Origin of the sequence: Limnothrix sp. FACHB-1083 (assembly GCF_014696485.1) — a bacterium.
Classification (GTDB): domain Bacteria; phylum Cyanobacteriota; class Cyanobacteriia; order CACIAM-69d; family CACIAM-69d; genus CACIAM-69d.
In genome coordinates this window covers 112,905-219,124 of sequence record NZ_JACJQD010000010.1, presented here as the reverse complement: position 1 = coordinate 219,124, position 106,220 = coordinate 112,905, and the positions used below count along the sequence as shown (strand labels likewise).

Genomic DNA, 106,220 nt, shown 5'->3' with positions numbered 1-106,220 from the left:
AGAGATTGGAGAACTGTATCGAAAGCGCTGGCAGATTGAGTTGCTATGGAAGTTCTTAAAGATGCATTTAAAATTAGATCAGCTCATTACGAAAAATCAAAATGGCGTAGCAATACAGATCTACATGGTCTTAATTGCTTATGCCATCTTGCAGTTAATAGAATTGCCGCAATTCTATAGTCAGACGCTACTAGATAAATTGCGATATTTGCAAGTTGTACTCGGTCGCTATGGCTCAATCAGTCATTGGAGCTATGATTTACTGCCAGAAACTCTTGTTGCCTAGAATATGAAGTTTTGTGTTTAGATTCAACACTTCTGCCGCTACAGTGGATTGCCTTATCTGCAACAGTTGGAAAACTGTCCGATATTCGAGATTTTTGCTTCGGCACTCAAGAAGCAGAATTCCTTGAATTTCCTGCATATAGGACAATCGAATCGCATATTCGTCATATTAACAACGAAGCAGAATTCATAAAGTGTATTAAGCAACTGACACAAGGCTACCCAGCTACTAAATTATTGGTTTTTTGTAATGCGCGACGGGAATGTGAACGTCTAGCTAATATTCTTCAACAAGGAAAGAGCCTAGGCATAGAAGTTATTACTCACTATTCTTCACTATCGGCTGAAGTTCGATTGGAAAATGAACAAAGGTTTTCAAAATCTAAATCCCATACAATCTGTTTTTCTACTAGTACATTGGAATTAGGGATCGATATTGGTGACATCAATGCTGTTATTCTCTGGGGCCTACCCAACGGAGTAGAATCTTTCCTGCAGCGAATTGGGCGTAGCAACCGTCGAGAAAACCAAACAAATGTTATTTGTTTAGTCACTGGCAAGACTTCAAACTATATTGAGGAAACCCTGAACTTTCTTGCATTAATTGATACTGCCCAAAAGGGTCAGTTACCACAACGCTCTCCATACGAATTATATGGAGCAGTTAGTCAGCAATGTCTTAGCATAATTGCTTCTAATCAAGGATGTTTTACTCGAATTTCCGATTTGCACAGCCTACTTAAGAATCAAAGGTATCTCGATAGACCGAAGCTGGAAGCGATTCTCGATAAGCTCTCTGAGAGTAAATATCTGCAAAAGCATGGCTTCAAAAATCGATATGGTGCAGATGAAAATCTTTACAAGTTAAAGGATTCTCGACTAATCTATGGGAACTTCAGTGTTGGCTCTCGACAGATTGAAGTGCATCATGGCTCAAGGTCTTTAGGAGAGGTTCCAGTTGATAACATCCTAAGAATTAGACCAGGTATTTTTGTTCGTTTTGCAGGACAGCTTTGGAAAGTCATTAAGGTTTCTATTCAAGCGATTTCAGTTGAGCCTAGTCAATCAACAAGCAATGCAATCGATTTTTCATATTCAGGAAGAGGATTAGGAAGCGATTCTTTTTTGTGCAATCAACTATGGTCGTTGATTCACGAGGAAGGCATTCAGGTTAACTTATTATCTCCTTCTTTAAGGCAGAAAGTTCACAAATGGCTAAATAAGACTAGGCAAACTTTTCACTTCAACACAATTCCTTACACACAATCATCTGAAGGAATTCGATACTACACATTTGGTGGTTACTTAGTTAATAAGGCAATCGGAATCTTCACTCAAAAATCGGATTTTAAAGCCAGTCCAATTTCGCTATTAACCAACTCTCGGATTAACTGGAATTCAATTCCAGTCAACCCTCAAGACTATGAAGCCGTATTTAATCTATTATTTGAATCCTCAGAGCAATCTATTTATCAACACCTTCTACCCGAAGAGTTCCAGATTCATGAATTTATGCAAGCCTGGTTGAAGGATGCTACTGTTTATGACATCCTTAGCAGGTTATCTAAATCTACAGCAATTCAAGTTTCTAGCTTTTGGAGTATGTGACCATAATCCCTGAGCAAGTAGGGCAAGCGTTTCCTACCACTATCTAGCCACGTGGTATCCAGACTCAAAACAGTAATTGCCGCTTGCCACAATGCGATCAGACTGCTTTAGCGATGCGTTATTGGGTGTAAGTGGGTATGAATCGCCCTACTGGCTACTACTGATTTCTACAATCATTTCGCCTTCTTTCAATTTTTCTAAAGCCCTTGGCAAAGTAATTGAGAGAATTCGATGTAGATTTCGGTTTGTCACATTGCCACAAGTTAACCAAATAATTTGAGGAGGTATCCCCAATCGACAGACAAGATCAACAAAATCACTGTCTTTTGTCATGATGATCGCATTGGCAAGCCGTGCCGCCTCGAAAATTTCCAAGTCTTTCGCATCGCGTAATCCAAGATCTCGCAAGGCCGAAGCTTCCACTGCAAAATTGCTCAACAGCCAGCTTGCCAAGGTTGGGGGCAATTGAGCATCAACCCAGATCCTCATGCAGTCAACCGAGAAAAATCAGTACGCCGTGCCGCAAACAATAGGCAAGCTTGAATATCGGCCATTTCTAAATCTGGAAAATCTTCTAAAATCTCAGAGAGATTAACATTTTCCGCCAACATTTCTAAGATATCGCTCACCCGAATTCTCATGCCTCGGATGCAAGGACGGCCACCACATTGACCAGGGGTTTGGGTAATGCGAGACAGTAAATTATTCATTGAGTTCATGGGATAGATAGTATATGAGCAATATCTGTCTATACAATATCTATATATAATCTATATATAGTAGAAAAATTTACGCCGCTGCGATCGCCCTATTACAAACGAAAATCATCCATTCTCAAAAGCTGCTGGTAAATCGCGGCATTTGCATTCATTACGACGTAGAAGACCTTGAGCAAGATGTTCAAGATCTGCGCGATCGGGGCTGGCGATAATTTTTGCCCGTGATCCTGTTGTTTTTCAAAATCTCGCCCTTGGTCTATTCGACCTGCCATGAGTGAGATCCACAAAAATTCAGCTTTCGCGATCGCCCTTGGCCATGTCCATCGCCCGATCGGGTCGCGATAATAGGACAATAGCCGTTCGACTTGCCCCGCCCGATCGTGCGTCTTCATCCCGACACCGTAGAAACCGTCAAACAACGAGCCGACATCGTAGATGTGGTCTCGGAACGGGTCGTGCTGAAAAAAAACGGCAAAGACTTCAAAGGCCTCTGTCCCTTCCACGACGACAAATCCCCCAGCTTCACCGTCAGCGCCACCAAAGGATTCTATTACTGCTTCTCCTGTGGGGCTGGGGGCAACGCCATCAAGTTTTTGATGGAGCTGGACAAGCGATCGTTTGGTGACGTGGTGTTGGATTTGGCGCGGCGCTACCAAGTGCCCGTGCAAACCCTGGAACCGGAACAACGCCAGGAAATTCAGCGGCAAATCACCGAGCGCGAACAGCTCTATGAAGTGCTGGCCGTGGCGGCCGGGTTCTATGCCCATGCCCTGACCCAACCTGTGGGGGCGCGGGCCATGGATTACTTGCTGGAAGAACGGCAACTGCGCCAGGACACGATTCAGGCGTTTAATTTGGGCTATTCGCCGGCCGGCTGGGATGCCCTCTATCGGTACTTGGTGGATCAAAAACGCTATGCCGTTTCGCTGGTGGAAAAGGCGGGGTTGATTGTGCCCCGGAAGGCGGGCGGTGGCTATTACGATCGATTCCGCGATCGGCTGATGGTGCCCATTCGCGATCCCCAGGGCCGGACGATCGGCTTTGGGGGGCGGACGCTGAACGGCGATGAGCCAAAGTATCTGAACTCGCCGGAAACGGAGCTATTTGACAAGGGCAAGACGCTTTTTGGGCTAGACCAGGCCAAAACGGCGATCGCCAAAACCGACGCGGCGATCGTCGTGGAAGGCTATTTCGATGTGATTGCGCTCCATGCGGCGGGCATTGAAAACGCTGTGGCAGCTTTGGGCACGGCCCTGAGCTTGGCCCAGGTGAAGCTGCTGACGCGGTTCACGGAATCGAAGCAAATTATACTGAACTTCGATGCGGACTCGGCGGGCCAAAAGGCGACGGAGCGGGCGATCGGGGAGGTGGAAGGGCTGGCTTACCGGGGCGAAATTCAACTGCGGGTGTTGAATTTGCCGGGGGGCAAGGATGCCGATGAGTTCCTGAAAACCTACAGCCCGGATCATTACCGCACCCTGATTGCCGATGCGCCCCTCTGGCTCGATTGGCAGCTCGATCGGGCGATCGGTTCCCGGGATTTGCGCTTAGCCGACCAATTCCAGGCGGCCGTGGGCGATGCGGTGAAGCTCCTGAGCCAACTGCCCAATCCCGCCACCCGCAGCCACTACATCCGCCGCTGTGCCGACCTGCTGGGCCAAAAGGACAGCTACTTCACGCTGCAATTGGAGCAGGACTTGCGATCGCAGGTGCAGGGCCAGCGCTGGCACGGGCGATCGGCCAAATGGCAACGATCGGGCGATAGCAGCCTGCGGGAGTCGGCGGAGGGACAGCTCTTGCGGATTTATTTGCACCGTCCCGATCGTCGCCAGCAAATCTTGGCCATTTTGGAGGAGCGGGAGTTGGAGTTTGGCCTGTCACACCATCGTTTTTTGTGGCGGCAGATTTTGCAGCTCCAGGATCAATGGGGTCAGGAGGCGACTGAATTGGCGATCGAGTTGCGATCGAATCCAGACCTTTCCCATGAGGATTTGGCCATGGTCGATCGGCTTTTGAGCTTAGATGAACGTACCCTTTTGGATCTCGATCGCCCCGGTCTGACCATCCGCGCCGCGATCGCCACCCTCGAAAGCCTGCAATGCGCCAAGCGTTGCCGCCACCTGCTGGATGCTTGGCTCTCCCATTACCTGCAAGCGGAAGTGGCTGCCGAAGCGTTGCGGCGGGTCTTTGCCGGTGAACCCCCGATCGGCTCCGGAAACGATAAGGTGATTAGTCTGCGGAGTGGCGGCGGCGGCGGCGGCGGTGGTGGTGTGGCCGGCAATTTGGCCCTGGCTCCCGACCCGATCGACCTGGAGCGCCTTGAAGAAAATCTCAATCGCGCCTACGAACAGCAACAAACTTTCCACGATCTTTATTATCAAGAACGCCGCTACTTACAACAACTGCAGCAGGAACGATTCACCACCTTTGAAGATTTGGCGCAAAATCCTAGTGATGGGTCAATTTCGCCACTTAATCAATTGTTTTGAGTGGAAATCAAGCAATTTTAGAAAATCCCGAGTGAAAGCTATATCCTAAAAAAATGTCTGAATCGCCAAAACCAATGCACGGCTAGCCCAAGCGATCAACAAAGACAAGTGCATAAAAACAAGGGAGTTCAGACCCTTGATCCTATAACGATTGGCGCTTTGGTAATCTTCTCAAGCTGCTGCTTAAAGATCCTGACCGATTGGGTTTCCTGAAACCAGCCCCTCTGGCATGAACATTGATTGAATATTCAATGAATTCAGGAAACATTTCAGGGGGTTAAGTTGTGTTCCTGGCTCTGCTAAATTGTGATGTCAGTACATCATCTCTTCCCGAGTTTTACCATCTTGCGACGTTAGAGTAACCTGGGGAGACACCTCCGCGATCGATAGTCAGTAGGTCAGTGAACCTAGCAGGCCAATCAGCAGGTCAATCAAACGCCCAATGATGCGCATCTTCAAGGCTTGGTTTCAGTGGCTTCAGCGCCGCTTGCTCTTTAAGCGTCAATCGGGCGCGATCGCCCAGGCTAAGGCAGTTTTGGGCTATGATTCAACCTCCATGGCTCCAGAAACCTAGGCCGCGCGATCGACCGCTCTGTTGGGTTCTCCTTTGTCAGAAAACTCCACCTTTGCCAGCTATCCTGACCTAATCCACACCACTCCTAAGCAACCAACTTTGAAGCTGAATTCATCTGATCACGCTGATCACAATCTCAATCCCGATCGCGTTCCATCCTCGGAGTTGGACATGGATTTGCCAGCCAGTGACGTAGCCCATGATGGTCATGGGCTGTTTCCCCTTCCCACTGATGAAGAGGAACGATTACAAGACCTGCTCGACTATCAAATTTTGGACACGGTTCCCGAGCGTCAATACGATGATTTGACCAAGATTGCAGCCCAAATTTGCGGCACTCCCATTTCGCTCATTAGCTTGCTGGATGGCGAGCGGCAATGGTTTAAGTCTCGTCATGGAATTGATGCCACACAAACTCCACGCAGCCAGGCTTTTTGTGCCCATGCGATTTGCCAGCCCGATGAAGTTTTGATTGTGGAAGATGCCCTGGAGGATGGACGTTTTGCCAATAATCCCCTAGTGCTGAACGAGCCAAAAATTCGATTCTATGCCGGTACGCCTTTGGTTACGACCAATGGCCATGCGATCGGGACATTGTGCGTGATTGACAAAACGCCCCGACAGCTAACAGCCCAGCAAATAGAAGCCCTAGACGCGCTGGGTCGTCAGGTCATTGCCCAATTGGAGCTGCGGCGAAAAGCAATTCAACTGGAAGCGGAGGTGAAGCGTCGCCAGGAAATTGCCCAAGTCGCTACCGAAAAAAGCAAAAAGCTAGCCCAAGCCCTTGAGAATTTACAAAAGGCGCAAATCACCTTAGTTCATGCAGAAAAAATGTCAGCCTTAGGGCGTTTAGTGGCGGGCGTGGCCCATGAAATTAATAATCCCATTAACTTTATTCACGGCAATCTTCATCACTGCCAAACCTATCTAGAGGAACTATTAAACTTAGTGAGCCTCTATAAAAAACATTATCCCAATCCCCACGAGGACATCACCACAGTCCTTGCGGAGTTGGATTTGGAATATATTACTGAAGATTTTGCGCCCCTTTTTAGCTCTATGTTCGTGGGAGCTAATCGCATTAAAACTGTCGTGAATCTCTTGCGCATGTTTTCGCGCTTGGATGAGTCAACGATTAAGTTTACTGATTTGCATGAAAACCTTGACGCGACTATTAGTCTGATGGGGGTTCACTTAGCCGGAAATGGCAAACGTCCATCCATTCAAGTGGTGCGCGATTATGGGGATTTGCCCTTGGTTGATTGTGCGATCGGGCAGTTAAACCAATGCTTTATGCAAGTACTTTTAAACGCGATCGAAGCGTTGGATCAGGGTGTGGGCGACAGCTACCCACCGGATACCCTGCCAACCATCACCGTGCGCACTGAAACCGTTGAGCCAGACCGCGTGCGAATTGCGATTTCAGACAATGGCTTGGGGATGAGTGACGAATTACGCCGCCAAGCTTTCGACCCGTTTTACACCACAAAATCAGTGGGTAAAGGAATCGGTATGGGGCTAGCCATTAGTCATCAAATTATTGTGAACTTGCACGGGGGAATGTTGTCCTGCTTGTCGGAGCCAGGCAAGGGAACAGCCTTTATTATGGAAATTTATCGATCGTTTCCGGCTCGTGAATCAGAGTCCTAAAACTTCGAGCTAGCTACTTTTTTGCCAATCATTTGATCATTTTAGACAAATTTTTCTAGAAATATTTTGGGGTTCGAGTGCTTGAGCATTAACTCCTAGATCCGGGGCGCAAAATTGCTCAAGGAATCGATCGTCATGGCCGGTGAAACCGATCGCTCGGTGGCAGCAGGACTGGAAAAATATTGCTCGATCGGGATTTTCACCACAAATTGGGTTTGTCCCTGCTCATTCACCTGATACCAAAGTTCCCCGTGATGTCGTTTCACAATGATTTGGTAGGCATTCGCCAGGCCCATTCCAGTCCCCTGCCCGATCGGCTTGGTGGTGAAAAAGGGGTCAAAAATCTTATCTGCTAACGCTGGGTCAATCCCTGAACCATTGTCAGTAATTTGAATTTGCGCAAACCGTTGCAAGGTCAAACCGTTGGCATGTTGCTGACAAATCAGGCGTGTTTCCACCTTCACCATGGGCACAAACATTTCTTGCAATCGACAGCGTTCCTCAATAGCATCCAGCGCATTGCTAAACAAATTAAACAGCGCTTGATTCAGCAAACCGGGATAGCATTCCACCGTGGGAATATCGCGATCGTAGGCGCAATGGGACTGAATCACTTGACCGCAAGTGGACTCTAGAAATCGCTCAGTTAAAATGCTGAGTGTGCTATTAATTCCGTCATGAATGTCAACGGATTTGAGTTCCGATTCATCCAATCGCGAAAAATTGCGCAACAACAACACAATTTCACGAATTCGATCGGCTCCGTTTTTCATAGATGTCAGAAGATTAGGAAAATCAGTTTTTAGAAATTCAAATTCCACTTCCGAGAGCCACTGAGCGATCGGATCCACTGGATTAGGATAATGCTGTTGATAGAGGTCAAGTCCTTGAAATACTTGATGACTATATTCTTGAGCGTGGGTTAAGTTGCCATAAATAAAGCTCAAGGGATTATTAATTTCATGGGCAATGCCGCCAACCATTTTGCCCAAAGAAGCCAACTTTTCGGACTGCACCAACTGAGCTTGGGTTGCTTGCAGTTGATTTAATGTTGTGGCTAATGATGCGGCCTGCTGTCGTGCTTCTTGTTCAGAAGCTTGTAGGGCCAAAGCAGTTTGTTGTTTTTCTTGTAATTCTTCCTGCAATCGGTTCATCAACTTACTTTGACGCAGGGCAATTCCCAATTGCAAACTCAACTGTTGCAATGCTTCCACTTCCAAATTGTCCCAAGATCGTGCCCCCTGACAGGATTGGGCAATCAATAATCCCCAAAGATAAAAATGAGCCGGAGTAATTGCTTGATCACCAAGGTTTTCCTGCCAATCTAAATCACTAGATTCTGATTTCCATAAAATTGGGATCACTAAGTTGCTGCGCACTCGCAAACTACGCAAAAATTCTCGATGACATTCTTGCAAGGGGCTGGTTTCAATGTCTTCAATTATGCAAATGCGTCCTGCTTGATATAGAGGAGCATGTTTTTCTTGAAAACAAGGATCTGTGAAGGATTGTCCCAACAGGCTCAAACTAGGATCCGAAACAGATTCCGCCGAAATTGCACCGCTGAAGTCCTCATTGAGCTGAAAAATCAGCACCCGATCGACCTGCAAAAATTCTCGAACATCTTGCACTAGGGTTTGAAACAGGGGTTCAAAATCCGCCGTTGTCCAAACACGCTGCAAGGTTTTAGAAAAAATTTGTTCACAGGCCAACCGCCGCGCCAAAGACTGTTCAATCGATTGGCGTTCCTGAATCTCTCGCATCAGTTGAGTATTTTTGGTTTGTAACTCAACGGTGCGATCGGCAATTCGGGCCTCCAAATTCTGATTGATTTGGGCTAATTCTTGGGCAATAAGCTCCCGACTGCTAACCTCCTGCTGCAATTGTTGATTAATTCGCTCCAGTTCGTCCGGACTGCGCAGCGACAAAAACTGAGGCAATAAATTCACCAGGGAAACGGCCGTGTAGCAAGAAATTAAAGCTGTTAAAGCTTTTTCAATTCCCGCTAGCCAATAGGCCCCATACCACAGAGTCCAAACTTCCAGCAAATGACCTAAGCCACATAGGATAATAAATGCCCCGAACATCAGAAAAATACTGATAGGCAAAAATTTCCGACGCTGATAGGCAAAGTACATCAGCATGGCGGGAATCGAGAAATAGGCGATCGCAATTAGTGAATCACTAACCACATGCAGCCCCACTAAGGGCGTTTGCCACAAATAACAATGACCATGGGGCATATAAGATTGGCTGCCCAAAACGATCGCTTCAAAAATTTCCTTGATTTTTTGCAAATCCATTGAAGGTACTCGCTGTAGCGGGAGATGGTCACTATGAGCAGGAGATGAAGTTTCTGGTTTCGAGAATTAGCAACACTTAAGCTGCTTGATCCATTTAAGCATCCTAACAAAAAATGAAGTTTAAATAATTATTAGCTCATTGCTTGTTAGCCCCCCATCTTAGCTCAGTCCTCAGAAAATGAGAGGAATAACGGGAGCAAGGTCAATATTACCAAAAACCTATGTTGTATCAAAATATGCAAAGCGTCAAAATTATGGGCAGCCAAAACCTAGGTTGGCCTTTGCCATGGTGATTTGTTATGGTGAATCCTGCAAAGCGTCTTCATTATTTTAAGAGGATGTCTGGGAAGTCAAAATTGATACATTGTGGGTCTTCCCAAGCAGCAAAGATCAGGAGTCTAAGTTTCTTGATCCCATGCCTGTTACTGCTTAGTTAGCGTTCCAATTCACTGCTCAGACATCCTCTAAAAACACAATTTTGCGCATCGTCGTTCGTTAAAATCAAGTGATTAAAACAAATGAGAACTGTTCAAAAACAAATTCAATCATTTGCAAGATTGAATATTTGTGATCAGAATTAATTCTAGACAAGTTCAGCTTGCTTGACATCTAAACATCGCAACTTAAGGTCACAACTTAAGCTCAAAGGAGCTGAAATGGACAAACTCTATAGTATTTTCGACGTAAGTATCCATTGAGATCATCTATTTTCACAGGCGATCGCCCTGTCTCAAGGCAGCGATCGCAGCAGAATTCCCCGAAGTTAGTTGTAAGGTTTGGGGGCTGAATGGCCGAAATTCCAAGAGTCTATAAACGATATCGCGGCGTTATGTTAAGTCCTCAAGGTTGGCAACGCTTGCAGTCCGCAGAGCAAATTTCTGCAACCCAACAAAACCAGGGAAAGCCCTACACCTTAGAACAGCTCAGTTGCTTCACTCAATTGAGTCCTAATACCTTAACGAAGGTGCGCCGTCGCGAAAAATTAGTGGATTTTCAATCACTCCTTCTCTATTTTCAGGCTTTTGGTTTAGATCTCAGCGAGGGAGACTATTTAACTTCTATGCAAGTTCGCAATCTTGAACGCACCAAAAAATCAACTGATTGGGCAATGCAAGTGGCTCCACCCCGGGGGCAGTTACCGATCGACTCTCCGTTTTATATTCATCGACCCCCCCTCGAAAGTCTTTGTATTGAAGAGGTGGTTCAGCCGGGATCACTGGTGCGAATCAAGGCTCCTCGGCAATATGGCAAAACATCCCTAATAGCACGTACCCTGAGCGAAGTTCAGCAGCGAGGATTTCGGACAGCAGTTGTGAATTTACAGGGAGCCGATCGGCAAGTTTTAGGAGACTTAGACTGGTTTTTAAAGTGGTTTTGCGCCAGTGCAGCCAAAAGCTTGGGGCTAGCCGATCGCCTGGCGGATCAGTGGGATCCGATGTTTGGGGTGAGTTATGCTTGCTCAGAATATTTTGAAAACTATCTATTGGCGGAATCGGATGCGCCATTACTCCTAGTTTTAGACGAGCTAGATCGGCTTTTTGGGTATCCCGAATTAGCGACGGACTTTTTCGGCTTATTGCGATCTTGGTATGAGCAGGGGCGCTATGGTTTGGAAAATCGAACTATTTGGCATAAATTACACATTGCAATTATCCACTCCACGGAAGTTTGGTTGCCCTTAAGTCTCAATCAATCGCCGTTTAATGTGGGGCTGTTGTTGGAGCTGCCCGCATTCACCTGTGAACAGGTGGTGACCCTTGCCCAACAATATCAACTAACAGCGGCCAAAGAATACGGCCATGCCATTTTCACGTTTTTAGGGGGGAATCCCTTCCTATCTCAAATTGGCTTATTTTATTTGGCGCATCAAAAACTTTCCCTGGCGGATTTGCCGCAACAGGCAACGAATCCCGATAGCGTTTTTAGTAGTTACTTACGCCGCTTGCTGAAGCTCCTTGAACAACAGGAACTCCTAGAAACTATGCAGCAGGTGGTGCGATCGCCCAAGGGGTTAGAACTGCCCCACACGCAGGCCTTTCGACTCCAGGGATTAGGGTTGGTTACTTTTGATCAGCGCTTGGCGTTTCCCAGTTGTGAACTGTTTCGACAGTTTTTCCTAACTCTTTCATGACATGATCAACCCTGCCTCTCCTTCGGATTTTGTCTATCAGGTGGGGGGCAGTGTACCGCCCCGATCGCAAGCCTACGTGAAGCGCCAAGCGGACGACTACCTCTTGCAAGCGCTGCTGGCGGGCGAGTTTTGCTATGTGTTCAATGCGCGGCAGATGGGCAAGTCGAGCCTGCGGTTGCGCACCATGATGCAACTGCAACAACAGGGCATTAGCTGCGCGGCGATCGACCTGACGGCGATCGGGTCGCAAAAAATTGAAATTGAGCAGTGGTACGCGGCGATCGCAGCCATGCTGAGTAAACCCCTGCCGTTGCCCTTTGATTTGCGGTCTTGGTGGAAGGAATATGCCTATTTACCTCCGGCGGCTCGTTTGGGGGAATTTATTGACGCAATTTTGCGATCGGGCATTACAAACCGCCTAGTTATTTTAATTGATGAAATTGATACGATTCTGAATTTAAAATTTCCCACGGATGATTTTTTTGCCCTAATTCGCACCTGCTACAACCGTCGTGCGGAGTTGGATCTTTATCAAGGATTAACCTTTGCCCTGTTTGGAGTCACCACCCCCGGCGAGCTAATTTCTGATAAAAGTCGAACACCCTTCAACATTGGCCAAGCAATTCAATTAACAGGGTTTCAGCACTCAGAAGTTAGCAGTTTGGCGGCGGGGTTGGTGAATGTGGTTCCGCAGCCAGAGCGGGTGCTTTGGGAAATTTTGCGTTGGACCAATGGGCAACCATTTCTGGTGCAAAAAATTTGTGCGTTGGTGTTGCGATCGCGCCAATTATCAGCGGCCATGCCCGCCGCAGCGGTTGACCAAACTACCGCTCGCGCGGCCGATCGCACGGATGATCGCGTGGCTGACCCATCCGCCGATGCTAATCCGCCTGCCCAGTTTTCGCCCAGGGCCTTTGTCGATCGGCTGATTCAAAGCCAAATCCTGAACCATTGGGAAGCCTCCGATGAACCGGAGCACTTGAAAACCATCCGCGATCGACTGCTGTATGACGAGCGATCGGCCGGGCGACGGCTGATGCTCTATCGCCAAATTTGCCGCGCCGAACTGAGCGCCGATCCACCGCCCCACCCACCGGGCCAAGCCACCGTGCCCCTGGTGCAGTCGGATGGGTCCGCGGCCCAAACGGAATTGCTGTTGGCGGGAATTGTGGAAAAACGGGATGGCTACCTGCGGGTTAAATGTCGCATTTACCGGGAAGTCTTTAACCTGGCCTGGGTCGATCGACAGTTAGACGACCTGCGCCCCTATGCCGCTTGGCTGAATGCTTGGGTGGAATCGAACTACCGCGATGCGTCCTATCTGTTGCGGGGCAATCCGTTGCGGGAAGCCTTGGATTGGATGCAAAAGCGCAGTCTCGATGATTTGGACTATCGCTACTTGGCCGCCAGCCAGGAACTGGAGCAACTGGAAATTCAGCGACAACTGGAACTCGATCGCCTGCGGGAGGCCGAAGCCCGTTTGGAAATTGAGCAACGCAGCGTCCAGCGCCAACGCCAACTGCTCGTGGCCCTGAGCATTACCCTCGCCGCTTCCTTGGTTTCCGGTGGCATTACCCTGTACGCCTACCAGCAGGCCGCCATCAGCGACGTGCGATCGACCATTGCCGCCTCCCGAGGGAGTTTTGCCTCCGATCAACGACTGGATGCCCTGTTGCAAGCTTTGCAAGCACGCGATCGCTTCCAACAATTGCGCCTTGTGCCGGCCCAAACTCGCCAAGAACTGAAGCAACGCACCCAAAGCGTTTTGGAGCAGGCAGTTTATGGCGAAAACGAGAAAAATCAGCGCTTTGCTCACCCCGGCGGCGCATTGGCCGCGGAATTTAGCCCCGATGGTCAATCGATCGTGACCACTGGCACTGATCGCACCGCCAAGGTGTGGCGCTCAAACGGCTCGTTGGTTCATACCTTGGAGCACAGTTCCTTGGTTTACGATGCCACCTTCAGCCCCGACAATCAAAAGCTGCTGACCGCCTCCCTTGACGGCAATTTGCACATTTGGGATCGCAACTCCGGCCGGTTGCTCAAGAAATTCACTGCCCATCAAGGGGGAATCTGGTCCGTGGACTGGAGCCAAGATGGGCAATGGATCGTCTCCGGCAGCAGCGACCTGACCGCCAAAATTTGGTCAGCCACCACAGGCAACCTGAAAACCACCTTGCGGGGCCACAAATCCACCGTTTGGTCCGTGGCCTTTCACCCCAACAGCCAACGGGTAATCTCCACCGGCATTGATGGGCAAATGATCCTTTGGTCGATCGCGGGGCAACGCCAACGCCAATTCAACGCCGGAGCCAGCGCCGTTTGGGATGCCATTTTCAGCCCCGATGGCAACTTGATCCTCTCGGCCCACGCAGACAATCAATTACGGCTGTGGCGGGCCGATGGCACACCGGTACGCACCATTTTGCGCCATGAGGCAGCGGTGATTAATGTGGCATTCAGCGCCGATGGCCAACGGTTTGCCTCCGCTTCGGCCGATCGCACCGTGCGCCTGTGGGAAACGGCCACCGGTCGCCTGCTGCGGATCTATCCGGGCCATGCGGCCACCATCCGCGGTCTTTCCTTCAACAGAGACGGCAAAACCCTGGCCTCCGTCAGCGAAGATGGCTTTTTGCGGTTTTGGGCCACCGAAAACGCCTTTTTTGAGCAATTGCAAGACCACCCCACCACCGTTTGGCGGGTGAATTATGCCGCCAAGTCTTCTCCCTTGTGGCCACAAATGACCACCATCACCGCCAGCGATGTGCGTTTTTGGCAACGGAACGGGCAGCCGGTGCGGGAATTCACCAACCTCAGTGAGGGAGAGCTATACAGCCTGGCCCTGCACCCCACTCAACCGCAGTTTGTGGCGGGGGATGCCAACGGCAAGCTGACTTGGGTGGATGTGACCACCGATCGCCGCCAATCCATGACCGGCAGCCAGTCGCCGATCCATGGCGTGGCCTTCAGTCCCGATGGGCGCTATTTGGCAGCGGTGGGCGACGATTTGCACTTCAACCTTTGGCGGCATGAGAACAATGGGCGCTATGTGCAGTTGCAACGGTTCCCGGCCCACAAAGCCCGCATTTGGGATGTGGCTTTCAGTCCCGATGGTTCCTATGTGGCCACCTCCAGCACCGATAGCACCGTGAAGCTTTGGACTTGGGCCGATCGCGCTCGCAGCCGACTTCAGGAACAACCGGCCCAAGTGCTGAAGGGCACGGGCAGCGGCATTTGGGGCTTGGCGATTCGGGCCGACAGTGAACAAATCGCCGCCGCCAGCCGCAACCAAGAGGTGCGGATTTGGAACCGACGGGGCGAGCTGCTGCGCCGAATTCCCACCCAAGGTGATAGTGGTCTGACGCGGGTTGCTTGGAGTCCCGATGGGCAGTTGCTGGCGATCGCGAAAAACAACAGCGCGATCGAACTGCGATCGCCCGAAGGCAAGCTGATCACCACCCTCAGCGGCCATAGCTCGATCGTCAGCAGCGTGTCTTTTAGTCCCGATGGGCAACAGCTCGCTTCCGGCAGCGAAGATCGAACGGCAACCCTTTGGAATTTGTCCCAAGTGCGATCGCTCAATTTTGTGGAATATGGCTGTCGATGGGTTGCCGATCGCTTGCAACATGGGGCACAGGATTTTGATTTACCCCTATGTCGGCCTTATTTGGATTTCAAAAGTAAAAGGTAAAAAGTAAAATTTGAAAGGCAAAAATAAAAGCAAAAGGTGATCAGACTCTCTCTAAGTAAATGCCTTAAAAGCAAATATCGGAAAAGTCAAAACTACTGAATTTTGGGTCTCATTGATCGACAAAGACAAGGGGCTGAGATCGACAAAGACAAGGGGCTTAAGCCCCTTGCCCCGATGATTGGATGATTACCGGTGAGTTGCTTTTCAGACCGCCTCTAGCGGAAAAGTTGGCGAATTTGTTCACGGGTTTGACCACTGCGCACCCGGCGATCATAAAGCATTTGAATTAAATCCCGATCGAGCGGTGAAAAATCCTGTGTTTCCGTCCAACCTTGATAAAACGTACTGTCGCGATAGGTTTCCGCATCGTTCATCAAACCCAAAGATTGGGTCAGTTCTTCGCGAATCAGGTGCGATCGCTCCCGTTGAGTCACCCCCGTGGTGCTAATTAAAATTTGGGCCCGCTGAATTTCATTGCCCGTCCACCAAACCCGAAAAAATCCCAAGTTTCGGGGCACATAGTGGGGGTCATATTTCGGAAAATCCGCTTCCGGCACAAAGTAAATGACGACATTGGGATTTTGGGTGGTGAAGCGAATCCGAATTGCGCCACCCAATAATTGATTGAGATCACCCACAATTCGATCGAGCGTTTCCCGATCGGCCGTCGTCGGTCCACCTCGCACCGCCAACCGCAAATCGCTCGCCCACTTGCGAATGTAGTTTGTATCAGGATTATTGGAAAATTCGTTTCCAAACGCCACTTCCATGAAATAGTCCAAAGCGGCCCGAGAATAGCGCCGATCGCTCGATCGGCGCGTGCTCATCAGCCACTGAGTAAGCGGTTGATGGGGTTGATTCTTGAGATATTGTCGATCGTTGGGCTGATGATTGGGTTGATCATTAATTTGATCGCCCAATCGGCCAATAAATCGGCCAACAAACTGATCAGCAAACTGGTCATTAAGCGGATTACCAATGAGCTGATTACTCGCCAAGACCGATCGCCCCGAAACCGGATCAACGGTTGTGCGGCCCCAAGAACCCACCCCCCACAACAACATCGCCAACCCGATCGCCCCCCATAGGGTATTTCGGGGGATTGATCGACCCGTTGATCGACGCTTGGGTTGAATCTTGGATCGACTCTTGGATCCACTCTTGGATTGACTCTTTCGAGAACGGGGACGATCGCTCATAGCTGTTGGCTAACTTCTTGTGCCCATTATTGAGACCTAGATTGAAACCCAGGCCGAGACCCAAACGCATGGCGGCGGCAGCATCCGACCAACCGGCAATCCCCTAAACCGCCCCCAAAACTGCCCCCTAAACTGCACTGAGACCAAAATAGGTCGGCTCATTGCCGGGTTTCCACTTGATGTTGCAACCCAAGCTGGGAATTTGGGGTTCCGGAACCGGTTCCCCCGCCCAAACGGCCGCCAACGCAGCCCGCAAATCTGCCCCATCATTGGGTTCTGGGTTGCCGGGGCGGCTGCGATCGAGCTGGCCACGATAGACCAAAGCGCGATCGCGATTAAACACAAAGAAATCTGGGGTGCAGGCGGCCGAGTAGGCCTGGGCCACCGCCTGAGTTTCGTCATAGCACAGGGGGAAGTTGAATCCGCAGTCCCGGGCCCAGTCCGCCAGCTGATCGGGCGCATCATCGGGATAGGCCACCGCATCGTTAGCGCTGATGGCAATGATCCCGGCGCGATCGCCCCAATCTCGACCCAACCGGGCCAACTCCGCCTGAATATGCTTGACATAGGGACAATGGCGGCAAAGAAACATCACCAACAGCAACGGGCGATCGGCCACCGTTGCTAGGGAAATGGTCTCGCCCGTGGTCACCTCCGGCAGGGCAAAATCTGGAGCCAGAGTACCCAATTCCAACATCATTGAAGCGGTTAGCACCATAACGGCTTAGTCTCCTGAAATAGGCAATTGATTAACCAGCTTGGGTTAACCAGCTTGAGTTAACCAGCTTGAGTTAACCGGCTTGGGTTAACCGGCTTGGGTCAACCCGCGAACGAAGAGGGGACGAAGCCTAGAATAATAGGCGCTTCATCCAGTCCCGAGAAATTGCCCGATCGCCAACCATCATTTCCACTCCCCTACCTCAGGATCGCCTCATGTCCTTTCGCGTGCTCTCGCAAGTTTGGCCCTGGTTGAGAGTTTGGTTGGGATTCACGATCGCCCTCGGCCCAGTCTGGATCGGCGGCCCAGCGCTGGCCGACGTGGTTCCGGCTGATGACGGATTGGGAACCCTCGTGGATCGCCCCAATGATCAACAGTTCAACATCACGGGTGGCAGTCGATCGAGCAGTGGAACCAACCTCTTCCATGGGTTTGAGCAATTTGACCTGGAACCGGGCGACAGAGCCACCTTCATCATCGATCCCAGCATTCAGAACATCTTTGGCCGCATTACCAGTGGCGATCCCTCGGTGATTGATGGTCTGGTGCAAATGAGCGGCGGTTCCGCCAATCTTTATCTTTTAAACCCGGCGGGCATCGTCTTTGGCAGCACGGCCCAAGTGAACGTACCCGGCAGCTTTTATGCCACCAGCGCCAACGCTGTGCAATTTGGTCTCCAGTGGTTCAACGTCTTTGAGGGCAATGACTTGCGGGGATTGAACGGCACGCCTACGGCCTTTGCCTTTTCGCCGTTCCTGGCGGGGTCGATCGTTCACGATGGAACCATTCAAGCGAATCAACAGGTGGCTCTCCTGGGGGGAACCGTGCTTTCTACGGGATCGATCGCCTCAGGGGCCAACGCCGTCACGGTGGCCGCCGTGGAGGGCGATCGGGTGGTGCGCATCCAGGCGATCGGCAACATTCTCAGCTTCGACATTGGCATTCCCGGCCTCAGCAGCCCCAACAACAGCCCCATTCGGCCCGCTGATACGGGATTCTTTGCACCCCTCACCCTGCCAGAGCTGCTGAGCGGCCCCGCTGAAAACGTTGCCACCAGCATTGCCGTGGGGGACGATGGAACCGTGCAACTCACCCGTACTGGCGAAACGGTGACTCTGGAGCCGGGCGCGGCCTTGGTGACGGGGTCGGTTAATGGCCAAGAGGGGGGCGCGGGTTTGCAAGTGTTGCGCGATCAATCGCCGTTCCCTTTGCTGCCAAGCGTTCCCAATCGTCCCGGATCTCTCGATGAACTGGGCGATCGGCTACCCCCTAACAACGCCCAAGATATTGCCAGCGACTTTGAAGCCGGAAAGTTTGACCCGCCCGGCCTGCAAGGGGAGTTTGGCGATCGGGACTTTGGCCCCATTGGCCCGGGGGGAGAGGGGAATCTAGCCTTTGATCCGGGGGAATTCGGCCCCGATTTCCCTCTGGGACCCGATGGAGAATTTGGCCCAGAACCTGGAGAGTTGGGGCCCGATGGCAAATTTGACCCCAGCAAACTGGGCCCCGAAAGTCTCGCCATGCTGGCTGACATTGAGGCCAGTGATTTAGCCCTGGATGCCAGCCTAGGCGACACCTTCGTTCAGGGAAATTTTGACCTGGGCTTGGATCAACTGGAAAACACCTGGACGCAGCAAATTGAGACCTATTTGGGTAGTTCAATTTCCAATAACCCCGTCAGCAGTGCCTCTTTACGGGAACTGTTGAGCGACATTCGACAACAGACCAACAGCCAAACTGCCTTGATCTACGTGATGTTGCAGGAACAACAAACGGATCTGGTGGTGATTACCAGCAGCGGGGAACCGATCTACCGACGATCGGGCGTGGGCCGGGCCGAAGTGTTGGCCGCCGCCGATCGCCTGCGCCAAGCGATCACCAATCCTGTGTTGCGCCGGGGCAACGCCTACCGCACGGCAGCAGAACAGCTCGATCGCTGGCTGATCGCCCCAATCGCCCCAGAACTGGCCGCCCAAAAGATCGATACCCTGCTGATCTCCCCCGATGTGGGCCTGCGATCGCTCCCCTGGGCCGCCCTGCATGATGGTCAACAATTTTTGGTGCAGCGGTTTGCCTTGGGCATGACCCCCAGCGTTAACCTAACCGATGCCCGCTACGTCAGCCTTCGAAATGCGCCCATTTTGGCCATGGGAGCTTCCGAATTTCCAGCGGGGTTAAATCCCCTGCCTGCCGTCCCCATGGAACTGCAAACCATTGCCCAAGAACGGGCCCAAACCACCACCTTCTTGAACGAAGCCTTCACGATCGCCAACCTGCAAACCCAGCGCCAACGGCAGCCGGCCCCCATTTTGCACCTGGCCACCCACGGCGAATTCAAACCCGGCCAACCGGTGAATTCCTACATTCAGTTCTGGAATCAGGAGCGCCTGACGCTTGATCGACTGCGGGAACTGAGTTTGAACAATCCCCCCGTGGAGTTGCTGGTGCTGAGTGCCTGTCGCACGGCCGTGGGTGATGCGAATGCGGAGTTGGGGTTTGCAGGGCTAGCCGTACAGGCGGGGGTAAAATCTGCCCTCGCCAGTCTTTGGTATGTGAGCGATGAAGGAACCCTGGCCCTCATGAGCGAGTTTTATCGGCAACTCTCGATCGCCCCCACGAAGTCCCAAGCCCTGCGTCAGGCCCAAATGGCCATGATTGAAGGACGAGTCCGCGTTGAAGGGAGCGGCCTCACATCCAGCGCCCGGGGGCCAATTCCGTTGCCGTCGCTGCCAGATAATTCCGGATCCCTGGCTCATCCCTACTACTGGGCTGCCTTCGTGGCGATCGGCAGTCCTTGGTAAGCCAGATTGGCAAAACAAACTGAATGGAACGAGAAACTTAGGGCTGAAACTTAGGGCTGCAAGGCAGACCACAAGGCAAGTTAACGGAGCAGCAAGCTGACGGGCTTAACGGTCTTCTGGGCAAAAACTCATCATCGCACTAGTCTATGGATCCAGGTTGCTGGGGATTGAAATTGAAGGGGATTGAAATTGCAAATGAACTCCTAACCCATGGCCCAGGCAAACAACCGAAGCTGTTTGCCTAGAGCCGAAATTCCGCCCATTGATGGCAGGAAGGATGTTAACGTCATCCCTGAATTCAGAGTCAAATTGAGTAGCCAGGTCGCTCGATTCTTCACCTCCCGATCGCCCGTTGGAATCATCCCCATCACCGAGGGCTGCCGGGCGATCGCACGAGGAGTTTTCCGAGAATCGCAGGGGCCCTAAGCCTGGCTACTGACCATCGAGAAAGGGCGATCGCTCGGGGCCGCCTCCTCTGCTTCATCGAAAATGGTCAAATCCGTGGGTTTGCAGCGGGCTACCTTCACCGCAATGCCCTGTGCTCCTTCGATTTCCAAATCTTCCACATAACCGGCCACCGATGCTTTGGCTGTGGACTCCAAGCTAAAGGGACCAAAGTAGTAGGTACACCGAGGAACCTGGGTCGTGATTTCGACCCAATAGGCCAGGCCCAGGGCATTCATTAAACGGGCAGAGAAGTCTTTCATAGGCGCTGTGGCTTGCGGGCGCTATTCAAAGTCAATTGCTATGGATGTACGGGAAAGACGCGGACTGCAACAGACGACACTCCGGTCAGTGTGGAGGAATGTGGCTTTGAGGAAAGCGCAATAGGATACAGAATCACGCTCGATGGGGGCAGTCACATCGAAACGGTTGGTCTCTCGATCGAGATCTTTACACTTCGTTATACTCTGCTTAGCCCATTTTTCCAAGCACTGTCCGAAGGAAAGTTATGGCGATTCGTCAAGGAAATGGGGATCAGTAAAGACTGGAGGGCGATCCCGGCTGATCCGGTGATGACTCCGGTTGCTAAGCTCCTGCAGCGTAGCAAAGATTTTTGGTACTGATCAAAAACTGGGTTTGGCGCTTCGTCCTTCTTGATTGGGTCAGAGGCTGGGTTGAAGTGGAATCCATGGGGGGCGATCGCCCGGATGTCCGGTGGCGCTGGGTGATTGGATCCACAAACTTGCAACCTCTTAGCGTGGCCAATGGTTAAATTAAGGCGGCCCAGAGGGCTTGGAGCTTGAGTTGAATTTCGGCTAGCTCGCGCTCGGGGTCGGATCCGGCCACAATGCCCGCGCCCGCAAACAGCCGGGCCCGATCGCCCTGGATTAGGGCCGATCGAATCCCCACCGCAAATTCCGCATTCCCCATCGGATCGAGCCAACCGATCGCCCCGGTATAGAGCGATCGCTCAAAGGGTTCGTAGCGATCGATGGCGGCAATGGCGGCCGATCGGGACAAACCCGCCACGGCCGGGGTGGGGTGCAAGGCCGCCACCACATCCAATGGATCCACATTGCGCGGCAACCGGCCACAGATTGGCGTTTGCAGGTGTTGAATATTGCTCAATTTGCGCAGGCTAGGCTTGACGGCCACCTTGGGATGGGCCCCCAACTGGGCGAGGCGATCGGCAATGAAATCCGCCACCAACCGGTGTTCGTGCAGTTCCTTGGGGTTGTTGAGCAGGCGATCGCCCCAGGCTCGATCGAGTTCCGGCGTAGTGCCGCGCGGAGCCGACCCGGCCAGGGCTTCCGTGACAATCCGGCCGTGGTCAATGGCCACCAAGCATTCAGGGCTGGCTCCCAAGAAGGTTTGCCCCCGATCGTTCCCCACCGCAAAGGTGTAGCAACCGGGGTGACGGTGGCGCAGGTTATGGAGCAACAGGGCCGGATCCAAGGGTTCCGGGGCTTGCCAGTCGATCGCCCGGGCCAGCACCACCTTGCAAAACTGCCGATCGGCAATATCTTTCAGGGCCGATCGAGCCGCCGCCAAAAAGGCCGGATCATCCGGCGCGGCCAGCTCCCACCCACCGGACTGGTAACGGGCTGTCCTGGCAGTCAAGCTGGTGCTGCTGCTGCGCCACTGCAACAGTCGATCGAGCGGTTGCCACAGTTCCCCACAGAGCTGATCCAAATCGGTGCAACCATCCACCCAAGCATTAGCCGTGAATGTGGTGATGGGGCCCTGGGCGGTGGTGCGGCGAACCACTTGCCAGCGGGGTAAAAAAATCAACGCCTCCCCAAAGGGACTGCCCAGGTCGCGCGGTTCATCAAGAAAGGGAAACGCACAAAGCAGCGACGGAATCGATCGGGTCGAGGCCGGGCGATCGCCCTCTGCCATGCCATAGGCCCGTTCGCTCGCACGCAACAGGCCATGAATCTTTCGAGCAAAGGCCTTGGTTTTTGTGAACCGATCGCTCCCGGCCACCGCCAAGGCCACCGTGCGATCAAAGGCAGCAATTGCCGATCGACGATCGGGTTTTTCAAAATAAAAACTGAGGCAATCCGCCTGGGAAAACTCAGCAAAAACTTCCAGGGGATCGAGCGCCGGAATTTCAAAAGTTAAACGCACAATTTGCGATCGAAACGATCGCAAGAACTCGTCCCGAGCTGCCTCAAGTATGCAATAGAGGCGCGTTGGTGAGAGCAAATCTGTTTGCTGACCCAGTGCGCTTAACATTAGAATTCAGATTTGATTAAAGGCTGTAAAAAAAATTAATTATCGTCCGAACTGCCGCAATGCTTCGACTACTGGTTATCTTAATCGAGTTTCCTCAATAATACCCGCCCCCTAAGGCGCATCTGGTAAATTTGGCATGATTCAGCAGTCACCCGATCGCTCTGCCCGATCGCCCTGCCTGAACCACGCCTGAATCCTGCCTGAACCCCCTTGGGCATTGGTGAGGCCGCTCTGGGCCTGTCGGCTGCCCAAGCCACCATCTACCACCGTTGACTGTCGTGATCGCCCTATGACTGCTCCCAGTCTTTCTGCCCCACCCAACAGCCCGCCCGAAGCGCCCTCCCGCCGTCAACTTTGGAAGGCGGCGATTAAACTGCCCATGTATACCGTGGCAGTGATGCCGATTCTGTTGGGATCCGCCACCGCCGCCTTTGAAACCAAACGGCTGAATGGGGGAATTTTGGCCCTGTTTTTAGGGGCGGCCATTGCCATTATTGCTTGGTTGAATCTAACCAATGATGTGTTTGATTCTGATACGGGCATTGATGTGAATAAAGCCCATTCTGTGGTGAATTTAACCGGTAACCGATCGCTGGTTTTTGCGATCGCCAATCTATTCTTAGTGGCCGGAATTGCATCCATTGGGGCGATCGCTTGGCTCCAACAGGATTGGACGGTTTTGGCAATCATTTTAGCCAGTTGTGTTTTGGGCTATAGCTATCAAGGGCCGCCCTTTCGCTTTGGCTATTTAGGGTTGGGAGAACCCATCTGTTTTGTCACCTTTGGGCCCATGGCCCTGGCCGCTGCTTACTATAGCCAAACCCAAAGTTGGTCGCTGTTGAATTGGGGCGCATCCGTCTTTATGGGCATTACCACCAGCCTCATTTTGTTCTGTTCCCATTTCCATCAGGTGGCGGATGATTTGCGGGCGGGCAAACGATCGCCCGTGGCCCGGCTGGGCACGGCTCGATCGGCCGCCCTGCTGCCCTGGTTTTGTGGCACAGCCTTTGGGGTAGTGGTGGCGGGAGTCCTGTGGGGGGCTTTCCCCCTTTGGACGTTGCTCACGGGTTTGAGCTTGCCGATCGCCCTGCATTTGTGTCGGCATGTGGGGCAACACCACGACCAGCCCGATCGGGTCAGCAACAGCAAATTCATCGCCGTCAAATTTCATTTTTGGAGCGGTTTAGCCCTCAGTGGCGGTTTTCTGTTGGGGGCTTGGTTACAGTAGTGGCCAACCCCCCGGCCTAAAATCAGGAGGAAACTGGTGCGATCGAATCGCTTGAATGTGCAATTTCGATATTACGAACGCAACTTTGTGCGTCCGTTACAAACCAGCTATGGCAGTTGGGCCAAGCGCGAAGGAATTGTGGTGCGGCTGCGAGATGAAGCCGATCGATTCGGTTGGGGAGAAATCGCACCCTTGCCTTGGTTTGGCACTGAAACCCTGGAGCAGGCGATCGCCTTTTTACGATCGCTGGATGGGGAAATTTCACCGGCTCAACTGTGGCAAATTCCAGACACTTTGCCCTGTTGTCAATTTGCCCTGGAATCGGCCTTCAAAAGCCTGGCTAACGATCGGGAACCGGCCCCCTTTACCCTCCCGCCCGATCGCTTGGCGGCCCTGTTACCGGCCGGTGAACGGGTGTTGAGCAGTTGGCAAACTCCCTGGACAGCCGGCCATCGCACCTTCAAGTGGAAAATTGGCGTTTTTGCCAGCGAATTGGAATGGGGCTGGTTTGCGCAATTGTTGGGGAACCTGCCGCCGGAGGGCCGGTTGCGACTGGATGCCAACGGGGCGCTCACGGAGGCCGCCTGTCGCGGCTGGCTGGAACGGTGCGACGGGGCGGGCGATCGGGTGGAATTTTTGGAACAGCCCCTGGCCCAGGTGGCTCCCATGCAGGCGATCGCTCCCCATTTCCGCACCCCGATCGCCCTTGATGAATCGGTGACCCAGTTCAAACACCTGCAAGCCGCCGTCCAAGGGGGCTGGCGCGGTTTGTTTGTTCTGAAACCCAGCATTGCCGGATTTCCCAGCCGCCTCCAGGCCACCATTCAAACCCGCGGCCTCGATTGCGTGTTTTCTTCGGTGTTTGAAAGTTTTGTGGGCCAAGGGGCCGCGCTGCGGTTGGCGGAAGTGGGGGCGCGGCCTGGGGGCACACGGGCCTTGGGCTTTGGGGTGGGCAGTTGGCTGGATCCCTTGCCCCCTCGCTGGTTGGAAGGCCTATGGAACCGGCGATCCTAACGCCCGATTTGGCCTGGGCCGCGCCCGATCGCTGGCTGGCCACATTGCGCGATCGAACAGCGGCCGGCTGGCTGTGGGGCATTGAGGCCGAGGCGCTGCTGCGGGCCACGGAGGAACGAGCGGCGGCCCTGGCGCGATCGGGCTGCGGGGGAACCCAACGGCGAATTTTGCTGTTGGAATCGGAGCCATTGCCCTTTTTGGCGGGATTTTTCGCGGCCGTTGCCCAAGGCTGCTCCGTTTTTTTAGGCAATGCCCAATGGAGCGCCGCTGAACGAACCCAAGTGCTGACTTGGTTGCAGCCCGATCGACTCTGGGAAAACCAGGGCGAAACCATCCTAGATAAGCCCCCGGGCGATCGTGCTCCCTTGCCCCCGACGGCGGAACCTTGGATTGGGCTACCCACGGGCGGCACATCGGGCCAAATCCGCTTTGCACTGCACCAACCCCGATCGCTGGCCGCTTCCGTGGCCGGCTTTTGCGCTTATTTTGTGGAAGATTGGCCCGGCCCCCAAACCCACAGCACCCTTTGCACCTTGCCCCTGTGCCATGCCAGCGGGTTAATGCAGGTCTTGCGTTGCTTTTGGGGCGGCGGCCGGCTAGCCCTGGCCCCGATCGCCCAAGGATTGCGCTTGGGGTCGATCGGGTTTTTGTCCCTGGTTCCCACCCAGCTCCTGCGGCTGCTGGGGCCAGAAACCCCGTGGCTCCAGCAATTTCGCGTGATTCTGTTGGGGGGCGCGCCCGCCTGGCCGGCCCTGTTGGATCAAGCCCAAGCGGTGGGGGTGCGGCTGGCTCCCACCTATGGCTCCACGGAAACCGCCTCCCAGGTGGCCACCCTGCGGCCCGCTGAGTTTCTGGCCGGGGCCCGAGGGGCAGGACAGGTGTTGCCCCATGCGACGGTGGCGATCGAGTCAGACTGGGCCCACGATTCCCTTGGGAACAGCTCAACCCTTGGCCGCGTGGCGATCGCGGGGAATTCCTTGGCGGCCGGCTATCTGAGCGCCCCAGGGTTTACCCCTCTGGACACCACCGCCACGGGACAATTCCTGACGGATGATCTGGGCTATTTTGACGGGGCCCAACGGCTGCATTTGGTGGGCCGCGCCAGCCACAAAATTATCACTGGGGGCGAAAATGTCTATCCCGCTGAGGTGGAAGCAGCCCTTTGGGAGACGGGATGGGTGGTTGATGTGGTGGTGTTGGGGTTGCCCGATCGGGAATGGGGACAGGCGATCGGGGCGGCCTATGTGCCGGTGAACGCCATGATCACGCCCGACCAACTGCGATCGGCCTTGGGCGATCGGCTCAGTCGCTACAAAATTCCCAAACGCTGGCTACCCCTAACCCAAATTCCCCGCAACGCCCAAGGCAAGGTCGATCGGCTGGCCTTAACCGCACAGTTTCGCCCATTCGGTTAAGCCAAGCCGGTGGACTCGCCTGCTCGCCACAGCCAAGGATAACCACGGGATTCAGGCGAATCAGAGAAATTTCGAGGAAGATGATTAATGAGCACTTAATCTTCCCCTTCTCCTGATCATGATTCATGTTCAGTCTCGTTGTGCTGGGTTTGGCCTAACCCATATGGGTCTTGTTTTGGGTGGTTTGTTGGCAGGGGTGACGCTCGGAGCTTTGCCGGGCTGGGCGATCGAGCCGCTTCAGCCGATCGCCCGCCGGGCCAATCCCACCCTGAACCAAACCCAGCGGCAACCCAAACAAACCAGACCCCCCGTGCGGGGTGATCGACCGATCAATGGCCGCGGGCGTGGGGCCGGGAGCTATAGCGGTTGCACCATGGAGGGGGCGGCGGATCCGGCCAAGCTGCTGGTGGCACTGGTTCCACAGGTTGTTTGGGAAAATGGGGAAACGGTGGTTTTGGGCGAAACCCGCCATGCTCAGGCTGGGTTGTGGTTTTATGTGGGCTATCCAGCGGGCACGGTGTTGGAATGGGAATTGCAAGATGCGGACGGTTATGCCCTGGATCAGCAACGCCTGGTGATGGGTTCCCAAGCGGGGCTGTTGCGATTGCCCCTATCGCCCAACGGCCCGGGCCTTGCCCCTAATCGTTTCTATTCCTGGTATTTGCGGGTGAACTGTGCCAATCGACCCGAGGAATCGGTGGACTTTGTGGCGGGCACGATCGTCCATGCGGCCAATGCCAAAACGGAATATTGGTTGGATCAGCTCGATCGGCTCTTGAGTCCCGGTGGCCAAGGGCGATCGCCCCAATTGATAGAACTCTTGGATCAGGAGGGCTTTAGCGATTTACGCGAGGCCCCCTTGGCCGCGCCGCCCCAGCTAGCGCCAGTCACCAATTAGGACAAAGGCGGCCCAATAGTGGGGATCGGCGGCGAGGTCGCCTCGATCGCTCAGCAGCTTCAACTTGGCTTGCTGGAGGGCGCGGGCTTTTGACAGTCCAGCCAGCCACCCCCTGTAAAACTCGCTAAAAAGCCGATTGGCCGCATCATCGGCGGGAATATTCCACAGGGAAGACACCAGACTGCGCGCACCCGATCGTACCGCCAACCCTGCTAAACCCAAGGTTTCGTAGCGATCGCCCGTGGCCGTTTGGCAAGCGGACAGGGTGAGCAAATCCAGTGGTTCCGATCGTTTGGCCCGGCGCTCCTTCAGCAACTGATCCAAGTCCTCCATGTTGAGCTTGCCTTCCCAGGTCAGCAAGAAAGTGTTATCGCGCTGGGAACTGAATCGCCCATGGGTGGCCAAGTGCAACACGGTGATCGGTTGGCTGACCAAGGCTTGGGTCAAGGCCGTGGGCGTAAATTCCTGATTGAGCAAAGTTTGCCCCTTCAGCAGTTTTCCCAACTGGGCAAGCTGTTGGGGCACGGGAGCCAGGGCCGGCAAGTCCTCGTGCGATTCGGACAAGCCAGCCCACAGGGCCGGGCCGCGCCGTCCCCGATCGGAGGCTGGATCCAGCTTCACATCAGGGGCGATCGACAAGGCAAAGGATTCCACCAAATAGCGCTCCCCATCAAACAAGGCATCGATCGGCAAGTTCCGCAGAGAAGGATCCAACACACAAACCAACAGGTTAATGCCCGCCGCCGTCAGGATGGGGCGATGGGGTTCCAAAATCCAGCGATAGAGCTGTTGGCTATCCGGTTGTAAGGCGCGGCCCCTGCCCATTTTTCTGAAGTTGAGGGCGAGGCGCTGAAGGAGCTTGTCCAAGTCAGATTGGTTGATTGGCTGGCGGTGCAGGTTTTGGCGTTCTTGGCCCGTTTGGGGATCCTTCCAACGCACCAGGGTATCGATCGACCGGTTGGCCGATCCCGAGGCCAAATCCGGCGGCAATTCCGTGATGGCCACCACCACCACCGCCGCCCGTTCATCGGTAGTTGAGTCAGCCAACTGGAGCAAGTCCGATGGGGCGGGATTGTCGAGGCGACATTGCAGAAAATTCTCAATCCGTTGCAGTTGCAGATTTTGGAGCTGTTGGCTGGCTTCAATCCGATCGCTGGTTTCAGCCGAAGCAAACAGCAGTCCCATTTGTTGGCGATAGAGCGGCTCGGCGCGATCGAGCCAGCCTTGCACCCCTTCCGTATGCAGTCCCGGCAGCCGCACACTCAGGCCCGCCAAACTGGAGCGGGCCGCTTGGGCAGCTTCAGCGGCCAAGCGGTAAGCAGCCAAGGCCTCGCGGGCTTGGCCCAAATGGTGAGCCATCCGCCCCAACAGCCACAGGGCCTCATAGTTCCATTCGGGCCGATCGAGCGATTCCCATTGCTCAAGGGCCGATCGGGCCGCTTGGGCCACCCCTGCCCGATCGCCCCCTTGCGCCAACACCTGACCGCGCAATTGCCAAGCCCAACCCAACAGGGCCCGATCGCCCAAGGATGTCGCCTGTTGTTGGGCCCGTTGCACCAGGGACAACACCTGCGCCATGGGCATCGGTTGGTTTAATTGGCTTAAGGCCCGGGCCGCCGCCAACTGCAACGCCACCGTCGATCGTCCCCCTGTCCAGCGCTGGGCCGCCAGTCGCAATTGTTCCGCCCACTCCGACGACTCTGGCCGCCCGCGTTCTGTGGCCAATTCCAATCGCCCAACCATGGCCGATCGCCACAGGGTTGGATCGGGCCCCAGAATCACCGCGTGATAGTGCTCGATCGCGGTTTCAGCCCAAGTGGCCTGCTCGGTGGCGGATTCGCCCATGGTCGCCCGCCGACTAGCGATTTGGGCCAAAGTCAATTCCGCCGCCGCGCCCAAAACCGGTTTCGCCTCGATCGCCGCCTGCCAAGCCTGTTCAAAATCCTCCGCCAACAGTAACGCCAGGGCCAAACGATGTAGCCCCCGGGCCCGAACGGCGATCGCCTCCGGTTCCCGGGGTGGCTCCTGTTGCCAGTGGCGCTGCAAATCCCACAGCCGCACCAAGGCCCGGCGCTGGTTGCCGGCCCCCTGCCAAACGGCGGCCTCGTCAATTTGGCTGTTCAGGGTTCCCACGGGGTCGCCGGCCGCTTGGTATTGCTGGGCGGCCATTTGAAAAGCCTGTTCCGCCACACTCCACTGCTGTTGGAGGGCGGCGGTGGCTCCGGCCGCTCCCCACAGCCGAGCGGCCACGGCCGCCGACAGACCCCCCGCAAGGGCCGATCGCCCCCGATCGACCCAAGCTTGGGCCGCCGTGGTTTCACTGAATTGCAAGTGGGCCCAAGCCAGATAGCTCGCCACCAGCCCCAGGGTTTCCCGATCGCCCCGTTGCGTTGCTGGCTCCAGTACCGATTGCCAAAGGGCGATCGCTTCCCGGTAGCGACCCTCGTAATAGGCTTGCCGGCCCGCTTCGAGCAAATCATCCAGCGCTTGGGCTTGGGCCCGTTCTCCGAGACCCGACAGGGCGATCGCCCCGCCCCAACCCAACAAACCCAAGAGCGATCGCCGAGACCAGGATCGATTCATGGTTCAGCTCCCCAACGGCAACTCGATTCACCCCCCGCCCATTGCACCGGAGCACCGGCCATTAACTGAATTTGTCCGGCTTCTGTCCTTTGCCAATGGGTGGCTTCCAAGATTGGCTCCCGCAGCGGAGGGGTAGCTTCGGCTTTGGCGGTGGTCGTTGGGGCGATCGGGCGCAAATCCGCCGTAAAGGGCATGGCTTCCAGGGTGGCCGCTTCGATCGGGTTTGGTGCTTGGCCGGCCCGCCCCAAGGCAAAAAACTCGATCGCCCTCGGATCCGATCGGGGGCCGCAGGGGCTGGTGGGTTTGGGGGGCACACCAACCGCCGTCGGCAGGGCGATCGCCCCTCGGGCCGGGTCGGGGTTCAGCACCTCCAGTTGCACCGTGCCGCTAAATTCTGGCCCCCGCGCCGAGCTAGCCGTAATATCACTGCGATCGGTCAGCGCTTCCCGAAAAGCCGTCCCAAACACCCCTTGGGCCCGCAAATTCACCCGCCCGCCAAAACTATCCACCGAGTTCGCTGAAATATCACTGTTTTCCAGCGCCACCAGCGTGTCTGTGTCGATCACAATGTTGCCGCCCGTGGCTGACCCCTGAGCATTGGTGCTGATCAGCGATCGATCCCGCAATTCGACCCCTTGGCTATCAATTTGGATACCGCCGAACGCCCCCGATCGCGTTTCTGCCGAGAGATGTGCTCCAGTCATTTGCAGCTGGTCAACCGCGAGGCCCATGCGCCCCGCTGCTCCTGTTCCTGCTGACCCCACTGCCAAAGTTGTTCCCGACTGTAAATTGATTTCTTGGGCTTTTATATTTAGGCTCCCACCTTCTCCAGTTGATTCAACATCAGCTCCTACAAAAATGCCGCTGAAAGAGCCAAGATTTCGCCCCACAACATTTTCACTAAATAGTTCTTGTCGAACAGAAAATCGGGGATCGAATCCTTCCACTAAAACTTGGTCAGCGCTGATTATAATGTCACCGGCATGGCCTGCTTTTGTGGTTGTGGCAATTGCTTGTCCACCACTCAGAAATGATAAGCGATCGGCTACAAGATTAATACTGCCAGCATCCTGATTAGTTAACGTTTGGGTATTAATCACTGCTCCATTGGAAACAGTCAATGACTGCGCTTCAACTTGGATTGATCCACCACGTCCAAAGCTATTTTCTTCTGAAGAACTAATAATTGCACTAGAAGATAAATCGGGGCCAACTCCATCAATTGTCACGTCTCTGGCTACTTGAATGCGAATACTTCCAGCGTTGCCGCCTCCATCTGTTCTCGTAATGATCAATCCACCATGATTGACCAATAGAGACCCTGCGCTAATTTGGATGCTTCCTCCTTCTCCTTTACTGGTTCTTGAAGCAGAGCTGTAGAGTCCACTAGATTGTTGGAAAATTAATTTTTCATTCTCGGAGAATACAATTACTTCGTCCAATTGACTCACGCCAGAAACGGTAATTCCGTCACTAACATGAATTAACAAGTTTCCAGCATTGCCAGTTCCGCGAGTGGTGGCAGTCATGAGCCCCCCATCACGGAGTGTTAATGAGCGAGCTTGGAGATCGATCGTGCCGCCATTTCCTGTAGAGTCTTCTGCACTTCGACTGTAGATACCACTAGACTCACGATCAACGTCCTCAGCACGGGCATCAACTCGCTCGATTACGACATCCCCCCTAGCACGAATCGTAATGCGTCCTGCATTGCCTTGACCGTCGGTATTGGCTCGAATTGAGCCACCATCTGCTAAGTGAATTGAGCCAACTTGAATATCAATTAAGCCACCGTTGCCCGTGCCAGAGACTTCAGCTAAATTCAAAACACTGCTATAAAGAAAGGGATCTTCGCTAGTGCCTGCGACCGTTAATTGATCAGCGATTATTCTTAAGTTCCCGGCATTGCCAACTCCTTCAGTGCCAGTATAAACACGACCGCCATTCAAGAGCTGGACTAATCGAGCCTGAATGGTTGTATTGCCCGCATTTCCCATAGCATCTGGATCAACAGCATTTGAAAAGAAGGTGAGTCCTCCATCAAGGGTAATTGTGTCTGTTGCGCGAGCGCGGATATCTCCACTGATTGGCAAGTTATTAAGAGGTACTTGATCAGCAGTTATTGAGCTAGGTTCTACACTATCAACTGATGCGGGCGCACGAACTCCCGCAAAAACTTGAGAACCGGAATTCAGCAAAATATTGTGACCATCAAGTTCCACTGTGCCACCCTGAACAGGATCTCGAACGTCCAAAAGGGCTCTATTCGTTAATAGAATGCTCGATGGTGAAATAACAGCTTGACCATTGCCGATCGAGCCGAAATTTGTGGCTTGAATGGTGGCAATTGGTGTATTCAACGCTAGGGTTGCATTGGGAGGGCTGGCGATCAGTTGCAGGCGACCACGCGGCGCAATCAACACACCACCATCCAGCTCGATCGCCCCGCCAAACAGGCCGATCGCCTGACCCGGTTTAACTTCTAACCCCGTGGGAGCCTTGGGATCAGCCGATCGCGCCTCCACTCGAATCGCTCCCGGCGCAGACCCGTATTGCAACCCCACCGGCACGCTCATCGACAGCAACGGCCGACCCGCCGGATCGTTAATCCCAAAACTCAGCCCATCGGCAAACACCAGGCGATCGGCTGTGCTGGCAAAAAACGATCCGCCCAGATCTAGGCGAGCATTGGGCCCAAACAAAATGCCCGCTGGATTGAGTAGGAAAAGATTGGCTGCCCCATTGGCCCTCAGCGTCCCATCCAGAAGCGATCGCTGGCCGCCAGTCACTCGGGCAAAAATATTAGCCACGTCGGCGGCATTGTTGAAGTGAGCCAGCCCGCCCGTGGGAATCGAAAACTGCTGAAAACTGTGAAACAGGTTGCTCCCGGCCCGATCGCCCCCCTCGATCGTCCATTGGTTGGGTTCTCGTTGCTGCACCGTGGTTGAAAGTTGACCATCCGGGGCGATCGACTCAGCAACCGCAGCAGTGGCCAAAAAACCTGCCATCAACCCATGGGTTACCATAACCCCCACTCCAACCAGGGAGATGGTGCGGCAGTTTAGCGCTTGTAAACCCCAAATGTGTGCCATGGAAGCCCTGACGAAACCAGACACATTTTATCGAACCCTAGCGAGCGGGCACGAATTACAACGACGGTGCAGTTAAAGTTTCAATAACTTTAAAATCCCCCAGCACCACTTGCGCCATGAAGGTTTCCCCAGGGTTTGCAATGAGATCAATTGTTAGACCTGTGTGGATCTCTGGGGTGGCCTGCTCAACAGCTTGTCCCAAATGATCCAAAAGTGTGAGTTGCAATTCGTTGGGTAAAAGCATTTCCACATCCAGATTTCGCAGCTGAATGGTGATGTCCCACAGCCGGAGACTCTCAGGCAAGTTCTCGGGACTGCTTGCTTCTTCCTCGGTGAGTTCATGGTGGCCAATGTCCACACTCAGAAGAATTGGCTTTTCCAAATTCTTGATCACCAGGAGTTTCGCCCCTGTGATTTTCGGCTGTTTTCGGTAACCAACTCTAAAGGAATCTGGCTCTAGGATCTCTTGTAATAAACTGCTTAGGCTCTGCCAACCATGCTCGAATTGATTTTCGAGCCAAGGGATCATGGAAACGGCCGGTTTGGCTCCCGTTGGTTGGACTTCTGGATAGAGTTCTGGATCCGGCTCTGGGTTTGTTCTAGGATTAATTGCTGGGTTAATCTCTGGATTGATCTTGGAATCAATTTCTGAGCTGACTACTGGATTGCTAGTTGAAACACGCTGTTGACTAGTTTCAGAATTTACAGCGCGAGTTTCTGCAACCTTTGCATCCCACCACTCCAGGAAATCATCTAAAGATTGGAGTTCTGATAGCCAAATTTGTTCTCGATCAAACAAGGCCGATGTGGGTATAAAACCAATCAAAGTGGCTTCGGGGCGATCGCCTGTCTGCAAATCCAAGCCAATGGCAAAGTAGCCTACTCGATCGGCTTGGGATTCCAGTGCAATCTCCAAGGAATCAGCCCCCGGAAAAACCGGCCGACATTCTACTCGACCGACTTCCTCGATCGCCAAATCTGCCACATCATCAAATCCTCTAATTACAGGATCCCAGCTCTCGCAATTCTGATGGGAATGGGGAATTTGCAGCCAGTGCAACCAATCGCTGAGGGCTAGGATCGCCAACGTGTTGTGATAGATCACATCACGCTGGTCTGGATGCGTTGCGGCCTTGGCAAATTGTTCAGCGGTGGCTCGGTGTTTGGCGCGCAAGGGAATTGTAATTGTTTCGTGAAACTGGTTGACTTCTGTGGTTTGAGGATTGGGTGAAGTGGGGTCAAGGGTCATGATCTATTTGTCCGTCATTGGAGGATTAACCAACTCAATTTTGATTGAAATTCAAGTTTGTTTCAGGTTGATTTCAAGTGATCTTCAATGGCTAATTCTGATTGACAATACCAATTTTGAAAAACCAAAGACCAGGGATGGTAGTCCCCAATTTGAGTTGATCAATATTTGGTCAATCACCAATTAGAAGAAGCAATTGAAAGAGGCAACTAAAAATCTAAAGCCACCTGAATCGAGAATACTGTCTCCTCTTAGAGGGGTTTTGCTAAAGAATGGGTTTGACACTGAAAGAGTGACAAGAATGATAAAAATGAAGAGAGTGGGTGTATTAGGAGATGAATCTCTAGATTTAATGAACCAATTCACGAGGAGATTTTTCTTGAAAAACTAAGTTCAAGGAAATTTCTGCGTAAATTAAGCTATTCATCGGGCGGTTGGAGCGACTGCCTAAAGCGCCGAACCGACTCGAAGAATTGATCTTTATGGCGAGTGTAGATGGAGCTGAGTGTATTGGCATTGACGGATAGTTCAATTGCCAATTTCCGCATACTCTTTCCTTGGTTTTTAGCATCAATCAGTTGTTCAAGGCGGATTGATCCGAGAACCACTTTTTGGAGCAACCCATCGGGATCTTGAGCTTTGTAAAGTCGCCAAACTTCCGATGGATCCAGCTCTTCTTGGGCCATGAGTGCTGACCAAGGGGTCATATCGGCGGGTAGCTCACCCTGCTCATCCAGGTTTTCCAGATCTACACCGACTGCAAAGGGTGTGCGCACGCCGGTTAAATCTCGAACAGCATCCTTAAACAAATACTGAAGTTTGTTGTTCAGCCAGGTCATGACTTCACCCCGATCGGGATCGTACTGTTTCTTTTGAATGGCTGTGGGTAGCCAATCGAGCAAGCGACAGAATGCCTCGCGATAAAACTCCCCGTAACGAGGGTGATCTCGATAAACCTTCTGGGTATTTAGAGAGCGCCGAAGCCGGTTCGATTCACAAACAAGTTTCACCACCTGTTGGATCGCTTTTCTGAACTCTAGACTTTGGGGTGGTAGACTTTGGGTCCGCAGCACCAAGGCCTGGAGGGTTTGGTTTAATTGGCGATCGCGATCGGGATCGGGGGATCCTGGCGGTGGAGGCTGAAAGGTGAATCGCACCACAGACGAAGACCTGATAGACATCGATGTTGAGGCCGGCAATCATCTTTCTATCGCAGCGGTCACCAAAATTTGTGCAAAGCGTTGGTGCAAAGCGTTGAAATAAGTTGCGTTTAGTTTACGGCCGGGGAAGCTGGCGGGGCGATCGGGGACGGTGCATTACTGAGCAAATCCTTGGCGGTGATGCCTTGGCCTTCGGGGCCGAAGTACCAGAGAGCGGCGGCGGCTTCCCCTTGGGTGATCGGTTTTTTGGGTTGCAGAAGGGTGGTGAACCCAAAGACCCGGCGAATGTTGGAGAGTTCGCCGTTCTCGCGATCGGCCGCGATCGCCCGGAGGGTCTGGGCATCTACCTTGGTTGCGTCCAAAAATCCCCAAGCCTTTTGCACGGTTTCCACGGTGGCCGGCGGCAAGGGACGACGCAAATCGAGGGGCACTTTCCACAGCACCATGGCTTCTCGCGTGAGGGGCCCATCGGGGCTGAAGGTGGGGCTGTTGTTGCCGGTTAAGCGACTGGGAATAATGCCCGCTTCGGCTAAGCCTTGGATGGCGGCGAAGTCTGGATCCGTGGTGGGCACATCGGTGAAGAGGGGCTGGCTGGTGGCACTGGCCGATCGCACCTGCCAGGCCGGGCGGTTTTGGAACAGTTGGTTATTGGCGCTCACGAGCCAGCGGGCAAATTGCCGCCGGGTCACGATTTGGTTCGGATCTTGGAGACCCTGAAGGCTGTTGAGTTTGCGCCAATCTTGCCAATAGGGTTGCAATTCCTGAGAGAGGCTGGCGATCGGGCTGGGTTGAGCCGTGGGGCTGGGGCTGGGGGCGATCGAGCTGGCGATCGGGTCAGGAGTCGGAGCGGTCAAGCTCGGACTCGGGCTGGGTTGAACGGTGGGGCTGGGACTCGCTTGCAAGGCCGGGTCGGGCGCGAGGGATTGCTCCAAGGCGCGGCTGGCTGCACCATCGTCGGCACAGCCGCCCAAACCCAAGGGCACTAGGCCGCACAGCAACCCCACCATGCCCGCCATGCCGAATCTCGACTTGGCCGATCCTGACATCCTCAATCTCGACATACCCGATCTCGACTTGGCTGATCTCGATTTGGCTGATCTCAACGCAATCTCTACGCTATGCCAAATCTTCGAGGGTGTGGCATTGGGCCCGATCGCGCAGCAAATGATCGCAAACCACCAACGCCACCATCGCCTCCACCATCGGCACGGCCCGGGGCAGCACACAGGGATCGTGGCGACCCTTGCCCGCCAGCACCTTGGCTTCCCCGGTTTGGTCAACGGTGTTTTGGGCCTTGCGGATCGTGGCCGTGGGCTTAAAGGCGATTCGGATCACGACCGGTTCGCCGTTGCTGATGCCGCCTTGGACTCCGCCCGATCGATTCGTTGTGGTTCGCAGTTTGCCCGCTTCGTCCGTGTAAAACTCGTCGTTGTGTTCGCTGCCCTTCAGCAACGTGCCCGCAAAACCCGATCCCACCTCAAACCCTTTGGTGGCGGGCAGGGACATCACCGCCTTGGCCAGATCGGCTTCCAGGCGATCGAACACGGGCGAACCCAAGCCCATCGGCACATTCCGCACAACGCATTCCACCACGCCGCCGACGGAATCACCCTCATCGCGGATTGATTCAATCAGGGCGATCGCCCGTTCCGCAAAGTCCCCATCGGGTGATCGCAGAATGTTGCTTTCCACCTGTTCTGTGGTCACGGTCAGCGGATCGATCGCCGCTTCGAGATCCTTAATCCGCTTCACGTAGCCGACGATTTCGATGTTGCCAAACTCCCGCAGGATCTTCTTAGCGATCGCTCCGGCGGCCACCCGCCCGATCGTTTCCCGCGCGGACGATCGACCGCCCCCTTGCCAATTACGAAACCCATATTTCGCGTCGTAGGTCGCATCGGCGTGGGACGGGCGATAGGTCTTGGCCATCTCGTCGTAGTCCTGGGGCCGGGTGTCCTTGTTGCGCACCAAAATCGCGATCGGCGTGCCCAGGGTTTTGCCCTCAAACACGCCCGAAAGGATTTCGCACTGGTCGGTTTCCTTGCGGGGCGTGGTGATTTTGCTTTGGCCGGGCCGGCGGCGATCGAGTTCCACTTGAATTTCTTCGGCCGTTAGGGGCAACCGGGGCGGGCAACCATCGATCACAACGCCCACCCCACCACCGTGGGACTCGCCAAAGGTGGTGATCCGAAACAGATGTCCAAACGTGTTGCCCATGGTGACTTTGTGTGGTGCGGCGGTGCGATCGGCCTGTGGAGTGGCGCTGATTAGTCGAATTTGTATCCTATCACTCGCCTCCGCGTTCCCAGACTGTGGGCCGGAGAGGATGTCTGAAAAGCCACAACTAGCTGGTGGGACCCATCGATCGGCACAGACAAGAAGCCCCATCGATCGGCACAGACAAGGGGCTTAAGCCCCTTGCTCCCCCACGACGACTAGCGTTGCTGGGATGAATCAAGTGGCCCAAAACCCTGTTCCTGAAGCCAGCGATCGATATCTGCCAAAACCCGATCGGGAATTTCCCAAGGAAACAGGTGTGCCACGCCGTCATAACAGTGCCACTGGCTGTGGGGTAAGCCGGTGGCGGTTTCCAGGCTGGCGATCGGGGTGATGTGGCGATCGCCCGCTCCAGCCATCACCAGTGCGGGGCAGCGAATTTTGGCCAAATCCGCCCGGCGATCATATCCAGCCTGCAGCGCCTGACGCAGCGATCGGGTGGCCGCCCCTGAGGTTTGCAACACATCCCACACCGCCGATTCAGCCAAGTAGCGATAGGTTTCGGGGGTGTGGCGTTGAATCAGGTAGCGCAGGAGCGATCGCTCGCCAAATTGCCGAATATTCCAAGCCCAACCGGGCCATACCCCATTCAACAGAGCTGCAATCAGGGTGTAGGTCAAGTCCCATCGTTGGCTGGGCATGGGGGCGCTGCGGGGACGGGCCGCCGTGGCAATCAGAATCAGCCCTTGCACTCGATCGGGATGTCGCAGGGCCAACTCCAGGGCCAAAATTCCCCCCAAAGACCAACCCAAGACAAGGGCTTGGTCAATTTGGAGTCGATCGAGCAGGGCCACCAAATCCGCAATGTGGGCTTCCATGGCAAAGTCACCCCCCGATCGACTGCGGCCATATCCCCGCAAATCCGGCGCGATCGTCCAGAATCGATCGGCCCAATGGCGCGTAAACACTCGCATACTGCGCCCAGAGCCGGGGTGACCATGCAAACACAACAGCGGCAGCCCCCGGCCGCGGGTTTCCACATGGAGCGCTTGCGGGATGGTTTGAGGAATTGCTGGGGCCTGTTCAGAAGCAGCCAACGGTTGATCAACCTCATTACCATAGGAACATCGATATTATGATTCGTAGTTCGATGGCCGAGTTAGATCGTCTAGTTCGGTTGAGACCGTCGAGTGAGATTGCTGAAGTTTTGGATCGCCGGGTTCATCGCCCGATCGCAGGCGGCCCCGCCTGTTCAATAAACAACGGCCAAGACCAGATATGACCCACCTATGACTAACGCTGATCGATCGCCCTTAGCCAATCCTGATGCACGCGGTTCCGACTCCCGCTTCATCGATGTGCCCACCCGCGATAATTACGATCGGGATGCGGTGCAGGAAATTTTGCAACTCGCGATCGCCCGTCGCCAAGATATTGAGCAATATTCCCGCAGTCAGCTTCTGGAATTGGCCGATGAAATTGGGATCGATCGCACTGATTTGTATGCAGCCGAACAGCGTTGGTTGGCTCAAAATGGGGATCGATCGCAACGCCAACAATTCGTGGCCGCCCAACGGCAGCGCCTCAAGTTAAACCTCGGTAAATTTGGCATTGTCAACGGTTTTTTATTACTGATTGACTTGGTTTCCTCGGGCCATTTGGGCTGGTCGCTCACCTTGGGTTTGGGGTGGGGAATGTTCATTGCCCTGGATGCTTGGAAGTCTTTGCAACCGGATACGGAAGACTTTGAAAAACGGTTCCAAAAATGGCAACTTCAGCAAAAAACCGTGGATGACTGGGATTAAAGCGACTCCAAATTCTGGCTGAATTCTGGCTGAATCTCGGATCAATTGGAGCTACTGAACCTGAATTTTAACTAGGCGGTGACCACCTGAATTGGCCCCTCGATCGCGCTGTTGAAAAACTGGCGCACATAGGGATTATCAGTGGTGTCAACTTCCTGGATTTTCCCCTGCCAACGAATGCGCCCATCATACAAAAACACCACCCGATCGGCTGTGCGGCGAATGGTGCTGTCCTGGTGGGTCACGACCACATAGGTTGAGCAAAAATTGACCTTTTGGCTCAGTTCCCGCATCAGGTCTTCCACAATTGTGGAGGCGATCGGGTCAAGGCCAGCCGTTGGCTCGTCATAGAGCAACACTTCGGGAATAGGTGTGCCATCGGGAGCAGGATTTTCAATGATGGCGCGGGCAAAACTGACCCGTTTTTTCATGCCGCCCGACAACTCCGCCGGGTAGCGATCGGCAATGGCCGGCAACCCCACCCGCTCCAGGGCGCGATCGACCAATTTTTGAATTTCGTGCGGGGGCAACTGACCCGCCTCCAGCAAGGAAAACCCCACATTTTCGCCCACCGTCAGGGAATCAAACAGGGCGGCTTGCTGAAACACCAACTTGATTTCTACCCCCTCCGGTTCGTGGCTGTCGCCCAGCAAGCCTTGGCGAGGTTCTCCTAACAAATAAACCTCGCCTTCGTCGGGTTCCAACAGGCCGCTAATCACCCGTAAGATGGTTGATTTTCCTGTGCCGGAGGGGCCAATAATCGCGATCGCCTCGTTGGGATAAATGGCGAAATCCACTCGATCGAGAATTTTGCGATCGCCCAGCGTTTTGCTGACCCCACGCAGTTCCACCAAGGGGCGATCAAGGGGCAGCGGGTTCGCCGATCCGCCACAAACCAGGGATTGAGACATGGCTGGAATGATTGGGTGATTGCTTGCTGTTTTGGATCCGATCGATCGTCGCTCATCCAAGTCTCCCTAAGCTAAGGAAACCTTGCAGAGCAGTTCCATGCCGTTTTCGCTTGAAGTAGCCGTTAATTGCCCATCCATCGACTCGATCGCCAACTGAGCCACCCACAGGCCCATCATCGGTGATAGCTGACTGTGGGCCGCCATCGCCCGCAGATCGGCCACACTGTGGGCAATGGACATTCCCGGATCCATCAAGTCGATCGGGTCGCTCCAGGTTTCCAGCGCACAGGTGGTTTGGATTTGAATCTGAACCGTCTGCTCAATCACGGAGGTGCGCAGGGTAATTGGCCCCTTGTCGCCAATCTGGGCAAGCTGTGTGATCAAACCATCCACCACCAATGCCAAGGCCTGGCGCATTCGTTTGGAATCCACCCACACATCCACCTCGGGCGGTTCCTCAAAATCCAAGCCAATGTTGCGGTTTGCCGCCTGTAAATAGGTCAACCCTTCCACGTCATCCAAAATGAGGGACAGGGCAACAACCTGAAAATCTGGCTCAATGGCTCCGCTATTAAATTTGGACACTTCAATCAGGCGATCGAGCAAATTCACCATCCGTTGAGCCGCTTGGTTGGCATCGGCCACGCACTGGTGTTCCTCCTCCAAGTCATCACACAGATCGTTCAAAATCATTTGGTGCAGCCCGATCGCGCTGCTCATGGGCGATCGCAACTCATGGGCTGTCCGGGCCAAAAATCCCGCCTGAAACGCACCCCACTGTTTCGCCAAATGATAGGCAGCAGCTAAGGCTGAAGTGTCCACACTTGGCGGGCTGGTGTTTTGGACTTGATCGATGTTGGATGGCTCGACGTTGGGTGGATCAGCATCCTGGGCATCGGCATCGGCACTGGCATCGGCAATTTCAGCATCTTTTTCGGCATCCAGTGAGTTGGCTGCAACCTCAGCCATTTCCGCATGGATCCCAGAATTGGTTCCCGCCGCGATCGGCTGCATGGGCGCGACTGACAAAACTTGCGATGCGGTTGTTTTTGGTGATGATGCCGGACTGGTTGAGCGTCGCAGCGCCCCATAAAACCCAATGCCGATCCCTACGATCAAACTCGTCCAGTCTGGCCAACTCATGACTGCGCTTTCATTCCGCTAGTTGAACTAGGGCCGATGCAAATGCTCAAATCCAGTGTTTCGGCCTAGGGTTGCAAGTTGGTGTTCCAAATTCCAGGGTTCACCAAAAATTCACCGGCAGTTCACCAGAGATGCAAATCTAGACCGGCCCTCGCTGGGGCTTTGTGGAGGGACCACATGGGCGATCGCCCCATCCGCCCGCCTTGGTTTTTGAGACTCCGCCACAGCGTTGATGCCTAGCATTGCACAGGGATCTTGCAGATTCATAGGATTTTCGCCCATAACTCACTGCCAGTCCCCAGGGGCGATCGAGCCTTCAATCGAACTTTAAAGGGAATTGAAATGCTCCATGAACGACTCCTGGTCGGGATAGATTTCGAATACCCGATCCATACTTGTCAGGTCAAACAGCATCTTCACTTGGTCATTGATTGAGCAAAGATAAAGCTTGGCTCCGGCCGATCGAGCCGTTTTCAAGGCTAAAACCAGGGCCCCCAGCCCCGAACTATCCATGAAAGACACATCTTGAAAGTCAACCAGGATATGTTGCATCCCTGATTGAACCTGATCGCTCACTTCTTGACGGAAGGGGCCAGCTTGTTTGCCGTCCAAAATACCGAAAGGCTGCACGATGCTTAGGCGATCCATTGCTGCTATTTAGGAATTGACACGCTAGGGACTTCAAACGATCGATCTGGGCCAGGGGAGCAAACACCGGCTCGATCGAACCAGAACCTGCACCCGCTGCCAGAATTCTCAGAACAACCTGACTAAGACAGACTAACTGACCCGGGCAGATTGATCAGTATGAACTGGTCGGCATGAACTAATCAGCACAGGCTAATTAGCACAGACTAATCCAAACAGATTGATCGAGGTGACTGATCAGGGCGGCTGATTGATCACGGTTGATCACTAACCCATCATGCCTAGCCCATTTCAGGCTTCCACGCAACTCTGCACACCATGCCACTCTGCACAACTTCCATGCAACTGAAAATAATTCAACGAAACTGAGGGCCGCGAAAGGTGGTTGCAGCCCACGCAAGCCCACCGCGATCGCGCCTACAGGACTTCAGCGGGAACTGCCTGCCCAACATACCGATTGCGGGAACTGCCTGCCCAACATCCCAACATACCGATTGCGGTACTTTTTCCTGATACTGGTTAGTGAACCTCTTGAACGAATCCACCAGCAGCTTTCAACCCCCATCATGCTTTCTTCGTTGCCCGACGCTCAGCAATCCGATGTTCCATGCTCCACGCGCCCAGAGGATGTGGTGACAGCTTCGCGGCCCTTGGGGCGGCCGGAGTTGTTGGCTCCGGCGGGCAATTGGGACTGTGCGAAGGCGGCGGTGGAAAACGGGGCCGATGCGATTTATTTCGGCCTCGATCGCTTCAATGCGCGAATGCGGGCCGAAAACTTCACGGAAGCGGATTTGCCGGAGCTGATGGCCTGGCTGCATCGGCGCGGGGTGAAGGGCTATGTGACGATCAACACGCTGATTTTTACCGATGAGCTGGCGGAGGCGGAGCGCTACCTGAAGTCGGTGATTGCGGCGGGGGTGGATGCGGCGATCGTGCAGGATGTGGGGTTGGTGCGGTTGATTCGGCATCTGTCGCCGGATTTTCCGATCCATACTTCAACGCAAATGACGATCACCAGTGCGGCGGGGGTGACGTTTGCGCGGAATTTGGGTTGCCAGTTGGTGGTGTTGGCGCGGGAATGTTCGATTCGGGAAATTGAGAAAATTCAAACCCAGTTGGGCGATCGGGGCTTGTCTTTGCCGCTGGAGGTGTTTGTGCATGGGGCCCTTTGTGTGGCCTATTCGGGCCAATGCTTGACCAGTGAGGCGCTGGGTGGGCGATCGGCTAATCGGGGGGAATGTGCCCAGGCTTGTCGGATGCCCTATGAGTTGGTGGCCGATGGACAGGTGGTGGATTTGGGCGATCGGGACTATCTGCTCAGTCCCCAGGATTTGTCTGGGTTGCCGGTGCTGTCGGAGTTGGTGGCGGCGGGGGTCAGTTGCCTGAAAATTGAAGGCCGGTTGAAAGCGCCGGAATATGTGGCCAGCACCACAAGAATCTATCGCCAAGCGCTCGATCGGGCGGTGGCCGCCGTGGCCGGTCGGGTAGACCCGGCGATTCAGCCCCTTGCTCCATCACGATCGCAGACACAAGCACCGCGATCGGCTGAGTCGGCCGATCGCTATGAATTGGAAATGTCCTTTTCTCGTGGTCTATTCACAGGCTGGTTTGAGGGCATCAACAATCAAGCGCTGGTGCATGGGGAATATGCCAAAAAGCGCGGGGCCTATTTGGGCGAAGTGGTGCGGGTGGAAGGCGATTGGTTGTGGGTGCGATCGACTGGTTTGCACCTCAGCCCTGGCGATGGTATTGGACTGGACGGGCCCGGCGGCGAACAGGGCGGCCGCATCTGTGAGGTGCGGGAACCGGGACGATCGGGCGAGCTGTGGGGGTTGCGGGTCGATCGCTTCAGTAAGTTGGATTTGCGACGGGTGCGATCGGGCGATCGGCTGTGGAAAACTTCCGATCCGGAACTGGAAAAGCGGGTGCGCCAAACCTACGCGGGCGAGCAACCCAAATTTCAGCGCCCGATCGCCATTGAATTCCATGGGGTGCTGGGTCAGCCCGCCACCGCGATCGCCCGGGATGAGTTGGGCCACATTGCCCAAGCGGTGTCCACCATGCCCCTGGCGGCGGCAGAGCGCCAACCCCTCACGGCCGAGCGGCTGCAAGACCAGTTTGGCCGACTGGGCAATACGGCTTTTCGGCTCGATCGCTTTGAGCAACAACTCAGTGGCGAGGTGATTTTGCCCGCCAGCGAGCTAAACCGGATGCGGCGAGACTTGGTGGCTCAACTGGAACAGCAGCGGGCCCAACCGCCCCGTTGGACATTGCACGCCACTGCGCGATCGCGAGACCTTTGGCCCGCCATGGGCGATCGACCGGCTCCGAAGCCTGCCCAACTGTCGGTTTTGGTGCGCAACCGGGCCCAACTGGCCAGCGCCATGGCCGCCGGGATCGATCGGTTCTATTGCGAATTAGAAGATCCGCGCCAATATCGATCGCTGGTGGAATGGTTTCGCACCCAAAAACAATCGGATCAACAAACCCTTTGGGTTGCGCCCCCTCGGATTTACAAAACCGGTGAAACCTGGATTTTGCAGCAAGTTCGCAACAGCAATGCGGATGGCTATTTGGTGCGAAATTATGACCATCTCAGCTTCTTTGCCCAGGATCGCTGCATGGGAGATTTTTCGCTGAATGTGGCTAACCCAATCGCCGCTAGCTATTTTCAGCAAGAATTTCAACTGGCCGGCCTCACAGCCTCCTACGATTTAAATGCCGATCAATTGGTCGATTTGCTGAAAGCTTGTCCTCCCGACTGGTTGGAAATTACGATTCATCAACATATGCCCATGTTCCATATGGAGCATTGCGTTTTTTGTGCCTTTTTGTCCACCGGAACCGATCACACAAACTGCGGTCGTCCCTGCGAAAAACAAACGGTTACCCTGCGCGATCGAGCTGGGGTGGAGCATCGGTTACAGGCGGATGCGGGCTGTCGAAACACGGTGTTTAATGGGGTGGCACAAACGGGCGCAGAGGTGGTGCAACGGTTAATCGCATCCGGGGCCCGGCGATTCCGGTTGGAGTTTCTAAATGAATCGCCCGATCGGGTCAGTCACTCGATCGCCCGCTATCAACAACTCCTGCGGGGCGAAATTTCCGGCACTGAACTTTGGCAAGATTTGCAACTGTCCAGCCAACTAGGAGTCACGCGCGGCACGATCGGGAAACGAGAGCGATCGCAATCTGGCCGCTAGTATTTTGCGCCCATCAGCCAAAGATCTTCATCCTTCAACCCCTTTTTCCTCATTTCCCCCCTTTTCTTTAGTCACTGGTATGACCCATCTCAAGCAAGCTCGTTGGATTAATTTTTGGCAATCGATCGCCCTTGCGGCCGCCGGTCTTTGCATTGCCATGGCGATCGCCCACTTGCAGCCAGCCAATGCCACAGAGCCGATCGCCCCTCAAAACACCGTGAATTTGATCAGTGAGAATCCTGGCGATCGGCTTGCGCAAACCACGCCGGCCTTGCCTGAACAGCCCATGACAAAACGGCAACTAATCACCGCTGTTTTGCAAGAATTGGGAGTTGCTGAACGCTACGATCAATATTTGGGAAATGCTGTAGATTTAGCCGTTTCGCCCAACCAGTCCCTGAAATTCATTAACTGGTTGAATGATGTGCTCAAGGAGCGGGCCGGCTGGAAAACCGTCGCCCTCACTTACAGCCGTCGTCTCGATAGCCAGTTTTCTGAAACCGAGCTTCAGGAACTGCTGAGTCTGGCGCAAAATCCCACACTTCGCAAACTGTTTCGATCGGAACTAGAAAATTATGGCAACACTGCCCGCGATCGGCGAATGTTCCTGTTCCGAGTTTGGGAAGACTACAACAACGGCAACATTCCCGTTCCTGAAGGCATGTTTTAGAGGGAATTGATTGATCAGGAATATTACTAATTGCTCAGAGTTTGATCAATCAGCCCGTAGGGTGGGCACTGCCCACCAAACCATTGCTCCATGGCATCCGTGATATGGCGTGCCAATTATTTTTAGGTAAAGGCTGTATCGATCAGGAACCAATTGATCAAAGTCTCATTTGATCAAAGTTTCATTGATCAACGCCTTAACGAGAACTGGAGCGCTGGGGGCGTAGCGTTTCCAGCAGCGCCCGCCAAGCAAACTTCGGCAAAGCCAGCATTCGCCGCCAACGCCAAGGTTCTTGATAGAGCCGATAGAGCCATTCCAGATTGTTTTCGCAAAACCAGGCGGGCGCGCGCTCCTTTGTGCCCGACCAAATATCAAAACTGCCCCCAACACCAATCCAAATGGCATTGGGACAAAGGTGGCGGTGTTCCGCAATCCAATATTCCTGGCGAGGAACACCCAGCGCCACCAAAATCAGACCTGGTTGAGCTTCTCGCATGGCCTGCACCATGGTTGATCGCTCGTCTTCGCTCAAAAAGCCGTGATAAATCCCTGAAAATTGAATGCCGGGGGCCCGTTTTTCCCAGGCTTGGGCCGCCGCCTGAGCAACACCCGGTTGACCGCCATAGCACCAAACGGTTCCGTAGGCATTGGGCGATCGACCAAAGGCCGTCAGCACCGATTCTGCTAACTCAATGCCCGGAACCCGACGCACTTGGCGATAGCCCCGCAGCTTCAGGTATAGGGCCACGCCGGCCCCATCGGGAATGCACAAATCGGCTTGGCGAATCGTTTCCCCCAACCGGGCGTTTCGTTCCCCCTCGATCGCCATTTCCGCATTGAGGGTCACCACCTGCGCGCCTCCCTCCTGTCGCCGATCCAACAACCACTGGGTGTAGTCATCCAGCAGATGAACCGGCAACTGAAGCACCGTAGCCTTCAACGGGCGCGGGGCGATCGGGGAAGCATCCATGGAAGCGTGCATGGCAAATTTGCAAAATGATGGGTCGGGCAGTCGGGATTTAGTCTACAACCGATGCTTTTCCGTTGATTCATCCCGCCAGGGCGATTAATCCCAAACCGTCACTAATTCACTTGCAACTCACGGGACTGGTTCGATCGGCCCATTCGATCGGCCCAAGGGCAGTTCGCTGCTTTGCCATGCAGATTGTTGGGCGCTGTTAAAACAAATTCCATGACCGACCCTCAAACACCAGTCGGCCATGGCAACCACAGAGACCTGAAAGGGCGCTTAGGGGACTGCCTAAGGCGCAACCTTTTCCTTGAACAACTTACCGGCAGAAAAGGCGGGAACACAGGTGGCCGGAATTTCCATCTTTTGGCCGGTTTTGGGGTTGCGGCCTTCGCGGGACTTCCGCTCACGGCGCTCAAACGAGCCAAACCCCACCAGAGTCACCTTTTCGCCTGACGAAACCGCTTCCACGATCGAATCGAGTGCTGCGGTCAGCACTTGATCGGCCTGCTTTTTGGTGACATTCGCCTTTTCGGCCACCTTATCAATCAGCTCGCCTTTATTCATAATTCGAAATCTCCTGAATGCAAAGGGGAGCCAACCCAGTTTCCGGGTCGGCAATCAGTAGAATGAGTGGCTGAAACCCCTACCGAATAGCGGTTTCAATCGCATATTCTATCCATAAACTCTCGGGATGTGACCATAGGAACTGACAATTTGTAGCTATCTGAAGTTTTTTTTCAGTTTCTAACAGCTTGTCATCGAGCAAAAACCGGCTTTGATCTCGGGTCAATGCTGAGATCAATCTCCTCAATTTCTGCCCTGTTGCAATGGTTCTGAGTCCGAGGGGCACGGGCTGAAATGAAGACGGCGCGGCAAAATCCTGGAAATTCAGTCTGAGCAATTCAACCCAATCAGCACCACTGATTCAGGTTCGCCAACTGCGATGAGCGACCTTAATTGAGCGGAAATCGAACTGCATAGGATGTAGATCGGGTCTGTGCTAGTTTTGGGGCCCATCCAAGGATCGATCGGCCGATCCGTTGGGCTGACGGGCTGGACTGATCGGCTGATCGATCAGCTTGAACGATCAATGACGATCAATTCGGACATTTGAAACATCTTCTAAGATAGGGTGTCGGCACAAGAACCGGGAGGAAGCCGTTATGGAAGCTGGGCGTGGGCTGGTTGGGCTGGGCTGGGCATTGGGACTGACGGTGCTGGCCAGTCCTGCGAGCTATGGGGCCAATCCAGAGCATGTCCAAACGCTGTTGCTCACGCGGCAATGTGTGCAATGCGATTTGACGGGGGCCAGCCTGGTTTATGCCAACTTGAGCGGCGCAAACCTGATGGGGTCTGACCTGCGGGGCGCAAATCTGAGCCGTGCCAACCTCAGCCAGGCCAACTTGAGCGGCGCAAATTTGCAGAGTGCCACCCTGTTTGGAGCCACGCTGACCAATGCCCAGTTGACCAATGCCAATTTGGTGAGCACGGATTTGCGGGAGGCGGTTTTCTTTGGGGCCGATCTCAGCGGGGCCACCATGACCCAAGCCCTGGTGATTGGGGCTGTGGGGTTGCCGATCGAGGTGGCCACGCCGCGCGATCGCTTCAACTGGGGCGTGTATGAGGCGGATCGACGCAACTTCGCCGGGGCCATTAATCACTACAATCAGGCGATCGCCCAGGATCCGCAATTTGCCGAGGCTTACCTAAACCGAGCCGTGGCGCGATCGCACTTGGCAGACTATGGCGGGGCGATCGGGGATGGGCGAGTGGCGGCCCAGCTCTTTGCCCAGGCCAATAATCCCGAGCAGCAGGCATTGGCGGAAAAGTTTTCCGATGAATTGGAGCGCTATGTCAAAAAGGGCGGCCGTGAGCAGTCGGAAGGCAACGGAGTGGGAATTTCGGTGCTGAACTTTGTGCGCGGTGTTGGTTCTTTTCTAATTCCGTTATTATTTTGATTTCTGGGCTTTGCCTGTTTCGGGTTCTGCTGGCCTTAGATTTTCAATTTTGCAAATTCTCAACTCTGCCCTTTAGCGACGATCGCCACGATGGAATTTTCCCAAGCTCGACAGGCTTTTTTGCAAGAGGTTCGACGACCGATCGAGCAAATTGACCTAGCCCGAGCAGCCCTCTATCTTGCCCAGGAAGACTATCCGGGGCTGGTGGTGGAATCCTACTTAAACCAATTAGATCAGATGGCGGCGGTGGTGGGCGATCGACTGGCGGGCGATCGGGTTCCCATGCGGGTGATTCGGGCGATTAATCAATACCTCTTCACGGAATTAGAATTCAGCGGCAATCAATCGGATTATTACGATCCTCGGAATAGCTTTTTGAATGAAGTATTGGATCGCCGTTTGGGCATTCCCATCACCCTTTCATTAGTCTATTTAGAAATTGCTAAGCGACTGAATTTCCCCATGGTGGGCATTGGAATGCCAGGCCACTTTATCATCCGCCCCGACTTTGAAGAGGCGGGGATTTTTGTCGATGCCTTTGCCCAGGGCGAAATTCTGTTTCCACAAGATTGTGCTGATCGCCTCAGTAGCATCTATGGGCAACCGGTCGCCCTCAAGCCGCAATTTTTGGAACCGGTGGATCCGCATCGTTTCCTGGTGAGAATGCTGACCAACCTCAAGGCAATCTACATCAGTCGGCAGGATCCGATCCGTGCAGCCCGAGTGATTGAGCAAATTCTGTTGATTTTTCCCGATGCGATTCAGGAGCGGCGCGATCGGGGACTGTTGTATTACCAATTGGAGCGATTTACCGAGGCCCGAGCTGATTTGCAAGCCTATTTGGAAGCAAAACCACAAGCGTTCGATCGGGCCCCGATCGCTGCCTTATTGGATCGTCTTTCGGACTTTTAATTCAATTTTGCCTTTAATTGGCTTCAATTGGTTTCGATAATTGGTTTTAATTAGTTTTCAAAGGTATCTCTAGAATTTCATTTTTTAACTTCATCGCTCAATTGCATCTGGAACCAATCGCATTTTGAATGCTTTAACTTCCTGAACGCCTTAACTACGCTTTAACGAAATCGCATCTCTAAAATCGCATCTCTAAAAATCACCATGATCGCCGTTGCCCCTCGCCCAATCCATCTCGCCATCATTGGCGATGTCCATGACCAGTGGACGGTTGACGATGCCCATGCTCTTGAAGGGCTAGGCGTTGATGCGGCGTTGTTTGTGGGTGACTTTGGCAACGAAGCGGTGGAAATTACCCGGGCGATCGCGGCGTTGCCTTTGCCCAAAGCGGTGATTCTGGGCAACCATGATTCCTGGTATAGCGCCACTCCTTGGGGCCGCAAAAAATGTCCCTACGATCGCAGCCGCGAAGATCGGGTGCAAGAGCAACTGAATCTGTTGGGGGCGGCCCATGTGGGCTACGGTTGCCTGGATTGGCCGGAGTTGGGGTTGAGTGTGATTGGGGGGCGACCCTTTAGCTGGGGCGGCCCGAACTGGAGCTATGGGGAGTTTTACCGCGATCGATTTGCCGTGACGGGCATGATGGATTCGGCCGATCGAATTGCCCAAGCGGCGGCCCGCGCCACTCAACCCACCCTCATTTTTCTGGGACATAACGGCCCCTATGGGCTGGGAGATCAACCGGAGTCGATTTGCGGGCGCGATTGGCAACCGCTTGGTGGCGATTTTGGCGATCCTGACCTGCGCCAAGCGATCCGCATTGCCCAACAACGCCATCAACAGGTGGCTTTGGTCACCTTTGGCCACATGCACCACCACCTGCGCCACCGCAAAGATCGCTTGCGGCAGGCCACGGCCAACGATGCCCAAGGAACGGTGTATGTGAATGCGGCGGTGGTTCCCCGAATTCGAGAACACGATCGGGGACGGCTCCACCATTTTGTGTGGGTGGAATTGCTGGGCGGGCAGGTGACCCGGGCCGCTTCCGTTTGGGTCGATCGCACCGGGGCGATCGATGCTGCTGAGGCCTGGCTGGGGCAGCCCCCCGCACTTCAGCATTCATCAACACCGCTCATTCCGGTTCCTTAAGGTTGATTGATCAAGGTTGACTGATCAAGGTTGATTAATCGCCCTTGATGGCTACTGACCCGCTTCGGTTAATTCCAAGGTGCGACCCGACCAATCCTTAACCAAGAAATTAAGCGGTAACTCCTGGCGAATTTTGTGCCGAATTCCCCGCACCTGAATTCGCAACAGAATTTGTTCTAGACAGTCGCGATCGAAACAAACGTGGCGTTGGTGGTTGCGATCGCCCAAACTGGCTCCAGCAATTACATGGAGCTGCACATTTTTCTTGAGTTGATACCACAAACCATCGGGCACAGGAGCCGGATTGGCAACGCGCGCAAAGGTGCTGGGGGCCATATAAAGCGGGTCGATCGTGGTGGCCCCAAGGGTTTGTTCGTAGTTGTAGTAATACTGCAAGGGCACATCAGCCACCGCCAATTCCAAATCTCCCTCATAGAACTGTCGGGCAATTTCCAAATCCGACACCATGATGGTGTGAACTTTGGGCGCGCTGGACAGAAACATCCACATGGCTCCCCCATAGGCCATCAACAGCAGCACCATGATGCCTTGGGTAGAGAAAATCGTATCCAACGACAGGCCAAAAATGGCAAACATCAGGGGATGGAGGGTCATGGAGTTAGGAATGGGAATGGGTGAATTGCCTAATCAATTAACGAAGACAAGGGGCTTATAACAAAGACAAGGGGCTTAAGCCCCTTGTCCCAAATGACCAGAAGGCAATGGCTTCAAGGTGCTTTTTAGGCTTCATCTAAGAAGCAATTAAGAAGCAATCGCGACTTCCAACAGTTGTTGCAGCTCGCCGCTGTTGAACAGTTCAACGGCAATATCAGCACCGCCGATAAAGTTGCCATCGATGTAAAGTTGCGGGATAGTCTGCCAGTTGGAAAACTCCTTGATGCCTTCCCGAATGTCTGGCTCATCCAGAACATTCAAAGACTCGAAGGGCACACCCACCGCATTCAAAATTTGCACCACAGTGTTCGAAAAGCCGCACATGGGCATCAATTTTGTGCCCTTCATAAACAGCATCACTTTGTTGTTTTGCACCAAGCTTTCGATGCGTTGTTTCGTTTCAGGGGTCATGGTGGCTATCCGCGATCGTAATAGTGGACGTGGTTAGAACAAAGTTAGAACAAAACAAGGAACTGCGGCTCCTTGCCTTGGTGATTGGGATGCAACAGCGAAGGATTTATCCTGGCCAATTTTGGCTAATTTTTGCCTTTTTTTGACGCTTTCTGCATCTTCACTTGGCCAGTTTCCAGAAACTTTGGGTTTCTAGAGGTTCCTCATTCTCAGGAACTGCTGATGTTTTGCCCCGGCTGAGGCCCCTAAGCGGTGGCTTGTTGTGCGGCCCAGCTTTCGGGGGTAAAGGTCTTGAGGGCGAGGGCATGAAGCGCCCCGCTGCGGAGATCTTCATTCAGCGCGCCATAGACCAGTTGGTGTTGCTGGACACGGCTTTTGCCCGCGAAGGCCGCAGAGACAACGATCGCCTCGTAGTGGTCGCCGTCACCCGCAAGCTGAATTTCTGCGTCGGGCAGGTTGGCCTTGATGGCAGTTGTGATGCGATCGGGCGTGACCATGGTTGCTGTTCAAAGGGATAAAGATTGAATCCGTTTTTCGTTAGAAAATTACGGGATCTGATAACCCCGCCCCAAAAGGACGGCATTCTTGATTGTAGTCGGCCACTGGACAAGCGGTGCTGGAACCGGGCGATCGGGCTGGAGATTCCCCCTACACAAACCCTACATAAAGCCCAGACCCATGGGTTCTTGCAGGCCTTTGAGGGGAGGATCGATCGCCCCCGGTGGGAGGTTCTTACCCTGAATCAGAACTCCAAAGTTGCCGAGGCCCGTGGGATCGATGAGGCGGTGCAACACATCTCGACGGTGCAAGATTTGCTGAAAATCGATCGCTTGGGCGATCGCCCCGCCCTGACTGAGGGCCATTAGTCGATCGCCCAATCCAAGGGCCATTAAAAACAAACTTTGGCGTGTGAATCCTAGGGTTTGCAGGCCCTGTTGTTCGCCCCAATGTTGCAGGGCGCTGAAGTCCACGTGGGCCGTCAAGTCCTGCTGGCCCGGCAACCAGTAGGGATCGTTGTGGTGGGCGTGGCGGGTGTAGCACTGTAGCGTGCCGCCCGATCGGCTGGGGTGGTAAAACCGCTGCGCATCGTAGCCATAGTCAATGGTGAGCAGGTAGCCCGATCGCAGTCGATCGGCCAAGGTTGCCAACCAGTCCAATGCGGCCAAGTTCACCTCTGTGCAATAGCCCTCGGGATAAGCACCCTGAGCAAAGTCAATGTTGAGGGTCTGGAAATAGGTGGCTAGCCGCTCCGTGGACAGGGGCCCCACGCGATCGCTCAGATGTCCCTCGGAGGCAGTGACGTAACATTCTTGGAGCTGCCCCCCTTGCCAAATCACCCGATGAACGGGGAAAGCATCCACCAATTCATTGGACAAAAAACAGCCGGTGATCGAGTTGGGGGCGATCGCCTCCCAGGTGACCCAAACGACCCGATCGCCCGCCGCTGGACAGGCCGCCAAGCGCGATCGCTGCACAGCCCTCAAGACCGGCGAAATTTCCACAATCCGATAGGTGGTGGCGGCCCAACAGTCTGGATGGGCCGTTTGCAAATGGGTGAGCAAATCTGCCGCCATCACCCCTTGGCCGGCTCCCATTTCCACCAGGTCAAAGGCAGGCGGGCAACCCAGCCTTGCCCAACATTCGGCCACCTGATCCGCCAGCAGTTCCGCAAAATCGGGGCAGAGGTGGGGCGAGGTGACAAAATCGCCCTGGGGGCCAATGCCAACCCGATCGCCCGATCCCGCGTAGTAGCCCACCTGGGGGTCATACAACACCAGGGCCATGTAGTCGGCAAAGGTGATTTGTCCCCCGGCGGCAGCCAGGCGATCGTGCAAGGCCTGGGCCATGGCCGGGGCGATCGGGGGCGGATCTCCGGCCGCGGTTCCGGCTGGGCCTGGGGCCCCGTGGCGCGACCAACCTAGCAAATGGTTCGCTCCAAAGCGTTCAAACTGGGGATTCGCAGCACATCCCCATCCCGTTCAATCAAGCTCTTTTTTTCCAACTTGGTCAGCACCCGGGTCACGGTTTCGCGGGCCAGGCCACTAAGGCTGCTCAGTTCGCGATGGGGCAAGTTGGGGATCTCCACGCCCCGATCGCTGCTGCGACCCTGACCCTCCGCCAAAAACATCAAAATATCGGCCACCCGCGATACGCTGTCAGATTCCCGCAATCGCAACCGCCGGTTCACCTGGCGCAACCGCCGCCCCATCAGTTGGGCCAACTTGATGCCTGCCTGGGGTTCCGTTTCCACAAGGGTGATGAAGTCTTGGGCGGGAATGCTGCCAATGGTGGTGGGGGCCAAGGTAATGGCATCGGTCGATCGGGGCACTTCATCGAGGGCCGCCATTTCGCCAAAAATTTCACCGCGACCCAGAATATTCAGGGTCACTTCCTTACCTTCCAGGTTGTAGGTGCGGATTTTGACCCAGCCTTCCAAGATGAAGTACACCGAACCGCCCCAGTCATTTTCCAGCAGAATGACTTGGTTCGATGGGTGGGTGCGGGTGACAACGTGGGCAGTGGCTAACTCAACGGCATCACGCGGCAGCGCCCGGAAAAACGGAGCCGATTCGATGAGCCGCTCAATGTCCGCATGGGTGTCACGGGAGGTGGGACGGTCTTCCATGGGGTGATCGCGAGAGTCATTCACAGAATACTCGATTGTGCCGAGTTTGGTGGCGACTGAATGCTACGGAATGCTACCGGTTTCTGGGTGGAATCCCAATTCCAGTGATTTGTTTGTATTAATTGTTACTTGGGTTGTGGCAGGGGTTGCGTAAGACTGGCCGCAGCCAAGGTCTGAATCAAGATTTCAGCCAAGATCCAGCTATCAGGGTGAGTATTATTGACTACGACCTAATTCACGACCTAATTCACGACTCCCTAGCCAAGGCAACATCTAGCCTCAAAGCGATGATTACCCTTTCTTCAGATGAAATGCGCTAGGTCAAAATGCGTTAGGCCAAAACGCGGTTTTCAAACTCCACAATTTCTTCAATTCCCCGATCGCGTGCAATGAATTCCTGCACCAATTGGCGATAGTCCCGCAGGGTCAGCTCCACCCATTCTCGACTGGGGCTATCAGCAATTAAATGCACCAGGGGTTCACTGGCATCGGGCAGCACCAGGATCCAACTGTCCCGCGCGCGATCGTGGACTTTGATCCCATCAATCATTTCCAAGGTGCTGGGCGAGTGGGATTCAACCAAGTGGCGCATCAAGGCTCCCTTCACCGTCCAGGGACAGCGCACCGTGAAGTATTTGTGATAGATGCGGGGCAAACTGTCGGCTCGCAAATCCGCTAAGGTGCGCTCTTGAATTGCCAATAATTCGATGAGTTTGGCAACACAGAACATGGCATCAAAACCCGGGTGCAATTCTGGAAAAATGAAACCCATATCCCCACTGCCGCCCAGCACAACGTTGGGATAAGCACGACAGGTTTCCATCAGGGCAGTGGGATTACATTTTGTGCGAATGACGCGGCCATCGTGGCGGCGGGCAATTTGTTCGATCACGCCCGAAGCCCGCGCGGGAACCGCCACGGACGATCGGGGATGGGCCGCCAAAACGGCCTCCACCATCAATGCCGTCAGCGCCTCCCCACGAATGAGGCCACCGGCCTCATCGGCCAAAATTAACTGTTCCCCATTGGCCAAAATTTGGGCCCCAAAGGTGGCGGAAATCGCTTCCACCACGCGGCCGAGTTGCACCAACAGGGCTTCTCGGCCATCGGCATCGGCCACCATTTGGGTCAAGCTGGCATTTAGCACCACCGCTTCGCAACCAAACTTACTCAGCAGTTGGGGCAAAATAGCACCGGATACGGAATAGGCATAGTCCACCACCACCTTGGCGTTGCTGTAGCGAATGGCTTCTAGGTTGAGGTGTTTTTCAAAGCAACTGCGGTAGATTTCAAGGGTTTGGCTGGGGTAAAAAACATCGCCAATTTCGTCAATTTGCACCCGGCGCAAATCTTCTTTGAAATAGGCTCCTTCGATTTTTTTCTCTTTGCCTTTGGAGAGGTTAATGCCCTTGTCGTCAAAAAATTCAATGGCGGCGCGATCGGGGCGATCGGGATCAATGCGCACATGCACACCGCCCACCACTCCCAAGGTGGGCACAACACTCCGAGCCACGGGAATCGGCGTGGCCTCCAGGTTTTGGACATTGACTCCCACGGACATCAGGCCGGAAATGAACGATCGCGTCACCATCCGCGAGATGCTGCGTTGGTCGCGCGAAACGGTCACTTGTGCGCCCGGTTGCAGGGTGGAACCATAGGCGGCTCCCAGTTTGACGGCAAATTCTGGCGTGATGTCAATGTTGGCTAAGCCAGCCACACCGCGCTGACCAAACAGGTTGCGGTGGGCGGTTTGGCCCCAAATTAAATCCAAATTGAGAATGGCTCCCGATTCAATGTGCTTGCTGGGCCAAACACGCACCAGGCTGTTGATTTGGGACTCTTCGCCCACCATGGACAGGGAGCCGATCGCCACGCCTTCAAACACCCGGGCCCGGCGATCGATTCGCACCCCTCGGGCGATCGTGCAGGCGTAGAGGTGGGCTTCTTCGCCAATGATCACCCCGTTCCAAATGATGGGGCGCTTGAGATCCGCTTCGGTGCCGATCGTGACGTTATCGCCAATGACCGTGCCGGACTCGATCGTGGCACGGGGGCCAATTCGGCAGTTGTGACCAATCAAAACGGGGGGCACAATTTTGGCGCGATCGTCGATCGCGGTATTTTCGCCCACCCACAAACCCGGCGAAATCATTTGATAGGCGAAATCCAGTTTGACCTTGCCGTGGAGGGCCGCATAGTGGGCTTCGCGATAGGTGTCCAAATGCCCCACATCGCACCAATAGCCCTCGGCAATATAGCCATAAATGGGTTCTCCTTCGGCCAGCAGCAGGGGAAATAAATCGGTAGAAAAGTCCGCTTCTTGATTACGTTCTAGATGGCGCAAAACTTCCGGCTCTAGAATATAAATTCCCGTGTTGATTGTGTCTGAAAAAATTTCGCTGGCCGATGGTTTTTCCAAAAAACGAACGATTCGCTGATCCGAGTCCACAATCACGGCCCCAAACTCAATTGGGTTGGGAACCCTTGTCAACACTAGGGTTGCTTTCGATTGCTTTTGGCGATGGAAGTCGATCGCTGCTTGTAAATTAAAATCCGTGATGCTGTCGCCACTAATGACCAAAAATGTACCGCTCAGCCACTCTTCCACGTTCTTCACTGAACCGGCCGTGCCGAGGGGTTGATCTTCCTCAACGGCATAGCTTAAACGCACACCAAAATCTGACCCATCTTGAAAATAGTCCCGAAAAATATCGGGTAAATAATGCAGGGTGGCGATAATTTCAAAAATGCCGTGGCGCTTGAGCAGGTTAATAATATGCTCAGCGATCGGGCGGTTCAAAATGGGAACCATTGGCTTGGGTAAGTCACAGGTCAATGGGCGCAGGCGCGTTCCAGAACCACCAGCCATTAACACTGCGCGCATAGCCACCTCCCGATCGGTGATTGCAAAATCCAGATCAATCGCGATTTATGCCGAAATAGGGGCCCGCAGCAAGAAGTTTTGGGCTTAATTGCACGAAGTGCGGCTACTGCCCGATCGGCTGAGACTTAAACCGGTTCAGTTTCATTATGGCCCGGTTCTTCGATCCCTGAGCCGCTCGATCGTGCTTCGCAATGGTGGGGTTAATCTTCGATCCAGATCGCTCTCGATCCAGATCACCCTTAACCCACTGAACCCCGATTTTCCCATTGCCCAACTGCCCATGGCCCGAGCGGCCACCATCAGCGGCCACAATCAACAGCACCCACCAGTTTCCTAAAAAGAATTCTTGAACCAGCCTCTTCGCCAAAAATACAGCACCAATCCACAGGCAGTGACAATCATCACCAACCAACAGACAAGATAGCCATAGCGCCAATTCAATTCTGGCATATTCCAAGGCGAAGTTTCGGTATTGAAATTCATGCCATAGATCCCCGCCAAAAAGGTGAGGGGAATAAAAATTGCCGAAACAATTGTTAACACCTTCATGATTTCATTCATGCGATTGCTGACAGCGGACATGTATAAATTCATCAGGTTCACAGTCAATTCTTGATAGAGCGTGACCACATCCAAAATATCCGTGGCATGTTCATAACACTCTTGCAAATAAGCCCGCACGTCTGGGCTGATTAGGGGATGTTGTTCGCGCATCAACAGGGCGATCGCGTGGGTTTGGGGAGCCATCCACCGCCGTAGGGTCAACAAATCGCGCTCAATCATATAAATTTCGCGCATTAATTTGCGATCGGGTTCAAACAAAATGGCGCATTCTAATCGTTCAATTTCCTGGGCGTAATAATCCATGGCGGGATAGCACCCATCCACGATCGCATCCAAAAGGGCACATAGTAAATAATCCGATCCCATCCGCCGAATAATGCCGCGATCGGTTCGGAGGCGTTCTCGCACGGGTTCTAGGGCATCGTGCTCCGATTCTTCTTGTACGGTCACAACATAATTGCTGCCCAACAAAAGGCTGACTTGTTCTGTGAAATAACCGCCACCTTTTCCCCTGGGTGACAACATATGCACCAACACCAAGATACGATCGTCCTCAAATTCCACCTTGGGCCGTTGAGGCACATTGGCAATATCTTCCAAGGTGAGGGCATGGAGGCGAAACACTTGCCCCAACTGGCGCAACACCTCCTCGGAACCCAGCCCTTGCACATCCAACCAAGTGACCGATCCGGAATCGAGCAGGGGTTCGCAGTCCGCAGGGGCAGCCAAAAGTTGCCGCTCCCAGTGGGTGCGACTGTAATCAATGGCGATTAGCTCCGACGGGGCGGCATCGGGGTCAATCCGCAACGTTCCCGGGGTACTGCCGGGTTCTTCGGCAAAAAAGTCTTCGGATCCGTCCTGGGTCCAGGGAAAAACGGCGGGCGGCACGATTTGCGCAGGAATGCCAAACAGCTTGGAGCGCCGCTGGCTACGCCAGAGTTTGAGGCGACGAGGAATGGCTTGGAAAGGCATGGGGGATTTTGATCGGGTTTGCACCCCCATGTTGCCAAAATCACCCCAATTGCCAAGGGGGGATTAATCGCGATCTTGGGGCAATCTTGGGGCGATCTTGGGTTGAAATCCTGGAGACAAGAGGCTAAATTTTCTTGCCTGCGATGGTTTGGACGAAATCATTAGCGATCGCCCTAAACAAGCGCTCTCGATCACCGTCTTCGATCGTCTGATGGGATCTCAAGTGGGCAGGGGAGCCGGTTGGCTGATCATGTCGGAGTTCAGGGGTTTGAGCCGGCCGCTGGCGACCAGAGCTTGGTAAAGCATGACGACAACTTCCGCCCGGGTTGCGGTGCGATCGGGATCGAGCCGCTGGGGATCGGGATAGTTCACCAACAACCGGCGACGCAGGGCGGTGGCCACCTTGGGTTGGGCCCAAGCGGGAATGGCCGCGCGATCGCTCAAGCTATTGAGCACCGCCACGGCTTCATCGGCCCACCGCAACCCGCTCACCAAGGCCACGGCCACTTGCAGCCGCTTGAGGGGGCCATCGGGCTGAAATTGATCGGCTCCCATGCCCGAAAGAAACTCGGCCGCATAGGCCTGCTCAATGGCGCGATCGGCCCAGTGACCTCGGGGCACATCCCGAAACGCCTTGGCAGGTCGCCGGGCTAGGGGTTTGATGGCGGCAGTTACCAGCACGGCAAATTGGGCCCGCGTCATGGGGTCATTGGGGCGAAAAGTGCCGTCTTTGTAGCCGCTGATCCAACCCTCGATCGCGAAGGCTTCCACAAAATGCCGGGCCCAATGCCCCTCCAAATCGGCAAACAGGGGCAAGGTGCTGGGGTCGATCGGCTGCACAATATGCTCGGAATTCAGCGGCGGAACGGTTCCCCGCGCCGCCAGGGCCTGGTGAATCAGGGTAGCCAACTCTCCCCGAGTGAGGGGATCTTGGGATCGGATCTGGCGTTTTTGGGGATAGTTCACCACCATGCGCCGCTCGGTGGCCGTGGCGATCGCCCCCGTTGCATAGGAGGGAATGGTGGCCCGGTCTTGGTACAGCCCCAGCAGTTTCAGATCGCCCGCCGGTAACCCCAAACCATTCACCAGGGCGGTCATGGCATCGCCGCGCCGAATTTCCGCATTGGGCAAGAAGCGATCGCCCTGATAGCCCGTTAAGAATCCCATCCGCCAGGCCTTTTGCACCGCCCCATGGGCCCAATGGTTGCTGGGCACATCCACAAACGATCGCTCCGCCCTCCGCAGGGGTAAATCAAACGCCCGACCCAATACCGCCGAAAACTCCGCCCGGCTGATGGTGTTGTTGGGGCGAAAAGAGCCGTCTTCATAGCCCCCCATGACTTTGCGATCGCGCAGGATCTGAATGAAGTCTTTCGCCCAGTGCTCGGACACATCATCGATCGGGTCGGGTCGCGGGATCGGCAACGGATTAGGAAACATGTCCTTTTCAAAGTCCGCAAACTTTTGGGAGAGGGCCTGCCCAATCCCGTAGATGGTTGGCAACTGACCCCGCGTTTTCAGAATTTGATTGACCTCCACGTTGGTCACATCGGCCAAGTTGCGCCCCCCTTGAATGGCGATCGCCGCCGCAATCCCCAAACCTTGGCCCACGCCCGCATTCAACTCCACAATCCGCCCGGCCGCCGGAGCAATGCCGAAATAACCAGAAGCCGGACTCACCACCGCCACATTGGGCACGGATTTAGAAATGGCGTGGCGAATGCCGTAGTTAAACACCGGCACTGGCTCCGCCAAAAATTGCAAACTCTTGTGATTTTTAGCCAGCGCTTTTTTGCCCAGGCCAGGAATGCCGCCCCGCACATCGAATTTGTAGCAGAACGTGCCCAGGGCCTCACGGGTGGGCAAACCGCCCGCCAGCATTTGGGCCCCAGAAAAGGGGTGAATAGGATCGACCATGCTGCCGGCATAGCGAATATACAGCTCATGGGCCGGGGTCACGGCGATTTGTTGCCCAAAGCTCTTTAGCCACCGACTCACATGCTCCACTTCCTGCTGCATCCGGGCGGTGGGCAGTCCGGCATTTTGGGCCAAGGCTTCCGCTTCGTTGGCGGTCACAAAACAAAGCAGTGCGTTCCAAGACATGCGCCCGCCCGGCAGCACGGCAATGTTCGGTGAGTCGAGAATGAATTTGGTTTGCTCCAAATTCCAGGCGGTTCCGCGATAGGCGTGATAGAGCACCGAGAGGACATGGCAGCGCACATCGATGTAGTCGGGGCCAACCACCATGGTCATCGGTCGGCCGGCACTATCTTGCATTCGGGAGATGAACCACTGCACGCGCTTGGGATCACCGCCGGCCGCGATCGAAAGATATTTTTGAGCTTCGGTATCCTTGGGATTACAGAATCGTTGGATCCAACCTGCCTCGGCCCGGCGCAGGAAGTCTACGGTGAGGCCCTGGGTCTCGAAAACCAGCGAAACGGGCAGGGCTGAATCGGGTAGCCCCAACGTGCCAAAGCCTCGGACGGTCAGGCCCCGGGCCCTTTGCAAGAGGCCCGCATTCACGGTGGAATCGATGAATTGCTTGGCTTGGAAGGTGTCGCCATCGTCGGTGGTGATGGACAGGAGCCGATCGCCCGTTTTTTGAACGCGGCTGATTTTTGCCTGGTCAACAATATCCACGCCCGCTTCCAACAGCATTTCCCGCAGGGCCCGATCGCCCTTGCGCCAATCGAGGCCCACTTCCACCACGCCCGATCGCTGCAAGAACTCCTGATATAGGCTGGCGGGATCGCCATAAAGACCCATGCCGTATTGTTCCCGGAGCTTAGGGGAGAGGTGGGTGCGGTCTAGGTAACACAGTTGTCCTCGGATTAGGTGGCCGCCCACGCCATAGCTGGTGTCGCCGGCCGTGAGCAGCAAGGTTTTGAGTGGTTGGCCGCTCGATCGGGCCCGATATTCCCGGGCCGCCGCCACCAGGGCCAGAACCCCTGGCACTTCATCACCGTAACCAATCAGGTCATAGTCCCGAGTCATGGCAGGATTCACCGACGTTGCTTTGCTGGATTGCTGGACTGGATTGCTGGACTGGATTGCTGAACTAGATTGCTGTTCCGCAGGGTGCTGCGGCGTGGTGGGGGGATCTGGGATGCTTGGTTGAGGGTGGGTTGCGGCCGATTGCCCTTGCTGATCACGCCTCAGATCACGTTGGGCGATCACGTTGGGCGATCGCGCACAACTCCCCATCCAGCCCCGATCGGCTCCCGATCGCTCCCCGATTCCCCCCGATCGGCCTAAGCCGAAAGAACGTAGGGAGAGTTAATGGCCGTTAAAGATCCATCCCGATCGCGCAGGGCCTGGTACAACATGGCCGCCACCTCCGCCCGCGTTGCAAACCGCTCGGGAGCAAAGGTGTTGGCACTGGGGTAACTGACCAAGGCCTTGCGCTTCAAAACAGCCGCCACCTTGGGCCGGGCCCACTTGGCCACCGCTTCTCGATCGCTCAAGGCCGCCAAATCCGCCTCCGTGCCGTCCGGCCAATCCAAGCCACTGGCCAGGGCCACGGCAATTTGCACCTTTTGCAACGTGGCATCGGGGCTGAAGGTGGTTTCCGACGTGCCAGACATAAAGCCCGCCCGGTAGGCCTGCTGGATCGCCGCATTGCCCCAGAAGTTGGAATTCACGTCCGTAAAAGTTTTGCCCGGTCGCTCGGCCGGTGGATTAAAGACCTTGGCGATCGCGCTGGCAAACTGGGCGCGGGTCATGGTGGCATCGGGACGGAAGGATCCATCGGGGAAGCCCCCGATTAGTCCCCGATTTGCCAAGGCCTCGATGAACGGCTCTGCCCAGTGGTTGCGCGTGTCCGTAAAGGCCGGCAGCTTGGTATCGGGCTGCACGATGTAGGGCGATGTGAGGGCCGACGCTTGGTTCAGCAACACCCGTGCTTGATAAATCAAAGCGGCCACTTCAGCGCGGGTGATGTCTTCTAGGGGACGCAGGGCGTTCAGTTGGGGATAATTCACCACCAAGCGATTGGCCGTGGCCGTCGCGATCGGGTTGGTGGCGTAGCTGGGGATTTGCGCGCGATCGGCAAAATTCCCCAACAGATTCAGCGATCCACCCGACAGACCCAAACCATTGGTAATGGACAACAGGGCTTGGGTGCGGGTCAAGTTCTGGCCCGGGCGGAAGCTGTTATCTGGGAAACCGGAAATGAAGCCCATTTGGCTGGCCTTAGCAATCGCCCCGATCGCCCAAAAACCCGCTGGCACATCACTAAAACCAATGGGAGGTTTGACCAGTGGGCGATCGAACGCCTTCACCACCAGCGCCGCATATTCCGCCCGCGTCAACTTGTTATTGGGCCGGAAAGAGCCATCCTCAAACCCCTTCACCACCCCCTGGCTGATCAAAGCCCGAATGAAGGCCTCTGCCCAATGGCCCTTCAGATCGTCGATCGGGGTGGGCACAGGAACCGGCGTGGGTACGGGAACCGGCGTGGGAGTTGGGGTCGGTGAGGGGCCCGGCGACGGAATCGGCACAGGCGTAGGCGAAGGCGACACCGAACCGGACGAGGACACGGATCCCAACACCGTGCCAATTTGGTTGCCAACGGCCACGATCGTGTTCGTGGTGGCGTTTTGGATGTCGTACTTACCGTTCGCCCGAAACACATTGTTGCCCGGCTGGCCAGTGCTGCCCAAGTCCGGCAGGGCCTGATTAATGACCGTCAGACCGTCATCTCGGTTGTTCTCGATCGTGTTGTTGCGCAAAATGGGGCGGGCGGTTTGGGAAGCCACCACACCGCTACGGTTCCCCGTAATCACATTGCCGCTGATCGTGGGGCTGGCGTTGCCCCCCACCGCAATCCCAAATCCCGTATTTCGGAAGGTGTTGCCGCGAATTGTGCCGCTAGAGTTCCGGTCGATCGACAAGCCATTACCGGAGTTGGTTTCAAACAAGTTCCCTTCCACCAGGGGCACACTGGAACCGCTGACGAACACCCCTTCCCGGTTGGAGTTCACAAAGGTGTTGTTGGCGATCGTGGGGCGAGCCGACTCTACCCAAGCCGCCGTTCCCCGAGTTTCTGGATTAGTCGCCGTCACCCCCCGCAGGTGGGCATCATCCGTCAATAGAAAAAGGACATTTTGACCCGCAAAGGTGGGGCTAACATAGCGACCACTGCCCCGCACCAAAATGCCGCTGCCCTTCGTGCCTTCGTTGCCCACCACGGTCACCCCCGAGGGAACCGTCAGCGGGAATTCTTCGCCGCTGGTGCTGCTGTAAGTTCCCGCAGCCAGTTGCACCCGATCGCCCGCTTGGGTTTTGCGCAGGGCCGCCGCAATGGTCTTCAGCGGCGCACCCTGGGATCCATCAGCGCTGTCATTACCGCTGGTCGGGTTCACATAAAACGTCTGTGGCATGGTTGATATCGATGCTGTATTAACAACGGATGAAGGTGCTGCGGCCCCGGGCGAGGCGATCGCCCTTAAACGCCCTTAAACGCAGGTGGCGCAAGTTTGGGCCCAATTTGGCCATGGTAACGTTGCGATCGCCCGGACGGGCAGGGGGGAGCCGGCCTCCAAATTGGTGGCCACCCGGTCTCGATCGGCCCCACAGCAGGGGCCCAAAAAAACCGGCGCGATCGCACCGGCCGCCTACACAGGATCCATCAGGCTTTGGGTCAGCAACCTGCGCCTAGAAATTCTGCAAAATGCGCTGGAAAATATCCATTCCCGAAACCGCCTGCCAGCCAAACAGTCCCACAATTGCCACATTCAAACCAATGTGGGCATAGCGGGCCCAATCTTGACCCTTTTGCATCAACGGTGAAAGGGCCGCCGACACAGCAATCAGCCCCGTCATCCCCAAGCCCGCCAACAGGTGCGGCCCCACAAACAGCTTGTTGTTATTGATATAGGTCGCTGCCATCCCCCCGATCGTCCCCAACACCATCAGCGCCAAAATCAACGAACCAATTTGGTAGTGGCGATTGGCAAACTTCCCCTTAATCAACTCCTTGCGCACCTCCGCCTCCGCTGTCCGAGTCCGACGGGCCTGGACTCCCAAATACAGTGCATAAACCGTCAGACCCAGCAACACCCACATCAAAATCGGGTGAAACAAATTCAAATAGGGCTTAATGTCTTCGGGAATCAGATTCACGGTGTTTCTCCTAGTCGTCGCAGTTGCGGGCAATGTTACTAAACTTAACGCAGGGTGAGGAGAAATTTTCGTCGGCTTCGTTCCCCGGTTTGATTTCCCCACCCTGAGCTTGGACCAAAGTCGCTAGGAGGCGGCCCATGGCCTTGGCGACCCGCAACTTTCCCTTAAATTGAGTCGATTCACCCCATTCAGGACAACTCATGGATACCCTGACCGCTATTCAGCAACGTCGCGCCGTCAAGCATTACGACCCCAATCATCAAATGTCTGAATCGGAAATTCAGACCCTAATGGAACATGTGTTGCTGTCGCCCACATCGTTCAATATTCAAAATTGGCGATTTGTGATTGTGGACGATCCCGAATTGCGCCAACAAATTCGGGCCGCCTCTTGGAATCAAGCCCAAGTGACCGATGCGTCCCTGTTGGTGTTGTTGTGTGGAAATTTGAACGCTTGGCAACAGCAACCGGAACGCTATTGGCAAAATGCCCCCGAAGCGGTTCGCCAACAACTGGTGCCGATGATTATTCAGTTCTATGAGGGAAGCGAGGCCCTGCAACGGGATGAAGCCATGCGTTCCTGTGGGATTGCGGCCCAAACCTTGATGTTGGCTGCCAAAGCCATGGGCTACGATACCTGTCCGATGATTGGTTTTGATCCCCAGGCGGTTGCTGACATTATTCAGCTACCGGCTGACCATCTCATTGGCATGATGATTACGGTAGGCAAGGCCGTGCAACCGGCGCGGGAACGGGGTGGCCAATTGCCCCTTTCAGAGGTGGTGATTCGCAACCGATTTCCCAGCACTTAACGTTGAAGATTTGATTCTTAAAAGGGCTGATCCTTGAGAAGGGCTGATTCTTAGAGGAGTTGATCCTTAAATGAAGGGTCAGCAGTCTTGGGAGCAAGGGGCTTGAAGCCCCTTGTCTTCAATGAGTTGTGATGAGAATGAGTTGTGATGAGTTGGGTTAGTTGGTATATTCCCACTCCAAATCGGGCATTTGATCAAAGGCCTTGCGCAAAGAAGCAGCCCATTCTTGACCTACTTTGGCTAGGTAAGGATCGCCCGCTGGTAGCCGCAGCCGATGGCGAATTTCAAAGGAGTCTTTGCGATACATCACCATGTTGATCGGGGGGCCAACGGAAATATTGGATTTCATGGTGGAGTCTAGGGACAGCAACGCACACTTTGCTGCTGAGTTGAGAGGTGTATTGAAGCTAACGGTGCGATCGAGGATGGGCTTTCCATACTTAGTTTCCCCAATTTGCAGAAATGGGGTTTCCACCGTGGCATGGATAAAATTGCCTTGGTTATAAATCAAAAATAGCTGGGGGCTTTCATCACGAATTTGCCCCCCCAAGAGCAGGTTTCCCGAAAAATCCACATTGTCTTTACGGAGCCACTCGGCATGTTCTTGGTGAATTTTCCGGAGGGTTTGACCCACATAATGGGCCAGGTCATACATGCTGGCGAGGGAGTGGAGCGTGATGCTGGCTTGATTTTTTAAATCCTGTTCAAGATGGCTAATAACAGATTGGGTGAGAGATAAATTCCCGGAGGTGCAAACAACAACGACTCGATCGCCCGGTAAGGAAAAGTCAAATAACTTTTTATAAGTGGAAACATTATCAACACCGGCATTGGTGCGCGAATCGGCGGCCATCACCAATCCTTCCTGGGTAACAATGCCAAGGCAATAGGTCATAACGGCTTAGGACTCATTGTTCGACTGCCTGAATCTACCAGATTTTGGGAAAAGTGAGGGGTTCCTCAGTTCCCGATCGCCCTAATCATGGGCCCCAAAAGCCAACCAAAAAGCCAAGACCAAGCAAAAAAAATCGGGAGCCAAGGCCCCCGACGGTGATCCAGTTTGAGGATGAGCAATCAATTGCAATCGATCGGGATCAGCGGTGTGATCCGTGGTCTGGTCGGTGGTCTGATCCTTGTTGCAATCAGGGGCAATTGTTGCCTAGAGAATTTCGAGAACTGGACGAATCGCTGAACAAATCCCTAGGGGGTTGATTCGCTGGTGCTCGATTCCTGCTGCCCAAAGGCCACCCGCAAGAACGGCGGAGCCAGGAAGGTGGTCAAGATCACCATGATGATGATCGACACTTCCAGGGGCTTGCTCAGTACACCGCTGGCGGAACCGATGCCCGCAAACACCAGACCCACTTCGCCCCGGGGAATCATGCCCACCCCGATCGCCAAGCGGTTAATGCCCGGTTGCCCAAACACGGCCCAGCCGGTCACCAACTTGCCCACGATCGCCACGGCCACCAAGAACACGGCAATCAGCAGGCCGGCCCGGTTTTCGGGAACTGCCGGATTCAGCACACTCAAATCGGCGCGGGCCCCAACCGTCACAAAGAAAATGGGCACCAGCAAATCCGCGATCGGCTTCACCAACTCATCCAGCTCATTGCGGGCATCGCTTTCATCCAACACCAACCCGGCCGCAAAGGCTCCCAAGATGGCTTCCAAATGAATTGCGTTGCCTAAAAATGCCATGAAGAAGGCAAAAATAAAGGCCGGAATCACAATGTTGCCACGTGTTTTCAGCGCTTCGACGGTCTTCACAAAGAACTTGTTGAATACACCGCCCAGCAAAATGGAGCCAAACAGAAACACCGTGGAGCTAACAATCAAATAGATCACGTTGCCGGTGTCAATTTCGCCGGTCTTGGCCAGGCTGGCCACCACGGCCAACACCACAATCCCCAGCACATCATCAATCACCGCCGCGCCGACGATGATTTGTCCTTCCTTGGACTTGAGTTGGTTCAACTCCGACAGGACTTTGGAGGTAATCCCGATGCTGGTGGCGGTCAGGGCCGCGCCCGCAAAGATGGCAGGAATGGCGGGCACACCAAAAATGGTCATTAGCCCCGCAGTGCCCGCAACAAAGGGAACCGCGACTCCCACACAGGCCACAACGGTGGCCTGAATGCCCACTTCTTTGAGTTGCCGCAGGTCCGACTCCAAGCCGATTTCAAACAGCAACACAATCACGCCCAGTTCCGCCAGCACGGAAATGACTTCGCTTTGGGAGCTAAAGATATCCGTGACGGCTTCGGGCGTGAGGGTGTTAATCAGGCTGAGGGCCTGCATCACGATCGAGTCATTGGCCGTCAAGCCCCCTTCTGGGAACACAATCAGGTGCAGTGCCGACACCCCAACAATCACCCCGGCAACTAATTCGCCCAAAACGGGGGGAAAGTCTAGCCGCTTGGCCAGTTCTGAGCCAAGTTTGCTGGACAAATAAATGATCACCAGAGATAAAAGCACGCCAGCCAAAACGATCGGGGCGTTTTCGGCTTCGGCGGTGGCCAGCAGGGGCGCAAACAGGGGAACAAAATTACTTGGAGCGATGCCATCCATCCGTGTGATGAAAGCCGCCAGGGTTTCCTGTAAGAACATGGATTTGGTTGCGAAGTTTAAGAACAATCACTCCAACTGGGAGCTAAGGGTGGGAAGGGAGTGGGCCTGCCCACGGATCGCTTTTTTAATCTACGACAAAGGAATCACTCGTGATCGTTGAAAAATTAGCTTGGGGTGAATATTTTTTCTGCAAGATTTTTAACGATCGATTGCCCCGGTTGATGAGAGCAAAGTAAGCATGATTTGGCTCCTAATGGCTATTCGTTTCTTAATTAGTGATTTTTATAGATTTGCTAAAGCAGCATTGATAGTTGGGAATAGCAATGCGCGATCGCAATTCTTGAGCTGATTGGGAAGCTGACTTAGAAAATTTAGGCCCCGATCGTCCCCTGGAGGAGTAATTGAGTGCGCCGTGAGGAGGTTGATATTTTTTTGAATTTTTCCCATGAATAAGTCATGGATAAGTTTTGATAATCAATAGTTTTACTACGGAAATTTATATACAAAAATCCTGAGTAATACTGGTTATCTACCGTTTTTTCTGGGGATTCCAATCAAATTTTAGATGGTGTTGATGAGCTGGTTGATAGGTTGGTTTATGGGTTGGTTGATGGGTGAATTGCTCGTAGTCCTTCGCTTTTGGGGAATTCGTCGTGGCCCAGATGGGCTTCAGCGATCAGCCTGAGCCAGGCGATCGAGCAGGGCAGCCAACAGGCTCGACACGGGAACGGCTCCTAGGCCATAGCAGGCGCGTTTTGTCCAAACAATGGTGGGCAAATGGCCGATGGGTGCATTGTCGCGGAAGGAAAGTTCGTCAGCGTAGCACCAGGATTCGCCTTTGCGCCAACCAACCCGATCGCAAAATTGCCCATAGTCGCCTTGGGCCGCTTGCCAGGCGACCTGTTGGGCTGTCCAACCAAACCGACCACCGCTCCAATAAGACCAAAGCTGGTTGATGGTAGCTAAGTCCGTGAGCGGCAGGTGCTGGAGATCGTCGGGGGTGAGGGAATCCCGGGTTGATTTGCCCAAGGCCGCTAGCAAATAGTCTCGGGTGGCGGTGTCGGCGGCTTGCCATTGTCCATTGCCGAGCAGGTCGTTGAGGGGCAGGTAATCGAACCCGATCTCTGAGGCTAGGGGGGCGGGTTCGGGGTCGATCGAGACGGCGGGCAAGGTGTTGAGCTGTTGCTCGATTGCCCCTAACCGATCGCCCAAGGCTTGCAAGTGCTGTTCTAGGGTTGTCTGTCGATCGAGTGACAGATCTAAGGATTGAGCGTGGCGATCGTGCCACTGCCACAGGTAATGCTGAAGCTGATCCAAGGAGGGCGATGAATCGGGTTTGGGCGATCGCCAAGCAGTACGCCCAAACCAGCCGATCGCTCCGCCCAGCCCCAGGCCGATCAGTAGGGCGATCGGATCCATCCGGTCAGCCCTAGGAGGGGTTTTTGGCCTGTCGCCAAACTTGCCAGCCCATGTAGCTCAAAACGGCGGTGGCCGCGAGGGCATAGCCAAGACCGCTGGGCATTCCGGAAAAAGCCAGAGCCAGGGTCCCCACCCACAGGGTCAGGGCATAAATAAACAAAACGGCCGCCCGATGGGACAGGCCGGCATCCAAAAGGCGGTGGTGTAAGTGTCGCTTGTCGGCAATCCAAGGCAGCTTACCGTTGCGCAGGCGATCGAGAATGACCGCCGACATATCCAGCAACGGAACCGCCAGAATCAGGTAAGGCAGCAGCACAGAAGTTACGGCGGTCACCTTCACCAGGCCGATCGCCCCTACCCCCGCCAGCACAAAGCCCATAAAATAGGCTCCCCCGTCTCCCATAAAGATTTGGGCAGGGTTGAAGTTGTAGCGCAAAAATCCGAGGGCCGCACCCGCCAAGGCCGCGGCAATCAGGCCCACGGCCGGCTGGTTCATAAACAGAGCCACAAACATCATGACGGTGGCGGAAATGCCGGAAACGCCGGCCGCCAAACCATCCAGACCGTCAATCCAGTTGATGGCGTTCACCATGCCCACTAACCAGAGGACGGTGATGGGCAAGCTCAGCCAGCCCAATTGCACCAGGCCCAAGCCGGGAATTGTGAGGAAGTCGATGCTAACGCCCACATGCCAACAGACGGTGGCGACGGCGGTTTGGATGGCCAGGCGCGTAAAGGGAGAAAGACCATAGAGGTCATCCGCAAGCCCGATCGCAAAAAAGGCGATCCCGCCCCCTAAAACACCAATAATTTCATTGATTTTGTGGGAACTGGCGGTTTCAAAGCCGCCCAGCCACCAGACCAGACCGAGGGCTGCGATCGCGCCGCAAAAGATCGAAATTCCCCCCAGTCGAACCATGGGGCGATCGTGCATTTTACGCTCGTTGGGGAGATCAAAGCGCCCAGTTTTGAGGCCCGCAGCCCGGACGATCGGCGTTGTCCACATCACAATGGCCGCCGCCGCCAGAAACGCAATGAAATGAAACAAATACGGGAACATGGGGCTACCAACGTTTCAGAATGCAACGAGAACCCGCGTCAGGCAGAGTCTACTACATTTGGCCGAACACTGACCGAACCCGGGAAAAGCCAGCATCCAGCCAGAGACCGGTGCTCAGGGGCCCCGCTGTTAACCCTGTAAGGCTCGCAGCACTGGGTACAACACATCAGCGGGAACTTGATCAACCATTTCAACGGCTCCAATCCGAGTGGGCAAGATGAAGCGAACTTTGCCGTCTTTGACTTTTTTATCTAACAGCAAGGAGTCAGCGATCGCTTCCGGATCTAGGCTGGCCGGCACGCGATCGGGCAGGGCCGTTTTTTGAATCACCGCCAGTTGTCGGGCACAGTTGCCCCCATCCCACAGGCCCATTTTGGCCGCCAACTCGGCCGCCGCCACCATCCCGATCGCCACGGCTTCCCCGTGGTTCACCAAGCGGTAGTTGGTCAATGACTCGATCGCATGGCCAATCGTGTGGCCATAGTTGAGGATGGCCCGCAGGCCCCCTTCTTTTTCGTCTTGGGCCACCACATCGGCCTTGGCTTGGCAGGATCGCTGCAAAATTTCGCCCAACAGGGGTTGAATGGCGGCAAATCGATCGAGGCGTGGGGCCGCTTCCAGCCGATCGAACAGGTCTGGATCCCAGATAATGCCGTATTTAATCACCTCCGCCATGCCCGCCCGCAATTCCCGCACCGGCAGGGTGGCCAACACCTCGGGATCAATCAACACCAGCCTCGGTTGGTGAAACGCCCCAATCAGGTTTTTGCCTCGGGGATGGTTAATGCCGGTTTTGCCCCCGATCGCGGCATCCACCATGGCCAACAGCGAGGTGGGCACTTGAACAAAGGCGATGCCCCGTAACCAAGTGGCGGCCGCAAACCCGGTCATGTCGCCAATTACTCCGCCGCCCAGCGCCAACATGACGCTTGATCGCTCCAAACGGAAATCGAGCGCCGCATCGTAAATTTTTTGGAGAGAGCTGGGGGTTTTGTAGCGCTCGCCAGCGGGCAAAATGCAGCTTTGGACTTGGTAACCCGCGGCCCGCAGAGACGCGATCACCCGATCGCCGTAGCGCTTGAAGATTTGCGGGTTTGAGACCAGCAAAACCTTGGGATTGGTTTGGGTCGATCGCTCGCGCATCCAATCGCCCACATGATCGAGCAAGCCCGCCCCGATCGCGATGTCGTAGGCATTTTGGGGTAAATTTACGCGAATCGTAGCGGCCATAACCCAAAGCGCAATTGCGCCAGCAACAGTGAACGAACGGCAAAAAACCAGAGCGGGCCGTATTTTAGCGCGGGATGGTTCAATGGTTAGGGACTAACCCATTTTTCAGAATCCATTGGGAGGCTTGGCCCATGTCTGGCGCAATTACTTATTTCATCTTCTTTGGCGGTATGTTGGGCGTGGCAGCGGGCATGATGTTCACCCTGCGGGCCATCAAGCTGATCTAGGTTTGATCTAGGTCAAGCTGATCTGGGTTCATTCAGGTTCATTCAATTGATGACAGCCCTGATTCTTCCACAGCAAGATTGTGGGCTGACAAGATGATGGGGGCAAGGGGCTTAAGCCCCTTGTCTGCTTTTTGGGTTGACCTTTAGAGCTTTTTTGGGTTGATCCTTTAAGGATGGTGATCGGTTTGAACTTGTGCCTATGCAAAAGGCATCTCTTCTGGCCTTTATCAATGGGTATCGATTGGTGCAGTTTGATTGGTTCAGTCTGATTGGTGCAGCCCTAGCAGTCTTAATGGTGCAGTTCTAGAGAGCTGGGGCCGAAGCGGCGACGGAGCTGCTCAAGTTTGATCTCGATCGAACTGCTTTTCCAATGATTGCTCCATTCATCACCAAACAAACCACCGCCAACGACAGCAACACATAGGTCGGAGCCATCACCACGCCCACCGCAAACCAGGTTGCCACATGCAACACCATCAAGGTGGCGTAAACACTGCCAACCAAACCAATTACCAATCGATCGCGCAGAGGGCGATCAATCACCATCATCACCAATGCTTGAATCGTCGCCAACAAATTGGCCGGAACCAGAAAGGCACAGATTTGGACACAATAGCCCCGCGAAAATTCACTGGCAGGGCTGGTTTGCAAGGCAGAAAACCCAAACTGCCAACTTGCTTGGATCGATTGGGACAGGGCGTGATGATCGTGACCCAGAAGGGTGTGGAGCCAGTCAAGCATGGTGGTGTTGTAAATCGGGAATTAGAGTTGGGATTAGAGTGGGAATTGAACTTAAATTGAACGTGAAATTTAACGTGAGATTGAACGTGAAGTTGAAGCTGAAAGGGAAATTGAAAGGCAATTCAAAAGGAAATTAGACCCAAAATCTATCAAAAACAGACCCGCCAGAACAGGTCTGTAAACCGATCTAAACATCCCACTTCAGCACTGTTGCATCAATTCCCTGCTCGCGCTTACGCTTTGCATCGCGCTCAAACCAAGCAATCACCTGATCATGGGTTAACGCTTCGATCGCCACGCCCTCGTCCTCGGCAATGTAGCGCAGCAGTTTCAAAGACGAGAGGGTCAACCGCGTTAAAAACTTTTCGGGCTGAGACAACAGAGCCGCATCGACCTTTGCAGACTCTTCGGGGGTCAAAAACTCCAAACCCTGAGGATTCATAGGATTGTTCAGCGGCATAGGCATCGAGGCGGATGGTTTCCATCGCGATCGCTCGGCACAGTTCACCCAGATTGGGGAGACAGCACCCGAGAGGCAATGGGCGGGCTGGAATGGGTGGGATTAACAGGCGGAGTTGAACAGGCGTGCTGTAATCGGCAACCCCCCGCTAGTTAACCTTAGCCCGATTTCTGACCCGATCGCTTGCACCTTGATCGCGCCCTTCCTTATCGCGCCCCTCTGGTTGTGGGGCCGGGTGGGGCGAGCCTAGTTGGCGCGGGTTGTGGGTGTGGGGGTGGTTTCCGACTCTTGGATGGAGTAGCCACAGCGGTGCTCGCCGCCCACAATCCAGTGGGTGCGCTCCACCTTGCAGCCCTGGAGGGCGATCGCGAACATTTCCAACTCATGGGCACAAACGCCGGGATAGGACTCGGCCACGGTGGAAATGGCGCAGTTGTGTTCCACCAGCAAGTAGCGTGGGTGGCCGTCGGCTTCCGGCTCGATCGCTTCCCACTCGGCCATGTAGCCCTCGGCGCGGCGCAAGTCCACCAACCGAGCCACCCGATCGCGCAAATTTCCCGCGCCCAGATGTCGGCGGTAGTCCAAGGCCTTGCGCACCCACTGTTGGCGCAGCAGGGACTGCACTTGGTCATTCCCGATCGTTTCGGTCAGGGTGTGGAGCAAATCCACGGCAAATTCATCGTAGTTGTCGGGAAATTGCGATCGCCCCGCCGGACTCAACCGATAAAGGTGCTGAGGACGACCCGTGCCGCCCCTGGCTGCCTCGTGCAAAATCAGCCCCTCGCTTTCGAGATCCTTCAGGTGGCGACGGGTGGCCTGTGGACTGATGCCCAGCGCCTCCGCCAGCCGTTGGGCCGTGGCTTCTCCCTGCTGGAGGAGGTATTTCAAAATGTCATGCTTCGTGGACGCTTGCTGAAGAGCACTCATTCGCTCAGACCGTGGATCGTGGATTGGGCAGCATTCGGCAGCGGCAGCCAGTCGATCGACCGTGAATCGGCCCGTTCAAAACAACCGGTTAAGAAAACAGCCTATTGTTATATTCTGGCCTCGATCGTTCAGGCTTTGACAACTTTTGCGTTGCTAAAGTACGCTAAAGACGATTACGCAACAATCAAGTTGTTTTAGCAATCAAGGTCATTATACAAACCCCACCGTTAATTTCTAGAGACCCGCCGACATGGACAATGCAACGACCCACGCCAGCGAAAAGAGCCTTGATGCAGTTCGGAAGTTCGCTGAAAGCTACGCCAAACGTACCGGCACTTACTTTTGCGCTGATCCGGGCGTGACCGCTGTCGTGATCGAAGGTCTCGCCCGCCACAAGGACGAACTCGGCTCGCCCCTTTGCCCCTGTCGGCACTACGAAGACAAGGAAGCCGAAGTGGCCGCTGCCTATTGGAACTGTCCTTGTGTGCCCATGCGCGAGCGCTATGAATGTCACTGCATGTTGTTTCTAACCCCTGACAATGATTTCCGGGGCGAGCAGCAGGAAATCGGCCTCGACGAAATCCTAAACATGCGCTAGCGCTGCCAACTCCCGCGATTTTCCGCGCGGTGAGTGGTTACAATCCGTTCGATCGCCCCGGTAGCCAAAGGTGCGATCGTCCATTCCGCCGATGGCCCCCGCCCCCTCCGAGAAGAACGCCAGTCCCCACGAGCCATGAGCGCATCCGTCAGCACCCTCGTTAACCAACCCTATAAGTACGGCTTCGTCACCGACATCGAGTCAGATACCCTGCCTCGGGGTCTGAGTGAAGAGACAATCTACGCCATTTCGGCCAAGAAAAACGAGCCAGAGTTCATGCTGGAATTTCGGCTGCGGGCCTACCGCCAGTGGCTGAAGATGACGGAGCCGACCTGGCCCGATGTGAACTATCCCTCGATCAACTATCAAGACATCATTTACTACTCCGCTCCGAAGCAAACGCAGAAGAAGCAGAGCCTAGATGAAGTTGATCCGACCCTGCTCGAAACCTTCGAGAAATTGGGAATTCCCCTTTCGGAGCAAAAGCGGCTGGCTAATGTGGCGGTAGATGCCATCTTTGACAGCGTTTCCGTGGCCACCACTTTCCGCGAAAAGCTCGCAGAACATGGGGTGATTTTCTGCCCCATTTCTGAGGCCCTCAAGGAGCATCCGGAGCTGGTTAAAAAATATTTGGGCAGCGTTGTCCCGATCGCGGATAACTACTTTGCGGCCCTCAACTCCGCTGTGTTTAGCGATGGCTCCTTTGTCTACATTCCCAAGGGCGTTGAATGCCCCATGGAATTGTCCACCTACTTCCGCATCAACAACGGGGATTCCGGTCAGTTTGAGCGGACGTTGATTGTGGCTGAAGAAGGCAGCTCCGTCAGCTATTTGGAAGGTTGCACAGCTCCTATGTACGACAGCAACCAACTCCACGCGGCGGTGGTGGAATTGGTGGCCCTGGACAATGCCAGCATCAAATATTCCACGGTGCAAAACTGGTATGCCGGGGATGCGAACGGGAAGGGCGGAATTTATAACTTCGTGACTAAGCGCGGCCTCTGCAAAGGCAGGAATTCCAAGATTTCTTGGACACAGGTGGAAACGGGATCAGCCATCACTTGGAAATATCCCAGTTGTGTGCTGGTGGGTGATCACTCGATCGGGGAGTTCTATTCCGTTGCCCTCACCAACAACTGTCAACAGGCCGACACCGGCACGAAGATGGTGCATATCGGCAAAAACACCCGCAGCACGATCGTCTCGAAGGGCATTTCGGCGGGCAAGTCCAAAAACAGCTACCGCGGCCTGGTGAAAGTGGGGCCCAATGCCGATGGGGCGCGCAACTATTCCCAATGCGATTCGATGTTGATTGGCAGCAATGCCCAAGCCAACACCTATCCCTACATCCAGGTGCAGAACGAGTTGGCCAGGGTGGAGCACGAAGCCACCACGTCCAAGATTGGCGAAGACCAATTGTTCTATTTGGCGCAACGGGGCATTTCCGCCGAAGATGCCGTTTCAATGATGATTTCGGGCTTCTGTAAAGATGTGTTTAACCAGTTGCCCATGGAATTTGCGGTGGAAGCCGACAAACTCCTCAGCCTGAAGTTGGAAGGCTCGGTGGGCTAACGGCACTGGGTCGATCGGGATTGGAAACAAGGGGCTTAAGGTGTGTCGTCAAATCGCCTGAAACCCTGATAACCTCGTTCTCCCAACCGAGCAGTCGTAGGGGCAGGGTCTCCCCGCCCAGTTCCCGTGATCCTTGGGTGTTCCCAGGGGTGGACAAGGTTAGAGCGATCGCCCGGGTTAGGGTTGGGAGACCCAACCCCTATGGCGAGGGAAATGACGACAGGCTCTAAGTCCCTTGTTTGTTGAACCTGTTTGTTGAGCTTATTTGTTGAGCTTATTTGTTGAATTGGAAGCCTGTTTTTGAGGGTTGAAAGTCCACGATGATTGTTGATAATGCGCCGACCGTTCTTTCGGTCAAAAACCTCACCGCCAATGTGAATGACACGCCAATTTTGAAGGGCTTAAACCTGGAAATTAAGGCCGGCGAAATTCACGCGATCATGGGTCGCAACGGCTCCGGAAAAAGTACATTTTCCAAAATTTTGGCAGGACATCCGGCCTACGAGGTGACCGGTGGCGAGGTGGTCTTTGAAGGACAAAATCTCTTGGAATTGGAAGCGGAAGAACGGGCCCGATCGGGGGTGTTCTTAGCCTTCCAATACCCGGTAGAAATTCCCGGGGTTTCCAACTTGGATTTTCTGCGTGCGTCCTACAATGCCCGCCGCAAACACCAGGGATTGGAGGAAGTGGATCCCTTTGATTTTGAGGATGTGGTGCGCGATCGCCTGCAAGTGGTGCAGATGGATGCGTCCTTCCTCGATCGCAGCGTGAATCAAGGCTTCTCGGGTGGCGAGAAAAAGCGCAACGAAATCCTGCAAATGGCGCTGCTCGAACCCACCTTGGCTGTGTTGGATGAAACGGATTCCGGCTTGGATATTGATGCCCTGCGGATTGTGGCCGAGGGGGTGAATCAACTGGCAAACGAAAAGAATGCGATGCTGGTGATTACCCACTACCAACGGCTGCTGGACTACATCGTGCCGGATTATGTCCATGTCATGTACGACGGCAAAATCGTGATGACGGGCGGTAAGGAATTGGCGCTGGAATTGGAAGCCAAAGGCTACGACTGGGTGGACGAGTTGCAGCCGGTGGGGGTGTAACGATGGGCGTGGATTTGAGTGGTTTAACGGACTTGAACAAGGCAGATTTGGACGCACTGACGGCGAACTCAACGCCGGGCGATCGAGCACCGAGCAAAGCAGCCCAGCGATCAACCTATTACGCAGGCTTGCTGGCCACGGTGACGGCGGCCACTCCGGCAACCGATTGGGAATTGGTGCAGCGGCTGCGATCGCAGGCCCAAGCTGTGGCACAGGAAATGGCGTTGCCTTCGACGCGAGATGAGGATTGGCGGTTTACGGATCTGTCGCCCATGTTGGCGATCGCGTTTCGGGCCCCGGAGCTAACCACCCTTGAACCGGAGGCGATCGCGGCATTCGCCATTCCCGAAGCGTCGGTGCGGGTGGTGGTGGTGAACGGTCGGTTTGCGCCGGAACTGTCGAATCTGGCCGGGCTGCCCGATGGTGTCACAATCGGCTCGCTGGCGGCCGTGACCGATCGGGAGCGCCTGGCGAGCCACCTGGGCCAACAAGGCAGTCAGGATGCCTTCTCAGTGCTGAATACGGCCGGCCTGAACGATGGCGTGGTGATTGAGCTGGAACGCCGCGTGCAGGTGGCCAAACCCATTCACCTGCTGTATGTGGCCACGGCAGATCAACCGGCAATCAGTCAGCCCCGTTGCTTGGTGTTGGCCAAGGCCGGCGACAGCCATTGCACCCTGATTGAAGACTATGTGGCGATCGGGCAAGGCGGCTATTGCACCAACAGCGTGATGGAAGTGGTGCTGGGGAATTGCGCCACCCTGCACCATGTGCGGCTGCAACGGGAAGGCGAGCAGGCGATCCATATCGGCAAAACCGCCATCTCCCAGGACTGGAACAGTCACTACACCCTGACCACCATTAGCCAGGGTGCATCGATCGCCCGTCACTCGATCGACATTGCCCAAACGGGCCCCGGCACTGAAACCATCCTGAACGGGTTGTCGGTGGCTACGGGTGAACAGTTAACGGACACCCATAGCTCCCTGGTGTTGAGCCATCCCCACGGAACCGCCGATCAGTTGCACAAGTGCATTGCGGACGATCGGGGCCACACGGTCTTCAATGGACGGGTTTTTGTGGATCACGATGCGCAACAAACCAACGCCGCCCAGCTCAACCGCAATTTGTTGCTGTCGCCCAAGGCGCGGGTGGACACCAAGCCGCAACTGGAGATTATTGCGGATGACGTGAAGTGTTCTCACGGTTCCACGGTCAGCCAACTGGAGGAAACGGAGCTGTTTTACTGTCGCAGTCGCGGTTTGGATTTGGCCACGGCTCGATCACTCCTGTTGGATGGGTTTGCGGGGGAAATTTTGGATCGCCTCCCGATCGCCTCATTGCGATCGACCTTAGCTCGCCAAATTGCCCAACGGATTAATCCAGGCAGCGCAAGCTAGAGCCTCATTAATCGCCATTCACCAATCGCCATTCACCAGTCGCCACTGATATCGGTTGATCGCGAGCCAATCACCCTTGCTCCCGGTTGGTCATTAGGTCTACTTCATCCTCTTGTTCTGTTCCCTGTGCCATGACCCTCACCTTGCCCCGCTCGATCGCCCAACAGGTGCGCCCCGATTTCCCGATCCTGGATCAGCGGGTGCATGATCAGCCGCTGGTGTATTTGGACAATGCGGCGACTTCCCAAAAGCCCCGACAGGTGATTGATGCCTTGCGGCACTATTACGAGTGGGACAACGCCAATGTGCATCGCGGGGTTCACACCCTGAGTATGCGGGCCACGGATGCCTATGAAGCGGCACGGGAAAAGGTGGCTAAGTTTGTGAATGCCCGATCGTTTCAGGAAATTGTGTTCACACGCAATGCCAGCGAAGCGATCAACGTGGTGGCCTACAGTTGGGGCATGAGCCAACTACAAGCGGGCGATGAAATTATCCTGTCCGTGGCAGAGCACCACAGCAACTTAGTGCCCTGGCAATTGGTGGCCCAACGCACGGGGGCAGTGCTGAAATTCGTGGGCTTGGATGCCACGGAATCTCTGGATTTGGAGCAGTTGCGATCGCTGATTTCCGATCGCACCAAACTGGTCTCCCTGGTGCATGTGTCCAACACCTTGGGCTGTGTTTTGCCCGTGGCCGAGGTGGTGGCCGCCGCTCGATCGGTGGGAGCCAAAGTCTTGCTGGATGCTTGCCAAAGTGCGCCCCACTTGGCCTTGGATGTGCAAGCGCTGGATTGTGATTGGCTGGTGGCTTCTGGCCACAAAATGTGCGCCCCAACGGGCATTGGCTTCCTTTACGGCAAGCTGGAATTGCTGCGATCGATGCCGCCCTTTTTGGGGGGTGGGGAAATGATTGCCGAGGTGGATTTAGAGCGATCGACCTATGCGGACTTGCCCCACAAACTGGAAGCAGGCACACCGGCCATTGGCGAGGCGATCGCCCTGGGCGCGGCGATCGATTACCTAAGCGCGATCGGGATGGATGCCATTCATCACTACGAAGCGGAATTAACCCGCCACCTGTTCGATCGCCTCGGGGCCATTCCCGAATTGCGCATTTATGGCCCCCGTCCCCAGGCGGATGGTTCCGGCCGGGCGGCTTTGGCGGCCTTCACCGTGGATGGGATTCACGCCCACGATCTCTCCTCATTTTTGGATCAAGAAGGAATTGCCATTCGATCGGGTCACCACTGCACCCAACCCCTGCACAAGTCCCTGAACATTGCTTCCACCGCCCGCGCCAGCCTGTATTTTTACAACACGATCGAAGAAATTGATCGGTTTGCCCAAGCCCTGCACGCCACGATCAACTTCTTCCAGTCCGTCACCTAAACTGGCAACCGCTTCAGCTCATCGGTCAAACTAGGGAAGCCGCTCCCCAGTCGATCGATCGCTGTCGATTTTGCTCCGAATGCTGCCAGATCTCACGCCGCTCCGTTCTCGACTCTCAACCCTTGTGCGCCGAATTCACCGATGGGCGCTGCTGTTGCTGGTGACCATCGGGGCGATCGGCCTGGTCAATGCTCCCCTGTGGGCTCGTAGTCCTCTGCTCCTGCGCTGGACAGAACTCGATGTTGCTCGCTCCTCGGGCATCAGTGGCCTGGCCTGGCAGGGATCCGATGGCGATCAAGAGTTCTTTTTGGCGGTTCACGACACCAAGGGAGATCGGGCCCGCACGGCGCTTTATCGGCTCAGTCAGGTGCAATGGGGCGATCGACCGCCCCGGGGCCGATCGTCCCTCGCTTGGCCCCCCGATGCCGAACTGCCGATCGACCTCGAAGCCATCAGCGTCATTCCCGGAACCGGGGACTATCTGGCCGTGACCAGTCGCGGACGGGCCTATCGGTTGTCGGCGTTGGAGAATGGTTCCTCGATCGCCGAGGTTTTCCTGAATCCAGACCCCCGATCGCTGGCCGGTGAACTGACCGTTCGGGCGGTTTTTAACTTGCCCCCCACCCTGGAACCCGATCGCGACATTGAAACTCTGCGGATTGTGCGCTGGGGCAATCGCCTGGCGATCCTGTTTGCCGATCGCGGTGGCCAGGGCCGCCCCGCCACCCTCCACTGGGGTTGGTTTGACCCGGCCAGCAACGCGATCGCGCTACAAGGCAGCGCCCCCGTGACCGGCCCCTTGGATTTGGCTACCCAGCGATCGCTCTCGGATTTGGTGTATTTGGCCGATGGTCGTCTGTTGGGCGTGGCCACCATTGATGGCGGCGATCGGGGCCCTTTTCAGTCGGCCCTATATTGGGTGGGGTCTTTGACTTGGGTTGAGGGTCAATGGGTTTGGCAGCCGGTCGATCGCCCGCAAAATCTGATCCAAGCGGGCAACCACAAAATTGAAGCGATCGCCCTGGCTCCGGAGCCAAACGCTACGCGCCTGTTGTTGGCCACCGATGACGAGGATTTAGGCATGGCGATCGCGTTCATTTCCCTGCAATCTTTAGGATCCCCGTAGTTCTCAGCCCTGGCTCCGGCGGCCGCAGCATGGTTCCTAAAGTAGGATTTTGCTCGCTTAACCGCCCCATCGTGCAACCAGATGCGCCCCCTTGTCATCACTGCGAATTGGGCGATCGGGCGGCTGGTGGGGCCGAAAGCTCTTGAATTACGCGGCCAGAACTGGTGAATGAAACGCCCTGCTGAAAACTGGTGCTGAGCATAATCGCTTCCACGATCGGGGCCGTAACCTGTTTTTGTTCCGCGACCCACTCCACCACAAAACTGGCGCTGGAACCACCGCTGCGATCGGTTTGGGGAATGAAAAATTCTGTGCTTGCTAAGGGCGGCAACTTCAAGGCACTGCTGGCATATTGCTTGATCAGCTTGCCTTGGGAGTCGTAATACCGCACCGATCGCACCACAATCGACTCCGTGAGGCTGGTGTTGCGAATACTGAGGGTGACACTCAGCAGGAATTCATCCTGTCGATCGCCGTAATACACATGAGAGTAGGCTGGCACCAAGATGACCTGACCGGTGCTGACGGCCAGGCGATCGGGCGCGATCGCAATGCCGCCGCCGGATTGGGTGATACGCGTCAAGGGTTGTACCGGGGGCGAACCGGCCGGCACGGACGACGAAGACAGAGAAGGCGATGGGGGCGCTTGGCAACCCACCAACAGGCCCGCCACCGCGCCCATCAGTCCGGTTGGCCGGATGCGGCTGGCGGCTTGCCCGAGCCATGGGTTCCCGATGATTTTCCCGATCGACAGCATGAGGGTATGGGGGGTTGGAGAATAACCTAGAGAACAGCCCTTAAGGCATGGCCTGCAATTTCTCTAGCTCACGGCGGGCTGCGTCATAACAATCCAGTTGCCCCCGATCGAGACAGAGCTTGGCCGCCTGCCGAAAATCCGCCGCCGCCGGGGCCCGGTTCCCCAAGCCCACCTGCACCAATCCCCGCTGTTGATAGGCCATGGCATAGCGATCGTCCAGGGCGATCGCCTGGTTCAGATCGCTGAGTGTGCCTTGGGGTTCCCCCAGGGCCTGGCGAGTGAGGGCGCGGTAGTAGTAGCTTTCCGGATCTTTGCTGTCTAAACGAATGGCCACCGTCAAATCGGCCAGGGCTGAGGGCAGATTGCCGCTGGCAAAGTGAGTACGTCCCCGCACCTGATAGGCCCTGGCGTTGTTGGGATCGAGCCGGATGGCTTGGGAACTGTCGGTGATCGCCCCTTCGGAGTCGCCCGCCAGCATTTTGGCCAAGGCCCGACCACGGTAAGCCGCCGACCAACTGGACTGCTGAGACAGCACTTTGTCAAAGTCCGCGATCGCCCCTTTTGCATCGCTCAGTTGCAACCGCACAAACCCCCGACCCAAGTGGGCCGCACTCAACTTGCCATTGTCTTGAATGGCTCGATCGTAGCTGGCCAGAGCACTTTGCAAATCGCCCAGGCGATCTTGCGTGGCCGCCAGATAGGTACGGGCGATCGCGTCACTGGCTTCGAGCTGCAAGGCTTGGTTTAAGTCGGCCAACGCCGCATTCCAGTTGCCGCTGTTGTAGTAGGCCACACCGCGCAAAAAATAGGCGGAACTGCTGGCGGACCAAACCAGCGCTTGGGTTGCGTCGTGGATGGCCTTGCTGTAGTCCCAGGTGCGATCGGGAGCTGGGGTTTTTCCCTCCAACATCCGCGCAATCCCCACCAAATCCGAGGGGGACGCATTTTGGTTCATCACCAATCCCGTGGGCACTTGAGACCAGCGCGACAAAATCATCTGGGCAATAGCCAACTGGGGCAACCCCGACTGCCACAGGGTCGCCAGCCCCACCACCGTGCCCAACAACCCCAACCCCCAAGGCCACCAACGTCGCCACCATTCAGCCCAAGGAATGGGGTTGCCTAGTTCTTCCTCGGCGGCGGTGGTGATGGACTCGCCAACATTCCCGCCCATCAACGGCAACAGATCCATCAACACTTCCTCGGCGCTGGCGTAGCGCTGTTGATAGGAAGGATGCACCATCTTATCGAGGACGGTTCCAAACGCCGTGCTGACAGAAATGCTGGCCCGCCAATTCAAACGGCCGCTCACCGGCTCCTGGGATCCGCGCAGGGCCTGTAATTCCTCCGAGGAAAAGCCCCCTAAGGCCTGAATTGCGATCGCCCCGACGGCATAGATATCGCTGTTGAACTGGGGATTGCCATAAAACTGCTCGATCGGCATGTAGGCCGGAGTACCCGCCGCGATCGTGCGAGCGGCGGCCGATTCCCCATCGGTTTGCAAAATTTCCTTCACGGAACCAAAGTCAATCAACACCAACCGGCCGTCAGCGCTGCGACGGATTAAGTTGGCGGGTTTGATGTCCCGGTGAATCACCCGGTTGCCATGGACAAAGGACAAAATTTCCAGAATTTCCGCCACCATGGAAATCACCCGTTGCTCCGGGAGCGGTTCCCCCACCACCAATTCCCGCGAGAGGGGGTGGCCCGGTGCAAATTCCTTGACGAGATAAAATTGCTCGTTTTCTTCAAAAAAAGCCAACAGGCGGGGAATTTGGGGATGGGTTCCCAACCGTTGCAACATTTCCGCCTCCCGCTGAAAGAGACGGTGGGCGTTTTTGGCGGCGGTGGGGTTGGGACGCAACAGGCGCAGTTGCTTCACCACACATTGGGGATAGCCCGGCCGGCGAAGATCCGCAGCCAGGTAGGTTTTGCCAAAGGCTCCGGAGCCAAGCACTTGCAAGATGCGATAGCGCTTATCCAGCAGTTGGCCGATGGTGATAGGATCCTTGCCTAGGGATGATTTGGGAGGTCGATCGCCCGGAGGTGGAGGAGAAGGTGGGGTGTTGGGGGCCAAGTTCAGTTAGGGATGGGGCAAAAACAACGGGTTAAATGATCCAGAAACGAGGTCTGGGGCGTTAAAGGGTGAGACAGACCCCAGCAGGTGAATGGATGGCCGCGCCTAGTCGCGCGATAGGTCTAATTCGTTGGGCGCAGATTACGGAGTTAGTCGCAATCCCGGGGGGCTGAAGCCCTTTGCTGCCTAACGATCGGGTAACAGTAGCAGTCATTTGACTTGACCTATGGCTTGACCAATGAAAGCAAGCTTGCCGCACGACTAGGAGGGCGGAGGGCTGGCGGCGGGGCTGGGTTCGGGTGGTGGGGCTTCGGGTTCTTCCTCATCGGACAATTTGAGATCGGTGGGCAGTTTGCCCGCTTGGATCTGTTGGATTTGGTACTGGGCATCACGGTAACAACCCAAACGGCCTTCGTCGATGCACAGCTTGGCCGATTGTTGGAAGTCGGTGAGTGCGCCGGTTTGGTCGCCCTGCTTGAGCCGAGCCACGCCCCGATCGTAATAAACCAGGGCATGTTCTGGCCGCAGCTCGATCGCCTTGTTAAAGTCTTCGATCGTGCCTTCCACTTCGCCCAAATCCCAACGGGTTAGCCCCCGATTGTAGTAGGGGTCTGGGTCGTCTGGTTGTAGTTGGATCGCAATGTTGAAATCCTGAAGGGCGGCCTGGAGGTTGCCGGCCCGCCGATGGGCTAGGCCGCGGTTTTGGTAGGCCAGGGCATAGCTGGGGTTCAGTTGAATTGCTTTGGTGGCATCGTCGATCGCCCCCTGTTGGTCATCCAGGTTCGATCGCGATAGGCCCCGATTCAGATAGGCGGGGGCCAGGAGGCGGGCCGGCACTCCCTTGGCCGCAATCACACGGTTGTAGTCCTCGATCGCCCCTTTGTCGTCGCCAATGTCGCCCCGAACGTTGCCCCGGTTCAGATAAGCCTGCACCAAGTTGGGGTCGTAGGTCAGGGCCCGATCGTAGTCCTCGATCGCGGCGCGGGCATCGCTGAGACGGTAGCGGGCGTTGGCCCGTTGGAAATAGCTGGGGGCATGTTTGGGCCGCAGGCGAATGGCCCGATCTAAATCCGCGATCGCCTTTTGATATTCCCCAATTTCCTCATAGGCGGCTCCCCGTCGGTAGAGCGCTTCCGCATTGTTGGCATCCACCTGGAGGGCTTGGCTGTAGTTGGCGATCGCCTCTTCCAAGTTTTCGGCCTTCAGTTGGTCACTGCCGCGATCGACCCAATAGCGCGATCTCAGGGGCCCCGCCAACAACAAGGCCCCAAACCCCAAACCCACCACCGCGATCGCCACCCCCAACCACAACCGGCGATCGGGCCAACGGCGTTTGGCCGCCTCCTGGGCCTCGCTGTGGGCGGGGGAGTTTTGGCTGCTGCTGGCCAGCCGGGCCCGCAGGCCGCTCATGCCCGCGCCGCTGAGATTCACCCCGCTGCCCATGGACAGGCCATAGAGTTCCTGTAAATCCCGCAGGGCATCGGCGGCCGACTGATAGCGGCGATCGAAGTAGGGAGAAATCAGCCGCTCAATCAGAGAAATCAGTCCGGGGTTAATTTGCCCGTGGTTGGGCCAATCCAAATGGGGCGGGCGATCGCCATTGTTGTCTTTGGGTTTGGGCAGGGCATTGGGCGACAACCCGGTCAGGGCTTGGACGCAAATCATCCCCACCGCGTAGAGATCGCTGTTGTAGAGCGGGTTGCCCTGCAACTGTTCCGGCGACATGTAAACCACCGAATCTGGCGAAGGGGGCGGCGTGATCGCATCAGCCCGGGCTGAGGGATTGGCAATTTCTTGAATCAAGCCAAATTCGATCGGGACAATTCGCCCATCGATCGTGCGGCGAATCAGGGTTTCGGGCCGCAAATTACGGTGAATGACCCCGTTTTTGTGGACAAAATCCAGCACTTCCAGCGTATCTTGCAGGAAACGCACCACATACTCTTCCGGTTGGGGCTGATTGGCCTTCAGCTCCTCGGCGATGGTTTGCCCCTGGATCAGTTCCTCAATGAAAAAAAGTTGTCCCTCCTGCTCAAAGCAGGCCAAAAGCTGCGGGATTCGATCGTGAGTGCCCAGCTTTTCGAGGGTTTCTGCTTTTTTCTTAAACAGCAACTGCACCACTTGCAGTGCTTTGGAATTTTTACTGGGGAATTGGAATTGCCGCACGATGCAGTGGGGCAAGCCCGGTCGGCGCAAGTCCGCAGCCAGGTAAGTTTGCCCGAACGCTCCGGACGACAGGATTTCTACGATCCGATAGCGTCGGTCGAGAAGTTGACCGACTGAGAGCGTCACCATAGGGCCAGGCTGCGTTTACTGTGTCAGCGTTCAAAGCAGTGGGTTTGTAGGGAGCGAGCGGCATCCGGGGGCAAAATTGGGCGATCGCGCGGGATGGTCGCACGCTTCAAGTTTAAACCACCCACCCGAGGGCTACGACGGCTAACACCATAACTCTTTGGGGATCCTTCGGAGGAATGGGTATGTTTTTTAACGATCCATGGGGGGATTCGCTGCAAAGGAGCGTTTGAATCAGCCATTTTTAGACCATTCTTTTTTAGACCATGCTTAGGGCATTCATTTAAGTTGACTAGATCGATCGTTTCCAATCCCCTTCCAACCTGCTTTCGATTCTGGCAATTGCGAGGATCGGCCCAGGAGGAGATTGGATCCCGATCGGGATTCGGGGTTGATTAACAGGTAGCATTTTGGCTCTATCCACAAAGCAGGTGTAAACCATGTCCCGAACCGGCAAAGGGCGATCGCACTATTGGCAACTGTGGCCCTTCGTGCGCGCGGAGGCCAAAACGATCGCCCTGGCGTTGGCCTGCACGGTGGGGTTCACGGCTTTTTGGCCGGTGTTGGCCTGGTTGCCGGGGCAGTTGGCCGAGCCGATCGGCACGGGTCAGCCAGACAAAATTTTGCAATTGGCGGGCTTAGCAGCCCTGATTTTTCTGGTGCGCGGCGCGTTTCAGTATGGCCAAGATACCTTGATGGCCAAGGCGGCTTTGCGGGTGGCCATGACCCTACGGGTGCGGCTGTATGGACATTTACAAACCCTGAGCCTGGACTATTTTGAGCGATCGCAAACGGGTGACCTGGCCTATCGACTCACGGGCGATGTCGATCGGGTGGGAGATGCGGTGGGCAAGGTGTTTCACCAGTTTGTGCCCTGTGTGCTGCAACTGGTGGTGGTGTTGGGATACATGATCTATCTCAACTGGCAGTTAACCTTGGCTACCTTTGCGATCGCGCCCTTGATTGCGGTTTTGATTGCTTGGTTTGGGGATCGCCTGTTGAGCTTTGCTCGCCGCAGCCAGGATCGAATTGCGGGATTGGCGGCCACGATCGCGGAAATTTTGGCGGGGATTCGGTTGGTGCAAGCCTTTGGGGCAGAACGCACAGAACTCGATCGCTTCCGGCAAGAGGCCGAAGCGGCCCGACACGCCAAACTGCAAGCGGCCCAAGCGAAGGCGGCTCAGTTTGTGATTGTGGGCTTTTTGGAAGCCATGAGCGTGTTGGTGTTGTTTTGGTTGGGAAGCTGGCAAATTGGCCAAGGCAACTTAACCGGCGCGGGGTTCATTAGCTACGTGACCGCTGTGGCCCTGTTGATTGACCCCATTTCAATCACCACCAGCAATTACAACGAATTCAAGGAAAGTGAAGCCTCGGTCGATCGGCTGTTTGAGCTGCTGGCCGTGCCGCCGACGGTGCGCGATCGCCCCGGGGCGCAACCCCTGCCCACCATCACCGGCCGGGTGGAATTCCGCGCGATCGAGTTTGCCTACCCGAGCGCGGCGGAACCGGTGCTGCAAGGGTTGGATCTGACCGTGCGGCCCGGTGAGGCGATCGCCCTGGTGGGGGCTTCCGGCGCGGGCAAAAGCACGATCGTCAATCTGTTGCTGCGGTTTTATGATCCCCAAGGGGGCCAGGTTTGCATTGATGGCATCGATTTACGAGAGGTGACCCTCAACAGCCTGCGCCAACAGATTGCGATCGTGCCCCAGGAAACGATCCTCTTTTCCGGTTCGATCGCCCAAAACATCGCCCTGGGAAACCCCAAAGCCAGCCGCAGCGCCATCGAACAAGCCGCCCAAATTGCCAACGCCCACGACTTCATCAGCCAACTCTCCGAGGGCTACAACACCTGGGTGGGCGAACGGGGAGCCAACCTGTCCGGCGGCCAGCGCCAGCGAATTGCGATCGCCCGGGCCGTGTTGCGAGATCCCAAAATTCTGATTTTGGACGAGGCCACCAGCGCCCTCGACTCGGAATCCGAAAGCCTGGTGCAGGAAGCGCTCGATCGACTGCGGCGCGATCGCACCACCCTGACCATTGCGCACCGCCTGGCCACCGTGCGTGGAGCCGATCGAATTTTGGTGGTTGAAAAAGGGCAAATTGTCGAATCGGGCAGCCATGATCAGCTACTGGCCCAAAACGGTCGTTATGCCGCCTACTATGCTCGCCAGTTTCGTGAATAAAGAGTTGCAGTTTTTGGGAAAGATCTCTTGTGAAGAATTTGGTTTGAAAAATCTTTCCTGAACGATGCTTCCTGAATGCTGAATCTGGCTGCTTTCCCAACCCAATCCCGATCGGGAACGTCTTCATGGCTGCTTTACAAGTTGCTTGGTCGCAAATTACACAAGCTCCCCTTTTCAGATTGGGAACTACCCCGATCACGATCGGGTGGATGATTCAAGTGGCGTTGCTGCTGATGCTGGTGAGTCTATTCACCAAAGGCCTGCGCCAATTGTTAAAAAACATCATCCTAAAACGCTTGGGCATGAGCGAAGGAACCCGTGGAGCGGTCGCTATTTTGTTTAGCTGGAGCATGGGCGCTCTGGGTTATGTGCTGGTGCTCCAAGCCATGGGATTACAATTGGAATCCTTTGCTTTGGTGGTCAGTGGTCTAGGTGTTGGCATTGGTTTAGGGCTGAAGGAACTAACCAAAAATTGGGCTAGTGGTTTGACCCTATTGGGTGAGCAAAAACTCAAGGTTGGAGACCTGATTGAATTTAATAATAAGCTGGGCTATATCCAAGATATTTCGATTCGTTCAACTGTGATTCGCACGTTTCGTGGATCGGAATTAATTGTGCCCAACAGTGAATTAACAAATCGAATGGTTGAAAATTGGAGTTATCAAGATTGCCGAAGCCGGATTGAAATTCCCTTAAAAGTGGTTCCGACTAGCGATCTTTCAGTCGTGACAGAAATTTTGCTGGCGGCGGCTTTTACTCACTCACATATTTTGCGATCGCCCCCACCCAAGGTGATGTTTCAAGGCTTTCAAGAAGGCAGTATCAGTTTGGAGCTTTGGGCCTGGGTCGATCGTGTTGATCAACGTGCTGGCATTCGCAGTGCTCTCCACTTTGCGATCGCCCATGGTTTGCGGCAACATCAGATTCAGCTTGCACCAACCCTTCCTCATTGGGTTGCGGCCGAGTCGGAACCCTCAGCGGCCGAGGCTGGGGCGATCGCTCCGGCAACTGTTCCCAACGAACCCCTCAAAGACCTGCTGCGGTCGATCGACTACTTCCAAAGTTTCACCCCCCTGGAAATTGAATTTTTGATCCAATTAGGCTACCGGCGGCAATTAACAACGGCCGAAATTCTTTATCAGCAAGGGGATGGGGCTCATGAATTTTGCATTGTTTTAAAAGGGGCGATCGAAGCCATTTTTGAAAATCAACGCATTAGCCGCCGGTTGTTTTCCTTCACAGAGGGTGAATTTTTTGGTGAATTGCCGCTGATGTTGAATGTGCCTTACCCCACCACCATGCGAGCGGCGGAACCGACCGAACTTTTTTTGATTCACCGTGATGGGTTTCAACTACTTCTGAATAACCATCCCCATTTGCTGGAGGTGATTTCGCAGGCCATGGGCGATCGTCAAGATGTGTTGGAGAGCTATCGCCACCATTTAGAAACAGCGGGCCTATTGGAAGATTCGGAACCGAAAAGCCTAATGGCTAGATTTCAAAACCAACTTCGCCAATGGGTTAGTCATTGGTCTGCTTAATTGCTTCCTGAAATTTGATCCAGAATATTTTTAAATTTTTGGCCGAAATTTTTGACCGAAATCTTTCACTAAATTTCTGTCTTGATGTCAACAAAAGCATCTTAAATTGTTTTTCACGCTCATGTGATCAGTGAGTGATGTCTCTTGGGCTAAATTATGGTCAAAGAGTTCGTAGGGGCCATTGCTCAAATCCAAATACTTAAACGCAATTTAATCTGCCAGTAGAGTCCCAAGTCCTAATGAATTTGCTAGATTGAAAGTCGCGACTATTAACCCTGCCATTCATTGGGAATCGTTCTGTGAGTTCATCTCCTCAGCTTCTAAGTCCTTTCACGTTTGGTGATTTAACCCTCAAAAATCGCGTGGTTTTGGCTCCCCTAACCCGCGCCCGTGCAGGGGTGGAGCGCCTGCCCAATGCCTTGATGGCGGAATATTATGCCCAGCGATCGAGTGCTGGCCTTTTGATTAGCGAAGCCGCCGTCGTTTCTGAACAGGGCATTGGCTGGCAAAACTCTCCTGGCATTTACAACGACGCTCAAACGGAAGCCTGGAAACAGGTCACCCAAGCAGTGCACGATCGGGACAGCAAAATTTTCTTGCAACTGTGGCACTGTGGCCGCGCTTCCCACAGCAGTTTCCGCGCCGATGAGTCGCTGCCGGTTTCGGCCTCCGCGATCGCCATCAGCAACGACCACATCCACACCCCCACGGGCAAACACCCCTACGAAACCCCGCGCGCCCTGGAAACCGACGAGGTGGCGGCAGTGGTGGAAGACTATCGCCGGGCCGCCGAACGAGCCAAGGCGGCGGGTTTTGATGGGGTGGAAATTCACGCGGCCAATGGCTATTTGATTGATCAATTCCTGCAATCTAAAACCAACCACCGCACTGATCGCTACGGTGGCAGCCTGGAAAATCGCTATCGGTTTCTGAGCGAAATTGTGGCAGCCGTAATCACAGTTTTCCCGTCCGATCGGGTGGGGGTTCGGCTTGCGCCCAATGGGATTTATAACGATATGGGTTCGCCGGATTATCGGGAAACCTTTACCTACGCGGCGCAACAGCTCAATGCACTGAATTTGGGCTATTTGCACGTTATGGATGGCCTAGCAATTGGGTTCCATAACTTGGGTGAACCGATGACCCTGAGCGAGTTTCGATCGGTGTTTTCAGGCCCCTTGATGGGCAATTGTGGCTATACCCAAGAAACGGCAGAAGCGGCGATCGCGTCGGGGAATGCAGACTTGATTGCTTTTGGGCGACCTTTCATCAGCAACCCGGACTTGGTTGAGCGGTTTGCCCATGATTGGCCCCTGGCTCCGGAAGCTCCGTTGGAGGTTTGGTACGCTTTTGACGAAAAGGGCTACGCGGATTTTCCCGCCTATCAAGCATCGTAGGCCGCTTCGACTTGCATAGTGCTGAAATGGGCTAAGAATCCCTTGAAAAAGCTGAAGAAATCAAGGAATTCCGCTAAAAAACAAGGGGCTTCAGCCCCTTGTCTGTTTGATGCTCGATATCCTCTTAATGCTGGATATCCTCCCCGCCTTTACTTGACCTAAACCAAATATTCCTGGAGGGATTTCACAGTTAGGGGTTGGGATTGGAGCGATCGAATGGCGGCGGCTGTGGCCTTGGCCCCGGCGATCGTGGTGATGATGGGCACTTTGTAAACCAGGGCCGTGCGCCGAATGGCTCGATCGTCGAACTGGGCTTGCTCCCCGGCGGGCGTGTTAATCACCAACTGCACCTGACCGTTGACGATCGCATCGCGAATGTTGGGCCGGCCCTCATGGATCTTCAGGGTCAATTGCACCGCTTTGAGGCCATGCTCATGGAGCACTTTGCGCGTGCCTTCGGTGGCCAACACTTCAAAACCCAAGTCCAGCAGTTCCTTCACCACCGGCACGATCGCCGCCTTGTCGCGACTGTTGACCGACACAAACACCGTGCCGGCTAGGGGCAACCGTTGACCTGCTCCCAGGGCTGCCTTGGCGAAGGCCGTGCCAAAGTCTGGATCCACGCCCATCACTTCCCCGGTTGATCGCATTTCCGGCCCCAGAATCGTATCGGTGCCCGGGAATTTTTCAAAGGGCAACACCGCTTCCTTGAGGGCAAAGCGATCGGGGATCACTTCCTGTTCAAAGTCCAGTTCGGCCAAGGTTTTGCCAGACATTACCCGCACGGCCATTTTGGCCAAGGGCACCCCGATCGCCTTGGAGACAAAGGGAACCGTCCGCGAGGCCCGGGGATTCGCTTCCAGGATATACACCTGGGGTTGGCCATTGTCGCCCGTGACCACCGCGAACTGAATATTCATCAGCCCCACCACCTTCAGGGACTTGGCTAGGTCGATCGTCCAGCCACGGATGGTGTCCAGGGCGCTGGTCGGCAGCGAGAAACTGGGAATAGCGCAGGCGGAGTCACCGGAGTGAATCCCGGCCTGCTCGATGTGTTCCATGATCCCGCCGATCGTCACGTTGCCACCATGGTCGGCGATCGCATCCACATCCACCTCGATCGCGTTTTCCAGATACTTATCAATCAAGATTGGGTGATCCGGTTCCACCTGCACCGCCACGGTCATGTAGCGTTCCAGATCCGCATCGGAATAGACAATCTCCATGGCTCGACCGCCCAACACATAGCTAGGCCGCACCACCACCGGATAGCCAATCCGCCGGGCAATATCCAGGGCTTCACCATAGCTGCGAGCAATGCCGTTGGGGGGCTGCATGATGTTCAGTTCCCGCAATACATGCTCAAACCGTTCCCGGTCTTCGGCCATGTCGATCGAGTCGGGCGACGTTCCCCAAATTTCCGTTGGCAGGTCGGGGTTGCTTTGCAAAGCCGTCAACAACGGAACCGACAGTTTCAGGGGTGTTTGACCACCAAACTGCACAATCACACCCTTGGGCCGTTCCGCTTCGATGATGTTCAGCACATCTTCCTTGGTCAGCGGTTCAAAGTAGAGCCGATCGCTGGTGTCGTAGTCCGTGGAAACCGTTTCCGGGTTGGAGTTAACCATGATTGTTTCGTAGCCATCCGCTTGCAGCGCAAAGGAAGCATGACAACAGCAATAGTCAAACTCAATCCCCTGGCCAATTCGGTTGGGGCCGCCACCCAGGATCATCACCTTTTGTCGATCGCTCGGCAGGGTTTCCGTTTCCGCCGCCACGGTTTCCGCTTCGTCACCGGTCAACACCAGGCTGCTGGTTTCATAGGCGGAGTAGTAGTAGGGCGTATAGGCTTCAAATTCGGCGGCGCAGGTGTCCACGGTTTTGTAAACCGGCACAATGCCCAAGCCTTTGCGATAGGCCCGCACTTCGTCTTCGCTGGTTTTGGTGGCGTAGGCAATTTGTCGATCGCTGAAGCCCTGTTGCTTAGCCGCCAGCAGAATTGCGGCGCTCATGTCCTTTAAGGGCGTGCGCTTCAGCAGCTTTTCGGTTTCCAGAATTTCTTGCAGCTTATCCAGGAACCAAGGATCAACGCCGGTCAGTTCGTAAATATCTTCCACGCTCATGCCTAGCTGCATGGCATAGCGCAGGGTAAAGACGCGCTCCGGGCTGGGGGTGCGCAGGCTCGATCGAACCTGTTCCAGGCTGGGAATTTTTTCATCCCGATCGCAGCCCCAACCGGCCCGACCCGTTTCGAGCGATCGCAGGGCCTTTTGGAAGGATTCCTGGAACGTCCGCCCGATCGCCATTGCCTCACCCACGGATTTCATTTGGGTGGTCAGCACGGCGGGCGTGCCGGGGAATTTCTCGAAGGCAAACCGGGGAATTTTGGTGACGACGTAATCGATCGTCGGCTCAAAGGAGGCTGGGGTTTTTTGGGTGATGTCGTTGGAAATTTCATCGAGGGTGTAGCCCACGGCCAGCTTGGCGGCAAACTTGGCGATCGGGAAGCCCGTGGCCTTGGAAGCCAAAGCCGAGCTGCGCGACACCCGGGGGTTCATTTCAATCACAATCACATCACCGGTTTCCGGGTTCACCGAAAACTGAATATTGGAGCCGCCGGTTTCCACCCCAATTTCGCGGATGATCTTGATCGAGGCATCCCGCAGCCGCTGATATTCCTTGTCGGTGAGGGTTTGGGCCGGAGCCACGGTGATCGAATCGCCCGTATGCACCCCCATCGGGTCGAAGTTCTCGATCGAGCAGATAATCACCACGTTATCGGCCAGATCGCGCATCACCTCCAGCTCGTATTCCTTCCAACCCAACAAGGATTGCTCAATCAGAATTTGTGAAACGGGGCTGGCATCCAAACCCGACTGGGCAATTTCTTCAAATTCCTCTTGGTTGTAGGCAATGCCGCCGCCGGAGCCGCCCATGGTGAAGGCCGGGCGAATAATCAGCGGGTAGGAGCCAATTTGGCGTGCCACATCACGGGCTTCTTCCAGGGAGTTGGCCAACCCCGAGGGGCAAACGCCCACGCCAATTCGCTCCATGGCTTCCTTAAAGAGCTTGCGGTCTTCGGCCATCTCGATCGCCGCCAGCTTGGCCCCAATCAGCTCCACACCATAGCGAGCCAGCACGCCGCTCTTGGCCAAGGCCACGGCAATGTTCAGGGCCGTTTGGCCGCCCATGGTGGGCAGCAAGGCATCAGGCCGCTCTTTAATGATGATTTTCTCAACCACTTCCGGGGTGAGCGGCTCAATGTAGGTGCGATCGGCCATTTCTGGGTCGGTCATGATCGTGGCTGGGTTGGAGTTCACCAGCACGACCTCGTACCCTTCGGCCCGGAGCGCTTTACAAGCCTGAGTACCGGAGTAGTCAAATTCGCAGGCCTGACCAATCACGATCGGGCCGGAACCAAGGAGCAGAATCTTGCGAATGTCGTCGCGGCGGGGCATAAGGGCAATCCCAGGGGACTAGCGATTTCGATCGACCACGGGCCGCCCGGCCCGAGATCCTGCCTATTGTACGAGGTGCGATCGTCCCGTCAATGTTTAGGGCGCACTGTTCTCCGGCCCGGTTTCGCTTTGGGTTCCTACCCCAGGCCCGCGATCGGCGGCCAAAGGGGCGAAAAAGTTTTTTAGAAAATCTTCTGGAAGACCGCCCAGAAAATTTTTTTAGAAAATTTCAGAAAAACGTTTGACAAATTCGGGTTTATCCGCAAATATGTATATCGCTGAAGGCGCGGGACGCGAAACAAAAGCGCTCCGAAAGCCAGAAAGCGATTTGGGTCTGTAGTTCAATTGGTTAGAGCACCGCCCTGTCACGGCGGAAGTTGCGGGTTCGAGCCCCGTCAGACCCGTTCAAAAGATAAAGTTCAAGAGTGAGGAGTGAAGAGCGTCAACTCTGAACCCGAACTGAGCCTACGTTGTTACTGATGTTGATTCTATTGCTTCAGTCTCAACCAGGCAGGTCGATTCTGTGCGATCGATCCTCAGGGCCTGTCGTCATTTCCATCGCCGTAGGGGTTGGGTCTCCCAACCCTAACCCGGGCGATCGCCACAACCCTGTCCACCCCTGGGAGCACCCAAGGATCACGAGAACTGGGCGGGGAAACCCCGCCCCTACGACTGATTGGTTTAAAGAACGAGGTCATCAGGGTTTCAGGAAATTTGACGACAGCCCTAAGCCCCTTGTTACGACGATTGGGACATGGAAAATCAGGCGAGTTCAAGATTAATTCCCGGGATCTTCAAACTTATAGCCGGCCCCAATCACCGTTTTCAGAAATTGGGGATTTCCGGGATCCGGTTCAATTTTCTTGCGCAGGCGGGCCACATGGGTGTCCACCACTCGCTCATCGCCAAAAAAGTCATCGCCCCAAAGTTTGTCGATTAGTTGGCTGCGGCTCCAGACCCGGCCCGGATAGCTGAGGAAGGTGGCCAACAGATTGAACTCCAAGGTGGTGAGGTCAAGATCTTCAGAATCGTGATCGGGCAGGTGGCGACGGGCCACGCGCCGATCGCTGTCGAGGCTGAAGTGGTGGGTGGCGTAGGTGGGGGTCAAGTCCCGATCGCCCCCGGTTCCGGCCTGGCGCAAACTGCGACGCAACAGCGCCCGCACCCGAGCCACCATCTCGCGGGGGCTAAAAGGCTTAACTAAATAGTCATCTGCACCGGTTGACAGGCCCACAACGCGATCGAACTCTTCGCCCCGCGCCGTCAACATCAAAATATAAGGATCCTTGTCGCCGGGTTTTTGGCGAATGCGGGCACAGACTTCGAGGCCATCAATGCCCGGAATCATCCAATCCAAAATGACTAAATCGGGCTGCGACCGATAAAACTGCTCGATCGCCGCTTGGCCATCGTGACAAACCCCACAGGTGAACCCTTCGCGATCGAGCGTGCCGCGCAACAACTCCGCAATCTCCGTGTCATCTTCCACAATCAGAATTTGCATGATTTGCAGGGCCTCATCCGTGTCGCGATCACACCAAACACATCGAACAACAGGTCGAAATCACACCGAAGCTTTGAGCATTTTGAGCCAATCTTCAGCCCATCCTGTCCCAGGATCACACCCCCATCCCGGCCATGGGCCGATCGCACTTTCCCTTTCTGGGTGCTGATGGGCGATCGGGTTAGCTCCAGGGTGAAGCGGGTCTTTCGTCCTCAGCATAGCGCTCAGAAACCGGGGCGATCGTGCCGCAGATCCTTTGCAGCAGCCATTCTCAGCTTGATCGGCTCAAATAAAGAACTGTAACAGTTCTGGCCGGGGGGGTATGGCTCAACACAAAGCCAGTGCTAGGATTTCCCGTAAATTCGCAAGACTTTTTAGAGACTAGCGAGACAAAAAGCGATGTCCGAAAATCCTACACCTGAAACCAGCGGCCTCACGGGCCAAACGCCGAAATTTGGCGGTAGCACGGGTGGCTTGCTCTCGAAGGCTAACGTCGAAGAGAAATACGCCATTACCTGGACCAGTACCAAAGAACAAGTTTTTGAAATGCCCACCGGTGGCGCTGCCGTCATGAATGCAGGCGAAAACCTGCTGTTCTTGGCCCGCAAGGAGCAGTGCATCGCCCTTGGTAAGCAACTGCGCACCAAGTTCAAGCCCAAAATCGAAGACTATAAGGTCTATCGTATTTATCCCAACGGCGAACAGGAGTTCATCCACCCCGCCGATGGCACCTTCCCCGAAAAGGTGAATGCTGGTCGCGACTTCAACGGCAAGAAGGATCGCCGCATTGGCGAAAACCCTCAGCCCGCAACGGTCAAGTTCAGCGGCAAGCAAACCTACGAAGTGTAGGTTTTTGGGGTTGCCCATGGTGGGCGCTTGGATGGGCGAGGGGTTGAGCTTGAATTGCAAGGCGGTTTTTGACTCCTGCACTTAAACCGCTAATTTGCTCAGAATTCTGCTTGACCGCTCCGCTTGATCCCTGTGTTTGTCCATGGGCTGGGGAATTTTCCCCGATTCCAAGACTGCCAAATCGACTCAATAAACGGGCCGCTTCCCTGCTTTGGGGCGGCTCGTTTTTGTTTTGGGCTTGTCTGTTTTGGGCTTGTCTGTTTTGGGCTTGCCTGTTTTGGGCTGGCTGATTACCGGTGCTGTGCCATTGCATTCCTACGCTGGGACATCGACACCATGGGGCGATCGCCTGATCGGAGAAGTTTTGGTGCAAGGAATCCAGACGGTTGCTAGTATTTTGAGACTTGCTCATCTGCTGCTGACCCATGTTGCCCGACTTTAGCCAATTTTCGGAACTCGCCCGCCAAGGAAACTTCGTCCCGGTTTATCGCGAGTGGGTTGCGGATTTGGACACGCCGGTTTCGGCCTGGTTGCGCACTTGCCAGGGCCAACGCTACAGCTTCTTGCTGGAGTCGGTGGAAGGGGGCGAAAATATTGGCCGCTATAGCCTTTTGGGTTATGACCCCCTGTGGGTGCTGGAAGCGCGTGGAGATTTGGCGGTGCAAACGTTCCGGGATGGGACGGTGGTGGAGCACCGGGGTAATCCGTTTGAAATTTTGAGCAGTTGTTTGGAGTCGGTGCGGCCGGTGAAGCTGCCACAGTTGCCCCCGGGAATTGGCGGGCTGTTTGGCTTTTGGGGCTATGAGCTGATCCAGTGGATTGAGCCGCGTGTGCCGGCCTATGGGCCCACGGAGGCGGATTTGCCCGATGGGCTGTGGATGCAGGTCGATCGCCTGATGATTTTTGATCAGGTGAAGCGCAAGGTGTTTGTGATTGCCTATGCGGACTTGCGGGATCCGGCGGTGGAGCTGCGCCAGGCCTATGAGGTGGCCTGTGGGCGGGTGGATGAATTGATCGATCGCCTCCAAGGCAGTATTGATCGCCAAGAATCACTCCTGCGCTGGACTCCGGCCACCCAGAGCGATCGCCCGCCCTTGAATCCTCGCAGCAACACCACTCGCGAAGCCTTCCATGCCAACGTGCTCAAGGCCAAGGAGCACATCAAGGCCGGCGATATTTTTCAGGTGGTGATTTCCCAACGGTTGAGCACGGATTTTGAAGGGGATCCTTTCGATATCTATCGATCGCTCCGGTTGGTGAACCCTTCGCCCTACATGGCCTATTTCCAATTCGGTGATTGGCAATTAATTGGTTCCAGCCCGGAAATCATGGTCAAGACCGATCGCCAAGTTGATGGAACCATTCAAGCCACCGTTCGCCCGATCGCCGGTACACGCCCCCGAGGAGCCAACCACGCCGAAGATGAAGCCCTGGCGGCGGATCTGTTGGCAGATCCCAAAGAAGTGGCCGAACACGTGATGTTGGTGGACTTGGGCCGCAATGATTTGGGGCGCGTTTGCAACAGCGGCACGGTCACGGTTAATCAACTCATGACGATCGAGCGCTACAGCCACGTGATGCACATCGTGAGCAACGCGATCGGGCAAGTGGCGGGCGATCGCACGGCTTGGGATGTGTTGGCTGCCACCTTCCCCGCCGGAACCGTCAGCGGTGCGCCCAAAATTCGGGCTATGGAGATCATTCACGCCCTAGAAGGCTGTCGGCGCGGCCCCTATTCCGGAGCCTATGGCTACTACGACTTTGAGGGGCAACTCAACACCGCCATCACCCTGCGCACGGCCTTGGTGCGCAACCGCGCTGATGGCACTCACGAAGTGTCGGTGCAAGCGGGCGCGGGCCTGGTGGCGGACTCGGATCCCGAAAAGGAATACCAGGAAACCTTAAATAAGGCGCGCGGCGTGCTGGAGGCCTTGCGTTGCTTGCAAGGTTAACTCAGCCAGGGTTGACCCTAGCAACTTGGAAGAACCGCCATTCAAAGCGCCTGAGCGCCTTGATGCAAGCTGGAATTAGGGCGCTGGCTGCACTGCCAAATGTTTCAGCAGCAAGCTCACCCGAGGGCCATAGCCTTCCAGGTATTCCATGGGCAAATGCACGAGCACCACAAAGGGGCGACCCGCCATTTCCCCTAGATAAAGCTCTCCGGCGATCGGCTCGCCTTTGTCGGTGCGCATGAAGGCGATCGCCCGTTTCACCCAACCAAACCGCTTGAATTTGGGGTCGTCGCTCGATCGAACAATGCTGGCCCGATTCGTGGCCAACCAGCCACTGGGGCCCGTATAGCTTTGCCACAACTGTTCCGGCGTGGTGGGCGTTTCCGGAACAATCACGCTGACATAGGCCGCTTCGTTGCGGACTGCTCCCCCCTGGGCCACAAACCGGGCGATCGCGCGGCCCCCTTGGCGATTCAGGCTTGGGGCAAAATCTTCCCGAGCCAAATAGGTCACCACTGGAAATCGATCGGGCGCAAACCGCTCCAGCTCGATCGACTCCGGCTCCCCTTCAACCATGATCGTCTCGGTGATGCGGGCGGGCGGTGTGGGCGTGGCTTGGGCAACCGGCGCGATCGATTGGGGAGCGATCGGCAAAACCGGCGAGCGATCGGCTCCGGTCACGGGCCCTCCCATTGAACAAGCACCCAACAAAAGCAAGGTCAAGACTGCACGCATCACGATTTTTCTCCCAGCAATTCAGCATTCGCGAAGTTCAACAGCAATTCAGCAGAAGTCCAGCAGACGTTCAGGCATTTAGTTGCTCCCTTGCTGAACCGCTCATCCCTTCAGTAATTTGGCAATTCGGTAGCTTAAAAACAGCAAATCAGGACAACTATCGGTATAAATCAGTAGAGGTCAGGGGCCAGTAGGGCCAAGCGATCGGCGGAGCTGAGAGTTGAACCTGCTCGGTTTTGCCTCCCCCAGTCCACCACCCCATTGCTATTTCCGCCACTAATCATCAACAGACGGGATAGAAATTGATCAGAATTCAAAGCAGCAGTTAAGTAAAGATTTGCAATCAGGAATTACAACTCGATTTGCAATTCAGCCCTCTCGAATCACATGATTCCCCGTCTGCCATTCACCAACCTTGTGAGGCGAGCTCCTGGATAAGTTGCTATCGCCTAACAATCCACAACTATTCCTGACAGAGGGCATCGAATCAGGCTACGGTAAACACGGCGCTATTTGCGCCCAGCGTCTACATTTTTTACCTGCATCTTCCCGATTTTTTTCCTTTAAGGTGTGCATCATGCAAATAGCATCTGAGCCAAAGCCGTCACTCAGGGAGTCATGTCAACACTTCAGTTCTATCAAGCCCTGAGTGGGCGACTTCGCAATTGGTCGTGGGAATGGTTACTCATTGCCTTGCCGGCCCTGGCGGCCCTCATCAGTGGAGCCATCACCTGGCGGTGGCAACTTCTGATTTTTTCGGAGACCGCCCCAGAGCTGAGCCAGATGGTTCCCCCCGTCAGCACTGTGGCAATGGTGGCTTTTTTGAGTACCTCAGCAGCCAGTGTGATTGGGTTTTGGATTGCCCGCCAGACCTGCGCCCAGGCGATCGCCCATTCTTGTTCTCCTCAGGATTCTGATTCCCATTCCCGTTTGCTGTTGGTCAATCGTTTCGATCGTCATTCTCATTCTCATTTTCATTATTCTTTCGATATCAATCAACATCCTCATTCCAATTTCAAGATTAGTTCTGAATTTGAAGCTGATGGTTCTGCATTTGTTAATGATCATCAAGGAGAAGATGGTCCCAGTAACCGTCATCAAGGGTTGAATGAACCGGTTAACGAACTTGTTCATGGGCAAGTGAATGATCAAAATGATCAAGAAGCTGATGATCAAGAAGTTGAGGAAATGAATGACGAGGCCAATCCTGAAGCAACGGATTTGGCAGAGATTGACATTACAGATTTGGCAGAAATTCCGGAAGATTCGGCCGATTGGGATGGTTTAGATGGGCGATTTGTGCCCACCCAATTTCTGCAATTGTTGCAGCGGTCAACCTTGGCGGAAGTGAGCCTGGGAGACTATACGGAACGAACCATGGCGGTCATGTTTGCCGATATTCGGGGTTTTACGACCCTTTCGGAAACCATGTCCCCTCAGGAAAATTTGCGTTTTTTGAATGCCTATTTGGGTCGGATGGAGCGAGCGATCGCCCAACATAATGGGTTCATTGACAAGTACATTGGCGATGCCATTATGGCCCTGTTTGAAGGGGATGCTGACCTGGCGGTTGATGCGGCCATTTCGATGCTCAAGGCGTTGAGTGAATATAACCAGGAGCGCTTGCAGGCAGGGCGATCGGCCATTCGCATTGGCATTGGCTTGGATACGGGGCCGCTGATTTTGGGCACAATCGGGGGCGTTCACCGCATGGAAACCACCGCGATCGGGGATGCGGTGAATTTGGCTTCTCGCCTAGAGGAATTAACGAAGCAATATAGTGTTTCGATTTTGGTTTCCCATCGTCTGTTGGCAGCGCTGCATAACCCCTCTAAATACAGCATTCGGTTTATCGATCGGCTGTATGTGCGTGGCAGAACTCAACCTGTGGCGGTTTATGAAGTCCTGAATGCCGATCCGATTGAATTGCAAACCCTCAAGCGTGCATCCAGTAGTTTATTTGAGGAAGGAGTCCTGCGATTCCATCGTCGGCAATATCGGGAAGCCGCTTCTTTGTTTGAGGAATGCCTCAGCATGAATCCGACCGATCGCGCAACTCATATCTATTTGCAGCGATCGGTTTTGGCGGGTTTTCCACCTTCTGAACATACCTGGCAATTAATTAAGGGCAAGGTGATTCATAAGCGCAAACGCTACCGAGGACGGCGACGGGCCCGATCTCGCTGATGATCGTGCTGATGTCTTGAGCCAAAGCCTGCGGGCCCTCACCGGAACCGGCGCTTGACTCACCATTGACTCCCCATCGGCTTCAGAGTTGACATCCCCGCCAAGCTGTAGCGTAATTGATGGGAACTTGCCCCGATCGCTGTTGCAGCCTTCATCCATTCCCCGCCATCCATTGCCGTCGGTACTGCGATGAATGGGAGATCGCCGGAGTTTCCTGAAGGCTAGGATTTCCCGAAACTAGGGTTTCCTGAACAGGATCTCGGATGCCGTTCCAGATGTGGAGTTGCAAAATGGCGCGGTTCAATGGCGCGGTTCAATGGTGCGGTTGTGATTGGTGAGGCAGTTGCTTGTCCTTGAGGATTGGAGGTCTGGAGTTTGAAGGGGCTAATTTCAGGAGCGATCGCGAGGGATGCCCGCAGACGGCCGATTGGCGTGTTTGACAGTGGCGTGGGTGGCCTAACGGTTTTGCGGGAGTTATATCGCCAACTGCCCAACGAGTCGCTGCTGTATTTGGCGGATACGGCCCGTTTGCCCTACGGGATGCGATCGCCCGCCGAAATTGTCCAATTTTCACGCGAAATCCTCTCCTGGATGGAACGCCAGGGCGTGAAGATGGTTGTGATGGCCTGCAATACCTCTTCGGCGTTGGCGCTGGATGTGGTGCGCGCAGAGTTTGATTTGCCCATTGTGGGCTTGATTTTGCCGGCGGCTCGGGTGGCGGTCGATCGCGGATCCCGGGTGGGAGTGATCGCCACGCCAATCACGGCCGCCAGCGATGCCTATCGCCGGGCCATGGTGGAGATTGATCCCACGGTGCAGGTTTGGCAAGTGGGCTGTCCGGAATTTGTGCCGATCGTGGAGCAAGGACGGTTGCACGAACCCGACACCCGAGCGATCGCGCAACAGTACCTGGAACCGCTGCTGGAACAGTCGATCGACACGTTGGTTTATGGTTGCACCCACTATCCACACCTGGCAGGGGTGATTGAACCACTGCTGCCGCCGGGAGTGGTCACGATCGACCCGGCCGTCCATGTGGTGGCCGCCGCAACCCAAGAGCTGGAGTTGCTCAACCTGAAGCATTTGGATCAACCGCAACCCACTCGCTTTTGTGTCACGGGCGAGGCCGATCGCTTTGCCAGTTTGGCAACTCGCTGGTTAGGCTGTGCGCCTTTGGTGGAGCAGGTGCAACTGCTGGAGGCGGAAACCCTAGGCGATTACTTGCCGATCGAGTCGCCGTTGTCAGCTTAGGCCGGGCGATCGGGAAATTGCCTCCAGGGATCACTGCCATGCGATGATCAGCAATAGGCACGCTCCCAAAAATCTTGAGAACACAGCGATCGCCTCATCCATCTCTGCCCATTGATCCCAGGCTGGAATAGTCGCCGGGTTTGATGGGCTGTCCGCCGTTGCCCGATCGATCTCCCATGACCATTTACTTCTACAAAGTTGGTGAACCCTATGGGTGTTTTTCCAACTTCTCGCCCCATTGGATTGTTGTTGATGGCGTTGACTGGCCAACGGTGGAACATTTCTATCAGGCACAGAAGTTTGTGGGTACAGAATCGGCGGCCGTGATCGATCGAATTCGATCGGCGCTGACTGCATCGGAAGCGGCCGCCTTGGGGCGCAACCCGGCCCATCAGTTGCGATCGGACTGGGATCGGGTGAAGCGATCGATCATGGCCCAAGGGGTGTGGGTCAAGTTTTCCAGCCATCCTGAATTGGCGCAAGTGCTGCTCAGCACGGGCAGCGAAGAACTCATTGAAGATTCACCCACAGATTATTACTGGGGATGTGGAGCCGATCGCACCGGAAAAAACGAACTCGGCAAGGTACTGATGGAAACGCGCGATCAACTGCGGGAGAACCTGGCCTTGAGCCGCAGTTTTCTCTAGATAAACAAACAGAATAAACAAACAGACAAGGGGGTTAAACCCCTTGCCCCCGAAAGCTTGGCTCGCGCTCAAAGCCCTAAGCTCGAACACTCAAAACAAACAGACAAGGGGTTTAAACCCCTTGCCCCCGAAAGCTTGGCCCTTGCTCAAAGCCCTAAGCTCGAACGCCTAAGTTGAAAACCTTACGCACTCGGAATCCGCGTCAGCAACACCGGACAGTTGGCATAAACCCGCACATAGTCCGACAGAGACGATCCCAGCAGGCGATCGAGATCCGGCAGTCCCTTCGCCACCGATGGCCGGCGATCGGGCGACCCCAACAGCAACAGATCCGCATTGTTATCATCCGCCAGGCGACAGATGGTTTCCCCAGCCCGGCCCCCGGCCGAAATGGCCTTGTAGCCAACCCCAAACTTTTTCGCCTCCGCGATCGCCCCAGCCAGCACCTCATCGCTCTCGCCGCTGATCACCTCATCCGGCTTCCGTTTGGCATCCACGTGGGTCAAAATCAACTGGCTGCCCTTGATGTCCCGCGTCAAAAACAGTCCCAATTGCAGCGCTTGCTGAGATGCATCGGACTTATCGATCGCCACCATCACGCGGTTAATCCGCTTGACGTAGATATCATCCTTCACCAACAACATCGGCCGCCCCGACAGTTGGAAAACATACTGACTCACCGAGTTTTCCAGAATCGATTGCAGCCGCTTCAGACCCCGCGATCCCATCACGATCAAGTCCGCGTCTACACTGTCCGCCACCCGCAGCACCAAATCTTTGGGTTCACCCTGCTGCAACATGGGCGACACCTGTTCCGGCGGCAGACCCAAAAACTCGATCGCCTTGGCCAGCATTTTGCCGCCTGCTTCCAGCTTTTCGGCCATTTGGTCAGACCCAATCCGACCAGGAACCACGTGCAAAATGGTGACATGGGCATCTTTGATCGCGGGGATCTCCATCAGAAATTTCAGCATTTCTTCTGACTGTCCCGTGCCCGAGTCAGCGAACAAGATTTTTTTAATCATGGCTTCTGAAGGAGTCGCGTTGCTAGACCGATCAAGAACTACTCAAGAACAATGTTGAAATTTGATCCAGAGAAAATCAATAAAACGCTAACGCCAACCTAAGACTAACCAACTGGATATCAAGTAAATATCCTGAAATGGGTATTGCTGAGAGTTGGTGTTATTTAAGGATGTCTCTTTGCTGTGTGAATCAACCGGGTCAGGGGTGACACAAACCCAGTAGGCACACCACTTGCTGACCATCGACGAGTTGATTCAACAGGCTTCAACAGTTCATTTAAAGCCTACCACCGAATTCCTGAGTTGCCGCCAGAACCCCTTGTAATAGTTACATTTTTCAAGAATTGCTGGAAAAATTAAAACCTTAAAGAATTACAACGGGATCGGGTCTG

At 55.0% G+C, this 106,220-nt stretch carries 79 protein-coding genes, 1 tRNA gene and 1 pseudogene; 37 read left to right on the top strand and 44 right to left on the bottom strand.

Features of this window, described 5'->3' with window-relative positions; all coding sequences use genetic code 11:
* On the top strand, positions 1-286 hold a 286-nt coding region (locus H6F46_RS14265), incomplete at its 5' end, for a transposase (RefSeq protein WP_242027764.1).
* An 11-nt stretch (positions 287-297) separates the two neighbouring features.
* Positions 298-1,893: a helicase-related protein gene (locus tag H6F46_RS14260; RefSeq protein ID WP_190355312.1), complete on the top strand. Its 1,596-nt coding sequence runs from the start codon at positions 298-300 to the stop codon at positions 1,891-1,893.
* A 147-nt stretch (positions 1,894-2,040) separates the two neighbouring features.
* Here the strand turns inward: H6F46_RS14260 and H6F46_RS14255 are convergent, their stop codons facing one another.
* Together H6F46_RS14255 and H6F46_RS14250 are read right to left on the bottom strand one after the other, a co-directional pair.
* Positions 2,041-2,382 (bottom strand): DUF5615 family PIN-like protein, encoded by a 342-nt coding sequence (locus tag H6F46_RS14255; protein WP_190355313.1) that lies wholly within the window; start codon positions 2,380-2,382, stop codon positions 2,041-2,043.
* Positions 2,379-2,612: a DUF433 domain-containing protein gene (locus tag H6F46_RS14250; protein ID WP_190355314.1), complete on the bottom strand. Its 234-nt coding sequence runs from the start codon at positions 2,610-2,612 to the stop codon at positions 2,379-2,381. The genes H6F46_RS14255 and H6F46_RS14250 overlap by 4 nt, the downstream gene beginning before the upstream one ends.
* A 110-nt stretch (positions 2,613-2,722) precedes the next feature.
* On the opposite strand from H6F46_RS14250, the pseudogene H6F46_RS19910 reads away from it, so the two are divergent.
* From H6F46_RS19910 to H6F46_RS14235, 4 genes and pseudogenes are all read left to right on the top strand, one after another.
* Positions 2,723-2,824, top strand: a pseudogene (locus H6F46_RS19910) (UPF0175 family protein); the annotation flags it as partial.
* A 165-nt stretch (positions 2,825-2,989) separates the two neighbouring features.
* Complete coding sequence (gene dnaG, locus H6F46_RS14240) at positions 2,990-5,101, top strand: DNA primase (protein ID WP_370567152.1); 2,112 nt, start codon at positions 2,990-2,992, stop codon at positions 5,099-5,101.
* Between the two features lie 442 nt (positions 5,102-5,543).
* Complete coding sequence (locus H6F46_RS19605) at positions 5,544-5,675, top strand: hypothetical protein (RefSeq protein ID WP_255509001.1); 132 nt, start codon at positions 5,544-5,546, stop codon at positions 5,673-5,675.
* Between the two features lie 33 nt (positions 5,676-5,708).
* The gene (locus H6F46_RS14235; protein ID WP_199291571.1) at positions 5,709-7,325 is read left to right on the top strand and encodes a sensor histidine kinase; all 1,617 of its coding nucleotides are present in this window, start codon (positions 5,709-5,711) and stop codon (positions 7,323-7,325) included.
* Between the two features lie 95 nt (positions 7,326-7,420).
* On the opposite strand, the gene H6F46_RS14230 is transcribed toward H6F46_RS14235, so the two are convergent.
* Positions 7,421-9,628: an ATP-binding protein gene (locus H6F46_RS14230; protein WP_190355316.1), complete on the bottom strand. Its 2,208-nt coding sequence runs from the start codon at positions 9,626-9,628 to the stop codon at positions 7,421-7,423.
* Positions 9,629-10,457: 829 nt separating this feature from the next.
* Between H6F46_RS14230 and H6F46_RS14225 the strand changes: the two genes are divergently transcribed.
* Positions 10,458-11,759 (top strand): AAA-like domain-containing protein, encoded by a 1,302-nt coding sequence (locus H6F46_RS14225; RefSeq protein WP_242027960.1) that lies wholly within the window; start codon positions 10,458-10,460, stop codon positions 11,757-11,759.
* Position 11,760: 1 nt separating this feature from the next.
* Positions 11,761-15,450 carry an AAA-like domain-containing protein gene (locus H6F46_RS14220; protein WP_190355318.1) on the top strand — a complete coding sequence of 1,230 codons (3,690 nt, stop codon included), beginning with the start codon at positions 11,761-11,763 and terminating at the stop codon, positions 15,448-15,450.
* Between the two features lie 215 nt (positions 15,451-15,665).
* On the opposite strand, the gene H6F46_RS14215 is transcribed toward H6F46_RS14220, so the two are convergent.
* A complete protein-coding gene (locus H6F46_RS14215; RefSeq protein WP_190355319.1) occupies positions 15,666-16,514 on the bottom strand; it encodes a DUF2927 domain-containing protein in 849 nt (282 codons plus the stop codon).
* A 262-nt stretch (positions 16,515-16,776) separates the two neighbouring features.
* The gene (locus H6F46_RS14210) at positions 16,777-17,367 is read right to left on the bottom strand and encodes a thioredoxin family protein (protein ID WP_190355320.1); all 591 of its coding nucleotides are present in this window, start codon (positions 17,365-17,367) and stop codon (positions 16,777-16,779) included.
* A 215-nt stretch (positions 17,368-17,582) separates the two neighbouring features.
* On the opposite strand from H6F46_RS14210, the gene H6F46_RS14205 reads away from it, so the two are divergent.
* Complete coding sequence (locus H6F46_RS14205; RefSeq protein ID WP_190355321.1) at positions 17,583-20,168, top strand: CHAT domain-containing protein; 2,586 nt, start codon at positions 17,583-17,585, stop codon at positions 20,166-20,168.
* Positions 20,169-20,590: 422 nt separating this feature from the next.
* Here H6F46_RS14205 and H6F46_RS14200 read toward each other — a convergent pair whose 3' ends face one another.
* Together H6F46_RS14200 and H6F46_RS14195 are read right to left on the bottom strand one after the other, a co-directional pair.
* Positions 20,591-20,875 (bottom strand): DUF1816 domain-containing protein, encoded by a 285-nt coding sequence (locus H6F46_RS14200; protein WP_099533216.1) that lies wholly within the window; start codon positions 20,873-20,875, stop codon positions 20,591-20,593.
* A gap of 505 nt (positions 20,876-21,380) precedes the next feature.
* Positions 21,381-22,850 carry an isochorismate synthase MenF gene (locus H6F46_RS14195; protein WP_190355322.1) on the bottom strand — a complete coding sequence of 490 codons (1,470 nt, stop codon included), beginning with the start codon at positions 22,848-22,850 and terminating at the stop codon, positions 21,381-21,383.
* Positions 22,851-23,139: 289 nt separating this feature from the next.
* Here H6F46_RS14195 and menA point away from each other — a divergent pair, with 289 nt between their 5' ends.
* The 4 genes from menA (at position 23,140) to H6F46_RS14175 (ending at position 27,405) form a co-directional block, all read left to right on the top strand.
* Positions 23,140-24,078, top strand: coding sequence for a 2-carboxy-1,4-naphthoquinone phytyltransferase (gene menA / locus H6F46_RS14190; protein ID WP_190355323.1), 939 nt, complete (start codon positions 23,140-23,142; stop codon positions 24,076-24,078).
* Between the two features lie 36 nt (positions 24,079-24,114).
* Positions 24,115-25,092 (top strand): o-succinylbenzoate synthase, encoded by a 978-nt coding sequence (locus tag H6F46_RS14185; RefSeq protein WP_347278333.1) that lies wholly within the window; start codon positions 24,115-24,117, stop codon positions 25,090-25,092.
* Positions 25,074-26,507: an AMP-binding protein gene (locus H6F46_RS14180; RefSeq protein WP_190355324.1), complete on the top strand. Its 1,434-nt coding sequence runs from the start codon at positions 25,074-25,076 to the stop codon at positions 26,505-26,507. The genes H6F46_RS14185 and H6F46_RS14180 overlap by 19 nt, the downstream gene beginning before the upstream one ends.
* 118 nt (positions 26,508-26,625) lie before the next feature.
* Positions 26,626-27,405, top strand: a complete 780-nt coding sequence (locus tag H6F46_RS14175; RefSeq protein ID WP_190405016.1) for a DUF928 domain-containing protein — start codon at positions 26,626-26,628, stop codon at positions 27,403-27,405.
* On the opposite strand, the gene H6F46_RS14170 is transcribed toward H6F46_RS14175, so the two are convergent.
* The 7 genes from H6F46_RS14170 to H6F46_RS14140 all read right to left on the bottom strand — a co-directional run bounded on the left by H6F46_RS14170 (position 27,385) and on the right by H6F46_RS14140 (position 38,803).
* A complete protein-coding gene (locus H6F46_RS14170) occupies positions 27,385-29,988 on the bottom strand; it encodes a CHAT domain-containing protein (RefSeq protein ID WP_190355326.1) in 2,604 nt (867 codons plus the stop codon). The genes H6F46_RS14175 and H6F46_RS14170 overlap by 21 nt on opposite strands.
* On the bottom strand, positions 29,985-33,014 hold the full coding sequence (locus tag H6F46_RS14165) for a filamentous hemagglutinin N-terminal domain-containing protein (RefSeq protein WP_190355327.1): 3,030 nt from the start codon (positions 33,012-33,014) through the stop codon (positions 29,985-29,987). The genes H6F46_RS14170 and H6F46_RS14165 overlap by 4 nt, the downstream gene beginning before the upstream one ends.
* A 121-nt stretch (positions 33,015-33,135) precedes the next feature.
* Positions 33,136-34,329, bottom strand: coding sequence for a DUF1822 family protein (locus tag H6F46_RS14160; RefSeq protein ID WP_190355328.1), 1,194 nt, complete (start codon positions 34,327-34,329; stop codon positions 33,136-33,138).
* 419 nt (positions 34,330-34,748) lie between these two features.
* Positions 34,749-35,489, bottom strand: a complete 741-nt coding sequence (locus H6F46_RS14155; RefSeq protein WP_190355329.1) for a hypothetical protein — start codon at positions 35,487-35,489, stop codon at positions 34,749-34,751.
* A gap of 110 nt (positions 35,490-35,599) precedes the next feature.
* Positions 35,600-36,535 (bottom strand): S-layer homology domain-containing protein, encoded by a 936-nt coding sequence (locus tag H6F46_RS14150; RefSeq protein ID WP_190355330.1) that lies wholly within the window; start codon positions 36,533-36,535, stop codon positions 35,600-35,602.
* Between the two features lie 70 nt (positions 36,536-36,605).
* Positions 36,606-37,706, bottom strand: coding sequence for a chorismate synthase (aroC, locus tag H6F46_RS14145; protein WP_190355331.1), 1,101 nt, complete (start codon positions 37,704-37,706; stop codon positions 36,606-36,608).
* A gap of 218 nt (positions 37,707-37,924) precedes the next feature.
* Positions 37,925-38,803, bottom strand: a complete 879-nt coding sequence (locus H6F46_RS14140; protein ID WP_190355332.1) for an alpha/beta fold hydrolase — start codon at positions 38,801-38,803, stop codon at positions 37,925-37,927.
* A 192-nt stretch (positions 38,804-38,995) separates the two neighbouring features.
* Between H6F46_RS14140 and H6F46_RS14135 the strand changes: the two genes are divergently transcribed.
* Positions 38,996-39,511 carry a 2TM domain-containing protein gene (locus tag H6F46_RS14135; RefSeq protein ID WP_099535604.1) on the top strand — a complete coding sequence of 172 codons (516 nt, stop codon included), beginning with the start codon at positions 38,996-38,998 and terminating at the stop codon, positions 39,509-39,511.
* Positions 39,512-39,582: 71 nt separating this feature from the next.
* On the opposite strand, the gene H6F46_RS14130 is transcribed toward H6F46_RS14135, so the two are convergent.
* The 3 genes from H6F46_RS14130 to H6F46_RS14120 form a co-directional block, all read right to left on the bottom strand.
* The gene (locus H6F46_RS14130) at positions 39,583-40,422 is read right to left on the bottom strand and encodes an ABC transporter ATP-binding protein (RefSeq protein WP_190355333.1); all 840 of its coding nucleotides are present in this window, start codon (positions 40,420-40,422) and stop codon (positions 39,583-39,585) included.
* 66 nt (positions 40,423-40,488) lie between these two features.
* Positions 40,489-41,451, bottom strand: coding sequence for a sensor histidine kinase KdpD (locus H6F46_RS14125; RefSeq protein ID WP_190355334.1), 963 nt, complete (start codon positions 41,449-41,451; stop codon positions 40,489-40,491).
* Positions 41,452-41,892: 441 nt separating this feature from the next.
* A complete protein-coding gene (locus tag H6F46_RS14120) occupies positions 41,893-42,213 on the bottom strand; it encodes an STAS domain-containing protein (protein WP_099535598.1) in 321 nt (106 codons plus the stop codon).
* Between the two features lie 566 nt (positions 42,214-42,779).
* On the opposite strand from H6F46_RS14120, the gene H6F46_RS14115 reads away from it, so the two are divergent.
* Together H6F46_RS14115 and H6F46_RS14110 are read left to right on the top strand one after the other, a co-directional pair.
* The gene (locus tag H6F46_RS14115; RefSeq protein ID WP_190355335.1) at positions 42,780-45,416 is read left to right on the top strand and encodes a U32 family peptidase; all 2,637 of its coding nucleotides are present in this window, start codon (positions 42,780-42,782) and stop codon (positions 45,414-45,416) included.
* Positions 45,417-45,495: 79 nt separating this feature from the next.
* A complete protein-coding gene (locus H6F46_RS14110; RefSeq protein ID WP_190355336.1) occupies positions 45,496-46,086 on the top strand; it encodes a hypothetical protein in 591 nt (196 codons plus the stop codon).
* 196 nt (positions 46,087-46,282) lie between these two features.
* Here H6F46_RS14110 and H6F46_RS14105 read toward each other — a convergent pair whose 3' ends face one another.
* Positions 46,283-47,041: a WecB/TagA/CpsF family glycosyltransferase gene (locus H6F46_RS14105; RefSeq protein WP_190355430.1), complete on the bottom strand. Its 759-nt coding sequence runs from the start codon at positions 47,039-47,041 to the stop codon at positions 46,283-46,285.
* Positions 47,042-47,347: 306 nt separating this feature from the next.
* Positions 47,348-47,623, bottom strand: coding sequence for an HU family DNA-binding protein (locus H6F46_RS14100; protein ID WP_099535592.1), 276 nt, complete (start codon positions 47,621-47,623; stop codon positions 47,348-47,350).
* Positions 47,624-48,222: 599 nt separating this feature from the next.
* On the opposite strand from H6F46_RS14100, the gene H6F46_RS14095 reads away from it, so the two are divergent.
* From H6F46_RS14095 to H6F46_RS14085, 3 genes are all read left to right on the top strand, one after another.
* On the top strand, positions 48,223-49,017 hold the full coding sequence (locus tag H6F46_RS14095; RefSeq protein WP_099535590.1) for a pentapeptide repeat-containing protein: 795 nt from the start codon (positions 48,223-48,225) through the stop codon (positions 49,015-49,017).
* Between the two features lie 90 nt (positions 49,018-49,107).
* Positions 49,108-49,929, top strand: a complete 822-nt coding sequence (locus H6F46_RS14090) for a SirB1 family protein (protein ID WP_099535588.1) — start codon at positions 49,108-49,110, stop codon at positions 49,927-49,929.
* Between the two features lie 204 nt (positions 49,930-50,133).
* The gene (locus H6F46_RS14085) at positions 50,134-51,078 is read left to right on the top strand and encodes a TIGR04168 family protein (protein ID WP_190355337.1); all 945 of its coding nucleotides are present in this window, start codon (positions 50,134-50,136) and stop codon (positions 51,076-51,078) included.
* Between the two features lie 51 nt (positions 51,079-51,129).
* On the opposite strand, the gene H6F46_RS14080 is transcribed toward H6F46_RS14085, so the two are convergent.
* From H6F46_RS14080 to H6F46_RS14035, 10 genes are all read right to left on the bottom strand, one after another.
* On the bottom strand, positions 51,130-51,693 hold the full coding sequence (locus tag H6F46_RS14080; RefSeq protein ID WP_199291570.1) for a glyoxalase-like domain protein: 564 nt from the start codon (positions 51,691-51,693) through the stop codon (positions 51,130-51,132).
* Between the two features lie 147 nt (positions 51,694-51,840).
* On the bottom strand, positions 51,841-52,164 hold the full coding sequence (gene grxD / locus H6F46_RS14075; RefSeq protein WP_099535584.1) for a Grx4 family monothiol glutaredoxin: 324 nt from the start codon (positions 52,162-52,164) through the stop codon (positions 51,841-51,843).
* Positions 52,165-52,409: 245 nt separating this feature from the next.
* On the bottom strand, positions 52,410-52,661 hold the full coding sequence (locus H6F46_RS14070) for a BolA family protein (RefSeq protein ID WP_190355338.1): 252 nt from the start codon (positions 52,659-52,661) through the stop codon (positions 52,410-52,412).
* Between the two features lie 162 nt (positions 52,662-52,823).
* Complete coding sequence (locus H6F46_RS14065; RefSeq protein WP_190355431.1) at positions 52,824-54,011, bottom strand: SAM-dependent methyltransferase; 1,188 nt, start codon at positions 54,009-54,011, stop codon at positions 52,824-52,826.
* A gap of 71 nt (positions 54,012-54,082) precedes the next feature.
* Positions 54,083-54,790: a Crp/Fnr family transcriptional regulator gene (locus tag H6F46_RS14060; RefSeq protein WP_099535580.1), complete on the bottom strand. Its 708-nt coding sequence runs from the start codon at positions 54,788-54,790 to the stop codon at positions 54,083-54,085.
* A 331-nt stretch (positions 54,791-55,121) separates the two neighbouring features.
* Positions 55,122-57,674 carry a mannose-1-phosphate guanyltransferase gene (locus H6F46_RS14055; RefSeq protein ID WP_190355339.1) on the bottom strand — a complete coding sequence of 851 codons (2,553 nt, stop codon included), beginning with the start codon at positions 57,672-57,674 and terminating at the stop codon, positions 55,122-55,124.
* A gap of 333 nt (positions 57,675-58,007) precedes the next feature.
* Positions 58,008-59,240: a magnesium/cobalt transporter CorA gene (corA, locus tag H6F46_RS14050; protein WP_242027957.1), complete on the bottom strand. Its 1,233-nt coding sequence runs from the start codon at positions 59,238-59,240 to the stop codon at positions 58,008-58,010.
* A gap of 189 nt (positions 59,241-59,429) precedes the next feature.
* Entirely contained in the window at positions 59,430-62,207 is a 2,778-nt protein-coding gene (locus H6F46_RS14045; protein WP_190355340.1) for an S-layer homology domain-containing protein, read from the bottom strand.
* 257 nt (positions 62,208-62,464) lie between these two features.
* Complete coding sequence (locus H6F46_RS14040) at positions 62,465-64,594, bottom strand: S-layer homology domain-containing protein (protein WP_190355341.1); 2,130 nt, start codon at positions 64,592-64,594, stop codon at positions 62,465-62,467.
* 274 nt (positions 64,595-64,868) lie between these two features.
* Positions 64,869-65,336, bottom strand: a complete 468-nt coding sequence (locus tag H6F46_RS14035) for a DUF4079 domain-containing protein (protein WP_190355342.1) — start codon at positions 65,334-65,336, stop codon at positions 64,869-64,871.
* A gap of 200 nt (positions 65,337-65,536) precedes the next feature.
* Here H6F46_RS14035 and H6F46_RS14030 point away from each other — a divergent pair, with 200 nt between their 5' ends.
* A complete protein-coding gene (locus tag H6F46_RS14030) occupies positions 65,537-66,148 on the top strand; it encodes a nitroreductase family protein (protein WP_190355343.1) in 612 nt (203 codons plus the stop codon).
* Between the two features lie 157 nt (positions 66,149-66,305).
* Here H6F46_RS14030 and H6F46_RS14025 read toward each other — a convergent pair whose 3' ends face one another.
* The 5 genes from H6F46_RS14025 to aroB all read right to left on the bottom strand — a co-directional run bounded on the left by H6F46_RS14025 (position 66,306) and on the right by aroB (position 72,428).
* Entirely contained in the window at positions 66,306-67,043 is a 738-nt protein-coding gene (locus H6F46_RS14025; protein WP_099535562.1) for a proteasome-type protease, read from the bottom strand.
* 305 nt (positions 67,044-67,348) lie between these two features.
* A complete protein-coding gene (locus H6F46_RS14020; RefSeq protein ID WP_199291579.1) occupies positions 67,349-68,719 on the bottom strand; it encodes a cation:proton antiporter in 1,371 nt (456 codons plus the stop codon).
* Between the two features lie 669 nt (positions 68,720-69,388).
* A complete protein-coding gene (locus tag H6F46_RS14015; protein WP_190355344.1) occupies positions 69,389-70,138 on the bottom strand; it encodes a GUN4 domain-containing protein in 750 nt (249 codons plus the stop codon).
* Between the two features lie 10 nt (positions 70,139-70,148).
* Positions 70,149-71,198: an MraY family glycosyltransferase gene (locus H6F46_RS14010; protein WP_099535556.1), complete on the bottom strand. Its 1,050-nt coding sequence runs from the start codon at positions 71,196-71,198 to the stop codon at positions 70,149-70,151.
* A gap of 129 nt (positions 71,199-71,327) precedes the next feature.
* Complete coding sequence (gene aroB, locus H6F46_RS14005) at positions 71,328-72,428, bottom strand: 3-dehydroquinate synthase (RefSeq protein ID WP_099535554.1); 1,101 nt, start codon at positions 72,426-72,428, stop codon at positions 71,328-71,330.
* A 131-nt stretch (positions 72,429-72,559) separates the two neighbouring features.
* Between aroB and H6F46_RS19600 the strand changes: the two genes are divergently transcribed.
* Entirely contained in the window at positions 72,560-72,655 is a 96-nt protein-coding gene (locus tag H6F46_RS19600) for a cytochrome b6-f complex subunit PetL (protein WP_099535552.1), read from the top strand.
* A gap of 303 nt (positions 72,656-72,958) precedes the next feature.
* On the opposite strand, the gene H6F46_RS13995 is transcribed toward H6F46_RS19600, so the two are convergent.
* The 3 genes from H6F46_RS13995 to sufR all read right to left on the bottom strand — a co-directional run bounded on the left by H6F46_RS13995 (position 72,959) and on the right by sufR (position 74,783).
* Positions 72,959-73,396: a hypothetical protein gene (locus tag H6F46_RS13995; protein ID WP_199291569.1), complete on the bottom strand. Its 438-nt coding sequence runs from the start codon at positions 73,394-73,396 to the stop codon at positions 72,959-72,961.
* Between the two features lie 187 nt (positions 73,397-73,583).
* Entirely contained in the window at positions 73,584-73,838 is a 255-nt protein-coding gene (locus tag H6F46_RS13990) for a hypothetical protein (RefSeq protein ID WP_190355434.1), read from the bottom strand.
* Between the two features lie 264 nt (positions 73,839-74,102).
* Positions 74,103-74,783, bottom strand: coding sequence for an iron-sulfur cluster biosynthesis transcriptional regulator SufR (sufR, locus tag H6F46_RS13985; protein ID WP_190355345.1), 681 nt, complete (start codon positions 74,781-74,783; stop codon positions 74,103-74,105).
* Positions 74,784-74,801: 18 nt separating this feature from the next.
* Here sufR and H6F46_RS13980 point away from each other — a divergent pair, with 18 nt between their 5' ends.
* From H6F46_RS13980 to H6F46_RS13950, 7 genes are all read left to right on the top strand, one after another.
* On the top strand, positions 74,802-74,981 hold the full coding sequence (locus H6F46_RS13980; protein WP_190355346.1) for a hypothetical protein: 180 nt from the start codon (positions 74,802-74,804) through the stop codon (positions 74,979-74,981).
* Positions 74,982-75,033: 52 nt separating this feature from the next.
* Positions 75,034-75,381, top strand: a complete 348-nt coding sequence (locus H6F46_RS13975) for a ferredoxin-thioredoxin reductase catalytic domain-containing protein (protein WP_099535546.1) — start codon at positions 75,034-75,036, stop codon at positions 75,379-75,381.
* A gap of 135 nt (positions 75,382-75,516) precedes the next feature.
* A complete protein-coding gene (gene sufB, locus H6F46_RS13970) occupies positions 75,517-76,953 on the top strand; it encodes a Fe-S cluster assembly protein SufB (RefSeq protein WP_190355435.1) in 1,437 nt (478 codons plus the stop codon).
* A 320-nt stretch (positions 76,954-77,273) separates the two neighbouring features.
* The gene (gene sufC / locus H6F46_RS13965) at positions 77,274-78,056 is read left to right on the top strand and encodes a Fe-S cluster assembly ATPase SufC (RefSeq protein WP_190355347.1); all 783 of its coding nucleotides are present in this window, start codon (positions 77,274-77,276) and stop codon (positions 78,054-78,056) included.
* A gap of 2 nt (positions 78,057-78,058) precedes the next feature.
* Complete coding sequence (gene sufD, locus H6F46_RS13960; protein WP_190355348.1) at positions 78,059-79,456, top strand: Fe-S cluster assembly protein SufD; 1,398 nt, start codon at positions 78,059-78,061, stop codon at positions 79,454-79,456.
* A gap of 131 nt (positions 79,457-79,587) precedes the next feature.
* Positions 79,588-80,847 carry a SufS family cysteine desulfurase gene (locus tag H6F46_RS13955; protein WP_190355349.1) on the top strand — a complete coding sequence of 420 codons (1,260 nt, stop codon included), beginning with the start codon at positions 79,588-79,590 and terminating at the stop codon, positions 80,845-80,847.
* Between the two features lie 79 nt (positions 80,848-80,926).
* A complete protein-coding gene (locus H6F46_RS13950; RefSeq protein WP_190355350.1) occupies positions 80,927-81,973 on the top strand; it encodes a hypothetical protein in 1,047 nt (348 codons plus the stop codon).
* Between the two features lie 97 nt (positions 81,974-82,070).
* On the opposite strand, the gene H6F46_RS13945 is transcribed toward H6F46_RS13950, so the two are convergent.
* The 3 genes from H6F46_RS13945 to H6F46_RS13935 form a co-directional block, all read right to left on the bottom strand.
* Positions 82,071-82,730 (bottom strand): DUF3124 domain-containing protein, encoded by a 660-nt coding sequence (locus H6F46_RS13945; RefSeq protein ID WP_199291568.1) that lies wholly within the window; start codon positions 82,728-82,730, stop codon positions 82,071-82,073.
* Positions 82,731-82,770: 40 nt separating this feature from the next.
* Positions 82,771-84,807: a serine/threonine-protein kinase gene (locus H6F46_RS13940; protein WP_190355351.1), complete on the bottom strand. Its 2,037-nt coding sequence runs from the start codon at positions 84,805-84,807 to the stop codon at positions 82,771-82,773.
* Between the two features lie 261 nt (positions 84,808-85,068).
* A complete protein-coding gene (locus tag H6F46_RS13935) occupies positions 85,069-87,102 on the bottom strand; it encodes a serine/threonine-protein kinase (RefSeq protein ID WP_099535534.1) in 2,034 nt (677 codons plus the stop codon).
* Between the two features lie 437 nt (positions 87,103-87,539).
* Here H6F46_RS13935 and H6F46_RS13930 point away from each other — a divergent pair, with 437 nt between their 5' ends.
* From H6F46_RS13930 to H6F46_RS13920, 3 genes are all read left to right on the top strand, one after another.
* On the top strand, positions 87,540-89,282 hold the full coding sequence (locus H6F46_RS13930) for an ABC transporter ATP-binding protein (RefSeq protein WP_190355352.1): 1,743 nt from the start codon (positions 87,540-87,542) through the stop codon (positions 89,280-89,282).
* Positions 89,283-89,407: 125 nt separating this feature from the next.
* The gene (locus H6F46_RS13925; protein WP_190355353.1) at positions 89,408-90,823 is read left to right on the top strand and encodes a mechanosensitive ion channel domain-containing protein; all 1,416 of its coding nucleotides are present in this window, start codon (positions 89,408-89,410) and stop codon (positions 90,821-90,823) included.
* Positions 90,824-91,122: 299 nt separating this feature from the next.
* Complete coding sequence (locus H6F46_RS13920) at positions 91,123-92,220, top strand: alkene reductase (protein ID WP_190355354.1); 1,098 nt, start codon at positions 91,123-91,125, stop codon at positions 92,218-92,220.
* 158 nt (positions 92,221-92,378) lie between these two features.
* On the opposite strand, the gene carB is transcribed toward H6F46_RS13920, so the two are convergent.
* A complete protein-coding gene (gene carB / locus H6F46_RS13915) occupies positions 92,379-95,678 on the bottom strand; it encodes a carbamoyl-phosphate synthase large subunit (RefSeq protein WP_190355355.1) in 3,300 nt (1,099 codons plus the stop codon).
* Positions 95,679-96,008: 330 nt separating this feature from the next.
* Between carB and H6F46_RS13910 the strand changes: the two genes are divergently transcribed.
* Positions 96,009-96,082 (top strand) — tRNA-Asp (locus H6F46_RS13910).
* Positions 96,083-96,456: 374 nt separating this feature from the next.
* On the opposite strand, the gene H6F46_RS13905 is transcribed toward H6F46_RS13910, so the two are convergent.
* A complete protein-coding gene (locus H6F46_RS13905; protein ID WP_099535626.1) occupies positions 96,457-97,182 on the bottom strand; it encodes a response regulator transcription factor in 726 nt (241 codons plus the stop codon).
* 399 nt (positions 97,183-97,581) lie between these two features.
* On the opposite strand from H6F46_RS13905, the gene H6F46_RS13900 reads away from it, so the two are divergent.
* Together H6F46_RS13900 and H6F46_RS13890 are read left to right on the top strand one after the other, a co-directional pair.
* Positions 97,582-98,031, top strand: coding sequence for a photosystem I reaction center subunit II PsaD (locus H6F46_RS13900; protein WP_099535524.1), 450 nt, complete (start codon positions 97,582-97,584; stop codon positions 98,029-98,031).
* 425 nt (positions 98,032-98,456) lie between these two features.
* Positions 98,457-99,983 carry an anthranilate synthase component I family protein gene (locus tag H6F46_RS13890; protein ID WP_190355357.1) on the top strand — a complete coding sequence of 509 codons (1,527 nt, stop codon included), beginning with the start codon at positions 98,457-98,459 and terminating at the stop codon, positions 99,981-99,983.
* Between the two features lie 75 nt (positions 99,984-100,058).
* Here the strand turns inward: H6F46_RS13890 and H6F46_RS13885 are convergent, their stop codons facing one another.
* Positions 100,059-100,718, bottom strand: a complete 660-nt coding sequence (locus H6F46_RS13885; RefSeq protein ID WP_190405015.1) for a hypothetical protein — start codon at positions 100,716-100,718, stop codon at positions 100,059-100,061.
* 618 nt (positions 100,719-101,336) lie between these two features.
* Here H6F46_RS13885 and H6F46_RS13880 point away from each other — a divergent pair.
* The 3 genes from H6F46_RS13880 to H6F46_RS13870 all read left to right on the top strand — a co-directional run bounded on the left by H6F46_RS13880 (position 101,337) and on the right by H6F46_RS13870 (position 104,803).
* Complete coding sequence (locus H6F46_RS13880; protein WP_190355359.1) at positions 101,337-102,905, top strand: adenylate/guanylate cyclase domain-containing protein; 1,569 nt, start codon at positions 101,337-101,339, stop codon at positions 102,903-102,905.
* Between the two features lie 399 nt (positions 102,906-103,304).
* The gene (gene murI / locus H6F46_RS13875) at positions 103,305-104,156 is read left to right on the top strand and encodes a glutamate racemase (RefSeq protein WP_099535624.1); all 852 of its coding nucleotides are present in this window, start codon (positions 103,305-103,307) and stop codon (positions 104,154-104,156) included.
* Between the two features lie 176 nt (positions 104,157-104,332).
* Entirely contained in the window at positions 104,333-104,803 is a 471-nt protein-coding gene (locus tag H6F46_RS13870; RefSeq protein ID WP_099535622.1) for an NADAR family protein, read from the top strand.
* Between the two features lie 182 nt (positions 104,804-104,985).
* Here the strand turns inward: H6F46_RS13870 and H6F46_RS13865 are convergent, their stop codons facing one another.
* Positions 104,986-105,828 carry a universal stress protein gene (locus tag H6F46_RS13865; protein WP_190355360.1) on the bottom strand — a complete coding sequence of 281 codons (843 nt, stop codon included), beginning with the start codon at positions 105,826-105,828 and terminating at the stop codon, positions 104,986-104,988.
* Between the last annotated feature and the right edge of the window lie 392 nt (positions 105,829-106,220).

Coding starts and splice junctions, on each gene's coding strand:
- H6F46_RS14090 (WP_099535588.1), top strand. CDS start 49,108: ATGGAATTTTCCCAAGCTCGACAGGCTTTTTTGCAAGAGGTTCGACGA.
- H6F46_RS14055 (WP_190355339.1), bottom strand. CDS start 57,674: ATGCGCGCAGTGTTAATGGCTGGTGGTTCTGGAACGCGCCTGCGCCCA.
- carB (WP_190355355.1), bottom strand. CDS start 95,678: ATGCCCCGCCGCGACGACATTCGCAAGATTCTGCTCCTTGGTTCCGGC.
- menA (WP_190355323.1), top strand. CDS start 23,140: ATGACTGCTCCCAGTCTTTCTGCCCCACCCAACAGCCCGCCCGAAGCG.
- H6F46_RS14045 (WP_190355340.1), bottom strand. CDS start 62,207: ATGACTCGGGACTATGACCTGATTGGTTACGGTGATGAAGTGCCAGGG.
- H6F46_RS14165 (WP_190355327.1), bottom strand. CDS start 33,014: ATGGTAACCCATGGGTTGATGGCAGGTTTTTTGGCCACTGCTGCGGTT.
- H6F46_RS14160 (WP_190355328.1), bottom strand. CDS start 34,329: ATGACCCTTGACCCCACTTCACCCAATCCTCAAACCACAGAAGTCAAC.
- sufD (WP_190355348.1), top strand. CDS start 78,059: ATGGGCGTGGATTTGAGTGGTTTAACGGACTTGAACAAGGCAGATTTG.
- H6F46_RS13880 (WP_190355359.1), top strand. CDS start 101,337: ATGTCAACACTTCAGTTCTATCAAGCCCTGAGTGGGCGACTTCGCAAT.
- H6F46_RS14130 (WP_190355333.1), bottom strand. CDS start 40,422: ATGTCTCAATCCCTGGTTTGTGGCGGATCGGCGAACCCGCTGCCCCTT.
- H6F46_RS13905 (WP_099535626.1), bottom strand. CDS start 97,182: ATGCAAATTCTGATTGTGGAAGATGACACGGAGATTGCGGAGTTGTTG.
- H6F46_RS14110 (WP_190355336.1), top strand. CDS start 45,496: ATGACCCATCTCAAGCAAGCTCGTTGGATTAATTTTTGGCAATCGATC.
- H6F46_RS13900 (WP_099535524.1), top strand. CDS start 97,582: ATGTCCGAAAATCCTACACCTGAAACCAGCGGCCTCACGGGCCAAACG.
- H6F46_RS14020 (WP_199291579.1), bottom strand. CDS start 68,719: ATGGATGGCATCGCTCCAAGTAATTTTGTTCCCCTGTTTGCGCCCCTG.
- H6F46_RS13990 (WP_190355434.1), bottom strand. CDS start 73,838: ATGAATCCTCAGGGTTTGGAGTTTTTGACCCCCGAAGAGTCTGCAAAG.
- H6F46_RS14030 (WP_190355343.1), top strand. CDS start 65,537: ATGGATACCCTGACCGCTATTCAGCAACGTCGCGCCGTCAAGCATTAC.
- H6F46_RS13935 (WP_099535534.1), bottom strand. CDS start 87,102: ATGGTGACGCTCTCAGTCGGTCAACTTCTCGACCGACGCTATCGGATC.
- H6F46_RS14115 (WP_190355335.1), top strand. CDS start 42,780: ATGCTTTCTTCGTTGCCCGACGCTCAGCAATCCGATGTTCCATGCTCC.
- H6F46_RS14150 (WP_190355330.1), bottom strand. CDS start 36,535: ATGTCAGGATCGGCCAAGTCGAGATTCGGCATGGCGGGCATGGTGGGG.
- H6F46_RS14215 (WP_190355319.1), bottom strand. CDS start 16,514: ATGTTGTTGTGGGGGGTGGGTTCTTGGGGCCGCACAACCGTTGATCCG.
- H6F46_RS14210 (WP_190355320.1), bottom strand. CDS start 17,367: ATGGTGCTAACCGCTTCAATGATGTTGGAATTGGGTACTCTGGCTCCA.
- grxD (WP_099535584.1), bottom strand. CDS start 52,164: ATGACCCCTGAAACGAAACAACGCATCGAAAGCTTGGTGCAAAACAAC.
- H6F46_RS14040 (WP_190355341.1), bottom strand. CDS start 64,594: ATGCCACAGACGTTTTATGTGAACCCGACCAGCGGTAATGACAGCGCT.
- H6F46_RS14230 (WP_190355316.1), bottom strand. CDS start 9,628: ATGGATTTGCAAAAAATCAAGGAAATTTTTGAAGCGATCGTTTTGGGC.
- H6F46_RS13890 (WP_190355357.1), top strand. CDS start 98,457: ATGTTGCCCGACTTTAGCCAATTTTCGGAACTCGCCCGCCAAGGAAAC.
- H6F46_RS14175 (WP_190405016.1), top strand. CDS start 26,626: ATGATTCATGTTCAGTCTCGTTGTGCTGGGTTTGGCCTAACCCATATG.
- H6F46_RS14015 (WP_190355344.1), bottom strand. CDS start 70,138: ATGGATCCGATCGCCCTACTGATCGGCCTGGGGCTGGGCGGAGCGATC.
- H6F46_RS14200 (WP_099533216.1), bottom strand. CDS start 20,875: ATGAAAGACTTCTCTGCCCGTTTAATGAATGCCCTGGGCCTGGCCTAT.
- H6F46_RS14195 (WP_190355322.1), bottom strand. CDS start 22,850: ATGTTAAGCGCACTGGGTCAGCAAACAGATTTGCTCTCACCAACGCGC.
- H6F46_RS14180 (WP_190355324.1), top strand. CDS start 25,074: ATGGAACCGGCGATCCTAACGCCCGATTTGGCCTGGGCCGCGCCCGAT.
- H6F46_RS13945 (WP_199291568.1), bottom strand. CDS start 82,730: ATGCTGTCGATCGGGAAAATCATCGGGAACCCATGGCTCGGGCAAGCC.
- H6F46_RS19600 (WP_099535552.1), top strand. CDS start 72,560: ATGTCTGGCGCAATTACTTATTTCATCTTCTTTGGCGGTATGTTGGGC.
- corA (WP_242027957.1), bottom strand. CDS start 59,240: ATGGGGGTGCAAACCCGATCAAAATCCCCCATGCCTTTCCAAGCCATT.
- H6F46_RS19605 (WP_255509001.1), top strand. CDS start 5,544: ATGATGCGCATCTTCAAGGCTTGGTTTCAGTGGCTTCAGCGCCGCTTG.
- aroC (WP_190355331.1), bottom strand. CDS start 37,706: ATGGGCAACACGTTTGGACATCTGTTTCGGATCACCACCTTTGGCGAG.
- H6F46_RS13995 (WP_199291569.1), bottom strand. CDS start 73,396: ATGCTTGACTGGCTCCACACCCTTCTGGGTCACGATCATCACGCCCTG.
- H6F46_RS13975 (WP_099535546.1), top strand. CDS start 75,034: ATGGACAATGCAACGACCCACGCCAGCGAAAAGAGCCTTGATGCAGTT.
- H6F46_RS13885 (WP_190405015.1), bottom strand. CDS start 100,718: ATGCGTGCAGTCTTGACCTTGCTTTTGTTGGGTGCTTGTTCAATGGGA.
- H6F46_RS13925 (WP_190355353.1), top strand. CDS start 89,408: ATGGCTGCTTTACAAGTTGCTTGGTCGCAAATTACACAAGCTCCCCTT.
- H6F46_RS13950 (WP_190355350.1), top strand. CDS start 80,927: ATGCTGCCAGATCTCACGCCGCTCCGTTCTCGACTCTCAACCCTTGTG.
- H6F46_RS14135 (WP_099535604.1), top strand. CDS start 38,996: ATGACTAACGCTGATCGATCGCCCTTAGCCAATCCTGATGCACGCGGT.
- sufB (WP_190355435.1), top strand. CDS start 75,517: ATGAGCGCATCCGTCAGCACCCTCGTTAACCAACCCTATAAGTACGGC.
- H6F46_RS14250 (WP_190355314.1), bottom strand. CDS start 2,612: ATGAACTCAATGAATAATTTACTGTCTCGCATTACCCAAACCCCTGGT.
- H6F46_RS14025 (WP_099535562.1), bottom strand. CDS start 67,043: ATGACCTATTGCCTTGGCATTGTTACCCAGGAAGGATTGGTGATGGCC.
- H6F46_RS14080 (WP_199291570.1), bottom strand. CDS start 51,693: ATGACCCTCCATCCCCTGATGTTTGCCATTTTTGGCCTGTCGTTGGAT.
- aroB (WP_099535554.1), bottom strand. CDS start 72,428: ATGGCCGCTACGATTCGCGTAAATTTACCCCAAAATGCCTACGACATC.
- H6F46_RS14225 (WP_242027960.1), top strand. CDS start 10,458: ATGTTAAGTCCTCAAGGTTGGCAACGCTTGCAGTCCGCAGAGCAAATT.
- H6F46_RS13930 (WP_190355352.1), top strand. CDS start 87,540: ATGTCCCGAACCGGCAAAGGGCGATCGCACTATTGGCAACTGTGGCCC.
- H6F46_RS14060 (WP_099535580.1), bottom strand. CDS start 54,790: ATGGAAGACCGTCCCACCTCCCGTGACACCCATGCGGACATTGAGCGG.
- H6F46_RS14100 (WP_099535592.1), bottom strand. CDS start 47,623: ATGAATAAAGGCGAGCTGATTGATAAGGTGGCCGAAAAGGCGAATGTC.
- H6F46_RS14220 (WP_190355318.1), top strand. CDS start 11,761: ATGATCAACCCTGCCTCTCCTTCGGATTTTGTCTATCAGGTGGGGGGC.
- H6F46_RS13865 (WP_190355360.1), bottom strand. CDS start 105,828: ATGATTAAAAAAATCTTGTTCGCTGACTCGGGCACGGGACAGTCAGAA.
- H6F46_RS14070 (WP_190355338.1), bottom strand. CDS start 52,661: ATGGTCACGCCCGATCGCATCACAACTGCCATCAAGGCCAACCTGCCC.
- H6F46_RS14120 (WP_099535598.1), bottom strand. CDS start 42,213: ATGGATCGCCTAAGCATCGTGCAGCCTTTCGGTATTTTGGACGGCAAA.
- H6F46_RS14065 (WP_190355431.1), bottom strand. CDS start 54,011: ATGGCCCAGGCCTTGCACGATCGCCTGGCTGCCGCCGGGGGACAAATC.
- H6F46_RS14085 (WP_190355337.1), top strand. CDS start 50,134: ATGATCGCCGTTGCCCCTCGCCCAATCCATCTCGCCATCATTGGCGAT.
- H6F46_RS14205 (WP_190355321.1), top strand. CDS start 17,583: ATGTCCTTTCGCGTGCTCTCGCAAGTTTGGCCCTGGTTGAGAGTTTGG.
- sufC (WP_190355347.1), top strand. CDS start 77,274: ATGATTGTTGATAATGCGCCGACCGTTCTTTCGGTCAAAAACCTCACC.
- sufR (WP_190355345.1), bottom strand. CDS start 74,783: ATGAGTGCTCTTCAGCAAGCGTCCACGAAGCATGACATTTTGAAATAC.
- H6F46_RS14010 (WP_099535556.1), bottom strand. CDS start 71,198: ATGTTCCCGTATTTGTTTCATTTCATTGCGTTTCTGGCGGCGGCGGCC.
- H6F46_RS14170 (WP_190355326.1), bottom strand. CDS start 29,988: ATGAATCGATCCTGGTCTCGGCGATCGCTCTTGGGTTTGTTGGGTTGG.
- H6F46_RS14255 (WP_190355313.1), bottom strand. CDS start 2,382: ATGAGGATCTGGGTTGATGCTCAATTGCCCCCAACCTTGGCAAGCTGG.
- H6F46_RS13955 (WP_190355349.1), top strand. CDS start 79,588: ATGACCCTCACCTTGCCCCGCTCGATCGCCCAACAGGTGCGCCCCGAT.
- H6F46_RS14095 (WP_099535590.1), top strand. CDS start 48,223: ATGGAAGCTGGGCGTGGGCTGGTTGGGCTGGGCTGGGCATTGGGACTG.
- H6F46_RS13870 (WP_099535622.1), top strand. CDS start 104,333: ATGACCATTTACTTCTACAAAGTTGGTGAACCCTATGGGTGTTTTTCC.